The sequence below is a fragment of the Sphaerisporangium aureirubrum genome (assembly GCF_042658925.1).
Lineage (GTDB): Bacteria > Actinomycetota > Actinomycetes > Streptosporangiales > Streptosporangiaceae > Sphaerisporangium > Sphaerisporangium aureirubrum.
This window is the reverse complement of record NZ_JBHSRF010000001.1, coordinates 135,899-251,241: the sequence shown is the minus strand read 5'-3', so window position 1 is coordinate 251,241 and position 115,343 is coordinate 135,899. Positions and strand designations below refer to the sequence as shown.

The 115,343-nt window shown below is 71.4% G+C and carries 97 protein-coding genes and 2 tRNA genes (2 of these 99 running past the window's edge); 50 read left to right on the top strand and 49 right to left on the bottom strand.

Annotated elements, in window-relative coordinates:
- From ACFP1K_RS01130 to ACFP1K_RS01095, 8 genes are all read left to right on the top strand, one after another.
- On the top strand, nt 1-167 hold the 3' end of the coding sequence (locus tag ACFP1K_RS01130) for a helix-turn-helix domain-containing protein (RefSeq protein ID WP_380746096.1). 457 nt of this gene lie to the left of the window's left edge; only the last 167 of its 624 coding nucleotides appear in the window; its start codon lies beyond the left edge, outside the window; it ends in the stop codon at nt 165-167.
- A gap of 69 nt (nt 168-236) precedes the next feature.
- Complete coding sequence (locus ACFP1K_RS01125; protein WP_380746094.1) at nt 237-1,778, top strand: alpha/beta hydrolase; 1,542 nt, start codon at nt 237-239, stop codon at nt 1,776-1,778.
- 57 nt (nt 1,779-1,835) lie between these two features.
- Entirely contained in the window at nt 1,836-2,624 is a 789-nt protein-coding gene (locus ACFP1K_RS01120; protein ID WP_380746092.1) for an SDR family NAD(P)-dependent oxidoreductase, read from the top strand.
- Between the two features lie 14 nt (nt 2,625-2,638).
- Nucleotides 2,639-3,610, top strand: coding sequence for an RNA polymerase subunit sigma-70 (locus ACFP1K_RS01115; protein ID WP_380746090.1), 972 nt, complete (start codon nt 2,639-2,641; stop codon nt 3,608-3,610).
- Nucleotides 3,607-4,584, top strand: coding sequence for a DUF2332 domain-containing protein (locus tag ACFP1K_RS01110; protein ID WP_380746088.1), 978 nt, complete (start codon nt 3,607-3,609; stop codon nt 4,582-4,584). Before ACFP1K_RS01115 ends, ACFP1K_RS01110 begins: the two co-directional genes overlap by 4 nt.
- A gap of 142 nt (nt 4,585-4,726) precedes the next feature.
- Nucleotides 4,727-6,463, top strand: a complete 1,737-nt coding sequence (locus tag ACFP1K_RS01105) for a sensor histidine kinase (RefSeq protein ID WP_380746086.1) — start codon at nt 4,727-4,729, stop codon at nt 6,461-6,463.
- Nucleotides 6,460-7,113, top strand: coding sequence for a response regulator (locus ACFP1K_RS01100; RefSeq protein ID WP_380746084.1), 654 nt, complete (start codon nt 6,460-6,462; stop codon nt 7,111-7,113). Before ACFP1K_RS01105 ends, ACFP1K_RS01100 begins: the two co-directional genes overlap by 4 nt.
- A gap of 517 nt (nt 7,114-7,630) precedes the next feature.
- A complete protein-coding gene (locus ACFP1K_RS01095; RefSeq protein WP_380746082.1) occupies nt 7,631-8,662 on the top strand; it encodes an SDR family NAD(P)-dependent oxidoreductase in 1,032 nt (343 codons plus the stop codon).
- Nucleotides 8,663-8,693: 31 nt separating this feature from the next.
- Here ACFP1K_RS01095 and ACFP1K_RS01090 read toward each other — a convergent pair whose 3' ends face one another.
- Complete coding sequence (locus ACFP1K_RS01090; RefSeq protein ID WP_380746080.1) at nt 8,694-9,305, bottom strand: GNAT family N-acetyltransferase; 612 nt, start codon at nt 9,303-9,305, stop codon at nt 8,694-8,696.
- Nucleotides 9,306-9,819: 514 nt separating this feature from the next.
- Here ACFP1K_RS01090 and ACFP1K_RS01085 point away from each other — a divergent pair.
- Nucleotides 9,820-11,310: a peroxidase family protein gene (locus ACFP1K_RS01085; RefSeq protein WP_380746078.1), complete on the top strand. Its 1,491-nt coding sequence runs from the start codon at nt 9,820-9,822 to the stop codon at nt 11,308-11,310.
- A 95-nt stretch (nt 11,311-11,405) separates the two neighbouring features.
- Here the strand turns inward: ACFP1K_RS01085 and ACFP1K_RS01080 are convergent, their stop codons facing one another.
- Nucleotides 11,406-12,212 (bottom strand): hypothetical protein, encoded by an 807-nt coding sequence (locus tag ACFP1K_RS01080; protein ID WP_380746076.1) that lies wholly within the window; start codon nt 12,210-12,212, stop codon nt 11,406-11,408.
- Nucleotides 12,213-12,595: 383 nt separating this feature from the next.
- On the opposite strand from ACFP1K_RS01080, the gene ACFP1K_RS01075 reads away from it, so the two are divergent.
- Entirely contained in the window at nt 12,596-13,360 is a 765-nt protein-coding gene (locus ACFP1K_RS01075) for a neutral zinc metallopeptidase (RefSeq protein WP_380746074.1), read from the top strand.
- 69 nt (nt 13,361-13,429) lie between these two features.
- Nucleotides 13,430-13,717, top strand: a complete 288-nt coding sequence (locus ACFP1K_RS01070; protein WP_380746072.1) for a hypothetical protein — start codon at nt 13,430-13,432, stop codon at nt 13,715-13,717.
- On the opposite strand, the gene ACFP1K_RS01065 is transcribed toward ACFP1K_RS01070, so the two are convergent.
- The 4 genes from ACFP1K_RS01065 to ACFP1K_RS01050 form a co-directional block, all read right to left on the bottom strand.
- The gene (locus tag ACFP1K_RS01065; protein ID WP_380746070.1) at nt 13,677-14,522 is read right to left on the bottom strand and encodes a hypothetical protein; all 846 of its coding nucleotides are present in this window, start codon (nt 14,520-14,522) and stop codon (nt 13,677-13,679) included. The two genes, ACFP1K_RS01070 and ACFP1K_RS01065, sit on opposite strands and share 41 nt — an antisense overlap.
- A gap of 276 nt (nt 14,523-14,798) precedes the next feature.
- Nucleotides 14,799-14,887 (bottom strand) — tRNA-Tyr (locus ACFP1K_RS01060).
- A 66-nt stretch (nt 14,888-14,953) separates the two neighbouring features.
- Nucleotides 14,954-17,197 (bottom strand): tetratricopeptide repeat protein, encoded by a 2,244-nt coding sequence (locus ACFP1K_RS01055; RefSeq protein ID WP_380746068.1) that lies wholly within the window; start codon nt 17,195-17,197, stop codon nt 14,954-14,956.
- 617 nt (nt 17,198-17,814) lie between these two features.
- Nucleotides 17,815-17,896, bottom strand: a tRNA-Tyr gene (locus ACFP1K_RS01050).
- A 141-nt stretch (nt 17,897-18,037) separates the two neighbouring features.
- Between ACFP1K_RS01050 and ACFP1K_RS01045 the strand changes: the two genes are divergently transcribed.
- Together ACFP1K_RS01045 and ACFP1K_RS01040 are read left to right on the top strand one after the other, a co-directional pair.
- The gene (locus ACFP1K_RS01045; RefSeq protein WP_380746066.1) at nt 18,038-18,526 is read left to right on the top strand and encodes a YajQ family cyclic di-GMP-binding protein; all 489 of its coding nucleotides are present in this window, start codon (nt 18,038-18,040) and stop codon (nt 18,524-18,526) included.
- A gap of 453 nt (nt 18,527-18,979) precedes the next feature.
- The gene (locus ACFP1K_RS01040) at nt 18,980-19,549 is read left to right on the top strand and encodes a dihydrofolate reductase family protein (RefSeq protein WP_380746064.1); all 570 of its coding nucleotides are present in this window, start codon (nt 18,980-18,982) and stop codon (nt 19,547-19,549) included.
- A 10-nt stretch (nt 19,550-19,559) separates the two neighbouring features.
- Here ACFP1K_RS01040 and ACFP1K_RS01035 read toward each other — a convergent pair whose 3' ends face one another.
- Entirely contained in the window at nt 19,560-19,946 is a 387-nt protein-coding gene (locus ACFP1K_RS01035; RefSeq protein WP_380746062.1) for a hypothetical protein, read from the bottom strand.
- Nucleotides 19,943-20,221 (bottom strand): hypothetical protein, encoded by a 279-nt coding sequence (locus tag ACFP1K_RS01030; protein ID WP_380746060.1) that lies wholly within the window; start codon nt 20,219-20,221, stop codon nt 19,943-19,945. The genes ACFP1K_RS01035 and ACFP1K_RS01030 overlap by 4 nt, the downstream gene beginning before the upstream one ends.
- Nucleotides 20,222-20,608: 387 nt before the next feature.
- Here ACFP1K_RS01030 and ACFP1K_RS01025 point away from each other — a divergent pair, with 387 nt between their 5' ends.
- Nucleotides 20,609-21,487 carry a hypothetical protein gene (locus ACFP1K_RS01025; protein WP_380746058.1) on the top strand — a complete coding sequence of 293 codons (879 nt, stop codon included), beginning with the start codon at nt 20,609-20,611 and terminating at the stop codon, nt 21,485-21,487.
- Nucleotides 21,488-21,608: 121 nt separating this feature from the next.
- Here the strand turns inward: ACFP1K_RS01025 and htpX are convergent, their stop codons facing one another.
- The 7 genes from htpX to ACFP1K_RS00990 all read right to left on the bottom strand — a co-directional run bounded on the left by htpX (nt 21,609) and on the right by ACFP1K_RS00990 (nt 29,144).
- Entirely contained in the window at nt 21,609-22,463 is an 855-nt protein-coding gene (htpX, locus tag ACFP1K_RS01020; RefSeq protein ID WP_380746056.1) for a zinc metalloprotease HtpX, read from the bottom strand.
- Between the two features lie 84 nt (nt 22,464-22,547).
- Nucleotides 22,548-24,047, bottom strand: a complete 1,500-nt coding sequence (locus tag ACFP1K_RS01015) for an NADH-quinone oxidoreductase subunit N (RefSeq protein ID WP_380746054.1) — start codon at nt 24,045-24,047, stop codon at nt 22,548-22,550.
- On the bottom strand, nt 24,044-25,645 hold the full coding sequence (locus ACFP1K_RS01010) for a complex I subunit 4 family protein (protein WP_380746052.1): 1,602 nt from the start codon (nt 25,643-25,645) through the stop codon (nt 24,044-24,046). The genes ACFP1K_RS01015 and ACFP1K_RS01010 overlap by 4 nt, the downstream gene beginning before the upstream one ends.
- Nucleotides 25,642-27,606: an NADH-quinone oxidoreductase subunit 5 family protein gene (locus tag ACFP1K_RS01005; protein WP_380746050.1), complete on the bottom strand. Its 1,965-nt coding sequence runs from the start codon at nt 27,604-27,606 to the stop codon at nt 25,642-25,644. Before ACFP1K_RS01005 ends, ACFP1K_RS01010 begins: the two co-directional genes overlap by 4 nt.
- Nucleotides 27,603-28,016: an NADH-quinone oxidoreductase subunit NuoK gene (gene nuoK, locus ACFP1K_RS01000; RefSeq protein WP_449329144.1), complete on the bottom strand. Its 414-nt coding sequence runs from the start codon at nt 28,014-28,016 to the stop codon at nt 27,603-27,605. Before nuoK ends, ACFP1K_RS01005 begins: the two co-directional genes overlap by 4 nt.
- A 1-nt stretch (nt 28,017) precedes the next feature.
- Nucleotides 28,018-28,557: an NADH-quinone oxidoreductase subunit J family protein gene (locus ACFP1K_RS00995; protein WP_380746048.1), complete on the bottom strand. Its 540-nt coding sequence runs from the start codon at nt 28,555-28,557 to the stop codon at nt 28,018-28,020.
- Nucleotides 28,554-29,144: a 4Fe-4S binding protein gene (locus ACFP1K_RS00990; RefSeq protein ID WP_380746046.1), complete on the bottom strand. Its 591-nt coding sequence runs from the start codon at nt 29,142-29,144 to the stop codon at nt 28,554-28,556. The genes ACFP1K_RS00995 and ACFP1K_RS00990 overlap by 4 nt, the downstream gene beginning before the upstream one ends.
- A 427-nt stretch (nt 29,145-29,571) precedes the next feature.
- On the opposite strand from ACFP1K_RS00990, the gene ACFP1K_RS00985 reads away from it, so the two are divergent.
- From ACFP1K_RS00985 to ACFP1K_RS00970, 4 genes are all read left to right on the top strand, one after another.
- The gene (locus tag ACFP1K_RS00985; RefSeq protein ID WP_380746044.1) at nt 29,572-30,303 is read left to right on the top strand and encodes a ComEA family DNA-binding protein; all 732 of its coding nucleotides are present in this window, start codon (nt 29,572-29,574) and stop codon (nt 30,301-30,303) included.
- A 146-nt stretch (nt 30,304-30,449) separates the two neighbouring features.
- Nucleotides 30,450-32,045 (top strand): serine/threonine-protein kinase, encoded by a 1,596-nt coding sequence (locus tag ACFP1K_RS00980; RefSeq protein WP_380746042.1) that lies wholly within the window; start codon nt 30,450-30,452, stop codon nt 32,043-32,045.
- Nucleotides 32,046-32,240: 195 nt separating this feature from the next.
- Nucleotides 32,241-32,501 carry a hypothetical protein gene (locus ACFP1K_RS00975; RefSeq protein ID WP_380746040.1) on the top strand — a complete coding sequence of 87 codons (261 nt, stop codon included), beginning with the start codon at nt 32,241-32,243 and terminating at the stop codon, nt 32,499-32,501.
- Nucleotides 32,502-32,541: 40 nt separating this feature from the next.
- On the top strand, nt 32,542-33,558 hold the full coding sequence (locus tag ACFP1K_RS00970; protein WP_380746038.1) for a hypothetical protein: 1,017 nt from the start codon (nt 32,542-32,544) through the stop codon (nt 33,556-33,558).
- On the opposite strand, the gene ACFP1K_RS00965 is transcribed toward ACFP1K_RS00970, so the two are convergent.
- From ACFP1K_RS00965 to ACFP1K_RS00950, 4 genes are read right to left on the bottom strand one after another with little or no spacing between them, the layout of a single operon-like run.
- The gene (locus ACFP1K_RS00965) at nt 33,490-34,443 is read right to left on the bottom strand and encodes a complex I subunit 1/NuoH family protein (RefSeq protein WP_380746036.1); all 954 of its coding nucleotides are present in this window, start codon (nt 34,441-34,443) and stop codon (nt 33,490-33,492) included. The two genes, ACFP1K_RS00970 and ACFP1K_RS00965, sit on opposite strands and share 69 nt — an antisense overlap.
- Complete coding sequence (locus ACFP1K_RS00960) at nt 34,436-34,999, bottom strand: NADH-quinone oxidoreductase subunit C (protein WP_380746034.1); 564 nt, start codon at nt 34,997-34,999, stop codon at nt 34,436-34,438. The genes ACFP1K_RS00965 and ACFP1K_RS00960 overlap by 8 nt, the downstream gene beginning before the upstream one ends.
- Complete coding sequence (locus ACFP1K_RS00955) at nt 34,996-35,523, bottom strand: NADH-quinone oxidoreductase subunit B (RefSeq protein ID WP_449329143.1); 528 nt, start codon at nt 35,521-35,523, stop codon at nt 34,996-34,998. Before ACFP1K_RS00955 ends, ACFP1K_RS00960 begins: the two co-directional genes overlap by 4 nt.
- Nucleotides 35,524-35,561: 38 nt before the next feature.
- The gene (locus ACFP1K_RS00950; RefSeq protein WP_380746032.1) at nt 35,562-35,942 is read right to left on the bottom strand and encodes an NADH-quinone oxidoreductase subunit A; all 381 of its coding nucleotides are present in this window, start codon (nt 35,940-35,942) and stop codon (nt 35,562-35,564) included.
- Nucleotides 35,943-36,615: 673 nt separating this feature from the next.
- On the opposite strand from ACFP1K_RS00950, the gene ACFP1K_RS00945 reads away from it, so the two are divergent.
- Complete coding sequence (locus ACFP1K_RS00945; RefSeq protein ID WP_380746030.1) at nt 36,616-38,469, top strand: 2-oxoacid:acceptor oxidoreductase subunit alpha; 1,854 nt, start codon at nt 36,616-36,618, stop codon at nt 38,467-38,469.
- The gene (locus tag ACFP1K_RS00940; protein ID WP_380746028.1) at nt 38,462-39,541 is read left to right on the top strand and encodes a 2-oxoacid:ferredoxin oxidoreductase subunit beta; all 1,080 of its coding nucleotides are present in this window, start codon (nt 38,462-38,464) and stop codon (nt 39,539-39,541) included. The genes ACFP1K_RS00945 and ACFP1K_RS00940 overlap by 8 nt, the downstream gene beginning before the upstream one ends.
- A gap of 66 nt (nt 39,542-39,607) precedes the next feature.
- Here the strand turns inward: ACFP1K_RS00940 and ACFP1K_RS00935 are convergent, their stop codons facing one another.
- Nucleotides 39,608-41,323 (bottom strand): DUF4082 domain-containing protein, encoded by a 1,716-nt coding sequence (locus ACFP1K_RS00935; protein WP_380746026.1) that lies wholly within the window; start codon nt 41,321-41,323, stop codon nt 39,608-39,610.
- A 294-nt stretch (nt 41,324-41,617) separates the two neighbouring features.
- The gene (gene rfbC / locus ACFP1K_RS00930; RefSeq protein WP_380746024.1) at nt 41,618-42,223 is read right to left on the bottom strand and encodes a dTDP-4-dehydrorhamnose 3,5-epimerase; all 606 of its coding nucleotides are present in this window, start codon (nt 42,221-42,223) and stop codon (nt 41,618-41,620) included.
- A gap of 188 nt (nt 42,224-42,411) precedes the next feature.
- Between rfbC and ACFP1K_RS00925 the strand changes: the two genes are divergently transcribed.
- The 11 genes from ACFP1K_RS00925 to ACFP1K_RS00875 all read left to right on the top strand — a co-directional run bounded on the left by ACFP1K_RS00925 (nt 42,412) and on the right by ACFP1K_RS00875 (nt 56,529).
- Complete coding sequence (locus tag ACFP1K_RS00925; RefSeq protein ID WP_380746022.1) at nt 42,412-43,077, top strand: hypothetical protein; 666 nt, start codon at nt 42,412-42,414, stop codon at nt 43,075-43,077.
- A gap of 205 nt (nt 43,078-43,282) precedes the next feature.
- On the top strand, nt 43,283-47,263 hold the full coding sequence (locus ACFP1K_RS00920; protein ID WP_380746020.1) for a DUF4082 domain-containing protein: 3,981 nt from the start codon (nt 43,283-43,285) through the stop codon (nt 47,261-47,263).
- Nucleotides 47,264-47,315: 52 nt separating this feature from the next.
- Complete coding sequence (locus ACFP1K_RS00915) at nt 47,316-48,353, top strand: Gfo/Idh/MocA family protein (RefSeq protein WP_380746018.1); 1,038 nt, start codon at nt 47,316-47,318, stop codon at nt 48,351-48,353.
- Nucleotides 48,346-49,323, top strand: a complete 978-nt coding sequence (locus ACFP1K_RS00910; protein ID WP_380746016.1) for an NAD-dependent epimerase/dehydratase family protein — start codon at nt 48,346-48,348, stop codon at nt 49,321-49,323. The genes ACFP1K_RS00915 and ACFP1K_RS00910 overlap by 8 nt, the downstream gene beginning before the upstream one ends.
- A complete protein-coding gene (locus ACFP1K_RS00905) occupies nt 49,320-50,480 on the top strand; it encodes a glycosyltransferase (RefSeq protein ID WP_380746013.1) in 1,161 nt (386 codons plus the stop codon). Before ACFP1K_RS00910 ends, ACFP1K_RS00905 begins: the two co-directional genes overlap by 4 nt.
- Complete coding sequence (locus ACFP1K_RS00900) at nt 50,477-51,607, top strand: DegT/DnrJ/EryC1/StrS family aminotransferase (RefSeq protein WP_380746011.1); 1,131 nt, start codon at nt 50,477-50,479, stop codon at nt 51,605-51,607. Before ACFP1K_RS00905 ends, ACFP1K_RS00900 begins: the two co-directional genes overlap by 4 nt.
- Nucleotide 51,608: 1 nt before the next feature.
- Complete coding sequence (locus tag ACFP1K_RS00895) at nt 51,609-52,820, top strand: glycosyltransferase (RefSeq protein ID WP_380746009.1); 1,212 nt, start codon at nt 51,609-51,611, stop codon at nt 52,818-52,820.
- A complete protein-coding gene (locus ACFP1K_RS00890) occupies nt 52,817-54,337 on the top strand; it encodes an oligosaccharide flippase family protein (RefSeq protein WP_380746007.1) in 1,521 nt (506 codons plus the stop codon). The genes ACFP1K_RS00895 and ACFP1K_RS00890 overlap by 4 nt, the downstream gene beginning before the upstream one ends.
- Nucleotides 54,334-55,029: an acetyltransferase gene (locus ACFP1K_RS00885; RefSeq protein WP_380746005.1), complete on the top strand. Its 696-nt coding sequence runs from the start codon at nt 54,334-54,336 to the stop codon at nt 55,027-55,029. The genes ACFP1K_RS00890 and ACFP1K_RS00885 overlap by 4 nt, the downstream gene beginning before the upstream one ends.
- On the top strand, nt 55,026-56,123 hold the full coding sequence (locus tag ACFP1K_RS00880; RefSeq protein ID WP_380746003.1) for a DegT/DnrJ/EryC1/StrS family aminotransferase: 1,098 nt from the start codon (nt 55,026-55,028) through the stop codon (nt 56,121-56,123). The genes ACFP1K_RS00885 and ACFP1K_RS00880 overlap by 4 nt, the downstream gene beginning before the upstream one ends.
- Before the next feature lie 19 nt (nt 56,124-56,142).
- The gene (locus ACFP1K_RS00875; RefSeq protein WP_380746001.1) at nt 56,143-56,529 is read left to right on the top strand and encodes a VOC family protein; all 387 of its coding nucleotides are present in this window, start codon (nt 56,143-56,145) and stop codon (nt 56,527-56,529) included.
- A 16-nt stretch (nt 56,530-56,545) separates the two neighbouring features.
- Here the strand turns inward: ACFP1K_RS00875 and ACFP1K_RS00870 are convergent, their stop codons facing one another.
- Nucleotides 56,546-56,818, bottom strand: coding sequence for a DUF6295 family protein (locus tag ACFP1K_RS00870; RefSeq protein WP_380745999.1), 273 nt, complete (start codon nt 56,816-56,818; stop codon nt 56,546-56,548).
- Between the two features lie 14 nt (nt 56,819-56,832).
- Nucleotides 56,833-57,576: a dienelactone hydrolase family protein gene (locus ACFP1K_RS00865; protein WP_380745997.1), complete on the bottom strand. Its 744-nt coding sequence runs from the start codon at nt 57,574-57,576 to the stop codon at nt 56,833-56,835.
- Between the two features lie 207 nt (nt 57,577-57,783).
- Between ACFP1K_RS00865 and ACFP1K_RS00860 the strand changes: the two genes are divergently transcribed.
- Complete coding sequence (locus ACFP1K_RS00860; protein ID WP_380745995.1) at nt 57,784-58,479, top strand: hypothetical protein; 696 nt, start codon at nt 57,784-57,786, stop codon at nt 58,477-58,479.
- Between the two features lie 213 nt (nt 58,480-58,692).
- Here ACFP1K_RS00860 and ACFP1K_RS00855 read toward each other — a convergent pair whose 3' ends face one another.
- Nucleotides 58,693-59,763, bottom strand: a complete 1,071-nt coding sequence (locus tag ACFP1K_RS00855; protein ID WP_380745993.1) for a polysaccharide deacetylase family protein — start codon at nt 59,761-59,763, stop codon at nt 58,693-58,695.
- A gap of 374 nt (nt 59,764-60,137) precedes the next feature.
- Here ACFP1K_RS00855 and ACFP1K_RS00850 point away from each other — a divergent pair, with 374 nt between their 5' ends.
- Nucleotides 60,138-61,082 carry a hypothetical protein gene (locus ACFP1K_RS00850; RefSeq protein WP_380745991.1) on the top strand — a complete coding sequence of 315 codons (945 nt, stop codon included), beginning with the start codon at nt 60,138-60,140 and terminating at the stop codon, nt 61,080-61,082.
- 543 nt (nt 61,083-61,625) lie between these two features.
- Here ACFP1K_RS00850 and ACFP1K_RS00845 read toward each other — a convergent pair.
- Both ACFP1K_RS00845 and ACFP1K_RS00840 read right to left on the bottom strand, forming a co-directional pair.
- Nucleotides 61,626-62,978, bottom strand: coding sequence for an O-antigen ligase family protein (locus ACFP1K_RS00845; RefSeq protein ID WP_380745989.1), 1,353 nt, complete (start codon nt 62,976-62,978; stop codon nt 61,626-61,628).
- Nucleotides 62,975-64,084 (bottom strand): hypothetical protein, encoded by a 1,110-nt coding sequence (locus ACFP1K_RS00840; RefSeq protein ID WP_380745987.1) that lies wholly within the window; start codon nt 64,082-64,084, stop codon nt 62,975-62,977. Before ACFP1K_RS00840 ends, ACFP1K_RS00845 begins: the two co-directional genes overlap by 4 nt.
- A 177-nt stretch (nt 64,085-64,261) precedes the next feature.
- Between ACFP1K_RS00840 and ACFP1K_RS00835 the strand changes: the two genes are divergently transcribed.
- Both ACFP1K_RS00835 and ACFP1K_RS00830 read left to right on the top strand, forming a co-directional pair.
- Nucleotides 64,262-64,954: a hypothetical protein gene (locus ACFP1K_RS00835; protein ID WP_380745985.1), complete on the top strand. Its 693-nt coding sequence runs from the start codon at nt 64,262-64,264 to the stop codon at nt 64,952-64,954.
- 81 nt (nt 64,955-65,035) lie between these two features.
- Complete coding sequence (locus ACFP1K_RS00830) at nt 65,036-66,001, top strand: hypothetical protein (RefSeq protein ID WP_380745983.1); 966 nt, start codon at nt 65,036-65,038, stop codon at nt 65,999-66,001.
- Between the two features lie 8 nt (nt 66,002-66,009).
- Here the strand turns inward: ACFP1K_RS00830 and ACFP1K_RS00825 are convergent, their stop codons facing one another.
- The gene (locus tag ACFP1K_RS00825; RefSeq protein ID WP_380745981.1) at nt 66,010-67,044 is read right to left on the bottom strand and encodes a TolB family protein; all 1,035 of its coding nucleotides are present in this window, start codon (nt 67,042-67,044) and stop codon (nt 66,010-66,012) included.
- Complete coding sequence (locus tag ACFP1K_RS00820; RefSeq protein WP_380745979.1) at nt 67,041-67,637, bottom strand: acyltransferase; 597 nt, start codon at nt 67,635-67,637, stop codon at nt 67,041-67,043. The genes ACFP1K_RS00825 and ACFP1K_RS00820 overlap by 4 nt, the downstream gene beginning before the upstream one ends.
- 35 nt (nt 67,638-67,672) lie before the next feature.
- On the opposite strand from ACFP1K_RS00820, the gene ACFP1K_RS00815 reads away from it, so the two are divergent.
- Complete coding sequence (locus ACFP1K_RS00815) at nt 67,673-68,512, top strand: glycosyltransferase (protein ID WP_380745977.1); 840 nt, start codon at nt 67,673-67,675, stop codon at nt 68,510-68,512.
- A 115-nt stretch (nt 68,513-68,627) separates the two neighbouring features.
- Here the strand turns inward: ACFP1K_RS00815 and ACFP1K_RS00810 are convergent, their stop codons facing one another.
- From ACFP1K_RS00810 to ACFP1K_RS00775, 8 genes are read right to left on the bottom strand one after another with little or no spacing between them, the layout of a single operon-like run.
- Nucleotides 68,628-69,428, bottom strand: coding sequence for a WecB/TagA/CpsF family glycosyltransferase (locus ACFP1K_RS00810; RefSeq protein WP_380745975.1), 801 nt, complete (start codon nt 69,426-69,428; stop codon nt 68,628-68,630).
- Entirely contained in the window at nt 69,395-70,564 is a 1,170-nt protein-coding gene (locus ACFP1K_RS00805) for a hypothetical protein (RefSeq protein ID WP_380745973.1), read from the bottom strand. The genes ACFP1K_RS00810 and ACFP1K_RS00805 overlap by 34 nt, the downstream gene beginning before the upstream one ends.
- A 55-nt stretch (nt 70,565-70,619) precedes the next feature.
- A complete protein-coding gene (locus ACFP1K_RS00800) occupies nt 70,620-71,564 on the bottom strand; it encodes a glycosyltransferase family 2 protein (RefSeq protein ID WP_380745971.1) in 945 nt (314 codons plus the stop codon).
- Complete coding sequence (locus ACFP1K_RS00795) at nt 71,561-72,913, bottom strand: MFS transporter (RefSeq protein ID WP_380745969.1); 1,353 nt, start codon at nt 72,911-72,913, stop codon at nt 71,561-71,563. Before ACFP1K_RS00795 ends, ACFP1K_RS00800 begins: the two co-directional genes overlap by 4 nt.
- On the bottom strand, nt 72,913-73,785 hold the full coding sequence (gene rfbD, locus ACFP1K_RS00790; protein WP_380745967.1) for a dTDP-4-dehydrorhamnose reductase: 873 nt from the start codon (nt 73,783-73,785) through the stop codon (nt 72,913-72,915). The genes ACFP1K_RS00795 and rfbD overlap by 1 nt, the downstream gene beginning before the upstream one ends.
- Entirely contained in the window at nt 73,782-74,750 is a 969-nt protein-coding gene (gene rfbB, locus ACFP1K_RS00785; protein WP_380745965.1) for a dTDP-glucose 4,6-dehydratase, read from the bottom strand. Before rfbB ends, rfbD begins: the two co-directional genes overlap by 4 nt.
- The gene (locus tag ACFP1K_RS00780) at nt 74,747-75,814 is read right to left on the bottom strand and encodes a glucose-1-phosphate thymidylyltransferase (RefSeq protein WP_380745963.1); all 1,068 of its coding nucleotides are present in this window, start codon (nt 75,812-75,814) and stop codon (nt 74,747-74,749) included. The genes rfbB and ACFP1K_RS00780 overlap by 4 nt, the downstream gene beginning before the upstream one ends.
- The gene (locus ACFP1K_RS00775; protein ID WP_380745961.1) at nt 75,814-77,277 is read right to left on the bottom strand and encodes a sugar transferase; all 1,464 of its coding nucleotides are present in this window, start codon (nt 77,275-77,277) and stop codon (nt 75,814-75,816) included. The genes ACFP1K_RS00780 and ACFP1K_RS00775 overlap by 1 nt, the downstream gene beginning before the upstream one ends.
- A gap of 241 nt (nt 77,278-77,518) precedes the next feature.
- Between ACFP1K_RS00775 and ACFP1K_RS00770 the strand changes: the two genes are divergently transcribed.
- Nucleotides 77,519-78,280, top strand: a complete 762-nt coding sequence (locus ACFP1K_RS00770; RefSeq protein ID WP_380745959.1) for a crotonase/enoyl-CoA hydratase family protein — start codon at nt 77,519-77,521, stop codon at nt 78,278-78,280.
- Here the strand turns inward: ACFP1K_RS00770 and ACFP1K_RS00765 are convergent.
- Genes ACFP1K_RS00765 through ACFP1K_RS00755 form a run of 3 tightly spaced genes read right to left on the bottom strand, consistent with a single transcriptional unit; the run spans nt 78,277 to nt 80,232 of the window.
- Nucleotides 78,277-78,627, bottom strand: coding sequence for a hypothetical protein (locus tag ACFP1K_RS00765; RefSeq protein WP_347626003.1), 351 nt, complete (start codon nt 78,625-78,627; stop codon nt 78,277-78,279). The two genes, ACFP1K_RS00770 and ACFP1K_RS00765, sit on opposite strands and share 4 nt — an antisense overlap.
- A gap of 46 nt (nt 78,628-78,673) precedes the next feature.
- Entirely contained in the window at nt 78,674-79,291 is a 618-nt protein-coding gene (locus ACFP1K_RS00760) for a GntR family transcriptional regulator (protein WP_380745957.1), read from the bottom strand.
- Nucleotides 79,288-80,232, bottom strand: a complete 945-nt coding sequence (locus ACFP1K_RS00755; protein ID WP_380745955.1) for a DMT family transporter — start codon at nt 80,230-80,232, stop codon at nt 79,288-79,290. Before ACFP1K_RS00755 ends, ACFP1K_RS00760 begins: the two co-directional genes overlap by 4 nt.
- 220 nt (nt 80,233-80,452) lie before the next feature.
- Between ACFP1K_RS00755 and ACFP1K_RS00750 the strand changes: the two genes are divergently transcribed.
- The 5 genes from ACFP1K_RS00750 (at nt 80,453) to ACFP1K_RS00730 (ending at nt 84,236) form a co-directional block, all read left to right on the top strand.
- Nucleotides 80,453-82,756: a sensor histidine kinase gene (locus ACFP1K_RS00750; RefSeq protein WP_380745953.1), complete on the top strand. Its 2,304-nt coding sequence runs from the start codon at nt 80,453-80,455 to the stop codon at nt 82,754-82,756.
- A complete protein-coding gene (locus ACFP1K_RS00745) occupies nt 82,753-83,121 on the top strand; it encodes a DUF742 domain-containing protein (protein WP_380745951.1) in 369 nt (122 codons plus the stop codon). The genes ACFP1K_RS00750 and ACFP1K_RS00745 overlap by 4 nt, the downstream gene beginning before the upstream one ends.
- Nucleotides 83,122-83,384: 263 nt before the next feature.
- Entirely contained in the window at nt 83,385-83,591 is a 207-nt protein-coding gene (locus ACFP1K_RS00740; protein WP_380745949.1) for a DUF5999 family protein, read from the top strand.
- A 2-nt stretch (nt 83,592-83,593) separates the two neighbouring features.
- Nucleotides 83,594-84,070: an ATP-binding protein gene (locus ACFP1K_RS00735; RefSeq protein ID WP_380745947.1), complete on the top strand. Its 477-nt coding sequence runs from the start codon at nt 83,594-83,596 to the stop codon at nt 84,068-84,070.
- Complete coding sequence (locus ACFP1K_RS00730) at nt 84,063-84,236, top strand: hypothetical protein (protein ID WP_380745945.1); 174 nt, start codon at nt 84,063-84,065, stop codon at nt 84,234-84,236. The genes ACFP1K_RS00735 and ACFP1K_RS00730 overlap by 8 nt, the downstream gene beginning before the upstream one ends.
- Nucleotides 84,237-84,538: 302 nt before the next feature.
- Here ACFP1K_RS00730 and ACFP1K_RS00725 read toward each other — a convergent pair whose 3' ends face one another.
- From ACFP1K_RS00725 to ACFP1K_RS00700, 6 genes are all read right to left on the bottom strand, one after another.
- Nucleotides 84,539-86,821 carry an ATP-binding protein gene (locus tag ACFP1K_RS00725; protein ID WP_380745943.1) on the bottom strand — a complete coding sequence of 761 codons (2,283 nt, stop codon included), beginning with the start codon at nt 86,819-86,821 and terminating at the stop codon, nt 84,539-84,541.
- Between the two features lie 286 nt (nt 86,822-87,107).
- On the bottom strand, nt 87,108-87,884 hold the full coding sequence (locus ACFP1K_RS00720; protein ID WP_380745941.1) for an alpha/beta hydrolase family protein: 777 nt from the start codon (nt 87,882-87,884) through the stop codon (nt 87,108-87,110).
- A 220-nt stretch (nt 87,885-88,104) separates the two neighbouring features.
- Nucleotides 88,105-88,533 carry a VOC family protein gene (locus ACFP1K_RS00715; RefSeq protein WP_380745939.1) on the bottom strand — a complete coding sequence of 143 codons (429 nt, stop codon included), beginning with the start codon at nt 88,531-88,533 and terminating at the stop codon, nt 88,105-88,107.
- Nucleotides 88,534-88,572: 39 nt separating this feature from the next.
- Nucleotides 88,573-89,094, bottom strand: a complete 522-nt coding sequence (locus tag ACFP1K_RS00710; protein ID WP_380745937.1) for a pyridoxamine 5'-phosphate oxidase family protein — start codon at nt 89,092-89,094, stop codon at nt 88,573-88,575.
- Between the two features lie 36 nt (nt 89,095-89,130).
- Nucleotides 89,131-90,426 (bottom strand): MFS transporter, encoded by a 1,296-nt coding sequence (locus ACFP1K_RS00705; RefSeq protein ID WP_380745935.1) that lies wholly within the window; start codon nt 90,424-90,426, stop codon nt 89,131-89,133.
- Nucleotides 90,427-90,483: 57 nt separating this feature from the next.
- Nucleotides 90,484-91,788, bottom strand: a complete 1,305-nt coding sequence (locus ACFP1K_RS00700; protein ID WP_380745933.1) for a phenylacetate--CoA ligase family protein — start codon at nt 91,786-91,788, stop codon at nt 90,484-90,486.
- A gap of 162 nt (nt 91,789-91,950) precedes the next feature.
- Here ACFP1K_RS00700 and ACFP1K_RS00695 point away from each other — a divergent pair, with 162 nt between their 5' ends.
- The 3 genes from ACFP1K_RS00695 (at nt 91,951) to ACFP1K_RS00685 (ending at nt 96,863) form a co-directional block, all read left to right on the top strand.
- Complete coding sequence (locus tag ACFP1K_RS00695) at nt 91,951-92,304, top strand: VOC family protein (RefSeq protein ID WP_380745931.1); 354 nt, start codon at nt 91,951-91,953, stop codon at nt 92,302-92,304.
- Between the two features lie 317 nt (nt 92,305-92,621).
- Nucleotides 92,622-95,033, top strand: a complete 2,412-nt coding sequence (locus ACFP1K_RS00690) for a glycoside hydrolase family 6 protein (protein ID WP_380745929.1) — start codon at nt 92,622-92,624, stop codon at nt 95,031-95,033.
- A 54-nt stretch (nt 95,034-95,087) separates the two neighbouring features.
- Nucleotides 95,088-96,863 carry a glycoside hydrolase family 6 protein gene (locus ACFP1K_RS00685; RefSeq protein ID WP_380745927.1) on the top strand — a complete coding sequence of 592 codons (1,776 nt, stop codon included), beginning with the start codon at nt 95,088-95,090 and terminating at the stop codon, nt 96,861-96,863.
- A 96-nt stretch (nt 96,864-96,959) separates the two neighbouring features.
- On the opposite strand, the gene ACFP1K_RS00680 is transcribed toward ACFP1K_RS00685, so the two are convergent.
- Nucleotides 96,960-98,942: a glycosyl hydrolase family 28-related protein gene (locus ACFP1K_RS00680; protein WP_380745925.1), complete on the bottom strand. Its 1,983-nt coding sequence runs from the start codon at nt 98,940-98,942 to the stop codon at nt 96,960-96,962.
- Nucleotides 98,943-99,301: 359 nt separating this feature from the next.
- Nucleotides 99,302-102,100 carry a P-loop NTPase gene (locus ACFP1K_RS00675; RefSeq protein WP_380745923.1) on the bottom strand — a complete coding sequence of 933 codons (2,799 nt, stop codon included), beginning with the start codon at nt 102,098-102,100 and terminating at the stop codon, nt 99,302-99,304.
- Between the two features lie 651 nt (nt 102,101-102,751).
- On the opposite strand from ACFP1K_RS00675, the gene ACFP1K_RS00670 reads away from it, so the two are divergent.
- From ACFP1K_RS00670 to ACFP1K_RS00650, 5 genes are all read left to right on the top strand, one after another.
- Complete coding sequence (locus ACFP1K_RS00670) at nt 102,752-104,089, top strand: extracellular solute-binding protein (RefSeq protein WP_380745921.1); 1,338 nt, start codon at nt 102,752-102,754, stop codon at nt 104,087-104,089.
- 75 nt (nt 104,090-104,164) lie between these two features.
- A complete protein-coding gene (locus tag ACFP1K_RS00665; protein WP_380745919.1) occupies nt 104,165-105,103 on the top strand; it encodes an RNA polymerase sigma factor in 939 nt (312 codons plus the stop codon).
- Between the two features lie 67 nt (nt 105,104-105,170).
- Nucleotides 105,171-106,058: an alpha/beta fold hydrolase gene (locus ACFP1K_RS00660; protein WP_380745917.1), complete on the top strand. Its 888-nt coding sequence runs from the start codon at nt 105,171-105,173 to the stop codon at nt 106,056-106,058.
- A 53-nt stretch (nt 106,059-106,111) separates the two neighbouring features.
- Complete coding sequence (locus ACFP1K_RS00655; RefSeq protein WP_380745915.1) at nt 106,112-106,468, top strand: hypothetical protein; 357 nt, start codon at nt 106,112-106,114, stop codon at nt 106,466-106,468.
- A gap of 127 nt (nt 106,469-106,595) precedes the next feature.
- Nucleotides 106,596-107,171, top strand: coding sequence for a DUF1772 domain-containing protein (locus tag ACFP1K_RS00650; RefSeq protein WP_380745913.1), 576 nt, complete (start codon nt 106,596-106,598; stop codon nt 107,169-107,171).
- A gap of 672 nt (nt 107,172-107,843) precedes the next feature.
- Here the strand turns inward: ACFP1K_RS00650 and ACFP1K_RS00645 are convergent.
- Together ACFP1K_RS00645 and ACFP1K_RS00640 are read right to left on the bottom strand one after the other, a co-directional pair.
- The gene (locus ACFP1K_RS00645; RefSeq protein WP_380745911.1) at nt 107,844-113,393 is read right to left on the bottom strand and encodes a non-ribosomal peptide synthetase/MFS transporter; all 5,550 of its coding nucleotides are present in this window, start codon (nt 113,391-113,393) and stop codon (nt 107,844-107,846) included.
- Nucleotides 113,390-115,343, bottom strand: partial view of an amino acid adenylation domain-containing protein gene (locus tag ACFP1K_RS00640; RefSeq protein WP_380745908.1) — the 3' portion only. It continues 4,523 nt past the right edge of the window; 1,954 of the gene's 6,477 nt are visible here — the last part of the coding sequence; its start codon lies off the right edge, out of view — the gene reads right to left on this strand; the stop codon is at nt 113,390-113,392. Before ACFP1K_RS00640 ends, ACFP1K_RS00645 begins: the two co-directional genes overlap by 4 nt.

The following is a 115,343-nucleotide window of genomic DNA, read 5'->3' as shown; positions in this document are numbered from 1 at the left end:
AGGTGGGCACGGTCACCGCCGGCGAGCTGACCATCGAGTTCGAGACCGAGATCGTCACCCTGGCCGCCGGCGACTCGATCACCTTCCCGTGCAGCCGCCCTCACATCATCGGCAACCGCTCCGAGACCGTCACCGCCGTGGCGACCTGGCTGATCGTGCACCGCTGATATCGCGAAATGGCATTCTTCTAAGGCTTAGCGGGATCTTGACCTTTATTTCCCGCCAAGATGGTGAGTATGAAGCTCTACGGCGCCTTCCCCGTGCGCCTGGCCGTCGCGGCCGCGATGCTCGTCCCGATGTCCCTGGTCGCGGCCGGCGGCGCGCGGGCCGCCGTACCGTCGACGTTCGCCGGGATCCGCTGGGCGAGCTGCCCCGCGCCGAGCCCCATCCAGGGCTCGGGCGGCAAGCCGCGGGCGCTGCGCGACGGGACGCCCTGGGAGTGCGCCACGCTGCGGGTGCCGCTCGACCACGCCGCCCCGGGGCGGGGGAGCATCGACCTGGCGCTGATCCGGGCGCGGGCCAAGCCGAAGGCCGGGCAGAAGCGCATCGGGTCGCTGGTGTTCAACTTCGGCGGGCCCGGCGGCTCCGGGGTGGCGACGCTGCCGCTCGCCGCCGCCACCTTCCTGAAGCTGCACGAGCGCTACGACCTGGTGAGCTTCGACCCGCGCGGCGTCGGCGAGAGCGCCGGGGTGCGCTGCCTGTCCGACGAGGCGTACGACGCCATGCTCGCGCTCGACGCCAGCCCGGACGGCGCGGCCGAGCAACAGGCCCTGCTCGACGGCTCCCGTGACTTCGCGGCGGCCTGCAAGGCCAATTCCGGCAGGGTGCTCCCGTACGTCGGCACCAGAGCCGCCGCGCGCGACATGGACCTGCTGCGCCGCGCGCTCGGGGACCGCAAGCTGTACTACTACGGCGCCTCGTACGGCACCGAGCTCGGCGGCGTGTACGCCCACCTGTTCCCCGCGAACGTCGGCCGGATGGTCTTCGACGCCGTGGTGGACCCCACCGCCGACTCCGCGGGGCACGCGCTGGCCCAGGCCAAGGGGTTCCAGCTCGCGCTGCGCAACTTCCTCAAGGACTGCGCCACGCGGTCGCGCTGCGCCACCGGCAAGGACGCGGGGCGCGGCGCCGCGCAGATCACCGCCCTGCTGAAGCGGCTCGACGAGCGCTCGCTGCCCACCCGCTCCGGCCGCGTCCTCACCCAGTCGCACGCGACGTACGGCATCGCGTCCGCGCTGTACTCCAAGGAGACCTGGAAGTGGCTCGACCGCGGCCTCGGCGCGGCCAAGGCCGGGGAGGGCGACCTGCTGCTGCTGTTCGCCGACGCCCTCTACGGCCGTGACGAGAAGGGCCGCTACAACAACCTGCAGCCCGCCAACACCGCCATCAACTGCGCGGACTCCTCCGAGCGCTACACCGTGGCCGACGTGCGCCGCAGGATGCCCGCCTTCCGCAAGGCGTCCCCGGTCTTCGGCGAGTTCCTCGCGTGGTCCATCCTCCAGTGCACCGGCTGGCCCGTCGCGGGCGAGTCCAGGACCGTGAACGTGAGCGCCAAGGGCGCGGCCCCCATCCTGGTGGTCGGCAACACCGGCGACCCCGCCACCCCGTACGCGGGCGCCCGGCGGATGGCCACCGGCCTCGGGAAGGGCGTGGGCGTCGAGCTCATCTTCAAGGGCCAGGGGCACGGCGCGTACGGCACGAACTCCTGCGTCACCGGCAGGATCGACACCTACCTGCTCACCGGGAAGACCCCTCGCGACCGCACCGTGTGCGGCTAGGAGAAGTTTCTTCCGCCGCACCGATGAGTTCGCGCGCAAGGCGTCGTTACAGACGGCATGACAACACTTCTGAACGACAAGAACGTCATCGTCTACGGCGCCGGCGGCGGCATCGGCCACGGCATCGCGCTCACCTTCGCGCGGGAGGGGGCCAGGCTGTTCCTCGCCGGGCGGACCCGTAAGACGCTCGACGAGGTCGCCGACGCCGTCCGCGCGGCCGGCGGCACGGCCGAGGTGGCGGTGCTCGACGTGCTCGACGAGCGGGCCGTGGACGAGCACGCCGCCGCCGTGGCCGCGGCCGGCTCCATCGACGCGTCCGTCAACCTCGTCACGCGGGGCGACGTGCAGGGAATCCCCCTGGTCGAGATGTCCGGCGCGGACCTCACCCGGGCCGTCACCACCGGCCTGCTGGCCAACTTCAACACCGCCAGGGCCGCCGCCCGGCACATGGCCGCCCGGGGATCCGGCGTCGTCATGACCGTGACCAGCGGATCCTCGCGCGGCGCCGCCCCCATGATGGGCAGCACCGGCCCCGCCGACGCCGCCGTCGAGACGTTCCTGCGGTACCTGGCGGCCGAGGTGGGACCGACCGGCGTCCGGGTCGTGTGCCTGCACACCGCCGGGGTCGTGGAGACCATGACCCGGGAGAAGGTCCTGAAGGTCAACGAGGAGCTCACCGACTTCGACCCCGCGATGTTCGAGCAGATGATGGCCGGGATGACCATGCTGAAGCGCGCCCCCCGGCTCGCCCAGGTCGCCGACACCGCCGCGTTCCTGGCCTCCGACCGCGCGTCCGGCATCACCGGCACCGTGATCAACGTCACCTGCGGCCTCGTCGCGGGGTGAGTAAGGTGCTTCGGGTGCGATCCGCTGACACCGAGGGGGACGCTGCCGTCGCCGCCGCGCTGACCGGCGACGAGCACGCGTTCGGGGTGCTCGCCGAGCGCCACCGCCGGGAACTCCACGTGCACTGCTACCGCATGACGGGCTCCTTCGAGGAGGCCGAGGACCTCGTGCAGGAGACGTTGCTGCGGGCCTGGCGCGGGCGGGACGGCTTCACCGGCGGGCAGCTGTTCCGCGCCTGGCTGTACAAGATCGCGACCAACGCGTGCATCGACCACGCGCGGGCCCGTGCGCGCACGGTCCGCTCGTTCGCCGACCTGCCGTGGCTACAGCCGTACCCCGACCTGCTGCTCGACCAGGTGCCGTCCGGCGACGCCCAGCCCGAGGCGGTCGTCGTCACCCGGGAGACGATCGAGCTGGCGTTCCTCGCGGTGATCCAGCTGCTGCCGCCCAAGCAGCGCGCGGTGCTGATCCTGCGGGACGTGCTGGAGTGGACGGCCGCCGACACCGCCGAGGCCCTGGACCTCACGGTCGCCGCGGCCAACAGCGCGCTGCAGCGGGCCCGCGTGACCGTGCGGGAGAACCGTCCCGTACGGCCGGTGGCCTCGGCGAGCGACGTCGAGCAGCGGCTGCTGCGGCGCCTCATCGACGCGCACGAGCGCGCCGACGCCGACTCGGCCGTGGCGCTGATGCGCGAGGACATCAGGATCACCATGCCGCCGCTGCCGATGGTGTACCAGGGGCTCGCGATGGTGGGGCCGATGCTGCGGGAAGGGCTCACCGGGCCAGGGGAGTGGCGGCTGCTGCCCACCCGGGCCAACCGGATGCCCGCCGCGGCGACGTACCTGCGGCCGTTCGGCGGGACGCGGTTCGAGGCGTTCAAGATCGACGTGCTGCGGATCGAGGACGGTGTGGTGGCCGAGATCACCACCTTCGACGCGACGCTCTTCCCGCGGTTCGGGCTTCCCGCGGAGTATCCGTTCGCGTGAGCACGGCACAGCGGTACCTGCGGTTCGCGCGGGAGGAGGTCCGGGGGCGGTCTCCGGCGTACGAGGCGCTCGCGCGCGGCGTCGCCGGGGACGCCCGGCTGCTCGGGCTGATCGACGAGCTGCCTGCTCCGAAGCGTCAGCCCAACCTGCTGCTGGCCTCGGCCCGGTTCCTCGGCGCCCCCGCCGAGGACGCCGCCCGGTTCCTTTCCTGGACGGTGCGCCACTGGGCCGAGGTGCGGGAGACGATGCTCGCGCGTAGTACGCAGACCAACGAGGCGGGCCGGTGCGCCAGTCTGCTGCCGCTGCTCGCGCTGCTGCCCCCGCCGCTGGCCCTGATCGAGGTCGGCGCGTCGGCCGGGCTGTGCCTCCACCCCGACCGGTACCGCTACCGCTACGACGACCGTCCCCCGCTCGGTGACGGCCCCGTCGTCCTGGACTGCCGCACCAACGGCCTGGTGCCGCTGCCCGCGCGCCTTCCCTCGGTGGTGTGGCGGGCCGGGCTGGACCTCGACCCGCTGGACGTGCGCGACGAGGAGACGGTGCGCTGGCTGGAATGCCTGGTCTGGCCCGGCCAGGACGACCGCCTCACCCGACTGCGCGCCGCCATCCACCTGACCCGCCAGGACCCGCCTTCCTTGGTCCGCGGCGACCTCAACACCTCGCTGCCCGACCTGCTGGCCGCGGCCCCGAAGACGGCCACCGTGGTCGTGTTCCACAGCGCCGTGCTCCCCTACCTCACCCCCGCCGCCCGCGACCGGTTCACCGCCACCATGCGGGCCCTCCCCGTCCAGTGGATCTCCAACGAGGGCTCCCCCCGCCTGCCTGCCGTCCTGTCCCGCCTGACCGTGCCCCTTCCCGAGAACCGCCTGACCTTCCTCCCCGCCCTGAACGAACAACCTCTCGCCATGGCGGGGCCCCACGGCGAATGGCTCCACTGGCTCTCCCCGGGAGCCACGCCGCCATCGCACGCCTGAGCACCGCACCGGTCACACCCTGGGGTGCGGTTCCCATCCCTCTTCCGGCCGCCGTTCCGTCCTCGAAGAGGAGGCGCGGCGGGGCGTGATCGTTCACGATGGGAGCGGATGCGCCGCCGTACATCCGCCGAGGGAGGGCCGCGTGCGCCACAGTGGACGTCCGCGCCGCTCGGGGGTGGGCGTAGGGCTGCTCCTACTCGAGGCCGAGCAGCTGTTCGGGCGGCGGTACCTTCTCGTGCGGCTGATGGTGCTGGGCGTGCTCGCGGCCGGATACCTCATGCTGCTCACCGACCCGCGCACCCCGCCGGGGTCCTGGGACTGGGGGTTCACCGCAGCTCTGGTGGCCGTCGGCGTGGTGGCCGGCGTGGCCCCGCTCGCGGCGGTGATCGGGCACGCCGGGCTGCTGACGTGCGTCGGGGACCTCGCGGGGCCCGGCGCGGTGGCGATGGTCAAGATCGCGGCGAGCGTCGCGCTGTTCGAGCTGGCCGCGCGCCGCCCGAGCCACCAGGTGATCTGGGGCTCGGCCGCGGTCGCCGCCGGCTACGTGGCCCACGTGTTCGAGACACTCCCCGCCGGCCTGCCACCGCTGCTGTACCGCCTCGGCGTGGTCATCGGCGGTCCGCTGCTGGTAGCCGGGTACATCCGCATGACGCGGCGACTCGCCGTACAGGCCGAGGGACGAGCGCGTGCGGAGGCCCGCCGGGCCGCGGCCGAGGGCGAACGAGCGGAGGCCGAGGCCCGGCGCGCGGAGGCCGAACGTGAGCGCGCGGAGGCCGAACATGAGCGCGCGGAGGCCGAACATGAGCGCGCGGAGGCGGAGTCCCGGCGCGCCGAGGCCGACCGTGAGCGCGCGGAGGCGGAGGCGCTGCGCGCCGAGGAGGAAAGGCGGCGCCGCGAGTCGGACGCCCGCGCGGTGCGGGCCGCAGAGCGGGTCACGATCGCCCGCGAGCTGCACGACCTGGTCGCCCACCACGTCGCCTCGATGGTGCTGCGGATCGGCGTCACCCGCCACGTGCTGCCCACACTCGACCCGCGGGTCCGCCAGTCGCTGGACGACGTGCACGCCAGCGGCACCGCCGTCCTCGGCGACCTGCGGCGGCTCGTCGGGGTGCTGCGCGACCCCGCCGGCGTCCGCGACGAGCCCGGCCTCCCGCTGGTCGACCCCGAAGGGCTGGTCGCCGCCCTGGAGGAGGTGGCCGACCGCGGCCGTCAGGTCGGCCTGCTGGTGGACGCATCACTCGACCCGTCGATCAACCGGCTGGACGCCGTGCGGGCACTGACCGTGCTGCGGCTCAGCCAGGAAGGCGTAACCAACATCGCCAGACACGCGGGCCCCGCCGCCCGAGTACGACTGTCCGTAGAAGGCGCCCCCGACGGCGCCGTCCGCCTTGAACTCACCGACGACGGAGGCCAGGGCCACGACAGTGTGCCTCACCCCCCCGGCCAGGGCTACGGGCTGATCGGCATGCGAGAACGCGTCGAACTACTCGGCGGCCGCTTCCAAGCCGGCCCCACCGACCACTTCGAGGCCAACCCGACCGACCACTTCCAAGCCGACCCAGCCGACCAGTTCCAAGCCGACCCGACCAGCCGCTTCCAAGCCGGCCCCACCGATCACTTCCAAGCCGACCCGACCGACCACTTCCAAGTCGGCCCGACCGACCGCTTCGAGGCCGACCCGACCGACCGCTTCCAGGCCGGCCCCGCCGACCGCGAGCCACCGGCCACCAAGCCACCGGCCACCGAGCCACCGGCCACCGGGGCGCGGGACATCGCCGCCACCGGTGCCGGCTGGCGGCTCACCGCCGCCCTCCCCGCCATCCCCGGCCAGCCCTTGCCCGGCGACCACGTGAACGACGGTCAGGAGGTACAGCCGTGATCCGGGTGCTGCTCGTCGACGACCTGCAACTGGTCCGCGCGGGCCTGCGCATGCTGTGCGAGTCCGCCGCCGACCTCATCGTGGTCGGCGAGGCGGAAGACGGCCGCGCCGCCGTCCGCCTGGCCGACCGTCTGCTTCCCGACGTGGTGTTGATGGACCTGCGCATGCCCGGCATGGACGGCATAGCCGCCACCGAACGCATCCTGGCGTCCCGCCCCACCACCAGAGTCGTCGCCCTGACCACCTTCGACGACGACGACCACCTCTACCCCGCCCTGGCCGCCGGCGCCTGCGGCTTCCTCGTCAAGGACACCTCCCCCGGCGAACTACTGGACGGAGTCCGCAAAGCCGCCGCCGGCGACAGCCCGTTCAGCCAAGACGTCCTCCGCCGCCTGGTCACCCACGCCATCCGCTCCCGCCACCCCTCCACCACCCCCCGCCCCACCCCCGAACCCAAACTCACCACCCGCGAACGAGAAGTCCTGGCCCTGGTAGGCGAAGGCCTCTCCAACGCCGAAGTAGCCGACCGCCTCCACCTAGGCCTAACAACCGTAAAAACCCACATAGCCAACCTGATGACCAAAACCGGCTGCCCCAACCGAGTCCGCCTAGCCGTCCTAGCCGTCCAATCCGGCATAACCCCCACATAACCCCCACCCCCCCAAACCACCCCCACCTACCGAACCAAGCCCCCATCGCCGCCGCAAACCCCCCCGAACCACCCTCGCCGTCCAGAACGGCACCACCCATACGAACCGCAGGCACCCGACCGTCCCCGCCCCCCAGGCGACGTCACCCGCAGGAACCACACCTAACCGGGGCACCCGCGCCGTCCAGAACGGCACCACCCGTACGAACCGCAGGCACCCGGCCGTCCCCGCCCCCAGGCGACGTCACCCGCAGGAACCACACCTGACTGGGGCACCCGCGCCGTCCAGAACGGCCCAGCGCCCACCCCAACAACCGGGCCAAACCCGACCACCAACCACCACGGGCAAGCTCAGCCGCATATCGCCCAGGACCCAACCACTCCGGCCTCCTCCCCGAGGCCGTCCGAAAGGGCGGGGCGATACGACCTTCCGAGGGAAGCAACCGGCACACCCACGCGGCGACGCTTGACCCAAGCCACCCGGCCACTTCACCAAGCGCACGAAGGGACCGCTCACGGTGACCACACACGAGAACGAGCCCCCTGGCCCCGGACCGGCATCGAACCTCGCCGAGCCGGCATCGCCAGCCGGCGGACCCGTCCAGCAGGCCGCCAAGGCCGGGCGGGGACGACGGGCGTTCTTCGGGCTGGCCGCCGTAGCGGCGGGCGCCGCCGGGTTCGCCGGTGCGGTGGGCATCCCGCCGTACCTCACCCCGCCCCCCACCACCCCACCCCCGACGCCCCCACCCCGTGCCCGATTCGCCGGAAAGGTCGTACTGATCACCGGCGCCACCTCAGGCATCGGCGAAGCCACCGCCAAGGCGTTCGCCGCCGAGGGCGCGAAGGTCGCCTTCTGCGGACGCCGCGCCGAGCTAGGCAAACAAGTCGAACGAGCGATCCGGGAACGCGGCGGAACCGCCCGCTACATCCGGGCCGACGTACGCGACCCCGACCAACTACGCGGCTTCATAAACGCCACCGTGACGATGTACGGCGCCCTGGACGTGGCGTTCAACAACGCAGGCATCACCAGGACGGCACCGCTCCACGAAATGACCCTGGAGAACTGGACCGACGTAGACCACACCAACACCCGCGGCGTCTTCCTGTCCATCAAGTACGAGATCCCTCACATGCTCACCGCAGGCCACGGCGTGATCATCTGCACCACCTCGGAGTCCCGCCGCCCAGGCGGCACCGCCTACACCGCCAGCAAACAGGCCATCAAGGGCATAGTGGACACCGCCGCCATGGATTACGGCCCCAAAGGCATCCGCATCAACGCCATAGCCCCCGGCACCACCGACACCCCCCTGGTCCGCCCCCCAGGCCTGCCGGACCCCGTATGGCAAGCCTTCAAACGAGCCTGGGGCCCCTTGAACGTCTCAGCCCTGGGACGCATGGCAACCCCCCAAGAAATCGCCCAGGCCGTGGTCTCCCTGGCCACCGACGATTTCTCCTACATGGCAGGCTCCACCGTCCTGGTGGCCGGCGCCCCCCAATCCGGCGCCCCCATCCAAATGCCCCCCGGCTTCCCCGCCCCCCGCTGACCTCCACCCACCTCCCGTCCCAGCCCTCACCTCAACGAACGGGCAGGCTCGGATGCGGATCGGTCGGCACCCCGTCGACCATGTCACTGGTGATGGCCCACCGCTCGTGGTCCCGCCAGGCCCCGTCGATGAACAGCAGCTGCGCCGAGAGGCCCTCGTACCGAAACCCGTGCCGCCTGACCAGATTGAGCGAGGCATGGTTCTCCGGCTGGATCTGTGCCTCCAGCCGGTGCAGCCGCAGGCTCCCGAACGCGTACCGCAACAGGAGTCCAAGCCCTTCCGACATGTACCCCTGCCCCGCGAAAGGGGCGAATGCCGCGTACGCGAGGGATCCGTTCTGGAACCGCCCGCGGATGATGCTGTTGATGCTGACGTGCCCGGCGATGGCGCCGGTGTCCCTCACACAGACCAGCAGCCCTTCCGCGGACAGCGGATCGCCGAACCGCCCGAGGTAAAGCCGGAACTCCTGCGGCGTCGCAGGCAGCGGCATCCACGGATGGAGCAACCCGGCACTGAGCCGCACCAGTTCGAGGAACTCTTCCTGATCCCCCGGCCCGATCCGCCGCAACGTCACCCGCGACGAAGCCTCCCAGCCTCCCGCGGAGAGCCCCTCGCCTTCCCCGACCCCGTCGTTCCGTAGCACGAAAAGCACGGTATCGCGCCCCACCGGCACGATTCACAACCGGCCCCGGCCCTCAGCCCCACCGAACAGCGTCTGGGGCCTTTACTCCCCCAGATCCTCTTTCCGCTATCCCGACGGGTAATCCGTGATTGAAAAAAACACGCTGAACCGGTTTTGTCAATAGCCGTAACCTACCTGTCACAAAAGCAGGCCCAGATCTCATCCCTGCTGGTCAAGGGCCGTTTAACGCCAAGCCAGAGGCCATATCGGCCTCCGCTCCGATCATGAGACTGAACGGCCAATAACCCCCAAGGGATTCACGCCACCCATACGCCGTTGTGCCGCCATCACATCGCCCATAAGTATTGGGTAAACATTCTAACTGCCTCTTAATGATCTTGTGAGGGGCAGTCGTGTTTCCATCCGGAAGGCGAACATGGCAGAAGAGCGAAGTACGGACGAGCAGCGTTCCCCCCTCAGCCGACGCAGATTCCTCGCAGGTGTCGGGGCTGGCGCCGCAGCCGGAGCCCTGACCTTGACCCCCGCCGAGGCTCTCGCCAAAGTCACCACATCTCAAGCAGGCGGCCTCGCCTTAGCTCCCGACCGGTTCGGCCGGATCTTCAACCTCCCCGCCTTCGCCGACCTGCAGAACGGCGGGCCCCCCTCACTCCAGACCGCCCTGCGCGAGATGGGCAAGCTCGGCGGCGTCATCGACGCCAAGGATCCCCTCCAAGAGGGCCCGATCCGTCTGATCACCAACCCCGAGTTGAGCCCCAACAACCTCGACAACAGCACCCACACCGCCGGCACGACGTTCTTCGGTCAGTTCCTCGACCACGACATGACCTTCGACCAGACGTCCCCCCTCGGCCGGCCCACCGCTCCCGAGCAGAGCCCGAACACCCGCACCCCCGGCCTCGACCTGGACTCGGTCTACGGCCAGGGCCCCACCGGCTCCCCCCAGCTCTACAATCCCGCCGACCCCGACAAGTTCCGTCTGGAAAGCGGCGGCCTCTTCGAGGACCTCCCCCGCACCTCCACCGGCACCGCGATCATCAGCGACCCCCGCAACGACGAGAACCTCATAATCTCCGGCCTCCAGGCCGCGTTCCTCCTGTTCCACAACCGCGTCGTGGACCTCTTACGCTCCCAGGGCCAGACCGGCAGCGTCTTCAACGCCGCCCGCCAGATAGTGCGCTGGCACTACCAGTGGATCATCGTGCACGAGTTCCTCCCCCAGGTCATCGGCCAGCCGCTGGTGACGGAACTCCTCACCACCGGCCGCCGCTACTACCGCCCCGCCGCCGGCCAGCAGTTCATCCCCGTCGAATTCCAGGGCGCCGCCTACCGCTTCGGCCACAGCATGGTCCGCCCCTCCTACCGCGCCAACCTGGCCGGTAACGCCGACGGCACCCCGTTCTTCGGCTTCATCTTCGACCCCGCCGGGCAAGGCCAGGCCGATCCGGTGGACCTCCGGGGCGGCGCCAGAGCCCGCCGCCGCTTCATCGGCTGGCAGACCTTCTTCGACTTCGGCGACGGCAACGTCCGTCCGAACAAGCGAATAGACAGCAAGATCTCCAGCCCTCTCTTCCAACTCCCTCTGAGCGCCATCAGCTCCGGGGACCCCCCGATCTCCCTCCCCCAGAGAAATCTCCTCCGCCACATGACGTGGTCCATCCCCAGCGGCCAGACCATCGCCCAGGCCATGGGCATCTCCCCCCTCTGGGCCCAGGAGTTCCCCGAGCTCCAGCAGTTCGGCCACGGCCTCCCCAGCAACACCCCGCTGTGGTACTACGTCCTCAAAGAGGCCGAACTGATGGCCGGCGGCCAGCGCCTGGCCGGCGTGGGCGCCCGAATCGTGGGCGAGGTCTTCATAGGCCTCCTCCAGCTGGACTCGGCCTCCTACCTGAGCACCAACCCCCGCTGGACCCCCACCCTCCCCCGCCGCTCCGGCCCCGCGGGCGACTTCCGAATGATCGACCTCCTGACCTTCGCCCGAGTCGACCCCACCAGCCGCGGCCAGTAACCTCACCACCCGACCAACGGGGCCCGCCACCACCCTGGTGACGGGCCCCGCACCACGGAACCGAGGCCGCCCGGCCCCGGACAGCCGTCCACCGCTCAGAACAACCAGTCGAGCACCCCGCCGTTCTCGGTCTTCGTCGGACTCGGAGCCGGTCGCGGCGCCTCCGAGGTCGGCGGAGGCGCCGGAGACCGCTGGGGTTCGTCCTCGATCCGCGGGTCCGACGGCTGCGGCCGGCTACTGGCCCGAGGCGACGGCCGGGCGGACTGGCCGCGGGTACGCGTCGGCGTCGGCCGGGAAGTCGGCTGGTCGGTCGCCCGCACCTGGGAAGTGGTAGGCCCAGGCGTCTCCACCGGCGGTGCCCCGGTGTCCTCGGGCCCAGCGGTGGCCGGATCGCTGAGACTGGGCCCGGCCGTCGGACTGCCGGTCACCGCGGCCCCCTGCTGCCCCCCCGACGCGCAGTCGCCGGACGCCGAGCACTCGGCCACCGGACTGGACCCCACCGACGAGGACAGGATCCAGCCCCCTGCGACCGTCAGCAGAACGATCGCGACCATGGCGAGCACAAGTTGCTTGTTCTTGTTCCCCCTCTGCTCCTCAGGGTCGCTCTCGCCGGTCCACCCCGACCCGAGGAAGCCGCGGTCCCCACCCCCGTCGGTGTCCCACTCCGGCTCGTCCCCTTCGGTCCGCTCGTGGTCGCCGGACGCCTCAGGCCCCTCGGATCGGTACAGATAGTCGAACCCTTCGAGGCTCTCGACTGGTTCGTGGTCGTCCTCGCGGTCCCCGCCGGCAAGGCCCGACGCGTCGTCGCTCAGAGCGTGAGCGGTCTCCTGGCCGGGCGTCCACCCGTCCGACAGCAGGTCACCCCCCGTACGCGCCGGTTCGTTGCTCCTCTCACCCCCCAAGGGAGCCGCCTGCTGGTAAGGCCCCTCTTCGTGGGACCCGGGAAGGCCGTCGCGGTCCATGCCGAACCTCTCTGCTGTGATCCTGGCCGCACAACTGCTCAGGAGTTCCGACACACCTTGTCGGGAACTTCCACATACTCTAGAGAAGTCGCAATCCTCCCACCGGCCACTCGCGTCACATACTCATGCTCGATGGCGAAGCCACAACGATTCGAGCCGCCCAAAGCGGCACCAAACCATGACGCCGCCGGGCCTGCCCTTTTCGTAATAAAACGCCCCTACGCTGCGGGACCGTGCGCCGTTCACTCCCCCTCGCCCTCACGGCCATCTTCCTAGCGCTCTGTGTGTCGTGCTCCGACGAGCCGTTGCCCGAGGAGTTCCCGATGACCGCCGGCCCCCCGCCCCAGGCGCCGTACACAGCCCCCACGACGCACCCACCCGCCCCAGCCCCGACGTCCCCGCCCCGCAAGACGGTCGAGGACAACCCTCTCTACGCCGCCCCGCGCACCAAAGGCTCATGCCGCCTGCCCGGGGTCGGCTCCGGCGGCTGGAAGTCCTACAAGAAATACATGGACGGCGTGTCCACCTGCCTCGACCGAATCTGGCTACGCGAGTTCGCCAAAGCCGACATGTCCTTCTGGCCCTCCCGCCGGGTATTCCCACGACACCGCGTACGCGACCGCAGATGCGGCCTGATGCCGAGCAAGGAGGCAGACGGCACCTACTGCCAGCGCACCTTCACCTACTACGTCATCCTGAAATACACCACTGGATATCCACAGGCGACGGCCTACGCCGCAGAACTGGTGGCCCACGAGTACGCCCACCACGTCCAAGCCCAATCCGGCATCTCCGACTACGAGTACCAAGCCACAGAACAGGCGAGAACCCGCAAGGCCAAGGACCTGATCAGCAGACGACTGGAACTACAGGCGGAATGCCTAGCAGGAGTAGCCCTCCACGCGATAAGAAACGACCTCCCCCCATGGCAGGCGTTCCGCGACCAGTACATCGGCACCATTCCCAGACAGTGGGCCCTCGACCACGGAAAACTAGCCACCCAACTCCGCTGGCTGGAAAAGGGCTACCACTCCGGCAAGCCCGGAGCCTGCGACACCTGGTCCCCCCCACCCCGCGACGTGACCTAGTCGACATCCGCCCGCCTCCACCCCACAAGCTGACATGCTGAGATCCCAACGATCACCAGGAGATCGGCAATGCCCCACCCCCCGAACACCCAGCCCGCCCCCCGCCGCACCCCCCTGAGCACGGACGAGAAGGCCCGAGCCGAAGCGAACTTCGCCCTCCTCGTCACCGAACACCTCACCACCAGCGGCCGCTTCAGAGTGAGCGCCGACACCCCCGAGTTGGTGGACCTGTTCCAGGGCGTCGCCCGCAGAGTAGGTGAAACCCTCCACCGCCCCGTGATCAGCTACGCCAACGGCAGATACATGGTGATCACGTTCAGCGACGACAAGGAGCCACACCTCCAGGACGCCGGCTGACGGCGACATCACACTCTGTGGCGCGCATATCCCGCAGGTGAAACATCGCAGCCAGTTCGTCGGCGAGTTCGGCAACGTTTCGAGAGCCGTCGACCTGCAGGACCGGCAAGTCGAGTTCGAGTGCTTGGTGTCGTACTTCTTCATCCCAGAGTTCGTCGCGGGCCAGTCGCTTGGCCAACGCGTCGGCATGGTCACTGCTTCCCCAGTTGGCTCGCGCTCTGGCTGGGTCGGCGAATCGGGCGCCCAATGCATTGCGGCGGAATTCGGGTGTCGGCAGCAGAAAGGCGGCTTGCTCACGGCGCGTCAGTAGCGGCGCGACATCTCGCGGCAGGGTACGGAAGTCGTCGACGAGCACGGGACGGTCGGCAGGCAGAGCAAGCAGGTCTTCGATGACGAATCCGAATGTCTCGCCGTGCAGACTGGGCATGGCCTGAAAGATCTCATCCGCGGTGCGTCCCGTCCATCTCTGCTCCAGCGGCGTCCGCAGCAATGCGAACAGGTAAGGCTGTCGCTGCGCGGTGCACCGGTCGATGTAGCCCTGTTCGGCACGGTCCCCGTCATACACAAGCAGGTCCTGCCGTCCCGCCAGGGACCGAGTGAGGGTGCTCTTACCAGCGCCGGTACCGCCGGCAATCCAGCGGACATGCGCGAGTCGACGAACGAGATCAGCAGGCGCGTGCTGCCCAAGAAACCGCATGCCCAGCAGTCTCACAAGCCTGAGCGACCAGAAACAGTCTTGTTCTCGCACCACACGGCGGCGAAGATTGAAATAGAAACCGACGCCCCACATCGCGCGATCACGCACCCAGAACCACCCCAGATCGTCGCCAGGCGGAACGATCAGGCTTCCACCTCACCCAACAACGGCCCTCAGCCCCAGCACCGCGATCCCCCTGAAGCCGAACACCCCGAGCGCCGCCCACCTCCCGGCACCGTAACGCCCACCCGGGCCACGTCGCATGGGACACCTCGGAAGCCGCGGCCGGTCAGTGACATCCGTCCGCTTCTGGCTGCATGTCCCCGAAACAACAGAAGAGGCCCCGACCAGCGTTTGTACTGGTCAGGGCCCCTGTACTGCGGGTGGCAGGTCCAGGATTCGAACCTGGGTAGGCTGAGCCGACGGATTTACAGGCCGTCGCGGCTCTCGGCTCCTACCACTATCTGACCTGCGGCGCGATAGCACGTTGAGTTTCTCCCGCGCAACAGCATTCCGGACATGTTCCGGATCTTATAGTGTTATAGAGCCCGGTGCTCAGCCTCGGCCTGCCGCCCCAAATCCCTTAGCACGACCGCCAGGTTCTCCCGGCTCATTAACGAGGAAGGGTGGTCCTCACCCAGCACCCGGCGGCGCACCGCCAGCACGGCCCGGTGCTCGGCCTCGGCCTCTTCCAACCGCCCCAACGCCCACAGCACGACCGCCAGGTTGTCCCGGCTGGTCAACGTGGAAGGGTGGTCCTCACCCAGCACCCGGCGGCGCACCGCCAGCACGGCCCGGTGCTCGGCCTCGGCTTCTTCCAACCGCCCCAAAGCCCTCAGCACGACCGCCAGGTTCTCCCGGCTCATTAAGGTGTCAGGGTGGTCCTCACCCAGCACCTGGCGGCGCACGGCCAGCACGGCCCGGTGCTCGGCCTCGGCCTCGGCCTGCCGCCCCAAATCCCTTCGCATGACCGCCAGGTTGTCCCGGCTCATTAACGTGGAAGGGTGGTCCTCACCCAGCACCCGGCGGCGCACCGCCAGCACGGCCCGGTGCTCGGCCTCGGCCTCTTCCAACCGCCCCAAAGTGTTCAGCACGTTCGCCAGGTTGTTCCGGCTGGTCAATGTGGAAGGGTGGTCCTCACCCAGCACCTGGCGGCGCACGGCCAGCACGGCCCGGTGCTCGGCCTCGGCTTCTTCCAACCGCCCCAAATCCCTCAGCACGCCCGCCAGGTTGTTTCGGCTGGTCAACGTGTCAGGGTGGTCCTCACCCAGCACCCGGCGGCGCACCGCCAGCACGGCCCGGTGCTCGGCCTCGGCCTCTTCCAACCGCCCCAACGCCCACAGCACGAACGCCAGGTTGTCCCGGCTGGTCAATGTGGAAGGGTGGTCCTCACCCAGCACCCGGCGGCGCAGGGTGAGGGAGAGGTGTTGTGCTGTTTCGGTGAGGTGGTATCTGCCTTGATGTTGGGCGGTGGTGGCGATTTGGTCGGCGTCCTCGGCGATTGTGACATGGGTGAGAGCGGTGCGGATCACTGTTTCGGCGACGTGGGCGAGTGGTCCTTGTTGCTGTTGCGCCAGGTCGACGAGGTAGTCGAAGACCACGACCTGATCGTTGTCGGGGCCTTGTATGGCGGTGAGTAGGGCGGTGGTGGCGCGGCGGGGGCGGGTGGCCCATTGCCATGCCTGGTCCAGTGATTCGGGTTGGAGGCGGTGGCCGCCCATGGCGTTGAGATAGTCGGTGTGCAGGTGTTCCAGCAGTTTCCGGGGTGCGGGGCTGGTGTAGCCAGCGCGGCGGCAGTCGATCGCTGCGACCACCAGTGCGGCGCCGCGGGGGTTGGCGCCGATGTCCCAGGCGTTGTCCAGGTCGCGTTGTAGCTCGGGGCCGGAGGCGAGGTATTCGGCGATGCCGAACTCCTTGGCCTTGTCCACGGCTGAGGCGATGCGGGGGTCCCAAGTGCGTAATCGGGCCCGGTCCACTTCGGCGGGGCTGAACATGCGGACCAGCCGGACCGGCGCGGCCTGCTCCAGCGTCTCGTGGATCTCACGTGCGGCGGAGCGGACGGATTGGTCACCGTCGTTGGGCGGGCTGGTCAGGCGGGCCTGTTCGGCGCTGCGCAGCGTAGCCAGGATGATGCGGTGGCCCTTGCTGTCGGTGGTTAGGCGGGCGATGTGCTCGCGGGTCAATCCGGCGGTGCCCAGGTAGTGTTCCAGGTCCGATAACCACAGCACACAACGATCGGCACGGGCGGCATGCTCGATGGCGGCCGGCAGCGCGGTGCGGTCATGCGGGGCGATCAGCAGATGCTCGGGCACGGTAGTGCGCATGGCCTCGAACGCGGTGCGGGACTTGCCTGCGGTGGAATCCCCGACCAGCAGCACAAACCCCCCCTCGGCTAATCGTTCCCGCACCGCCTCATCGACATCACGCGGAACGTACGCTGGCGGCTGCGTGCCGGTGACGGAAGCGAGCACCAGGGCGGGGTGCACGCCAAGCCGTACCGGGTCGTCGATTTGCGCCACCTTGGGCAGCCGCCCGTTCGCCAACACCAGGCACCCGTCCTGCACCTTCAGCGCGTTCTCATCACGACGGACCGACAGCCGCTTGTACCGCTCCTGGACAAACCCCGACAGCACCCCCGCCACCGCCACACCCACGACGGCCGCACCGATCACCCACGGGCTGGTCACCTTGAACGCCGTCACAACCGCCGACGTGGCACCCAACCCGGCCAGAACAACCACCGCGATCAGGACACGGTGCTCCTGCCATCGGCCACCGCTCACGCTCCCACCTTCCTGCCTGTGACCGAAGAATCGCACACCGATTACCACGCGAACAGCGCAACACCCGCGTTGACATCTCACCGTCACTCGTGATGCTGGCTCAGCCCGATTCCCGGTGGGCCGGGGCTGAGGAACGAAGCCCTGGACCTCCGATCGCCCCCAACCCCAACAGTGACCGGCCACCCACAGGCGATCGTCGTGCCGCATCCGTGCGGCGGCAGTGCGCCACCCCTGGCGGCGGATGCGGCTTTGGTATGGCGGGTGCTGGTGCGGCGGGCGGGCCGCTTCGCTGCGGGCCGGGACCGGCCGGAGGCCGCAGCCCGGCCCGCGGGCGAGGGCGGCCCGTGCGGCGGCGCGGAGCGCTGCCGCCTTGACGGGTGAGGCGTGAAGGGCTCCGGATGGCTCCAGGGCCCTTCGGCATTGCTGGGGTGGGAGGCATTCCGGAAAGACTCCAGATCATGGTGCGCGACCTGGGCAAACAGCCCATGATCCATTCCGCGTATATTCCGGGAGCAGTGACATCCGGCCGCTTCTGGCTGCGTCTGGCTGCATGGCCCCGGGAAAGCAGAAGAGGCCCCGACCAGCGTTTGTACTGGTCAGGGCCTCTGTACTGCGGGTGGCAGGTCCAGGATTCGAACCTGGGTAGGCTGAGCCGACGGATTTACAGTCCGCTCCCTTTGGCCACTCGGGCAACCTGCCGTGTCGTCCGCTGTGTGCGGGGACAGGAAGAAGAATAGCGGACTTCCGGGGTGACTGTGACAACCCGCGGGGCGGGCGATCTGCACAGGGGGTGGGTTGGGTCGCTAGGGTCGATGGGGAGTAGAGAGGACACCTATACCGATGGCCGACAGTAGCTTCGACGTGGTTAGCAAGATCGACCACCAGGAGGTCGACAACGCGCTGAACCAGACGGTCAAGGAGGTTGGGCACCGGTTCGACTTCAAGGGGACGGGGGCCGCGATCGCCTGGTCGGGTAAGGACGTCGAGATCAAGGCGAACAGTGAGGAGCGGGCCAACGCCGTTCTTGATGTGTTCCGGGAGAAGATCATTAAGCGGGGGTTGTCGCTGAAGGTGCTGGATCCCGGGGAGCCCAAGTTGTCGGGGAAGGAGTACCGGCTGGTGGTGGCGCTCAAGGAGGGGATCGACCAGGAGCACGCCAAGAAGATCTCGAAGATCATTCGGGATGAGGGGCCCAAGGGGGTCAAGGCACAGATCCAAGGGGAGGAGCTGCGGGTGAGCTCCAAGAAGAAGGATGAGTTGCAGGATGTGATCACCTTGCTGAAGGGCAAGGATCTGGACATCGCGCTGCAGTTCACCAACTACCGGTAGTGGTTAGCGGGTGGGTGGGGTGGCCAGGGCCGGGGGCGCAGGTTGACTCGCGTGGGTTCCGCCCCGGGTCGGCGTCTAGCTGTCCGGCTTAGATGCAGCGACTCGGGGGCTCCGGCCTGGTCGGCGTTCCGGTTGCGTGCTTGAGCCCGGTCGGGGGTCGGTCCGGTTACGTGCCGGAGGGCCGTTTCGGGGTCGGTCTGGTCGGCGGTCCGGTGCGTGCTTGAGGGCCGTTTCGGGGGTCGGTCTGGGGCGCGGTCTCCTTCCTGGTCCCCACCCGCCTTGGTTTTGGTTTGTGGCTTTTACTCCTTCTGGGGGGAATGCTCAACCCCGGAAGGAGCGCATTTCTGCGTGTATACAGCGGGGACTTCTCAGTAGGACCATTGCCGCGTGGTGGCTGTTCGGAGCGGTGGTGAGCAGGTTCTGAGAAGGGAGAGCGCTGTGCGGAAATTGACGATGACCACGTTTCTTTCGCTGGATGGGGTCATGCAGGGGCCGGGGGCGCTTGAGGAGGATCCCAGTGGGGGGTTCGACAAGGGTGGGTGGCTGATTCCGTTCGCGGACGAGGACATGGGGACGTTCGTGTCCGAGCACTTTCTCCTGGCGGATGACTTCCTGCTGGGACGGAAGACGTACGAGATCTTCGCGGCGCACTGGCCGAACATCGTGGATGAGGACGACCCGGTGTCCAGCCGGCTCAACAAGCTGCCGAAGTACGTGGTGTCGACGACGCTCACCTCGCTGGAGTGGGACAACTCCATCCTGATCACGGGGGACGTCGCGGACGAGGTGGCGCGGCTCAAGGCGCAGCCGGGGAACGAGCTGCAGGTGCACGGGAGTGGCGAGCTGGCGCGGACGTTGATGGAGCACGACCTCATCGACGAGTACCGGCTGTGGTACTTCCCGGTGTTCCTCGGGAGTGGGAAGCGGCTGTTCGAGGGTGGGAGTGTGCCCACCTCGTTGCGGCTGGTGGACACCAAGACGACCAGCACGGGTGCGGTGATTCACACCTACCAGCCGGCCTAGAACAGCGGCTTCAGGTGATCGGGTCGATCATGATGTGCGGGTCCAGCAGGGCCAGCTGGTCGCCTCGATCGGTCAGTACGGGCCAATGGGTTTGGCGGGCGCACCAGACGACGTGGCCCGCCACGACGTCGGCGGAGCCGTCAAGGAGTTCGCCGACGTCGGGGGCCTTGCCCGCGGTCAGGTCGTCGATGGTGACGCCGGGACCCATGATCAGGTCGAACAGCTCCGCCTGGGTGTCCAGGGGGGCGATCGAGTAGACGGCGGCCAGAGCGGACGACGGGACGCAGAGGCCGCCTCCTCGGTAGAGGCACATGGCGACGATGTGCCGGGAGTAGCGGGTTTTGGCTACGGCGATGTCGACGAGGGCGCTGACATCCAGGACGCGTCCGGGGATCATGACACCCGCGTCCGGGGGGCGGGGGGACGGATCGCCTGGGTCCATTCCTCGTCGGTGAGCGGCTCGACGTTGAGGGCCGCGGCGGCGGCCTCCAGGTCCTCGCGGTCGAGGCTCCAGCGGGTCATCAGGGTGATGGCCGCCTGCCTGCCGTCGATGTGGCGCTGGACGGCGCCGCGGATGATGTCCTCGACTCTGCGGCCCTCCAGTTGCGCTTGGCGCATGAGGGCCTCGGTCTGGAGGTCGTTCAGGCGGATGTTGAAGGAGGAGTGCCCCATATCCGTGACGGTAGACGCATATCCGGATGGGGGCATCCCCTCGGCGGGACGGCGTTGAAGTTTCGTGGTCACCCTTGTCACATAAGCACCACTAGGGCGGATTCCGGTCATACGTCGACCGTGCATGATCAGCCGCCTATCTGACACCTAATTGTGACCCAACTATCCCGGTTTGTCCGGCATCTATTGAGGTGACGAAAGGATGTGCCGATGAAGCATGCGCGTACGCTCGCCCTGCTCGCGGTGGCCACCGCGGCCACGGCGACCATCGCGACAGGTCCGGCGGAGGCGAGGACGGGAGCCGCCTCCGCCGCTGCGTCCTCGAAAAGCACCACAAAGAGTGCAACAAGCGCCAAAACCGTACGTTATGCCTGGCTGAATTCCTGCGTGAAGGGGCTGGTCAGCAGGCCGTGCGGGTCGTGGAAGCTGACCCTGCGGAACGGGAAGACCGTGACGCTGGGGGACGCGACCGTGTTCCCGCGGCTGCCCAACGGCAAGGTCGACAAGGGATCCAACGCACCGCTGGCGATCAGCGGGGACGGCAGCCGGGTCGTGTACTTCCGGAAGTCGGACCGGAAGCTCGTGTGGAAGAACGTGGCCGGCGGGTCGTCGCGGGCGTTTCCCGGCAAGGCGGCGAAGGTGCCCAAGGGGCTGGGGATGGGGGATCTCTCGATCAAGTTGTCCCGGGAAGGGGATCGGGTCGCGATCGACTACGGGGACGCCGACGGGTCGCTGCCCTCGCTGCTGGTCGACCTGCGGGGCGGGGGGATGGCTCAGCTTCCGGGGTTCGACACCGTCCAGGGGTTCAGCCCGGACGGGACTCACGTGCTCACGACCAACTTCACCGAGGACAACACGACCGGGTTCACCGTGTACGACACGGAGGGGAACCCGGGTGAGGATCGGGTCGTGCCGCAGGTGGCGTCCAACAACTCGCCCATCGCGCTGGCGGACGACCAGGTGACGGTGGGGCTGGTGATCACGCCGCTCACCGGGGTCGGGAAGCCTCGGCTGCGGCAGTACGACCTGTCCACGGACGCCATCTCGCCCGCGCTGGAGCTGAATCTTCCCGCCGGGGAGATGCCTTACCGGCTGTACTGGGACGAGAACGGGAAGCTGGTCGTGTGGGGAGTGCGCGGTAACCTCTCCGGCCTGGCGGACCGGGCCACGGCGCGGCGGGTGGATCCGTCCACCGGGGAGCTGACCAAGATCGATTCATTCCGGATGAAGCCGGATGTCTGGACCTGGTGGTTGCCCGGGGAGTGACTTTCCTGGCGGTCCCGTACTCCATTCAGGGCTTTCGCCTGGGAGTACGGGACCGTTTTCGTCTGCGTCAGTTCGGATGGGGGGAACTGGCCCGGGAGCCAGGGGACGCGCAGCATGGGGGTCAGCGGCGGTAGCCGGCCATTTGTTCCAGGCGGGAGACTCTGGCCGAGGTTGAGGGGTGGGTGCTGAAGAGGCGGCCTATGCCGGTGCCTCGGAAGGGGTTGGCGATCATCAGGTGGGAGGCGGAGGTCAGGCGGCTGCCTTCGGGGAGAGGCATGGCCCGGGTGCCCATCTCTATTTTGCGGAGGGCGGCGGCCAGGCCCAGGGGGTCGCCGGTCAGCAGGGCGGCGGATTCGTCGGCCTGGTATTCGCGGGAGCGGGAGATGGCCATCTGGATCATGCCCGCGGCCACGGGGCCCAGGAACATCATCAACAGGCCGCCCAGGAAGCCTGGGCCCTCGTCGTCGTCGGGGGAACCGCCGAAGAAGACGGCGATGTAGCTGCAGTAGGTGATGATCGTGGCGAGGGCGGCGGCCACCGAGGAGATCAGGATGTCGCGGTTGTAGACGTGCGACAGCTCGTGGGCCACCACTCCCCTGAGCTCGCGTTCGTTCAGGGTCTGGAGGATGCCGTAGGTCATGCAGATGGACGCGCGGCGCGGGTGGCGGCCGGTGGCGAAGGCGTTGGGCTGCATGGTCGGGGAGATGTAGAGGCGGGGCATGGGCTGGCGGGCGTCGGTGGAGAGCTCGCGGACGATGCGGTACAGGGTGGGTTGTTCCACCTCGCTCACAGGGCGGGCGCGCATGGCGGACAGGGCTATGCGGTCGGAGAAGAAGTAGGCCACGCCGGTGGTCAGGAGGGCCAGGACGACGGCGAGCTGCAGGCCGGAGACGCCGCCGAGCCATGCGCCGGCCACCAGGATCAGGGCGGAAAGCGCACCCAGCAGCACGGCGGTGCGCAGGCTGTTGTGGTGCACGGGATCCTCCCCTCCGTGGTGGCTCCACCCAAGCAACGTCCGTGGCCTGCTTGAACGTTCCCGTTGTCGTGGTGGGGCGGGCTTCTATCCCACGGCGGAGAGGATGAGTTGGGGGGCCAGGGAGAAGGCGACGGACAGGGCGAGGGCGACGGCCACGGCGATGGCGGCGGGGCGCGCGCCGGTGCGGATGGTGTCCGCCGTGGTGGGGACGGTGGTGGGGGTGGGGATGAAGAGGCGGGCCGTCCAGGCGATGTAGTAGTAGAGGCCGATCACGGTGTTGACGGCCATGACGACGGCCAGCCAGGCGCCGCCGCCGTCGACGATCTCGCGGAAGACGACGATCTTGGCGAACAGGCCCGCCAGCCCCGGCGGGAGGCCCGCCAGGCAGATGAGGAAGAAGGCCAGGGAGATGGCGGCGGCGGGGTGGCGGAAGGCGAGGCCGCGGTGGTCGTCCAGGTCGCCTGATCGGGCGACGAGCATGATCACGGCGAAGGCGCCGATGTTCATCGCGGCGTAGATGGCCAGGTAGGCGGTGGCGGCGGCGACGGCGTCCGGGTTCTGGACGCCGAGGGGGGCCAGGATGTAGCCGGACTGGGCGACCGAGGACCACGCCAGCAGGCGGACGGCGTCGCGCTGGCGCAGGGCCAGGAGGTTGCCGGTGGTCATGGTGAGGGCGGCGAGTACGGCGACGACGGGGGCCCAGAAGGGAGCCTGCCCGGCCAGGGCGATGGTGAGGACCAGGATGAGCCCGGCGAATCCGGCGGCCTTGGAGATCACCGAGAGAAGGGCGGCGATCGGGACCGGGGCGCCCTGGTAGACGTCGCCCGCCCAGAAGTGGAACGGGACGGCCGCGACCTTGAACGCGAAGCCGGCGAGGACCAGGACGATGGCGACGGCGAGCACGCCGGCCGGAGAGCCCGCCGGAGTGGGGACGCGGCCGGCGAGGGTCTCGGCGATGCGGTCGAGGTGCACCGAGCCGGTGAGGCCGTACAGCAGGGAGACGCCGAACAGCATGACCGCGGTGGAGATCACCGAGACGAGGAACAGCTTCAGCGCCGCCTCCGAGCTCTTCGCGTCGTACCGCTTCAGCGCGGCCAGCGCGAAGATCGGAAGCGAGACGAGTTCGAGCGCGACGACCAGCATGATCAGGTCGCGGGAGGCAGGGAGCGTGACGGCCCCGGTCAGCGTGCAGAGCAGGAGGAAGTACCACTCCCCCGCCGGAATGGTGCTCCCCGGCCGTTCCACCGTGGCCAGCTGGGTGACCGACAGCAGGACGATGACGACGGCCGAGGCCAGAACCACCCCGGCGAAGATCAGGGTCAGGTCGTCCACGACGTACGAGCACGAGCGGATGGGGTGGGCCGGGTCGGGGGGAACGCAGAAGGTGCTCAGGGTGCGGCCGGAGGCGGCCTGGGTGATCAGGGCGCCCAGGGCGGCGAGCACGCCCGCGAGGGTCACCGCGGCGAGGACGGTGCGGTTGCGGGGGGCCCGGGGGAGGAAGGCGTCGAGGAGGAGGACCAGGCCGGCCATCAGGGCCAGGATCAGCGGGGGCGCGATGGCGGCGTAGTCGATCGACTGGATCACGGTGCCCCCAGGAGCGCGCGGACGGCCGGGTCGGTCAGGGCGAGGAGGGCTTTGGGCCACAGGCCGAAGGCCAGGATCAGGACGACCAGGGGGGTCCAGGCGGCCAGTTCGTAGGCGGTCACGTCCTGGACGCGGGGCTCCGGGACGGGGGACGTCTCCGCGACCATGGCCTCGCGGGCCGATTCGGCTTCGTCTTCGAGGCTGTCGGGGAGCGTGGCCACGGCCACGGGGACGGGGAGTTCGGCAGGAGGCCCGTGGGTGGTGCGGGAGAGGGTGCGGAGGAAGTAGGCGGCGGTGAGGATGGTCCCTATGCCTGCTATCGCCATGTAGGTGAGGAACAGGGGGCGGGAGAGGGTTTCGGCCGGTTGGAAGGCGGCCAGGAGGGCGAGCATCTCGCCCCAGAAGCCGGCCAGGCCGGGGAGGCCCAGGGAGGCCACGCAGGCGAAGGTGAACACGGAGGCCAGGTAGGGCAGGGTGCCGAGGAGGCCGGTGGGGAGCCGGGAGAGGTCGGCGGTGTGGTACCGGTCCTTCAGGGAGCCGACGGTGAAGAACAGGAGGCCGGTGATCAGGCCGTGGGCGATGTTGGCGAAGAGCGCGGCGTTCATGCCGGCGGGGGTCAGGGTGGCCAGGCCGAGGAGGACGAAGCCCATGTGGCCCACCGAGGAGTAGGCGATCAGGCGTTTGAGGTCGCGCTGGGCCAGGCAGGCCAGGGAGCCGTAGATGATGCCGGCCACGCCGAAGGCGCCGAGCCAGGGGGCCAGGACGGCGGCGCCTTCGGGGAGTACGGGGATGGCGATGCGGGCGAAACCGTAGGTGCCCATCTTGAGCAGGACACCGGCCAGCAGGACGGAGCCCACGGTGGGGGCCTCGGTGTGGGCGGCGGGGAGCCAGGTGTGCAGGGGCCACATGGGGGCCTTGACGGCGAAGCCGATGCCCACGGCCAGGAAGGCGATGATCTGCGGGGTGTGCGGGACGCCCTCGCCGTGGCGTTCGGCGAGGCGCACCATGTCCAGGGTGCCGGCGTGGCTCCAGATCAGCAGGAGGCCGAGCAGCAGGACGGCCGAGCCGAGCAGGGTGTACAGGATGAACTTGACGGCGGCGGCGCGGCGTTCCGCGCCGCCCCAGACGGCGATCACGAAGTACATCGGGATCAGCACGATCTCGAAGAAGATGAAGAACAGCAGCAGGTCGAGCGCCAGGAACGTGCCGATCATGCCGACTTCCAGCACGAGCAGCGTGAACGCCAGCTCGGGGAGCCGTCCCTCCTCGGGACGGTGCCGCACCAGGTACACGAAGCACAGGAACGTCAGCAGCGCGGTCAGCACGACCAGCGGCAGCGAGATGCCGTCCACGCCGAGGTGGAAGCGCAGGTCGAGGCCGGGGATCCACTCCCGGTCCACCTGGAGCTGCATCCGCCCGGCCCGGCCGTAGTCGAACACCGCGGCGGCGGCGACGGCCACCAGCAGCGTCACCCCGGACACCACGACCCCGAACCACGGGACCACCTGCGCGGTCTCGGCGGAGGGGCGGCGGGCGAGCAGGGCCAGCAGGACGAGGGCGCCGGCGAGCGGCGCGGCGAGCATCGCGACGAGGATCATCCGAACACCACCGCCCCGACGACCAGGATGAGCAGCCCGGCCAGCACGCCGGTGAGGTACAGCTGCGCGTTGCCCGTCTGCCCGCGTCTCAGCCAGCCCGCGAGGGCCGTGGTCGCGGTGCCGGAGCCGCGGACGGCGCCGTCCACCACCGAGTCGTCGGCGCGGGCGACCACCCGGGCCAGCCACAGCACCGGCCGGACGAAGATCAGGGCGTAGGCCGTGTCCACGTGGAAGGCGTTCGCGCAGGCCGGACGCAGCGGCCCGAGGATCCTGGCCGGGTCGGCGGCGGGCGCGGCACGCCAGGCGAGGTACACCGTCCCCGCGCCGAGCAGCGCGGCGAGCACGCTGACCCCGGCGGACCCCCAGGAGACCAGCCCGATCCCGGTGAACCCGAGCAGCAGCGCCGGCACGGCCAGCACGCCGATGGGCCACAACATGGAGCGCGGCGCCTCGCGCCCGTCCCAGACGTGCGCCACGCCGGGCTCGGGCTCGGGCAGCGGGACGTTGGTCACGCGGGGTTCGCCGAAGAAGGTGCGCAGCCAGGCGCGGGCGGCGTACGCGCCGGTCACCGCGACGGTGAGCAGCGCGCAGGCGAGCAGCAGCCACGCGACGCCGCCGCCGAGCGGCGCGCCCTCGGTGGCCGCGTGCTCGACGGCGGCGAGCACGGCGTCCTTGCTGAAGAACCCGCTGGCGGGGGGCAGCCCGGCGAGGGCGGCGAAGCCGATGGTCATCGCGGGGAAGGTCACCGTCATGGTGCGCCGCAGCCCGCCCATGTCGCTCATGAGGTTCGACCCGACGGCGTGGATCACCGCCCCGGCGCACAGGAACAGCAGCGCCTTGAACGCCCCGTGCGTGACGAGGTGGAACACGGCCGCCACGTCGGACCCGGCGGCGAGCCCGCCCGCCATGTACGCGAGCTGGCTGATCGTCGAGTACGCGAGGACCCGTTTCAGGTCGTCCTGCGCCAGGGCGGCCAGCGCGGCGCCGAGCATGCCGACGGACGCCATCACGGCGAGGGTGTTCAGCGTGGCGGGGGCGGCGAGGAACGCGGGGTAGAGGCGGGCGACGACGAAGATGCCCGCCGCGACCATCGTGGCGGCGTGGATCAGCGCGCTGATCGGCGTGGGGCCCGCCATGGCGTCCGGCAGCCAGGTGTGCAGGGGCGCCTGGGCGCTCTTGCCGGCGACGCCGAGCAGGAGCAGCAGCGTCCCGGCCACCAGCGTGCCGGCCGGCATGTCCGGCACGGCGGCGATGACCTCGGTGATCCGGAAGCTCCCGGCGGACAGGCCGAGGGTGAAGATGCCGAACAGGAAGCCCACGTCACCGGTCCGGGTGACGAGGAACGCCTTGACCGCGGCCCGGGAGTTGGCCCGGTCCTCCCACCAGTGCGCGATCAGCAGGTAGGAGCACAGGCCCATGATCTCCCAGCCGACGTACAGCACCAGCAGGTCGGCGGCGTACACGACCAGCAGCATGGCGCTGGTGAACAGGCTGATGAAGGCGCTGTACGACGGGTAGCGCGGCTCGTCGCGCATGTACCCCACCGAGTACACCTGCACGGCCAGCGCGACCACGGTGACGAGCACGGCGATCAGCGCGGCCAGGCCGTCCACCCGCAGGCCCACGTCGATCGGTACCGAGCCGGTGCCGATCGTCGTCAGGCTGCCCTCGACGGTGCCGGGCAGGTTCGCCTCCCAGAACGGCTCCGTGCCGGCCGCCGTGCCGCTGTAGTCGGCGTACGAGCGGGGCATGGAGTTCCCGAGCAGCACGTACACCGCCAGCCAGGCCGACAGCACGAACGACACCGCGGCGGGCACGACCGCGATGAGCGCGGCCCGCCGGTACGCGGGCCGGTCGACGGCACCGGGCGCGGAGGACGCCCAGGGGCGGCGGGTGGCGAGCAGGCCCGCGAGCGCGGCGAGGAAGGGCAGCAGGACGACCGCCGCGGCGGCGCCGATCACCGGGCACCGCCCCGCGCGGGGGTGGGCTCGGGCAGCCCGCCACCGGGTAAGCCGCCGGGTGCGCCGCCGTCCGGCACGGCCGGCGGGGGGTCCTCGGGTGGTGGGATCTCGGCGAGGTCGCGCAGCTGGTCGATCTCGACGGTGCGGCGGTTGCGGAAGACCGCGAGCACGATGGCCAGGCCGAGGCCCAGCTCGGCGGCGGCGATCACGATGACGAACAGGGTGAGCACCTGCCCGCCGTGCAGCACGTCGCGCAGCCACACGTCGAAGGCCACGAGGTTGAGGTTGACCGCGTTCAGCATGAGTTCCACCGACATCAGCACGAGGATCGTGTTGCGCCGGGCGAGCACGCCGTACACGCCGATCGAGAACAGCAGCGCGGCGAGCACGGCGGGATAGACGACGTGCACGTCAGTCCTTTCCGCCGATGTCGGTACGGGACAGGACGATGGCGCCGATCAGCGCGGCGAGCAGGAGCACCGACAGCGCCTCGAAGGGCAGCACCCAGTTGCGGAAGATGCTCGCGCCGAGCGGCTCGGCGGCGCCCCGGCCGGGGGTGAGGTCCGCGTACGCGGTGCCGAACCCGGCGATCACGGTGGTGACCAGGACGGCGGCGGTGGCCACCGCGACGGCCAGGGCGGCCGGGCGGTTGCCGGAGTCGAGGTCGCCGGAGCGGCCGATGGGGGCGCGGGTGAGCATGATGCCGAACAGCAGCAGCACGACGACCGCGCCGACGTAGATGAGCACCTGCACCCAGGCCACGAACTCGGCGGTGAGCACCAGGTAGCACCCGGCGAGGGCGCCGAACGACACGACGAGCCACAGCGCGGCGTGCACGATCTGGCGGGTGGTGACGACCAGCAGCGCCGATCCCGCGGCCACCACCCCCAGCAGCAGGAAGACGACCTCCTGGATGGTGGGCGGCCACAGGCCCGGAGCCGCGAACGTCACGACTCCTCCACCGCCCCCGGGCCGCCGTCCTCAGGCTGGGCCGGTTTCCTCGGCAGGGAGCCCGGCGGGCGGATGGCGCGTACGGCCGTGTGCCCGGAGCCCGCCGCGGGCGCCGTCTTCGCGGGGACGGCCTGGCGGGCGGGGCGGGGATTGGCGGCGGCGGCCAGTTCTTTGGGCGGGGCGGCGGCCGGGTCGTGGGGTGGGGGGATGGGGATGGTCTGGGCCCACTCGGCGAGCTTGTCCTTCTCGTGGAGCAGGTCGCGGATGTCGTAGTCCGCGTACTCGAACTCAGGAGTCCAGAACAGGGCGTCGAACGGGCAGACCTCGATGCAGATCCCGCAGTACATGCACAGCGAGAAGTCGATCGCGAACCGGTCCAGCACGTTGTGGGCGCGGGCCCGGCCACCCTCGGGGGCAGGGGTGGTCTCCTTGTGCGAGTCGATGTAGATGCACCAGTCGGGGCACTCCCGGGCACAGAGCATGCAGACCGTGCAATTTTCCTCGACCAGCGCGATGACGCCGCGGCTGCGCGCGGGCAGATCCGGTCGTACCTCAGGGTATTGGCGGGTGTCCGCCCTGTTCAGCATGTGGCGAAGGGTGATGGTGAGCCCCTTCGCCAAACCTACTCCTGGTATACGAGCCACGATCCAACATCATGACGCACACAGGCGTTCTCGTGAATGCGTGACCCCCACCCGCCTCCCGGGTTTTCCTGAAACATCAGACTTTCGAGGGAGTTTTCCGACACGCCGAACCGGTCGGGAGACCGATGCGGGGGCCAACGTAAGGCCGTATTCTCGCGTTATGCACCCGACGAACGGCCGGGGGAGCCCAGGATCGGGGCCACCGGACCCCTCGTCTCCCCGCCCCGGTGATCAGGGCGGCAGGCGACGCGCTCAGCCCCCCGGCTCGCCGCCACCCCGGTACGACCGCCCATACCCCCAGCAACCGGACCCCCGGCACGGTCACCCGCCGTTCCCCCCGCCGCACCCCGGCCCGCACTCCGGCCACGGCGTGGCCCCCTACGACCGCCCGGGCCCCACGCCGTACCGGCCGGACCCGCACCAGCCCCCGCCGTTCACCCCGGGTGTCCCGCCGTACCAACCGGCCCCCCCGACGAGCGGGGCGAGCGTCCTGTGGGCGCTGGCCCCCCTGTTCACGTGCGGTGTCGCCTCGCCGTTCACCATGGCGTACGCCGCGGCGCGCATCCGCAGCACGTGGCTCGCCGTGTCGGCGCTGATCTACGCCCTCGGCCTGCTCACCTTCCTGATCGGCGTGGTGGCCGACTCCCCGGGCCCGGACGACTCGGTGGAACTCCTCGCGGTGCTCGGTTCCATGGTGACCTGGCTCGGCGGCACCCTCCAGTCGCTGATCGTGCGCAGGCGCGTCTTCGAGCGCAGGGAGTCGCCCAACGACCAGGCCGTGGCCATGGCGCAGCAGCGCAGGGAGCTGCGGCAGCAGGCGCGGGAGCTGGCCGAGCGCGACCCGGTGCTGGCCCGCGAGCTGCGCATCGGGCGCCCGGACCTGCCGCGGCAGTACGACGACGGCGGCCTGGTGGACGTGAACCACGCCCCGGCCGAGGTGATCGCGAGCCTGCCCGGCATGACGGGCGAGCTGGCGCAGCAGGTGGTGGCGGCCCGGCAGGAGGTCGGCGCCTTCGTCTCGGCCGAGGACGTCTCCATCGCGGTGGGCCTGCCGCCCCATCTCAACGCCGACCTCGTGGAGCTCACCATTTATCTGCGCTGACCGGCGGGGAGGCCCCCTTTCATCCGCACCGGCCGGTGGGGAGGACCCCCCGCCGAGCGCCGGGTAAAGGTCGCGGTTTCGCACATCTTCGCCAGCACGCCCGGAAAAACGTGCGCACCACCATTCATCTCCGTATTCTTCGCGATATGCAGCAAGTCAGGCCCTCTTCCTCCACCACGGCGCTCAGCATCGTGTGGGCACTGGCTCCGCTCTTCACCTGCGGCGTCGGCACGCCGTTCACCATGGGTTTCGCCGCGGCACGCAGGCGGGCACCGGTGCTGTGGGTGGCGGCGGTGCTGTACCTGGCGAGCCTGGCGGGGATCACCCTTGTCCTCGCGGCGTACAGCGACACCAACAGCCTGCCGGACTGGGCGGCCATGGTCGTGGTGGTGGGCCTGTTCACCGCGTGGATCGGCGGCACCATCCACTCGCTGGCCATCCGCTCCGTGGTCTTCGGGCCCCGCCCGCCCCGGCGCGGCGGCACGGTCCTGCCCCCGCCGCCGCACGCCTACCGCCCCACGGCGCACCCGCAGGGCAACTACCCGCCCCCGGGATGGCGCCCGCAGCCGGGCCAGGGCCCGGTACGGCAGCCGCCCGCGAGCCGTCCCCAGCCACCCCGGCCGTACCCCCAGGACCGGCCCCAGTACCCGCCGCAGGACCGCCCGCGCTACGCCGCACCCGGCACCCCGTCGCGGCCCCAGGCCTACCCGCAGGCCGCCCAGCCGTACCCGCAGGGCGGCCAGGAGCGGCCCGCGTACCCGGCGGGCGCGACGCCGCAGGACCGGCCGTCGTACCCGGCCACCCCGGCGCGCACGCCGTACGGCTCGACGCCGGAGCCGCCCCGGCCGCCGCGGGAGACACAGCGGGAGACCGGGCCCGCGGTGACGCTGCCCGCGCCGGACAAGACGTCCGTCCTGCACAGCGGCGCGACCCTGCCGGGCAGGGACCCCGGGCCGCTGCCCGCCGGCGAGCCCACGCACATCGAGCGCTACCGGCTGATCGGCAGCCTCGGCGAGGGCGGTCAGGGCGCGGTGTACCTGGCCGAGACGCCGGAGGGCGCCCGGGTCGCGATCAAGGTCCTGCACGCCCGGCTGGCCAGCGAGGGCAACGCGCGGCAGCGGTTCCTGCGCGAGGTGGAGGCCGCCCGCCGGGTCGCGCCGTTCTCCACCGCTCGGGTGATCGACGCGGGCGTCTCCGACGACCGGCTGTTCATCGTCAGCGAGTACGTCGAGGGTGCGTCGCTGGAGCAGCTGGTCCGCGAGCGCGGGCCCCGCGGCCACGACGGCCTGGTGCGGCTCGCGCTCGGCACCTCGGGTGCCCTGGCCGCCATCCACCGGGCCGGCATCGTGCACCGCGACTTCAAGCCGAGCAACGTGCTGATCGGGGCGGACGGCCCGCGGGTGGTGGACTTCGGCATCGCCCGGGTGCTGGACAACGCCACCGCGACGTCCAGCGGGGCGCTCGGCACGCCCGCCTACATGTCGCCCGAGCAGGTGTCCGGCGAGCGGGTCGGGCCGCCGTCCGACATCTTCAGCTGGGCGGGGACGATCGTCTTCGCGGCGACCGGCAAGCCCGCGTTCGGCGAGGACAACATCGCGGCGGTGTTCAACCGGATCTTCACCAAGCAGCCGGACCTGTCCGCGCTGCCCGGGTCGCTGGCCGAGGTGATCGGCAAGTGCCTCGACAAGAAACCGGAGAACCGGCCGACGGCGTCCGACGTGATGCTGGCCATCGTCCAGTAGTTTCGGTCGGATAAATCACCGCATCGTGGCCGGTGTTGGAACTTGAGTTGAGCACTGGGATATGTGGGAAAATTGGTAATTCCGATTTTCGGATTCGGTAAGCCTGGTGAGCTGATACACGCTTCGCTTAGGTTTACTCGCGGTGTCAGCGCGAACGGCCGTCGCCGTCGCGCGCACCGCAGGGAGGAGTTCCGCATGCCGCCGTCGGAGAGCGCGCAGTGCCGTGCGGACATGGGCGAGGTGGGCGCGGCGGCCGGTGACATCCTGCGGGCGCTCGGCGCGGTCCCGCCGCTGTTCGGCGACCGCACCTGGCACGGCGCCGCGGCCGACCAGTGGGCGGCGGACTGGTACGCCCGGTACGGCAGGCTCGTCCGGCTCCTGCACGACGTGCTCGCCGAACAGCCCCACCTGATCGCCCGCCAGGAGGACGCGGAGCGCAGGACGGTCGCGTTGTAGCAGCCCCGGGACGGCGGGCCGTCCTCGAGAGGTGGGGAAGATGGACGAGTTCGTCGGTGTCGAACCGGCCAGCCTCCAGGAGCTAGCGCACCGGCTCCAGCGGCTCCACTCGCTGCTCGCCGAGCACGGCCCGGCGATCCAGCGGACGATGCGCCGCTGGGACAGCACCCTCTCCTTCGCCGCCCTCCCCTACCTGATCGACGAGGCCCTGCGCGACGCCCGCGACATGGACGCCCGCGCCACCAAGGCCCACGAGCTGACCCGCGAGCAGCCCGCACCGGCACGCGCCTCCGGCCCGGCGGCACACCCCGCCCCGGCGGCACCCACCGACACGGCCACCCCGGAGATGTCCGTCCGGCTGGACTGGGACTCGGCCGGGCACGGCGGGGTTCGGGCCGAGCAGGACGCCGGGGCGCTGGCCGAGGTCGTGGCGCGCGGGGATCCGGGGGTGCTGTCGCCGGAGGATCTCACCCGGCATCTCGGGGACGCGGGGTATCTCGCGGCGTTCTGGGGGCAGGCCTGCCCGATCGCCCTCCAGGCGGCCCGCACGCTGATCAACCGGGCGGGGCCCGCGTTGTTCGGCCCGGAGAGCACGGCCATCCTGCGGGCGCTCGGCGCGTCCCTGGCCGCCGCGACCCGGATGCGGCGCGGCAACGGCGCCGACAGCCGCCCGCTGCTGTCCGACGCGGCCCTGGACGCGATCGTCAAGCACCCGGACCAGTGGTCGGTGGGCATGCTCGTCAGGTACGGCCCGGACGGCAGGAGCTGGGACTGCGAGATCCTCGCCACGATCACCCGCGCCGTGCTGGAGGCCCACGCCGCCGGCCTCGTCAAGGTGCCCGAACGCGCGCGGGGCGCGGACTCCGACCCGGTCGCCGCCGTGCTGCGCCGGGCCGCGGAGAACGGCCACGCCGCCCGGCGCCTGCTCACCGACCCGTCCACCTGCCCCGAGCACGCCGCGCTGCTGCGCGACGCCTTGGCGCGGGTGTCAGCCGGCGAGGACCTTGACCACGCCGGTGAGGGCGAGCTGAAGCAGGGCGGCCGGGACCAGCCCTAGCCAGGCGAGCTTCTGCAGCTGGTCGGCCCGCATGCGGGGGAAGCTGACCCGCACCCAGATCACCACGAACGCCAGCGCGAAAATCTTGATCAGCGTCCACACCGGACCGGGCAGCAACGGCCCCTGCCACCCACCGAGGAACAGCACGGTGGTCAGCGCGGACAGCACCACGATCCCGGCGTACTCCGCCAGCATGAACAGCGCGAAGCGGATGCCGGTGTACTCGGTCATCGGCCCCATGATGATCTCGGAGTCGGCGATCGGCATGTCGAACGGCGGGCGGCGCAGCTCGGCCAGCCCGGCGACGAAGAACACCACTCCGCCGATCGCCTGCCACGGCAGCCACCACCACTGCCACGCCTCGACGATGCCGGGCAGCGACAGCGTGCCCGCCGCCATCGCCACCGACGACGCCGCCAGCACCAGCGGCAGCTCGTACGACATGAGCTGGGCGGCCGAGCGGATGCCACCGAGCACGGAGTACTTGTTGGCGGAGGACCAGCCCGCCATGATCGAGCCGAGCACCCCGACGCCCATCACGGCAAGCACGAAGAACAGCCCGGCGGCGAGGTCGGCGCCGTACAGGCCGGGCCCGACCGGGATGACGATCATCACCACGAGGTAGGGCACCAGCGCCACGGCGGGGGCCACGGAGAACACCCTGCGGTCGGCGGCGGCCGGGATGACGTCCTCCTTCTGGACGAATTTCACCCCGTCGGCGATCAGCTGGGCCCAGCCGTGGAAGCCGCCCGCGTACATCGGGCCGAGCCGGGACTGCATGTGCGCCATGGCCTTGTGCTCGGCCTGCCCGACGATCAGCGGCAGGGTGAGGAAGGCGACGACGATCACGGCGAGCCGTAACGCGATCTCGAGCACCTCAGCCATCGCTTCCCTCCCCGGGCGCGGCGGGCCTTCCCCACTCGGCGGGCACGCCCGGCGGGAGCATGCGGCGGCGGCTCGGCGAGCCGTGCCCGGACTCGCCGGGCTCCTTGGCGCCCGGCCACTGCTTGGCGACCCGGGCGGCGAGTATGAAGTCCTTGCGCAGCGGGTTCCCCTCGAAGCCGTCCGGCAGCAGCAGCGGCACCAGGTGAGGGTGGCCCTCAAAGACCACGCCGAACATCTCGAAGGTCTCGCGCTCGTGCCAGTCGGCCCCTCGGAAGACGCCGGTGACGCTCGGCAGGCTCGGGGCGGCGCGGGACACCCGCGTGCGCGGCAGCAGGTGGGTGTGCTCGACGGGGTCGAAGAGGTGCGCGACGACGGTGATGCTCTCCGGGGGGTCGTCCACGCCGGTCAGCCAGTCGAAGTAGACGCAGCCGAGGCCGTCGCGGGCGAAGAGCAGCAGGTCGGCCCAGTCGGCGGGCTCGACGTCCACGGTGGTCTGGCCGAAGGAGTCCGAGACGGTGGCGCGGTCGCCGTACCGCTCCTCGATGGCGGCCCTCACGCGTCCAGGCCCTTCGGCGTGGAGGAGTAGCGCTCGCCCAGGGACTCGGCGGCGATCTTCTCCTGGAGCTTCATGATGCCGTACAGCAGGGCCTCGGGCCGGGGCGGGCAGCCGGGGACGTAGACGTCCACCGGGATGATCTGGTCGACGCCCTTGGTGACGCAGTAGGAGTCCCAGTACGGGCCGCCGCTGTTGGAGCAGGCGCCGAACGAGATGACGTACTTGGGGTCGGGCATCTGCTCGTAGAGCCGCTTGACTGCGGGGGCCATCTTGTCGGTGACCGTGCCCGACACGATCATCAGGTCGGCCTGCCTGGGGCCGTTGGCGAACGGGATCACCCCGAAGCGGATGAAGTCGTGCCTGCTCATCGACGTGGCGATGAACTCGATGGCGCAGCAGGCCAGCCCGAAGTTGAACACCCACAGCGAGTAGCGGCGCCCCCAGTTGAGGATGAACCGCATGGGCTTGGGGGCGAGCCGGGACACCGGCCCGACCGTGGGCATCGGGAGATCTTTTGCGGCCATGGTCGCATTCTCCCTTCTCCGGACCCGCCCGGCGAGGGTCAGGTCCAGGTCAGCACGCGCTTGCGGTAGGCGTACAGGATGCCGAGCGCGATGAACGCCAGGAAGACGAACATCTCGACCAGCGTGGTGAGGCCGAAACCGGGCGCCGCGAAGACGGTCGCCCAGGGGAACAGGAACACCGCGTCCACGGCGAACACCACGTAGAGGTAGGTGAAGACGTAGTAGCGGATCTGCGACTGCGCCCATCCCTCGCCGACGGGGTCGACACCGCACTCGTAGGTGAGGAGTTTGTCCGGGGTGGGATGGCTGGGCCGCAGCATGCGATTGGCGAGCAGCGCGCCCGCGAAGATGGCGATGCCGATCAACAGCAGGACGGCGACGACCGCATAAGAGCTGAAATAATCATTCGTATCGCCCATACCGCCTCCAACTCCAAGGGGTCGGCCCCACTAAAAGTACACCAACGCACACCTGTCACCCAGGCACTACCCGTCGACTCTGGCGAACCGCCCAACGGGTGGCAAACGCCGCTAAACACGCGACCGGCCATCGCCGCCGCCCGCCCGCTGGTGCTGGAGAGGCTGGCGCGCCGCGGCTATACCTTTGTCACCGTCCCGGAGCTGCGGGGCCTGGAGATGATGATGGAAGCAAAGGCCATGATTCCGTGCCGGGCCCCGCGTCCCGCGCCGCGCAGGCGAGGCGAGGCTGGGAGCCATCGGCGTGAGCGACATATAGTTGGTGAACGTGACCACGAACGTGCTGTACTCCCGCTTGCACGTTGATCTAGGCAGGCTCGCCGCAGGGCTGTGTACCTGGATCCGCTTCCGGCTGTGATGAGGCCGTAGGCGGACGTCACGCCCCCACCCCCGTACCACCCCGGGCCCCTCCCCCGGGAGGACCACCGCGTGCGGCGGCCGTCTCCCCATGACGGCCCCCGGACCGCGGACAACACCGCCCGCCGTCCCAGAGCCGGGTCACAGCTCTGATCGACGCGCATGCGGAAAGAAGCCCGCGCAGCCCTTAGGGATCTAGCATGGAATTGACATCGTGCCACCAGCTACGACGCGTCGCCGCGTCGAAGAGGAGTGAGCTGTGACCAAGCAGGTGCAGCAACTCGACCGCGTGATCATCCGATTCGCGGGCGACTCCGGCGACGGCATGCAGCTCACCGGCGATCGTTTCACCGCTGAGACCGCCGAGTTCGGCAACGACATCTCCACCCTCCCCAACTTCCCGGCGGAGATCCGCGCCCCCGCCGGCACGCTCCCGGGGGTGTCGAGCTTCCAGCTCCACTTCGCCGACCACGACATCCTCACGCCCGGTGACGCCCCCAACGTCCTGGTGGCGATGAACCCCGCCGCCCTGAAGGCCAACCTCGGCGACCTGCCGCGCGGCGCCGACATCATCGTCAACACCGACGAGTTCACCAAGCGCAACCTTCAGAAGGTCGGCTACACCGCCAGCCCGGTGGAGGACGGCTCGCTCGGCGAGTGGCGGGTGCACGCGGTGCCGCTGACCTCCCTGACGGTCAAGTCGCTCGAAGGCTTCGACATCTCCAAGAAGGACGCCGAGCGGGCCAAGAACATGTTCGCGCTCGGCCTGCTGTCGTGGCTGTACCACCGGCCCACCGAGGCGACGGTCAGGTTCCTGCGCAGCAAGTTCGCCAAGAAGCCCGACATCGCCAACGCCAACGTCGCGGCCTTCCAGGCGGGCTGGAACTACGGCGAGACCACCGAGTCGTTCTCGGTGTCCTACGAGGTCAAGCCGGCCAAGCTGACCCCGGGCCTCTACCGCAACATCTCCGGCAACCAGGCGCTGGCCTACGGCCTGGTCGCGGCGGCGGTGCAGGCCAAGCTGCCGCTGTTCCTCGGGTCCTACCCCATCACCCCGGCGTCCGACATCCTGCACGAGCTGTCCAAGCACAAGCGGTTCGGGGTGCGCACCTTCCAGGCGGAGGACGAGATCGCCGGCGTGGGCGCGGCCCTCGGCGCGGCGTTCGGCGGGGCGCTCGGCGTCACCACCACCTCCGGCCCCGGCGTGGTGCTGAAGGGCGAGACGGTGGGCCTGGCGGTCGCCACCGAGCTGCCGCTGATCGTCGTGGACGTACAGCGGGCCGGCCCGTCGACGGGCATGCCGACCAAGACCGAGCAGACCGACCTGCTGATGGCCATGTTCGGCCGCAACGGCGAGTCGCCGCTGCCGATCGTCGCCCCGGCCACCCCGTCCGACTGCTTCGACGCGGCCCTGGAGGCGGCCAGGCTGGCGGTCAAGTACCGCACCCCGGTGATGCTGCTGTCCGACGGCTACCTCGCCAACGGCTCCGAGCCGTGGCGGCTGCCCGAGGTGGAGGACCTGCCCGACCTCTCGGCCGACTTCACCGTCGCGCCGAACAGCGACGACGGCGAGACCTACCTGCCGTTCCGCCGGGACCCGCAGACCCTGGCCAGGCCGTGGGCCGTGCCGGGCACGCCGGGCCTGGAGCACCGCATCGGCGGCATCGAGAAGGCCGACGGCACCGGCAACATCTCCTACGACCCGAACAACCACGACCGCATGGTGCGGCTGCGCCAGGCCAAGATCGACGGCATCGCGCAGGACATCCCGCCGCTCGAGGTCGACGACCCCGACGGCGACGCCCGGGTGCTCGTGCTCGGCTGGGGCTCCACCTACGGCCCGATCGCAGCCGCGATGCGGCGGGTCAGGAAGACCGGCGCCAAGGTCGCGCAGGCCCACCTGCGCCACCTGAACCCCCTGCCCGCCAACACCGGCGAGGTGCTGCGCGCGTACGACAAGGTGTTGCTGCCGGAGATCAACCTCGGCCAGCTCGCCCTGCTGCTGCGCGCCCGCTTCCTCGTCGACATCATCAGTTACAACCGCGTGCGCGGTCTCCCCTTCAAGGCCGAGGAACTGGCCGGAGTGATCCAGGACGTGATCGACAGTGAGTGAAACCACGACCAACGGCCATGTCGGTGATGTCGAAGGGCTCAGGGGCAGCGGGCTGACCCTCATCCCGCGCTCCACCGCCAAGCAGACCCTGAAGGACTTCAAGAGCGACCAGGAGGTCCGCTGGTGCCCGGGGTGCGGTGACTACGCCATCCTGGCGGCGGTGCAGAGCTTCCTGCCCGAGCTCGGGCTGCGCCGGGAGAACATCGTTTTCGTCTCCGGCATCGGCTGCTCGTCCCGCTTCCCGTACTACCTGAACACCTACGGCTTCCACTCGATCCACGGCCGCGCCCCGGCCATCGCGACGGGTCTCGCCGCGTCCCGCCCCGACCTGTCGGTCTGGGTGATCACCGGGGACGGCGACGCGCTGTCCATCGGCGGCAACCACCTGATCCACGCGCTGCGCCGCAACGTCAACCTGAACATCCTGCTGTTCAACAACCGCATCTACGGGCTGACCAAGGGCCAGTACTCCCCCACCTCCGAGGTCGGCAAGATCACCAAGTCGACGCCGATGGGGTCGCTGGACAAGCCGTTCAACCCGATCTCGCTGGCCCTCGGCGCCGAGGCGAGCTTCGTGGCGCGCACCATCGACTCCGACCGCAAGCACCTGCAGTCGGTGCTGCGCGAGGCGACGGCCCACCGCGGCGCGAGCCTGGTCGAGATCTACCAGAACTGCAACATCTTCAACGACAACGCCTTCGAGCAGCTCAAGGACCCCGGGCTGCGCGACGACATCACGCTGCGGCTGGAGCACGAGCAGCCCATCGTGTCGGCCACCAAGGCCGCGCGGCGCGCGGCCTCCGGCGGCATCGAGGTGGTCGCCCGCGAGGGCCTGCCCGAGAGCGAGATCCTGGTGCACGACGCGCACGACCCCGACCCGTCGGTGGCGTTCGCGTTGTCCCGGCTGGACGAGCCGGCGTTCGAGCACGTGCCGATCGGCGTGTTCCGGTCGGTGGAGCGCCCGGCGTACGACACGCTGATGGAGCAGCAGATGAACGACGCGGTGGCCGAGCGCGGCCCCGGTGTGCTGGCCGAGCTGCTGACCGGCGGGGACACCTGGCGCGTCGGCTGATCTCAAGGGTTCCGGCAACGAGGAAGGCCCCCGCGGATGTTCCGCGGGGGCCTTCGTGTCACTGGATCAGCCGCCCTCGGGGACGGGCTTGCCGTCCTCCCAGACGTTGTTCTTCCACTCGTTGCCGGACGCGCCCTTGTCCCAGTACGCGACCGGGCCGTGGTAGCCGCCCTTGGCCCAGACGTCCTTGCTGAAGACGTTGCCGATGACCTTGATGTTGGACGACGTGCCCTTGCTGCCGGCGCCGCCGTACAGGGTGTAGCCGCCGCCCGCCAGGAAGTTGCCCTCGACGGTGACGTTGCGGACCACGCCGAAGTCCTGGAACAGGGCGATGGCGCCGGTCTGGTCGAGGTTGTTGATCACCGTGTTGCCGCGGATCACCAGCTTGGTGCCGGACGGCGGGCCGCTGGTGCACATGATCATGTCGGTGTGGTCGCCGGAGAAGTACTTCGGATCGTGCAGGTAGGAGTCCTCGATCAGGCCCTGCTCGGTGAGGATGCCGTTGCTGATCGTGTGGATGTCGACCCGCCGCACGGTCAGGTCGCCGCCCTGGTTGATGATGCCGAACTGCGTCTGGTCCCTGCCGTTGCCGAACACCTCGGTGTCCTGGACGACCAGGCCGCTGCGGCCCTTGCGCTGGATGATGCCCCACTGGCCGGGGGACGCCGCGAGCCGGGTGTTCTTGATGGTCACGTCGTCGGCGTCCACGTTGATCTCGCCGTGGACCTCCATGCCGTCGATCACCGTGCCGTCCTTGGTCACCGTGATCGACTTGCTCTCCTTGAGCGTGGTGCCCGCGGGGACACCGGTGTCGCCGGCGCCGGGGAAGCCGCCGGTGGGCGGCGGGGTGGTGGTCTCGCTCGGCTTGGACGTCGGCGTCTGCGAGGGGGTGCGGGACGGCGTCGGCGAGGGCCGCGGCGTCGAGCTCCTGGTCGCGCTGGGCGTGGTGCTCGGCGTGCGGGTGCGCGTCGGCGTCGGGGAGGCCGAAGACGGGGTGGGCGACGCGGTCGGCGTCTCCGACGCGGTGCCGGACTCGCTCGGCGTCGGGGTGACCCCGCCGGTCGGCGTGACGCTCGGGGTGACCTCGCCGCCGGGGTCCGTCGAGGTCGGCGTCGGCTCGACCGTGGGATCGGTCGTCGGCACGACGGTCGGACGGCCACTCGGACGCGGGTGGTGCCAGCGCCGCTCGCGGTGCCGGAAGACGAGGTCCACGAAGTAGCTGACCCGGCGCGGGTGCACGCGGGAGGGGAACCCGGCCTCGTCGGTGACGCCGAACACGCCGGCCTCGGCGGTGAGCGGGCCGGCCTTGACCGGCCGCTTGAAGGCGCCGGGCTTGGAGACGTAGCCGCCGTTCTCGGTGTGGTACGAGACCGTGTAGGTGCGCCCGGCGACCGTGCGGACCGGCTCGTCGAACAGCGCCTGCTGCCAGCCGCTCTTGCTCTCCCCCGTGAAGGTCACCTTGGCGAGCAGCTTGCCGCGCGAGTCCCACAGGCTGCCGCGGTGGGTGCCGCTCTCCCCGGCGGGCTTGTAGAACCGGACGCCGGCCACCTCGCCGTCCTTGCTGGCGCGGAACCGGGTGCCGAGCTCCAGCGGGGTGTTCTCCATCTGGGCCGTGGCCTTGACCTTCTTGGTCTTCCACAGGCTCGATTCGAGCGTCACCTCGGACGCGACCGGCGCGGTGTTCGTCACGGGCGCCGCGGACGGCGAGCGGTTGACGATCACCACGGTGACCGTCGCCCCCAGCACGACCGCGGCGGCCACCAGGGAGACCCGCCCGAGCATGGGGAGCCGGGAGCGCGTCCCGGTTGTATATGGAGCGGGTGACCGGCGCCTGGGGCTCGGCCGGTCCGCCTGCCGGCGACTGCTCACGGGGACAGCCTCCACCTCCGGCGCCACACGAGCGCCGATCATGTTTCAGTGCGAGGCTATTGTTGCGGTTGGGAAACGATGCCACAACCGGAACTCCCGGTTTTATCTGCTAATTGGCGCTAATTGGTATACGAACCGTGATTACGGCATCCTTTTCTCAGGAACCCCATGCGCCAGAAAACATGACTGGCGTCCGCTTTCGCCTGATCAGACGGCCGACCGGGCGCGCAACTTCGCGTAGTGGGCCAAGCAGTCGTCGTACTGCGGCAGCATGCCCTTGTCCCGCGCCTCGGCGAGGGTCGGCGCGACGGCGTCCTTGGGGGACAGCAGCGGCTCGACGTCCCGCGGCCAGGCGATGCCGAGGCCGGGGTCCAGCGGGTGGATCCCGTGCTCGCGCCGGGGGGCGTACGGCTCGGAGCAGGCGTAGATCACGGTGGCCTGCTCGCTGAGCGCCATGAACGCGTGGCCGAGCCCCTCGCCGACGTACAGGCCGCACCGGGTGCGGTCGTCCAGCTCGACGGCCTCCCACGTCCCGAAGGTGGGCGAGCCGACCCGGATGTCCACCACCACGTCGAGCACGGCCCCGGCCACACAGGTGACGTATTTGGCCTGGCCGGGGGGCACGTCGGCGAAGTGGACGCCGCGCAGGACGCCGCGCCGGGAGACCGAGCAGTTGGCCTGGGCGAGGTCCAGCCCGTGGCCCACGGCCCCGGCCAGACGGTCCGCGCGGAACCACTCCAGGAACGTTCCCCTCTCGTCGCTGTGGAGTGCGGGGGTGAACAGATACGCGTCCGCGACGCTCAGTTCCTTCACGGGACCAAGGGTGACATCTCCGTGTCTCAGTGCGCTATCGAATGCCCCTGACGGCAGCACGATCCGGCGTGTTCTGCGATAGTTGGCCCGTCTCGTTGGAACGTGCCCACCACGCGGCCACCGCCCCGGGCGGGCCGCCCGCCGTCCCCCGCGCCGCCCCCCGCCGAACTCGCCGCCAAGGAGAGACAGTGAGCCGTCTGAACGCCCTCCGGAGTCGCTTCGTCGACGCCCCCGACTCACTCGGGGCCAAGGCGCGGGCCCGGCGTTGGAACTGGTTCGCCCAGCGCTTCCCCGACCTCTCGGAGATGTCGGTGATCGACCTCGGAGGCACGGTGGGCGCGTGGATGCGGGCTCCCGTGCGGCCGGCGCGGGTGCGCGTGGTGAACCTCGAACAGCCGCCCGCCGACCTGCCCGGCTGGATCCAGGCCGACGTGGCCGACGCCTGCGAGCTCCCCAAGGACATCGTCGCCGAGGGATACGACCTCGTGTTCTCCAACGCGGTCATCGAGCACGTCGGCGGCCACCTGCGCCGCCAGCGGTTCGCCGACGCGGTGCACGAGCTGGCCGACCGCCACTGGGTGCAGACGCCGTACCGCTACTTCCCGGTGGAGCCCCACTTCCTGTTCCCCGGCTTCCAGTACCTCCCGATCGCCGCCCGCACCGCGCTGCTGCGGCGCTGGCCGCTGGTGCACACCCCCACCTCCGACCGCGAGGCCGCGCGCAACATCGTGATGGAGGTGGAGCTGCTCAGCATCACCGAGATGCGGCACTACTTCCCGTCGTCGGAGATCCGGTTCGAGCGCCTCGGCGGACTGGTGAAGTCCGTCATCGCGGTCGACGCCAAGGCACCCTGAGCGGTTACGGGTGTGACAGAAGGGTCGCGATTGCCTGTCCCTGGTAAACCGGCGTGACCATACGGGCGTCGATTCGACGGGACCACGCTCCGCAGCGTGCGCACCACCGGGGATCACTCACCCTTATCCGTCACGTGGGAGCACCATGAAACCGCGCAGTGCCGCGCGCCGACACCGGTCGGCGATCGCCGCGGCAGCGTTGACCTTGACCGCCCTAATCACCGCACCGGCCACGCCCGCGAGCGCGTTAGGCCCGTGCGACGCGGGCGGCAACAAAATCACTTGTGAGAACAGCCTGCCCGGCAACGACCCGAGCGAGTGGGAGACCAGCTCGCACGGCACCGTCGAGGGCTACGCCGACCAGATGAGCGTGAACCTCGGGCAGACCGTCAACTTCAAGCTCAGGTCGCCCGCCCTGTCGCTCCAGGTCGACATCTACCGGATGGGCTACTACCAGGGGAACGGCGCCCGCAAGGTCATCACCGTGCCGGCCACCACCTCGGTCTCCCGCTTCCAGCCGAACTGCCCGGAGAACACCACCACCGGCGAGGTGGCCTGCAACTGGGGCACGGTCGCCAGCTGGACCGTTCCCACCACGGCGGTCTCCGGCGTCTACTTCGCACACGTCGTCCGCCCGGACACGGGCGACGACACCCATGTCGTGTTCGTGGTCCGCGACGACGCGAGCACCGCGGACGTGCTGTTCCGCACCTCCGACAGCACCTGGCAGGCGTACAACTCCTGGGGCGACATCCCGGCCACCGAGGAGAACCCCAACAAGGTCCTGAACAGCCTGTACCGCGGCGACAGCGTCGCGGCGCCCGGCCGGGCCGTCAAGGTCAGCTACAACCGGCCGTTCAACACCCGCGACTCCACGCCGTGGGGCCGCGACTTCGTGTTCGCCAACGAGTACCCCATGATCCGCTGGCTGGAGGCCAACGGCTACAACGTCTCCTACCAGTCGTCCTTCGACGCGGCGCGGGCACCGGCCACGCTGCTCACCCACAAGGCGCTGCTGTCGGTGGGCCACGACGAGTACTGGTCGGGCGAGGAGCGCGCCGCGTTCGAGGCGGCCCGTGACGCCGGGGTGAACCTCGCGTTCTTCAGCGGCAACGAGGTCTACTGGAAGACCCGCTGGGAGAACAACTACCGCACGCTGGTCTCCTACAAGGAGACGCACGCCAACGGCAAGATCGACCCCACGCCGAACGTGTGGACGGGCACCTGGCGCGACAACCGCTTCAGCCCGCCGGCCGACGGCGGCCGTCCGGAGAACTCCCTCACCGGCACGCTGTTCACCGTCAACTGCACCAGCTCGGCCAACGACTGCGCGGCCATCCCGCTGACCATCCCGGCGGCCGACGGCAAGATGCGCTTCTGGCGCGGCACCTCGGTGGCCGGCCAGCTCACCGGCTCGATGAGCATCCCCGGCGTGGTCGGCTACGAGTGGGACGAGGACATCGACAACGGCGCCCGGCCGAAGGGCCTGGTCCGCCTGTCCACCACCACCGCGACCGCCGAGCAGGTGCTGATCGACCAGGGCACCAACGTCGCCCAGCTGAGCGCCACCCACCGCATGACCATGTACCGCGCGCCGAGCGGCGCCCTGGTGTTCGGCGCCGGCACGGTGCAGTGGACCTGGGGCCTGGACGACGAGCACGACAGCTACGACGACGAGACCTACGCGGACCAGCGGATCAAGCAGGCCACCGTCAACCTCTTCGCCGACATGGGCGTGCAGCCGAAGTCCCTCACCTCGGGGCTGAGCGCCGCCGTCAAGTCCACCGACGTCACCGGCCCCACGGCCACGATCACCGCCCCGGCGTCCGGCGCCACGGTGAACAGCGGCACGACGGCCACCATCAGCGGCACCGCCCTCGACCTCGGCGGGCAGGTCGGCGCGGTCGAGGTCTCCACCGACAACGGCGCCACCTGGCACCCGGCCACCGGCCGTACCACCTGGACCTACTCGTGGAAGGTGACCGGCGTCGGCGCCACCACCATCAAGGTGCGCGCCGCCGACGACAGCGGCAACGTCGGCGCCGAGGCGTCGCGGAACGTCACCGTCGCCTGCCCGTGCAGCCTGTTCCCGCCCTCGACCGTCCCCGCCAACCCCGCGGAGAACGACGGCACCGCGCTCGAACTCGGCGTGCGCTTCACCTCGGCGGTGAACGGCTACCTGACCGGCGTGAAGTTCTACAAGGGCACCGGCAACACCGGCACCCACACCGGCACCCTGTGGTCCGTCTCCGGGGACCAGCTCACCACCGGCACCTTCACCGGGGAGAGCTCCAGCGGCTGGCAGACGCTCAACTTCACCTCACCGGTGTTCGTCACCGCGGGCACCGAGTACATCGCCTCGTACTACGCGCCGAACGGCCACTACGCCGCCGACGCCAACTACTTCCGCTACCACCCGCTGGTGAACGCGCCGCTCACCGCGCCCGAGGCCACCGAGTCCGCGGGCAACGGCGTCTACCGGGTCGGGGCGGGCTTCCCCAACCAGACCTACAACGGCGGCAACTACTACGTGGACGTCGTGTTCTCGACCAACGACGTCTACCCGCCCGCCGTGAACTCCGCGACCCCGCCTGCCGGCTCCTCCAGCGTGCCGACCACGGTGCAGCCGTCGGTGACGTTCGGCGAGCCGATCCAGGGCGGCACCGCGACGTTCACGCTGAAGGACTCGACCGAGGCGTCCGTCGCGGGCACCGCGGCGCTCAACCCGGCGCGCACCACGCTGACGTTCACCCCGGCGGCCCCGCTGGCCCCCGGCGAGCGGTTCAGCGTCTCGGTGACCGGCGCCAGGGACGACGCGAACAACCTGATGGCCGCGCCGCTCGCGTTCTCGTTCACCACGGCCAAGACATGGACGGCCGGGGTGTGCCCCTGCACGATCAGGCCGGACGTCACCGTGCCCGAGGTGCCGAGCGTCAACGACCCCGGCTCGGTCGAGGTCGGCGTCAAGTTCCAGGCCGACACGGACGGCTTCATCGAGGGCATCCGCTTCTACAAGGGCGCGGGCAACACCGGCACGCACACCGGCACGCTGTGGTCGGGGTCCGGGCAGGAGCTGGCCACGGCCACGTTCACCGACGAGTCCACCCAGGGCTGGCAGGAGGTCTACTTCTCCACACCGGTGCCGGTCACCAGGGACACCACCTACGTGGCGTCCTACCACGCGCCGAACGGCCGGTACGCCGCGACGTACTGGGGCCTGGACGCGGCCGTGGTGGCCTCGCCGCTGCGCACGCTGGCCAGCGGGCCGAGCGGGGGCAACGGCGTCTACGCCTACGGCGCGCGTTCGTTCCCGACCGGTTCGTGGGCGAGCACCGACTACGGCGTGGACGTGATCTTCAGCAGGCTGGCCGACACGACGGCGCCGTTCGTCACGGCGAAGTCGCCCGCCCACGGCGGCACCGGCGTGTCCACCGGCACCGCCGTCACCGCGACGTTCAGCGAGCCGATCCAGACCGGCACGGGGAACATCGTGGTGCGGGACGCCGCCAACCAGGTGGTCGACGGCGACGTGTCGCTCAACGAGGCCCGCACGCTGCTGACCTTCACACCGGACGACACGCTGGCGCAGGCCACGACCCACACGGTCACGGTCAGCGGCGCCGAGGACGACGCCGACAACGCCATGACCACCACGTCCTGGTCGTTCACCACCGGCGGCGCGGCGAGCTGCCCCTGCTCCATCTGGCCGAGCAACGCCACCCCGGTCACCTCGTCGATCAACGACCCCGACGCGGTGGAGGTCGGCGTCAAGTTCACCGCCGAGATGGACGGCAGCGTCACCGGCGTCCGGTTCTACAAGGGCGCGGGCAACACCGGCACCCACACCGGCAACCTGTGGAGCGCCACCGGCACCCTGCTGGCCACCGGCACCTTCGACAGCGAGACGGCGTCCGGCTGGCAGTCCATGACGTTCACCACCCCGGTGTCCCTCACCGCCGGCCAGGTGTACGTGGCGTCCTACCACGCTCCCGCCGGGCACTACGCGGGCGACGGGGGTTACTTCAACTCCGGGCCCGTGGACAACTCCCCGCTGCACGCCGTGGCCAACGGCGGGCCCGCGGGGGCGAACGGCGTCTACCGGTACGGGGAGAACTCCGGCTTCCCGACCGCCAGCTTCAACGGGGCCAACTACTGGGTGGACGTTCTGTTCACCCCGTCGAGCTGATCCCGTCATCCACGTGCGATTCGATCGCCTGACGAACTGAAAGGAGTTCCGCGTGACGATCGGCCTTGCCGTGATCGGTGCGGGCTACTGGGGGCCCAACCTGGTACGGAACGCGATGGCCACCCCCGAGCTCCGGCTGGAGTGGCTGTGCGACCTCGACGAGGATCGGGCCCGGGCCGTGCTCGGGCGCTACACCACGGTGAGGCCTACATCGTCCTACGAGCAGGTGCTCCAGGACCCGGCCGTGGACGCGGTCGCCATCGCCACCCCGGCGCGGACCCATTTCGATCTGGTCCGCGCCGCCCTGGACGCCGGCAAGCATGTCCTGGTGGAGAAGCCGCTGACCCCGACCCACGCGGAAGGGGTCAAGCTGGTCGCGCTGGCGCGCGAGCGCGAGCGGGTGCTGATGCTGGACCACACGTTCTGCTACACCCCGGTGGTCCGTAAGATCCGCGACCTGGTGGCCGCCGGGGAGCTCGGCGAGGTGCAGTTCGTCGACTCGGTGCGCATCAACCTCGGGCTGGTGCAGCCGGACGTCGACGTGCTGTGGGACCTCGCGCCGCACGACCTGTCGATCCTCGACTTCGTGCTGCCCGGCGGGCTCGACCCCGTCGCGGTGGCGGCGCACGCCTCCGACCCGATCGGGGCCGGGCGGCCGTGCCTGGCCTACCTGACCCTGTGGCTGCGCTCGGGCGTGCTGGCCCACGTGCACGTGAACTGGCTCAGCCCCACCAAGATCCGCACGACCGTGATCGGCGGGTCGCGCCGCACGATCGTGTGGGACGACGTCAACCCCGCCCAGCGCCTCGCCGTGTACGACCGCGGGGTCGACCTCTCGGCCGCCGGCGCGGACGAGCGCCGGGCGGCCCTCATCTCCTACCGGACCGGTGACGTCGTCGTCCCGGCCCTGCCGGAGCGCGAGGCCCTGCGCGGGGTGATGAGCGAGTTCGCCGCCGCCATCACCGAGGGCCGCGCGCCGCTGACCGACGGCCGGGCGGGGCTGCGCGTCCTGGCCCTGCTGGAGGCGGCCGGGCGAAGCATCCACAATGACGGCAGAAGAATCGACCTGGGGGACCTTCTAGATGATTGACAACAGCCGCTGCCTGGTGACCGGGGGCGCGGGCACCATCGGCTCGACCATCGTCGACCAGTTGCTGGCGGCCGGCGCGGGCGAGGTCGTCGTCCTGGACAACTTCGTCCGGGGCCGCCGGGCCAACCTCGCCGCCGCCGAGGCCGCGGCGGACGGGCGGCTGCGCGTCGTCGAGGGCGACATCCGCGACACCGCGCTGGTCCGGTCGGTGACCAGGGGCATGGACATCGTGTTCCACCAGGCCGCCATCCGGATCACCCAGTGCGCCGAGGAGCCGCGGCTGGCGCTCCAGGTGCTGGTGGACGGCACCTACGAGGTCGTCGAGGCCGCCGCCGAGGCGGGTGTGCGCAAGGTAGTGGCCGCGTCGTCGGCGTCGGTGTACGGCCTGGCCGAGACGTTCCCGACCCGCGAGGACCACCACCCGTACGACAACGACACGCTGTACGGCGCCGCCAAGACGTTCAACGAGGGGCTGCTGCGCAGCTTCCACGCCATGCGCGGGCTGGACTACGTGGCGCTGCGCTACTTCAACGTGTACGGCCCCCGGATGGACATCCACGGCCTGTACACCGAGGTGCTGATCCGGTGGATGGAGCGCATCGAGTCCGGCACGCCGCCGCTGATCCTCGGTGACGGGCTGCAGACCATGGACTTCGTGTACACCGAGGACATCGCGCGCGCCAACCTGCTCGCCGCCGGCTCCGGCGTCACCGACCGGGTGTTCAACATCGCCAGCTCCGCCGAGACCAGCCTGCGCGAGCTCGCCGAGACGCTGATGCGCGTCATGGGGCGCGAGGACCTCGGCCTGGAGTTCGGCCCGGCCCGCGCGGTCAACGGCGTGACCCGGCGCCTCGCGGACGTGTCCGCGGCGGCGGAGTCGCTCGGCTGGAAGGCCGAGATCGGCCTAGAGGAAGGGCTGCGCCGGCTGGTCGGCTGGTGGCGGTCCCAGCGCGCAGAGACGGCCCGGTGAACGGGTTACTGGTCTACGCGGGCGGCACCCGGTACGACGGGGTGAGCGGCACCGACCGCCACATGGCGGACCGGCTCGCCGGGTTCGCCGACGTGCTGTACGTCGACCCGCCCCGGCCGGTCACCTCGGGCTGGCGCGACCCGGAGACCGGCGAGGCCGGGCACGTGCTGCGGGAGGTCCGGCCGGGCCTTTGGCGGCTCAGCCCGGCCGCGCCGCCGTACGCCTACCGCCCCGGGATGGACCGCGTCACCGCGGCGCTGGCCCGGCGCGCGGTGCGCGGCGCCGCGCGGCGGCTCGGGCGGGGCATCGCCGCGGTCGTGGTGGCCGGATCCACCGACCTGGTGGACGTCGCGCCCGGCGCCCGCACCGTGCGGTACACCACCGACGACCTGGTGGCCGGGGCCGGGCTGATCCGCATGTCCGCGGTGCGGCTCGCCCGCGCCGAGCGGAGCATGTCCACCCGCGCGGACGCCGTCGCGGTGGTGTCGCCGGGCCTGGTGGACCGGGTGTCCCGGTACGGCAGGAAGGCGGCGCTGGTGCCCAACGGGTGCGACGTGTCGGCGTACGCGGGCATCGACGACGCGCCCCTGCCCGCCGACCTGCCCGCGGAGCTGGACGAGGCCGCGGTGGCCGGGTTCGTGGGGCACGTCAACGCCCGGATCGACATCGCGCTGCTGGAGGCCGTCGCGGACGGCGGCACGCCGCTGGTGCTGGTCGGCCCGGTCGCGGACGGCTACGAGCCCGAGCGGTGGCCGCTTCTTGTGGAACGTCCCAATGTGCACTGGGTGGGGCGCAAGGCGTACGAGGAGCTGCCGTCGTACCTCCGGGTCATCGACGTCGGGCTGACGCCGTACGCGGCGACGCCGTTCAACCGGGCCAGCTTCCCGCTGAAGACACTGGAGTACCTCGCGGCCGGGCGCGGGGTCGTCTCCACCGACCTCCCGGCCACCGCGTGGCTCGCGGCGGGGCCGCTGATCCCGGTCGCGCACGGCCCGCACGAGTTCGCCGCCGCGGTCGCGGCGGAGCTGAGCGTGCCGCGGACGCCCGCCCTGGTCCGGCGGCGGCGGGCCTTCGCGGCGCGGCACGACTGGCACCAACGGGTGCGCCTGCTGGCGGACCTGCTCGGTTTGACGATCAGGGAGGTGGCCGGGCGATGATCCCGGTGATGCGGCCGTGGTTCGGCCCGGAGGAGCAGGCGGCGGTCGGCGAGGTCATCGCCTCGGGCTGGGTCGCGCAGGGGCCGAAGGTGGCCGAGTTCGAGCGCGGGTTCGCGGCCTCCGTCGGGGCCGGGCACGGCGTGGCCGCCTCCTCGTGCACGACGGCGCTGCACCTGGCCCTGGTGCTCGGCGGCGTCGGGCCGGGTGACGAGGTGGTGGTGCCGTCGCTGTCGTTCATCGCGACCGCCAACGTGGTGCGGTACGTCGGCGCGACCCCGGTGTTCGCCGACATCGACCCGGCGACCGGCAACCTCACCGCCAAGACGATCGAGGCGGCCCTCAGCCCGCGCACCCGCGCGGTGATCGTCGTCCACCAGGGCGGGGTGCCCGCCGACGTGGACGAGATCCGCGCGGCGCACGGGGAGCTGCTGCTCGTCGAGGACGCCGCGTGCGCCGCCGGGTCGACGTACCGGGGGCGGCCGGTCGGGGTGGGGGCGGCCGTGGCCGCGTGGTCGTTCCACCCGCGCAAGCTGCTCACCACCGGGGAGGGCGGCATGCTGACCACCGACGACGCCGGGTGGGCGGCGCGGGCGCGGCGGCTGCGCGAGCACGCCATGAGCGTCAGCGCGGCCGACCGGCACGCCGGCGGGTCCACAGCGCCCGAGGAGTACACCGAGGTCGGCTACAACTACCGGATGACCGACCTCCAGGCCGCCGTCGGGCTCGTGCAGCTAGGCCGGCTGCCCGCGATGGTGGCGCGGCGCCGCGCGCTGGCCGCCCGGTACCAGGAGCTGCTGGCGGGCATCCCCGGCCTGGTCACGGTGCGCGACCCCGAGCACGGCGAGGGCAACTACCAGTCGTTCTGGATCGCGCTGCCCGGCGACTTCCCGATGAGCCGGGGCGACCTGCTGCACTTCCTGGCAGGGCACGGGGTGTCGGCGCGGCGCGGCATCATGGCGGCGCACCTGGAGCCCGCGTACGCCTCCGGCGGGCCGTACGACCTGCCGGCCACCGAGTGGCTGACCGCGAACTCGCTGATCCTGCCGCTGTTCCACGCGATGACCGAGGACGAGCACGACCGCGTCGTCGCCGCGCTGTACGCCGCCGCCGGTCTGCCGGGGCTGTGACGTGCGCGTACTGGTCTATCCCCACGCGATGGAGGTCGGCGGCAGCCAGCTCAACGCGGTCGAGCTCGCCGCCGCCGTCCAGCGCCTCGGACACGACGTCGCCGTGCTCGGCGAGCCGGGCCCGATGGTCGCCCACGTGGCGGCCGCCGGCCTGGAGCACATCCCCCTGGACCCCGGCCGCCGCAGGCCGTCCGCGTCCACCGTCCGCCTGCTGCGCGACCTCGCGGTGCGGCGGCGCCTGGACGTGGTGCACGGCTACGAGTGGCCCCCCGGCGTGGAGGCCTTCTACGCGAGCCTGAGCGGCCCGTCCGCGGCCGTGTGCACGGTCATGTCCATGGACGTGGCGCCGTTCCTGCCCGGCTCGCTCCCGCTGGTGGTCGGCACCCGCGAGATCCAGGAACGCGCCGCGCCCGGCCGCCGTCACGTCCACCTGATCGAGCCGCCGGTCGACGTCACCGCCAACGTCCCCGGGCACCCCGTCGAAGCCTTCCGCCAGGAGTTCGGCCTGGAGGAGGGCCCTTTCGACCTGGTCGTGGTCGGCCGCCTGGTCGCGGAACTGAAGCTCGAAGGCATCCTCACCGCGATCGACGTGACCGGCCGCCTGGCCGCCGAACTGAACCTGCGCCTGATCATCGTCGGCGACGGCCCCGCCCGCCCCGAGGTGGAGGCCCGGGCCGCCGCGGCCAACGCCACCGCCGGCCGCCGCGCCGTCGTCCTGACCGGCCAGCTGCTGGACCCCCGCCCCGCCTACGCCGCCGCCACCGCCTGCCTGGCCATGGGCGGCTCGGCCCTGCGCTCGCTGGCCTTCGCCAAACCGCTCATCGTCCAGGGCGAGCTCGGTTTCTTCGAGCTCCTCACCCCCGACACCGAGAAGACCTTCCTCTCCCAGGGCTGGTACGGCCTGGGAGACGGCCCCCACGAGGGCCCCGCCCGCCTGGAAGCCGCGCTCCGCACCCTCACCACCGAGGTGCGCCTGCGCGGGCGCCTGGGCGACTACGGCCGCCGCCTCGTCGAGGACCGCTTCAGCCTGGAACGCGCCGCCCGCGTCCAGGTGGACATCTACCAGCAGGCCATCGCCGAACGCCCCGCCGCCCTGGACGCGCTCGGCACCGCCGCGGGCGTCCTGCGCCACAAGCTGCGCCGCCGCTACCAGCGTCTGCGTGGCACCGGGTCCCGCGACGACTTCAACGCCGTCGCCCGGAGACCCGGGTGACCGGCGCCGGCGCCGCCTCGTTGCGCACCCGGGCGGGCAAGGCGCTCGGGTGGAGCTTTCTGAGCACGCTGGCGTCACGCCTCGGGACGCTCGCCATCGGGATCACGCTGGCGCGGGTGCTCGGGCCGACCGAGTTCGGGACGTTCGCGGTGGCGCTGGTGGCGTTGCTGGCGATGCTGAGCATCAACGAGCTCGGGGTCAGTCTCGCCATCGTGCGGTGGCCGGACGACCCGCGGGGCATCGTGCCGACCGTGGCCACGTTGTCGGCCGGGTTCAGCGTGCTGGTGTGCGGGGCGTTCGTGCTGACGGCACCGGCGTTCGCGGAGGCCATGGGGAACCCGGCGGCGACGGGGCCGGTGCGGCTGCTGGCGGTCAGCGTGGTCACCAACGGGCTGGTGTCGACGTCGGCGGCGCTGATGCAACGCCACTTCATGCAGGGGCGCAAGATGATCGCCGACCAGGTGGACAGCTGGCTCGGCGCCCTGGTGTCCCTGACGCTGGCCCTGCTCGGCTGGGGCGCGATGAGCCTCGCCGCCGGGCGGGTCTGCGGGTCCATCGCGGGCGGCGCGCTGCTGATGTACTTCGCGCCGGAACGGCTGAGGTTCGGCTTCGACCGGCAGGTCGCCCGCCGGCTGATCCGCTTCGGGCTGCCGCTGGCAGGCGCGTCGCTGCTGGTCTTCGGCGTCGGGTACGCCGACCAGATCATCGTCGGCAGCGTGCTCGGCCCCACGGCCCTCGGCTTCTACGTCCTGGCGGTGAACCTGTCCGGCTGGCCGGTCGCGGTGTTCTCCCAGCCGGTACGCGCCGTGGCCCCCGCCGCCTTCGCCCGCCTCCAGCACGACCGTCCCCGGCTGGGCCGCGCGTTCGTCATGGTCGCGGCGCTGCTGGTCGGCGTCACGCTGCCGGTGTGCCTGCTGCTCGGCGGCGCGGCGCCGCCGGTCATCCGCTTCGTGTACGGCGAGGAGTGGGCACCCGCCGCGGTCGCGCTGGCAGGCCTCGGGGCGCTCGCCGGGTTCCGCATCTTCTTCGAGCTGGTCTACGACTACCTGGTGGTGCTGGAACGCTCGCGGTCGGTCCTGGCCGTCCAGGCGCTCTGGCTGGTCGTGCTGATCCCCGCGATGTGGGCGGGCGTCCAGGCCGACGGCCTGCGCGGCGCCGCCGTCGCGCTGGTCGCCGTGGCCGGGATCGTGATCCTGCCCGTCTACCTGTGGCAGCTCGGCCGGTCGGGCATCCGCCTGCGCACCCTGGGCCGCCACCTGTGGCCCGCCGTACTGGCCGGCCTCGCCAGCGGCGCCTTCGCCGTCCTGGCCGGACGCGTGATCGGCCCCGACCTCGCCGTCCTGGCCGCCGCGGGAACCTTCACGCTGCTGGTGGTGGGCCTGTACGGCTACCGCAGGCGCCATGTGCTGCGCGAGATGAAGACCGTCGACGCCCCGCCCCAGGGGCCACTGGAGGAACCCGCCGCCATGACCCCGCTCAGCGGCCCGGCCGACCCGGCCAGGGAGACCACCGCATGACCATGTCCACCGGCGGCACGGGCGAGCCGCTGCTCATCGTCGGCGCGGGCGGGTTCGCCCGCGAGACCGCGCAACTCGTCCACGCGATCAACGAGGTCTCGCCCGCCTGGGACCTGCTGGGCCACCTGGACGACGACCCCGCCAAGCACGGCGGGAAGGTCGACGGGGTGCCGGTCCTCGCGGGCACCGACGCCGTGCGGTCCTTCGGCGACGCCAGGATCGTCGTGTGCACGGGCAGCCCCCGCGACTACGCCAGCCGGGCCCGCATCGTCCGCCGCCTCGGCCTCCCGCCCGACCGGTACGCCACCCTTGTCCACCCGAGCGCCTGCGTGTCCCGCACGTCGTCCATCGGCCCGGGATCGGTGGTGCTCGCCCAGGCCGTGCTCACCGCCGCGGTCACCCTGGGCGCGCACGTGAGCGTGATGCCGCACGTCACGCTGACCCACGACGACGAGGTCGGCGACTTCGCCACCCTCGCCGCGGGCGTGCGCCTCGCGGGAGGGGTGCGCGTCGAGCCGGGCGCCTACCTCGGGTCGGGCGCGCTGGTGCGCGAGACCCGCGTCATCGGCTACTACTCCCTGGTCGGAATGGGCGCCGTCGTGACCCGCGACATCCCCCCTGAGCAGGTCTGGGCCGGGGTGCCGGCCCGCTACGTCCGTCAAGCCACCGTCGACCACGGAGCACTGTCATGATCCCATTCGTCGATCTGAGCGCCGCCCACGCCGAGGTGGCCGAGGAGGTGTCCGAGGGCTTCGCCAGGGTCCTGCGGGACACCGCGTTCGTCCAGGGCCCCGACGTCGCGGCCTTCGAGGAGGAGTACGCCGCCTACTCCGGCGTCCCGCACTGCGTGGGCGTGGGCAACGGCACCGACGCCATCGAACTGGCCCTGCGCGCCTGCGACCTGCCCGCCGGGGGCGGCGCCGTGATGCCCGCCAACACCTTCGTCGCCACCGCGGAGGCCGTCGTCCGTGCGGGCCTGCGGCCGGTGCTCGCCGACTGCGACGACGACCACCTCCTGCTCGACCCGTCCGCCGCCGCCACCGCCACCGAGGCGGACACCGTGGCCGTGCTGCCCGTCCACCTGTACGGCCAGCAGGCCCCGATGGCCGCGGTGCACGCCCTCGCCGAGCGCCGGGGCCTCGCCGTGGTGGAGGACGCCGCCCAGTCGCAGGGCTCCGGCCAGGACGGACGTCCCCCGGTCGGCCTCGCGGCGACCAGCTTCTACCCCGGCAAGAACCTCGGCGCGTACGGCGAGGCCGGGGCCGTACTGACCTCCGCCCCCGATCTGGCCCGCGCCGTCCGCCTGCTGACCAACCACGGCAGCGAGGTGAAGTACTGGCACGAGTCCCTCGGCTTCAACTCCCGCCTGGACACCATGCAGGCCGTGGTGCTGCGCGCCAAGCTCAGGCGCCTGGCCCGCTGGAACGAGCTGCGCCGAACCGCCGCCGACCGGTACGCCGCGCTGCTGTCCGGCGTGGACGGCGTGCGGCTGCCGCGCACCGCCCCCGGCAACCTGCACGTCTGGCACCTGTACGTCATCCGCGTGCCCGAGCGGGATCGCGTGGTCGCCGCCCTGCGCCAGGCGGGCGTCCAGGCTCAGATCCACTACCCGGTGCCCGTCCACCTGCAGCCGGCCTTCCGGCACCTCGGGCACGGCCCGGGTGACTTCCCGGTCGCCGAGGCCGCCGCCGGCGAGATCCTGTCCCTGCCCATGCACCCCCACCTCACCGCCGTCCAGCAGGAGCAGGTGGCCGAGATCTTGGACAAGGCCCTGCGGCAGCTGTGATTGCGGCACGATAAGGGCCATGGCATGGATCAAGGACGTCGTGGTCGACTGTCACCATCCCGCGTCGGCCGCCCGGTTCTGGGCGGCCGTCCTGGACGGCTACGACGTCGCGCCGTACGACGAGGCCGAGCTGGAACGGCTGCGCGCGCAGGGCATCCTCTCCCCTGAGGACGACCCCGTGGTGCTGGTGGAGGCGGCGCCGGGCGTCTGGCCCCGCTTCTTCTTCGTGCTGGTCCCCGAGCGGAAGACGGCCAAGAACCGCTTCCACCTGGACCTCGTGAGCGGGGACCTGGACGCCGAGGTGAAGCATCTGATCGGCCTCGGCGCCCAGGTGCTGGACAACTACGAGGACCACGTCGTGCTGGCCGACCCCGAGGGGAACGAGTTCTGCCTCTTCCCGTCCTGAACGGGTACGGCCGGCGTCAGCGGTGAGCGGAGGCGAGGCCGGGCGGGGCGGCGGCCAGCGCCTTCTGGATGGCCTCGACCAGGGCGAGCGCCGACTCCTCGGTGAGCTCGACGGCCACCCGCGCGGACGGCCCGTCGGACGGGTTGGTGAAGTCGATGTTCACCGTGTGCTCGTGGCAGGCGTGGTAGGGGTGGTCGACGTAGACGGCGCCCTGGCTGAGCGTGAACCAGCCGGTGGCGCCCTTGCCCGCGCCGTCGAGCTCGATCTTCTCGGTGAGATAGGTGCACATGCCGGGTCTCCTTGTCAGGCGGCGAGGTGGCGGCCGTAGAAGGCGAAGATCTTCTTCCAGCCGTCCGTCGCGGCGGCCGGGCGGTACGCGGGCCGGTCGACGGAGAAGAACGCGTGGCCGGCCTCCGGGTAGATGTGGAACTCGTGCTCCTTGCCCAGCCTCTCCAGCTCGGCGTCGAGCATGGCGACCTCGGCGGGAGGCGGGTAGGAGTCGTCCTCCCCGAACAGCCCGAGCACCGGGCAGGACAGGTCCGGCGCCTTGTGCAGCAGCGAGCTGACCTTGAGCGGGAACTCCGCCGGGGGGTCGGACGCCACGAACGCGCCGTAGCAGTCCACCGCCGCGTCGATCTGGAGCGAGCAGGCGGCCAGGAAGGACTGCCGTCCGCCCGAGCAGTAGCCGATCACCCCGATCTTCCCGTTGGCGTGCTCCAGGAAGTTGAGATACGCCACCGCCCCCGCGACATCACCGACGAGCTGCCCGTCCGGGATCCCCCCCTTGGCCCGCGCCGCCGCGGCCTGGTCGTCCGGACTGACCCCCGCCCCTTCCCGGGAGTACAGGTTCGGGCAGACGGCCGCGTACCCGTTGACCGCGAACCTGCGAACGATCTCCTTGGTCCCGTCGTCATAGCCCGGCATGTGGTGAATCACCACCACCCCACCCCGCCGCCGGTCATCCAGCGGCCGCGCGAGATACGCCTCCAGCTCCGCACCCTCGTACCCAGTCAGGCTCACCGAACCCGCCCATATCGCGTCGTTCATGTCCACGCCTCCCATGCACCACGAGACCCGGTGCGACGATCGTCCACAGAAGATCCGTCTACGCACCGAATGCTAGTGACCCCACCACCCCCGGCTTCCACGGCATCGCCCTCCTTCCACAGCGTCGCCACTCCACGGCCGCGCTGACCCACTACGGTGGCGGCGGCGATCAACAGTGGTCACGGGGCCGGCGGGTGGGTTGATCGGGTGCGCCTGATCGCCCACCTGAAGCCCTCTCGCCCCACTATTCTTCCCCCGGTCGAATTCATGAGCTGTTGTGGTGGAAACCCAACAAAGCCATGGACAGGGTGGGAGGCGTTTATGTATGCGGCCTGGGGAGACGAGTCTGCCTCATGTGAGAGGCGGGATCCCGGGACGTACATGATGGCGGCCATATTAAGTGAATTCAGGGCAATTAGCCACCTGCGTGATGCGATGCGAAGTCTCCTCCTCAAAGGTCAGCGCAAGGTGCATTGGCATGCTGAGAGTTCCGACCGAAGGCTGAAGCTGGTCGACGCGGTTGCTGACATGCCGATCGAGGGCCTTGTGGTAGTGAGATCCTCAGGAGGACTCGACCGGATCGAACGACGGCGCAGGAAGTGCCTTGAGCAGCTCTTCCGGGAGCTCGACTGTATGGGATGCGCCCATCTCGTCCTGGAGCCAAGAGGGCCGGCCGACGACAAGCGTGACCATCAGATGATGCAACATATGCGCAGGAGAAAGGAGGTCAGCTCCGGGCTGCGTCTAGCTCACGAACCAGGACCAAAGGATCCAATGCTCTGGATTCCCGACATTTTCTGCGGGGCGGTGAGCCAGGCGCGTGTCGGAGAGCCCAAGTATCTGGAGAGGATCTCCTCCAGGGTCACGGTCCAGGTGATCAAGACCACGGATTTGTTCTCGTAAAACACGCAAGCCCCGGGCCCTGTCGTCCGGCAGGAACTCCCGAGGCTTACTTTCAGATCTCACCGCAGTGGATCTGACAACATGGCTAATTTATCTCCTCATTCGATGAGGGTCAACCGGGTCGCGTGCCACCACCAACGGGTCACCCCTTGTGAGTGTGGCCCGGCGCGGTCGTTGAGGGCCGCGCCGGGGTGGCTTGTCATCTTTTGCGGGTCAGGCTGAGGTGCAGGCCGTGCCGTTCAGGGTGAAGGAGGCGGGTCTGCCGGTGGTGCCGTTGTGGGTGGCCTGGAAGCCGAAGGAGGCTGAGGAGCCGGGGGCGATGGTGCCGTTGTAGGAGACGTTTCTGGCGGTCACCTGGCCGGTGGTGGGGCTGATGGTGGCGTTCCACTGCGAGGTGATGGTCTGGCCGCTCGGGAGGGGGAAGACCAGGGACCAGGTGTTGATGGTGGTGGTGCCGGTGTTGGCCACGGTGACGGCGGCGGTGAAGCCGTTGTTCCAGGTGTTCATGGTGTAGGTCACCCGGCAGGGGCCGGTCGAGGTGGGGGTCACCGTCGGGGTCACCGTGGGAGTCACGGTCGGAGTGACGGTGGGGGTGCGGGTCGGGGTGACCGTGGGGGTCACCGTGGGGGTGGCGCCGTCGGGGGCCACGGCACGGCCGGTGGAGGGGGAGATCATGCCGGCGCACAGGTTGCGGCTCGCCAGGTTCTGAGCGATCTGCGGGATCGCCTGGACCGTGGTCGCGTACTGGTCGTGCATCAGGATGGTCTGACCGTTGGTCAGCCGCCCGGCGGCCGAGACGATCGCGGCCGTGCTGGCGCCGTTCCAGTCCTGGGAGTCGACGTCCCAGAGGACCTCGGTGAGCCCCATCTGCTGCTCGACCGACCGCAGCGTGGCGTTGGTCTCCCCGTACGGCGGCCGGAAGAGCCTCGGCGCGGTCCCGGTGGCCTGCTGGATGGCCTGCTGGGTCCGCTGGACCTCCGACTGCATCTGCGCGGTGGTCATCGAGGTCATGTGCGGGTGGGTGTAGCTGTGGTTGCCGATCCACATCCCGGCGTCCCGCTGGGCCCGGACCAGCGCCTGGTTGTTCTGCGCGTTCTGTCCGATGTTGAAGAAGGTGGCCCGCAGACCGTTCTGCCGCAGCGCGTTCAGCAGGGTGTTGGTGTTGCTCGGGTTCGGCCCGTCGTCATAAGTGAGCCCGACGTATCCGGCGCTGCAGTCGGCGGCCGCCGCCATACGCGGCAGGGTCACGGCGACGGCCGCCCCCAGCGCTAAGGCGACGCCCACCACAAGCGCGCCACGGAGGCGCGAACGCCGTTGCTGTCTCGGACCGGCGGGAGTCGCGTTGTCGAGCATGCCTGATCCTCCAGTGGAACATTCATCGGGAGGTGGGGGGTCAACTGCCGCCTCATTTTGAGAAGCACTCCGAAATACGTCAAGAAATCCATGAAACGTTTCGACCCACGGAACCGTTTAAGCGAGCAACTAGCTGCTGAAACGCCACGGAACGATCAGAAACTTTCGAAGACCGAGACCGGTCAGGGTGGACGGCGTCCGGGACGGTGCCTGCTCGGCGGCGCCGGGGCGCGCGGACAGCTGGGTGATATGAAGGAAAAATCATCCGATCTAGGGTCTCGGGTGGCATCTGAGCGGAGGCTGGCGTGAAGGGACTCTCCGAGTTAGCCCGGAGGCTGTCGGTCGTGGCGGCCTCGGCGACGCTCGTACTCGGCGTGGTGCCGGGCGGGACAGCGCACGCACTGAGCGCCGGCACGCTCGCCGGTCTGAACATCGTCCAGGACGATGTGGACGCGGGCACTCCGGCCGACGCCGTGGTGACCCTGGACGCGGCGACCACCACGAACACGGTCGTCGCGCTGGAGAGCACGGACACGACCGTGGCGCGGGTACCGGCGACGGTCACCATCCCCGCCGGGGCGACCAGTGCGAGCTTCACCGTCACCACCATCGCGTTCAGCGGTCCCGGGGGCTTCGCCTGCGTGCTCGGCACGGTGGGCGCCGTCACGCAGGCGGACTGCCTGGCGATCAATCCCTTGCCGTCCGGCCCGGCCATCACCTCCGTGACCTTCAGCCCCGCGACCGTCCAGGGCGGCGGCGCCGCGACGGGCACCGTACGGTTCGCCTCCGCGACCGACGGCGCGGTGGTGAGCCTGACCAGCAGCAACCCGGCGGTGGCGAACGTCCCCGCCACGACGGTGGTGAACGGCGGCGCCGCGTCCGGAGCGTTCCCGGTCACCACCGGCGCCGTGACCGCCCGCACAACCGTGACCATCACCGCCACCGCGAACGGCTCCACCCGCACCGGCACACTGACAGTGGCCCCCGCCACCGGCCCCCCCGTCTCCGACGTGGTCACGATCACCCGCGCCACCTGGAAGTCCGGCCTACTCCGCATCGAGGCCAGAAGCACCAACCCCAACGCCATCCTGAGCGTCTACCACGCCGGCACCGACGTCCTGATGTTCCTCCTCACCAACCGCGGCAACGGCCGCTACGACGACCAACGCGGCTGGGTCACCAAACCCACCGCCATCACCGTGACCAGCAACTTCGGCGGCTCAGACACCGAGCAGGTCCGCCGCGTCTGACGTGTACCCGAGCAGGCTTCTCTCAGTGATCCACGGCGGGTAGGGAGGGCCGAGTTGGCCCGGCCCTCCCTACCGGTTTGCCCGGTGGTCACCGGAGGCTCGGACCGTCGTGACGAGCCGCGACCGTTAGCGAGCGATCCAGTCAGCCGACAGCTCCGATGTATCGAACCCATCCCCTCGCATGACCTCATGGGTAGCTTTCGATACAGAGATCTTCCGACGAGCTATCGGATCGAGGTCCGCCTGGCCGTGCTCGCCCCGACGTTCAGGACGGCGCAGGCCCGAAGAGCGGCTATCTCTTCGCGCGATCTGGCTTCCCTGTCGTCGGCCGGAGATGTGGCGAGTCCGCGCTCGCATCCATGAACTGATCGACGACATCCCGGCGAGCGTCGACATCGTGGTCCCCCGAGACACACCCGTCCGTCGATCTCCTACCCACCGACCATCTGGTCATGAGATCCCTGATGGGGGCCGGCGGTGCGGTGGGGGTTGGGAAAAACAGCCCGAGCGGAGCGAGGTCCGTTTTGGGGTGGGGGTGGTTTTTTAGTGGGTGGGGGGGTGGGTGGGGGTTTGGGTTTGGAGGCGCCATAGGGCGCCGGTGCAGCCTAGTAGGAGGAACATCACGTTGGCGATCATGGGGAAGCTGAAGGCGTCGAAGGTGCCGAAGCCGAAGATGGCCACCGCGGAGCTGGCGGCGAAGCATTGGGCCATGTGGCGGGTTTCTTCGGAGGTGGCGGCCTTTCTGGCTCGGCGGGCCAGGACCCAGCCGGCCAGGAGGAAGACGAGCAGGGCGGCCACGCCTACCAGGCCGGTTTCCAGGGCGGACATGAGGTACTGGTTGTCGATCACCCGGTAGATGCGGGGGAGGTACGTGGCGAAGCCCTGGCCGAACAGCGGGCGTTGGGAGACGGCCTGGACGACGGCGTCGTAGTCGCCGGTGCGGGTGGTGGAGTTCTCGTCGGCGCCGATCACCGAGATCAGGTTGAGCACGGTGCCGATCAGGCCGGGGATCATGACGCGCATGACGATGGAGGCGACGCCGAAGATGAGGATGGCGCGCAGGCGCCATTCGGGCTTCCAGGTCGGCAGCAGGACGATCATCGCGACGAAGAGGCCGAGGATGGCCGAGCGGGAGACGCTCATGGGCAGAGCGGTGGCGATGAGGGCGACCATGATCCAGCGCTTGCGGCGGGCCTGGGGGTCGCGGCAGAAGATGGCGCCGTGCAGGGCCAGCGGGAGGATTGCGGCGAGGACGACACCGAGCTCGATCGGGTGGGTGGCCGTGCCGGAGGGGCGGAAGAAGCCCTCGCGTTCGAACAGGACGCCCGCGCCGTTCTCGACCAGGCCGGGGAGGGCGAGGTACTGGGTGATCTCGATGCCGGTGAAGAACTGGACCATCGCGACGCCCGCCGGGAACGTGGCGCCAAGGACGATGCGGTGGCGCAGGGTCTCCAGGCGGTCCATGTCGTTGATGCCGTCGGCGGTGACCAGCGCGATGCCGGCCCAGCCCGCCACCAGCACCAGCCCGAGGTCGGCGGCGTTCAGCTCCTCGGCGGAGACGGGGCGGGTCATCGCGGCGACGTAGCTGGCGAGGACGGCCAGGGCGAAGAAGACGATGACGGCGCGCACCGGCTGGCGTCCGCGCAACGGGGTCCACCGCGGGGACAGGGTGGACAGGAGGTACCAGACCAGGAGCATCACCGCGGTCATGGACGCGGGCGAGCCCGCGCCGCCGAGCGGCCCCACGACATACCTGGCGGGCATGACGAACAGGATGACCAGGAAGAACGAAATGATCGTCACCGGGTCGACGCGGGTCTTCGGCAACAGGGTCCGGCGCTTCAGCGGCCGGCGGGTGGGTGTGTGGGCCCTCGCGGCCTCGGACGTGCTCGTCACCGACCGGGAGTGGTGGGGTCGAACACGACGTACGGCTCGTCACCGGCGCCGTTCTGCGGTGCCTTCCCGGAGCCGGAGGACGAACCGCGACTGGACGACCGCTTGCCCTTCGACTCCTGCCGCCCGGACGAGGCCGGGGGCGCGCCGCGCGGACGGTCCTTGTCGTCGGTCCAGACGTAGAGGTCCTCGCTGGCCTTCACCACCGGGATCTGCGTGGTGAACTCGTCGTCGGGGTCGCTCGCCCGGTCCCACGGGTCGCGCGGCTCGGCGGGCGACCCGTGCTTGCCGGTGGACGGCGGCGGAGAGCCGATGCGCCGGTCGTATAACCGAGGCTCCGGCGGGTCGATGGAGCGCTGCACCCGCGCCGGTGGACGGCTGCGCGGCACGGTGGGACCGGTCGGGCGGGGACCGCCGGCGGGCGTGCGTGAGGCGCGCTGGGAGTGCGACATGCCCGCCGGGGGCGGACCCACGTGGGTGGGCGGCTGGTCGGGCTGGCTCTGGCGCCTGCGCTTCTGCGCCTGCGACTCCAGGAACAGCGGGATGCCGAGAGTGAGCAGGCAGCCGCCCGCGAAGATGATCAGCAGCATTCTGATCTTCTTCTCCGGGGTGAGCTCGGCCTTGTCGGTGGAGGTCACCAGCTCGGCGCGGATGGTCGCGTCCGGCAGGATGGACGACTTCTGCTGCATCTCGTTGAGCCGCTGCGCGCTCAGCGTCGCCAGCGCCTCCATCGTGGCCTGGGCGACCTTGGGGTCGGGCGCGGTGGCCGTGATGTCCAGCAGCGGGCCGCGGGAGTCCTGCGCGAGGCCAACGGTGAACTCGGCGGTGTTGCCCTGGTCCTTGAGCTTCTGCAGCGTGCGCTCGTCGCTCATGCCGCGGGCGATGACCTCGGCCGTGATGGTCAGCGACCCGTCGAACGCCAGCCACGGGTTCCCCCCCACCGGCTGGGCGCCCTTGCGGGAGGACAGGAAGACGACGGTGGCCTTCGATTCGTACTGCCAGGGGATCGCCGTCATCGCGCCGAAGGTGGCCGCGATCGTGGCGACCAGCAGCGCCACGGTCACCGGCCAGCGCTTCAGCAGCGCCCGCAGTGAATCAAGCAGGTCCATAGTGTCCCTTCACCCCCGCCCAGACGACGACTCGGCCGTGTCTCCCACCCCGCCGGGTCGCCCGGGATAAGACGCTGGAGAAGCCTGGCGCGTTGTCATCGCCTCAAGTGTTTCCTCTGTCTGGTTTCTTTACCAGGCCTGTCCCAAAACTCCCCCCGCCTGTGCCACGATGTGTCGGTGCGAAGGCGATTGGTTGCGCGGGGTTGCTGCCTGGCGCTGATCTTCCTGGTCGCCGCCTGCGCGGTGTATTGGGTGCGATATCGGTCACCTCTTTACCAGACTTCGGTCACGGTCGCGTTCGTCACCAAGACAAGCCGGTTCCAGGGTGAGGTTTACGGCCACTTCACCGACAACCACATCTACATGGCGCTGGCGACCGCGCGCTATTTCGACAACCCGGGCACGCAGCAGCGTCTGCGGCGGCTCGGGGGCACCGCGAAGTTCGATTACGAGGTCGCGCACTGGGGAAACGAGGAGCTGCCCGTCTACGGCCAGCCGTACGCCTCGCTCCAGGCGCTGTCCGCCGATCCGCAGGAGTCGAAGCGCACCCTCGACCTCGCGTTGCGCCTGCTCACGCAGAAGCTCACCAGCCTGCAGACCTCCGCCGGGGCGGACGGCAGGGTGATGATCAAGTGGGAGGCCATCGGCGACATCATCGGCCCGCAGCGCCAGGGCCTGCAGCGCGGACGCTCCCAGGTGGGCATCGCGCTGCTCGCCGTCCTGTCGTCGGCCGCGGTGCTGGCCTTCACCCGCGACCGGAACGCCCCCGGGCCTGGCGGCACCGGTCTGACCGGCGGCGGCCACCTGCCGGGACGGCGCACGGTGCGGCGGGCCGGTCCCGTGGGCGCCAGGGTGGGCGCTCATCCGTAGTTCCGATCGGCGAGAAGTTGACTGCGTTCTGAAATCAGATGATTTGGAGCGTTCCGACCTTCGATCACCGGGAGACAGGCAATGCGCTCTTCCCTGCCGGGGCGGCTCGCCCTGCTGACCGCGTGCGCGCTCGCCGGCGTGGCCGCGGCGGGCTGCGCGGGAGGCGCCGCCGGCGCCCGCGACCCCCTGCCCAGCCGCTCGCCCGGCGGCCTGGAGGGCGTGTTCTCCGGTCCCGCGACCCCCACCCCCTCCGCGTCCCCGTCCGGCCCGGCCCAGCGGATCCCGGACGGCTTCCCCTCCGCCGCCACCACGGGTGTGCGGCCGGGGGTGAAGCTGACGAAGGTCGGCGAGGTGACGGTGGAGCGGCCCGGGGCCGTGGTGGAGAACCTCGAGGTGCACGGCAAGCTGAACATCAAGGCCGACGACGTGACCGTGCGCAACGTGCGGGTGATCGGCGAGGGCGACTGGTCGGTCATCCAGACCAAGGGCGCCTCCGGGGCCGTCATCGAGGACAGCGAGATCTCCGGCGACGGCGTGGTCAAGGCCCAGTGGGGGGTGCTCAACCAGGGCGGCGACATCACCGTGCGCCGGGTGAACATCCACACCGTGCCGAACTCCGTGGGCACCGACCACGGCCTCATCGAGGACTCCTACATGCACGACTTCAAGGAGTGGCCCGGCGACCACGTGACCGGCCCGCAGGCCAACGGCTCGCCGCGCAAGGGCATGTCGCTGACGATCCGCCACAACACGATCCTCAACCAGCTGTCCCAGACCTCGGCCATCTCGCTGTATCAGGACTTCAGCCGGGCACACGACGTGCTCATCGAGCGCAACCTGCTCGGCGGCGGGGGCTACACGGTCTACGGCGGCGAGGGGAAGTTCGGCACGCCGACCGGCATCCGCATCCTGAACAACACCTTCACCCGCCGCCTGTTCGACAAGGGCGGCTTCTGGGGCCCGCTGACCTACTTCACCACCGAGGGCAGGGGCAACCGCTTCGAGGGCAACGTCTGGGAGGAGTCCGGCGAGCCGGTCGCCCCCTGACCCCGGTCTCACGTCGCGGCCGGGGAGTAGGCGTCGCGCAGCAACAGCGCGGGACGGCCCGAGCCGTCGGCGGGCACCGTCCACACGTCCGAGCTGTCGCCGCGCAGGCGGCTGTACATCACCGTGCGGTCGTCGAGCCAGGCGGCCTGGTCGTCGACGTTCGCCGTCTCCGCCAGGGCCTTCTCCTGGCCGGTGCGCAGGTCCAGGGTGTACAGCCGCCACGGGTCCGCGGCGTCGCCCGTGCGCTTCTTGTACACGAGGCGCTCGCCGTCCGGGGACAGCGAGGGGCACTCGGCGTTCTCGCGCAGCGTCCGCATGCGGCGCGCGGCGAAGTCGCCCTCGATCAGGTAGGTGCGCCCCCCGGTGGACACCGTCGCGTAGAAGCGGTTGTCGTCGGCGGCGAAGGTGACGCCCCAGTAGTTCACGTCGGGCGCGCGGTGCGTCCGGCCGTCCATCTCCAGCGTGAAGTCCTCCAGGCTCTTCACCAGCTTGCCGGTCCGGGTGTCCAGGATGCCCGCGCGGGTGGAGAAGCCGGTGGCGAGGTAGGAGTCGCCGGTGACGAAGAACGTCCAGGCGGCCATCCGCCCGCTCGCCGACACCCGCGCCCGGCTCGGCACCCCCGACAGCGGGACGGCGCGCTTCTCGCGCAGGTGGTCGTCCAGCACGACGGCCTCCGAGCGGGTGACCAGCCCGGTGGTGACCCGCAGGCACAGGGCGGTGCCCTTGGCGGCGTAGAACCGCTTGCAGTGCAGCCCCGTGCCGCGGGCCGCCGACTCCCCGCGCCCCGGCACGGCGAGCACGGTGCCGCTGTCGGCCGAGGGACCAGCCCGCACCATGAGCAGCGAGCCGGGCTCCAGGGACGTCTCCCGCGGCAGCGGCGTGGCCGGCGCACCCGCCGGGCCGGCACCGGCCGGGGCGGCCGCCGGGGACGAGGCGGCCGAGCGCGCCCGCAGGACGTACCCCACGGCTCCGGCGGTGGCCAGCAGGACCACGATCACCACGATCGCGGCCTTGGACCGCCCGGACAGCTCGGAGACGCTCACAGGGGCCCGCTGAGGTGGCCGTCGCGCTCGTCGTACAGCTCGCCGGTGTCCGGGCAGCGCCAGCGTCCGGGGGACTGCTCGTGCAGCGTCACCCCCGCGCGGCCGACCCAGCCGATGCGCCGGGCGGGGGTGCCCGCGACCAGCGCGAAGTCCGGCACGTCCTTGGTCACCACGGCGCCTGCGGCCACCAGGGCGTGCCGCCCGACGGTGCGCCCCGCGACGATGACGGCCCGCGCGCCCACCGACGCGCCCCGCCGGACGATGACGCCCTCGGCCGGCCAGTCGCCGTCGCGCTTCAGCTCGCCGTCGACGTCGGTGGACCTCGGGTACACGTCGTTGGTCAGCACGGCGGCCGGGCCGACGAACACGCCGTCCTCCAGCACGGCGGGCTCGTAGACCAGCGCGTAGTTCTGCAGTTTGACCCGGTCGCCGATCCGGACGCCGGGCCCGACGTAGGCGCCGCGGCCGAGGATGCAGCCCTCGCCAAGGACGGCCTTCTCCCGGATCTGGGCGAGGTGCCACACCGTGGTGCCCGCGCCGAGCTGCGCGCTCGGATCGACGTCCGCGGTGGGCGCGATTCGCGGTTCGGTCATCGGATGCTCCCGTTCAGGGTGAATACTTCGGAACTATGCCAAGCGCGAGCGTCATCATCCCGGCGCACAACGAGGGCCGGGTCATCGGCCGGCTTCTGGAGAGCCTGCTCGCCGAGGCCGAGCCGGGCGAGCTGGACGTGGTGGTGGTGGCCAACGGCTGCGACGACGACACCGCCGAGGTCGCCAAGGGATACGGCGCCCGGGTGGTCGAGACGCCGGTGCCGTCCAAGCGTGAGGCGCTGCGTCTCGGCGACGAGGCCGCCGCGGGCTTCCCGCGCGTCTACGTCGACGCCGACGTGCAGGTGAGCACGGCCGACGTCCGCGCGCTGCGCGACGCCCTGTCCGCGGCCTCGGGCACGCTCGCCGCCGCGCCGGAGCGCGCGCTGGCCCTGCGCGACCGGCCGTGGCCGGTGCGCGCCTACTACGCGGTGTGGACGCGCCTGCCCGCGGTGCGGGAGGGGCTGTTCGGCCGGGGCGTCATCGCGGTGTCCGAGGAGGGCAACCGCCGCATCATGGACCTTCCCCCGGTGATGGGGGACGACCTGGCCGCGTCGCTGGCCTTCGCCCCCGCCGAGCGGCGGGTGGTGCGCTCGGCGCGCGCGGTCATCCACCCGCCGCGCACGCTCGGCGACCTGATGCGCCGCCGGGTCCGCGCGGTGACCGTGGTCGCCGAGATCGAGCAGGGCCCCATGGCCGCCCAGGAGGCCCGCACGGGCATGCGCGACCTGCTGGCCATCGCCGGTCGCGCCCCGTGGCTGGCGCCGCACCTGGCGGTGTTCCTCGCCGTGACGCTGACCGCACGCGCCCGTGCGCGCCGGGCCGTACGGGCCAAGGACTACACCACCTGGCTGCGCGACGAGAGCAGCCGCACCTGACGCGGACGCCCCGGGACGCGGCGGCCCCGGTGACCGGGACCGCGCGCCGGGTGACCGGAGCGGGAGCGGCCAGCGTGACCCGGCCGGCCCGGCGGGGTGGTTCTCGGGCACCGCGCTACCGGCGTTTCTTCCGGTCGTGGGTGTACTCCTTGGCGACCATCCAGGCGAAGCGGGTGTTGGTGGACAGGTAGCGCGGGCCGAGGCGCAGCGGCTCCTGGAGGAAGCGGTAGAGCCATTCCAGGCCGAGGCGCTGCATCGGCACCGGGGCCCGCCGCACCTTGCCCGCGAGCACGTCGAACGACCCCCCGACGCCGTGGATCACGCCGGCCTTGATGTCGTCGGCGTACCGGGCCAGGAAGATCTCTTTCTTGGGGGAGGTCATGCCGAGGAACAGCAGGTCGGGCCGCGCCGCGCCGATCGCGGACGCCACCTCGGCGGCCTGCTCGTCGGTGAAGTAGCCGTCCCTGGCCCCGGCGATCCGCAGGCCCGGGTAGCGGGCCCGCACCTGGTCGAGCACCTTCTCCAGGACCTCGGGCCGCGCGCCGAGGAAGTACGCCGAGTGGCCGCGCCGCCCGCCCTCCTCCATGAGGGTGGTGAACAGGTCGATGCCGGCGACCCGCTCGGGCAGCGGCCTGCCGAGCAGCCGGGACGCCCACACCACCGCCTGGCCGTCCGCCACCACCAGGTCGCACGAGGTCACCGAGTCGCGCAGCAGCGTGTCCTCGGCCATCCGCACCGCCTTGGCGGCGTTCACCACGCCGATGGTGAGGTTCTCCCTGTTCTCCACCGCCGTGACGCACCGGGCGACCGTCTGCCCCATGGTGAGGGGGTCGAAGGCCACCCCGACCAGCTCCCGCCGCGACACCGGCGGCGCGGCGCCGGTCACCGGCCGGACCTCGGCAGCGTGAACATCCACGCGTACAGCAGCCAGCCGAGCTCGTAGGGACGGCACTCGCGGTCCACGGTCATCGGCGGGTAGATGCGGTCGAGCACGCCGAGCCGGGCGCCCTGGTTGATGGCGGTGGCCACGGCACGGGCCCCGCGCACGATCTTCTTCGGGTCGTCCCTGGCGGCCTTGCGCCAGGTGAGGTCCAGCTCCTCGACGATCAGCTCGTCCTCGACCTCGGGCCGGGACGTCATCCAGTGCAGGCCGAGCGCGATCTCCTTGAGGTAGGCCGTGCCGCCCGCGTCGGCGAGGTCGAGCAGCGCCATGGGCCCCATGGAGAGCTGGTGAACGCTGTAGACCGGGTAGCCCTCCACGACCCCGCCGGTGCGTGCGTCGTAGTGCCACCACCACTGGCCCTCCGGCCCCTGGGCCGCGCAGATGCCCTCGGCCACCCGCCCGGCGGCGCGCAGCGCGGCGGTGTCGCCGGTGCAGGCGTGCAGGCGGGCCAGGGCCTGCAACGGGTAGACCTGGTCGGCGAAGCAGCCGACGTGCGCGCGGTACCACGAGGCGGGGCCGATGACGTGCCGGTAGAGCCGGTCGTCGCCGAGGCCGCCGAGCAGCCGGTCCCTGGCGTGCGAGAGCCACCGGTCGATGTCGGGGGTGCCGCCGGTGGCCCGGTGGGCGGCGGCCAGCGCGGCCAGTGCCCACGCCGCCTCCACGGTGTACACCGGGTCGCCGGACCGCACGCCGCGCTCCAGCTCGGCCAGCCGCTCCAGCGCCCGGGGCGTGTCCGCGTGGCCGGTCTCCGCGGCGGCCCACGCGATGAGGGCGGCGTCGCCGAGGTTGGTGACGCCGGGCAGGCCCTTGACGAGCCGCCCCACCAGGTCGTGCACGGTGTCCCCCGCCAGGGCGGCGCGCTGGGCGTCCGCCGGCAGCGGGGCGACGCCGAGGGCCACGATGGCGCTGTAGCGGACGCTGCGCCCCTCGGGCACGGCCGTCCAGCGGCCGTCGGCGTCCTGCCTGCCCCGCCGGGTGAAGACGAACTCGCCGCCCACGTACCCGGGCGGAAGCCCGCGCACCGCCAGGTCGACCATCTGGTCGACCAGGTCGGCGGCGGAAGGATCGACCGCGGCGAGCGCCCCGATTCGACCGTCGTGGCGGGTCATCGCCCACTCCCCCAACTCTGTCCGTGAATGTTTGCTTCCGTTGCTGAACGGCCTGTCACGATCTCTTGGCATCCCAGCCTCCGGACCACCGGTCCCTGGCGGCCCACAGCTCGGCCCAGTCGCCGCGCCTGGCCATCGGACGGCCCTGGCGATCGGCGTCCGGCCCCGCCACGCGCCCGCTCAGCGCGCCGCGCAGCCACACGCCGAACAGCAGGGCCCGCGCGCCCGCCCCCCGCAGCCCGCGCGGGAAGTGGCGGCGCACCACTGTGGCCTTGCCGGTGAACAACAGCACCAGCTTGTCCAGGCTGGACGACGAGCGCCCGCCCTCGTGCACGAACGCGGCGCGGTCGGTCACCATGGGGCGGTACCCGGCGGCCCTGGCCCGCAGGCACAGGTCGGCGTCCTCGCCGTACATGAAGATGCGGGTGTCGAAGCCGCCGACCTCGTCCCACACGCGCCGGTCGACCAGCATCATCGCGCCCGTGACGATCGGCACCCGCCGCTCGCCGGTCCACGTCACCGGGGACTCCGGATCGAACAGCCGGTGCCCGGGGAACAAGGTGGACAGGCCGGTGGCGAAGCACAGCACCGACCACGGCGTGGGCCGTCCCCACCAGGAGCGGGGGTCGTCGCCGCCGCCGGAGGTGAGGCACCGGCCGCCGACGATGCCCGCGCGGGGGTGCCGCTCGGCGCAGTCCAGCAGCGCGGTGAAGGCGTCCGGCCGCACCTCGGCGTCGGGGTTCACGAAGACCAGGTGGCGGCCCTTGGCGACCCGGGCCCCGGCGGCGCAGCCGTCGGCGAAGCCGCCGTTGACGTCCCTGGCGACGACGTTGGCGTAGGGGGCGGCCTCACGGACCACCCGCACGGTGTCGTCGGGCGAGTTGTTGTCGACGACGATGATCTCGGCGTCCAGGCCCTCGGCCGCCACCCTGGCGGCGTCCAGGCAGCGGGTGACGTATCCCGCGCTGCGGTAGGTCAGGATGATCACGGAGAGGTTCACCGGCGTGCCTTCCTCAGCAGGGGGACGGCGACGGCCAGCGCCGCGCACAGCGCGACGGCCATCACCTGGACGGCGGTCTGCGGGCCCTGCGCGGTCCACAGCGCGCCGAAGACCCACGAGGCGGCCATGAGGCCGAGTGCCTGCCCGGTCTGCACGACGGCGAGACCGGTGGCCCGCCGCTCCTCGGGCAGCAGCGGGCCGGCCAGCGCGCTGACCACGCCGTCGGTGGCCGCGTACACCAGGCCGCGCAGCAGGAGCACGGCCACCAGGACCACCGGGCCGGGCGGCAGGAGCACCAGCAGGTAGCAGACCAGCAGGGCGGCGTACCCGCCGATCACGACGGTGGACCGCCCGATCCGGTCGGCGAGCCGCCCGAGCGGCATCGCGGCGACCAGGTAGGCCGCCGACACGCCAACCGGCAGCAGGGGCAGCCACCCGGCGTCGATGTCCATGCGCTGCTGAAGCATGAGGTAAAGGAACGAGTCGCTGATCGTGGCCAGCGACAGCGGCAGCGTGGCCAGCAGGACGCGACGGTAGGTGCGCTCGCGCAGCAGCCCGGGCGTGCCGCGCAGCGAGACCTTCGGCCGCCCGGCCGCCGGGGCCGCGCCGCCCGGCTCCCTGACGAACAGCACGAGCACCAGCACGCCGATCACCGCGACACAGAAGCTGACCACGAACACCGCGTCGTACGCGGCGCCGGCCGCGGCGACCACCCCGAAGGCGAGGATCGGCCCGAGCAGCGCGCCCGCGGTGTCCATCGCCCGGTGCAGCCCGAAGGCCCGGCCCTGCGCCTCCGGCGGCGCGCTGAGCGAGATCATCGCGTCCCGCGGGGCGGTACGCAGGCCCTTGCCGGTGCGGTCCAGGCCGACGACCAGGCCGATCAGCGGCACGGAGCGGCCGGCGGCGAGGAAGCCGAGCTTGCAGACGGCCGACAGCCCGTACCCGATCCCGGCGACCAGCTTGCGCTGCCGGAACCGGTCGGCGACGTGCCCGCCCACCAGGCGCAGCACCGCGGTCGCGCCGGTGTACACGCCGTCGAGCAGGCCGAACAGCATCGGGCTGAGCTGGAGCTGGTAGATGAGGTACAGCGGCAGGACGGCCGTCACCATCTCCGAGGAGATGTCGGTGAACAGGCTCACCATGCCGAGCGCGACGACGTTCCCGGCGAGGATCCGCCTGGTGCCGCCGTCCCCGAGGCGGGACGGGACGGCGAGGTGGTCGCCGGGCGGCGCGCCGGGCCGGCCGTTCTTCCCGGGCAGGCCGTGGTCGCCCGGCGCGCCGTCCGGGGCTTGGTCCCCCGCGGGCGACGGCGTGCGCGCGTCGGCCCCGCGGGTCTCCGACAGGTACATCAGGCGCGGCCTCCGGCCATCGACGGCCAGGCCGCGCGCAGCGCGTCCCGCCAGTGCCGCATGGGGGTCAGCCCGGCGGCGGCCCAGCGGTCGTGGCCGAGCACGCCGTACGCGGGCCGGGCGGCCGGTCGCGGGAACGCGTCGCTCCCGGTGGGCCGCACCCGCTCGGGGCCGGCGCCGAGCAGCGTGAATACCTCGCGGGCCAGGTCGTACCACGTCGCCGAGCCGCCGCCCGTGCCGTGGTAGACCCCCGGCGCCGCGCCGGAGCGCGCCAGCAACATCAGTTGCGCGGCGAGGTCCCCGGCCCAGGTCGGCTGTCCCGTCTGGTCGGCCACCGCGTGGACGGTGTCCCGCTCGGCCTCCAGCGCGATCATCGTGCTGACGAAGTCGCGGCGCGGCCCGCCGTACAGCCAGGCGGTCCGCACGACGTACCCGGTCTCGGGCAGCGTCTCCAGCACGGCGCGCTCGCCGGCGAGCTTGGTGCGGCCGTAGGCGCTGACCGGCGCGGGCGCCGCGTCCTCGGCGTACGGCGTGCGCGCGGCGCCGTCGAAGACGTAGTCGGTGGAGATGTGGATCAAGGTGGCGCCGAGGTCCGCGCAGGCCTCGGCAAGGGTGCGCACGGCGTCGCCGTTGATCGCCATGGCGCCCGCCTCGTCGTGCTCGGCGGCGTCCACGGCGGTCCAGCCCGCGCAGTTCACCACCACGTCGGGCTTGTCGGCCGCGACGGCGGCGCGCACGGCGCCGGCGTCGCACAGGTCGAGACCGGCCCGGTCGTACGCGGTGATCTGCGGGCCCGACGGGTCGGCGGCGAGCGCAGCGAGGACGGCCCGGCCGAGCATGCCGCTCGCGCCGGTGATCAGCGGCCGGTTCACCGCCGGCCCTTGAGCGGCTTCCACCAGGACGAGTTGTCGGCGTACCAGCGCACGGTGGACGACAGGCCGTCGTCGAACCCGGTCATCGGGGCGTACCCGAGGGCGCGCAGCTTGGCGTCGTCCAGGGAGTAGCGCCGGTCGTGGCCCTTGCGGTCGGTGACCCGCTCGACCATGTCCCAGCCGGCCCGCAGCTCGGTGAGGATGCGGCCGGTCAGCTCGACGTTGTCCATCTCGGCCGTGCCCGCGATGTTGTACACCTCGCCGGGCTCGCCGCGCTCGGCCACGAGCTGGATGGCGCGGCAGTGGTCGTCCACGTGCACCCAGTCGCGCACGTTGCCGCCGTCGCCGTACAGCGGGACCTTGTCGCCCTCCAGCAGGTTGGTCACGAACAGCGGGACGACCTTCTCGGGGTACTGGTAGGGCCCGTAGTTGTTGCCGCAGCGGGTGATCGACACCGGCAGACCGTGGGTGACCGCGTACGCCTGGGCGATGAGGTCCCCGCCCGCCTTGGCCGCGGAGTACGGCGACCGCGGGCGGATCGGGGCGTCCTCCGCCCACGAGCCCTCCTCGATCGTGCCGTACACCTCGTCGGTGGACACCTGCACGACCTTGGACACGCCCGCGTCCAGGCAGGCCTGCATCACCGCGTGCGTGCCGAGGACGTTGGTGCGCACGAAGTCGGCCGCGCCGTCGATGGACCGGTCGACGTGCGACTCGGCGGCGAAGTGGACCACCACGTCGTGCCCGGGGACGGTGTCGGCCAGCAGCGCGGCGTCGCACACGTCGCCGTGCACGAACTCGAAGCCGCCGTCCACGGGGGCGAGGTTGGCGAGGTTGCCCGCGTAGGTGAGCTTGTCCAGCACGGTGACCTTGGCCCCGGCGTACGCCGGGTAGCCGCCGGTCAGGACGGTGCGGACATAGTGGGACCCGATGAACCCGGCGCCGCCGGTCACAAGAAGCCTCATGAGCTGATCTGCACCTTGCTGTGATCGCCGAGCACCAGCCGATGGGCTCGCGGGGTGTTGGGAGCGGGCGTGACCTCGACGTCGTGCCCGATCAGGGACGCCTCGATGCGGCGTACCCCGATGATTGACGCACGGCGCAGCAGAATCGAGTACTCGATCTCGCTGTCCAGAATCTGACAGCCCTCGGCGACCGAGGTGTACGGCCCGACGTAGGAGTCCCGGACCACGGCCCCGGCGCCGACGACCACCGGCCCGACGAGCCGCGAGCGGGTCACCTCGGCGCCCGGCTCGACGACGACCCGGCCGATGATCTCGCAGTCGCCGATGATCTCGCCGTCCAGGCGGCGCTCCAGCCCGTCCAGCACGATGCGGTTGACCTCCAGCATGTCGGTGACGTTGCCGGTGTCCTTCCAGTAGCCGGAGATGACGGTCGACTCGACCCGCCGCCCCTGGTCGATCAGCCACTGGATCGCGTCGGTGATCTCGAGCTCGCCGCGCCACGAGGGCTTGAGCGCGGCCACGCCCTCGTGCACGGCCGGGGTGAAGAGGTACACCCCGACCAGGGCGAGGTCGCTCTTCGGGAACTCGGGCTTCTCGACCAGCCCGACGACCCGACCGGCGTCGTCCAGCTCGGCCACGCCGAACTGCCGGGGGTCGGCCACGTGGGTCAGCATGATCTGCGCGGCCGGGCGCTCGGTCCTGAAACGGTCCACGAGAGACTCGATGCCGCCGACGATGAAGTTGTCGCCGAGGTACATCACGAAGTCGTCGTCGCCGAGGTAGTCCCGGGCGATGAGCACCGCGTGGGCCAGCCCGAGCGGCGCCCGCTGCCGGAGGTAGGTCACCTCCAGGCCGAACGCCGAGCCGTCGCCGACGGCCGCCTCGATCTCCTGCTGGGTGTCGCCCACCACCATGCCGACCTCGCGCACCCCGGCCGCCGCGATGGCCTCCAGGCCGTAGAACAGCACGGGTTTGTTGGCGACGGGCACGAGTTGTTTGGCGGACGTGTGGGTGATCGGCCGCAACCGTGTGCCGGCGCCGCCGGCGAGCACGAGTGCCTTCACTAGTAGGCCCCTCCCCCGTGGACGACGGCCGACCACGTCTTCCACAGAATCTGCAGGTCCAGTATGAGGGACCAGTTCTCGACGTAGCGAAGGTCGAGGCGTACGGATTCGTCCCAGGTGAGATCCGAACGCCCGCTCACCTGCCACAGGCCGGTCATGCCCGGCTTGACGACCAGGCGGCGGCGGACGTCCGTGCCGTACTGCGCGACCTCGTCGGGCAGCGGGGGCCGGGGCCCGACCAGGGACATCTCGCCGCGCAGGACGTTGAGCAGCTGCGGCAGCTCGTCCAGCGAGTAGCGCCGGAGGAACCCGCCTACCCGGGTGATCCGTGGATCGTTCCTCATCTTGAACAACACGCCGTCGAATTCGTTGTCAACCTGGAGATCCAGCTTGAGATTTTCGGCGTCCTGGACCATGGTGCGGAACTTGAAGACCCGGAAGCTGCGCCCGTCGCGGCCCACCCGGATCTGGGTGAACAGCGCGGGGCCGTCGCTGGTGGTGCGGATCAGCACCGCGATGAACAGCATGGGGAAAGCGAGGACGGCCAGCGCCCCGGTCGCCACGAGCCGGTCGAACAGGCTCTTGACCACCTGGCGGGCGCCGTCGAACTCCGGGTGCTCCACGTGCAGCAGCGGCATGCCCGCGACCGGGCGGATGCTGGTGCGCGGGCCGGCGACGTCCATGAGGGCCGGGGCGACGAACAGTTCGGTGCCCTTGGTCTCGATGCTCCACGCCAGGCGGCGCAGCGCGGCGCCGTCCAGCTCGGGGCAGGCGAGCACGGCCACCGCGTCCGCGCTGACCTTGTCGGCGACGGTCGCGACGTCGGCGAAGTCGCCGTAGACGGGCACGCCGTCGATGTCGAGGCCGTTGCCGGGGAACTGGCCGGGCGGCAGGCACGCCGCGACGACCCGCATCCCGTGGTAGGGCTGGCGCCGGAACTGCATCACCAGGTCGAGCACGGCGGTGCGGTGGCCGACGGCCACCACCCGGCGGAGGTACTCGCCTTCGATCCGGCGCCGGTGCAGCCGCTTGCGCATGCGGTAGCGGAACACCAGCGTCAGCACGGTCGCCAGCGGCAGCATCGCCATGACGTAGCTGCGCGCGATCATGGTCTGGGTGGCGTAGGCCCCGATGGCCACCGCGGCCGTGACACCCACTCCACCGTCGAAGACGGCACGGAACTCCTCACTGCCCTCGCCGTGGCTCTTCTCCCGGTACACCCCGGCGAGGGCCATGGCACACGGCCACGCCAGCGCCAGGCCGAAGCCGAAGAGCAACTCCGACCATGGGATGAAGGCCCCCACCCAGAGCCTGAATCCCATGACTGCTTCGCAGGCGATCAGGGCGCATGCCATGTCGCCTGCTAAAAGTGCCCGCATATAGGAGCGCGTCCAGATGCTGGACGCATTCAGCGGGCTCGTGTCGAGCAGCGTGACGGCACGCTCCTCCAGCCCCACCCTCATGCCCACCCCTACCCTGCTCCTGCCTCGTCGTGCAGATAACAGACGGCTGTCGCGTCACTTTGGTTGTCACGTCTCTCCGTAACAACACGAGCACGGGTACCCGTTCAAATACTAAAGATCATCACTAACCAGCGATATAGCTGGGCAATGGCCACAATCGGCCTAGATCCAGGGGCAGCGTCGCCCTTGACGGAACGGTCCAAAACCGTGTACCTAACGGCCACCTGGTTACATTCACCCCATGTCTGGCATAGATGTGCGGCGCTCCGGGCCGGTCACCACGGTGGTGCTCCACCGCCCCGAGGTCCGCAATGCCGTGGACGGGCCCACCGCCGACGCGCTCGCCGCGGCCTTCCGGGAGTTCGAGGAGTCCGACGCCGCGGTGGCCGTGCTGTGGGGCGACGGCGGCACCTTCTGCTCCGGCGCCGACCTGCACGCCATCGGCACCGCGCGCGGCAACCGCGTCGGCGAGGACGGCGACGGGCCGATGGGACCGACCCGGATGCGGCTGAGCAAGCCGGTGATCGCCGCGGTCGAGGGCCACGCGGTGGCGGGCGGGCTGGAGCTGGCGATCTGGTGCGACCTGCGGGTGGTGGCGCGGGACGCGACGTTCGGGGTGTTCTGCCGCCGCTGGGGCGTGCCGCTCGTCGACGGCGGGACCGTGCGGCTGCCGCGGCTGGTCGGCGCGGGCCGGGCCATGGACATGATCCTCACCGGCCGCGCCGTCGGGGCCGAGGAGGCGCTGGCCATCGGGCTGGCCGACCGGGTGGTGCCGTCCGGGCAGGCCAGGCGGGCCGCGGAGGAGCTCGCCGCCGAACTGGCCGCGCTGCCGCAGGCGTGCCTGCGCGGCGACCGGATGTCGGCGCTGGAGCAGGAAGGGCTGCCGCTGGAGGAGGCCATGCGGAACGAGTTCCGGCACGGGACGGAGTCGCTGCGCGCCGCGGCGGAGGGCGTCGGCCGTTTCCGCTCGGGCGCGGGGCGGCACGGCGGCCCCGCGTCCTAGTCGTATTCGAGGTCGGGCAGCGGGGACGGCGGGTCGGGGCTGCGCCAGACGACGACGTAGCTGGAGTTGGCGGTGAGGAACGCCTCGCTGAGCCGGTCCAGGTCGAACTCCGGCAGGTAGCGGAGCCTCGCCAGGAAGGTCGCGTCGGTGGCGGAGCGCGGCACCACGCAGCCCTGACCGTCACGGTCGAGAAGGACGATCAGGATGTCGGACTCGGTGACGCCCCCGACACGGACCTCGACGACGTCCTCCCACGCGAGGGCCTCGACGCTGCCGTCGGCGTAGTGGCGGGTCACGCCCTCTTCGGTGACGTATACATAGGAATCCGGCACTGAGTTGCCGTGCATGGGCGCGATTGTGACGACTCCCGAGCCATCCGTGCAAGGGAAGTGGCTAATCAGCGCCCCAGGTGTGATCCAAATGGGCCGAGACCGCCCTTCTCGCCACCTCGGCGGGCCCGTTGGCGATGGCCCTCAGCAGCCCCAGATGCTCGGCGACCAGCCGTTCCCTGTCCTGGTACACGGTGCGCAGCCGCACCAGCCCGAGACGGGTCTCGGCGGCCAGCACGGAGTACACCCGTTCCAGCCGGGGGCTGCCCACGGCGAGGATCAGCTCCTCGTGCAGGGCCATGTGCTCGGCGACGACGTCGGCCCACGGGGCGTCCGGCGGGAGGGCGGCCATCCGCGACAACGCGCGGTCGGCCCCGGGCACCCGGCTGCCCGCCAGTTTGGTGGCCATCAGGCCCTCCAGGGGGCGCCGCACGAACATCAGGTCGGCCAGGTCGCCGAGGGTGACCTCCGGGACGTAGGCGCTGCGGTTGGGCTCGCGCCGCAGCAGGCCCTCGTGCACCAGGACGGCCAGCCCCTCCCGGACGGTGGGCCTCGCCACGCCGTACCGGGCGGACAGCTCCTGTTCGGGCAGGGGGGTCCCGGGGGCGATCTCGCCGGAGAGCACCCGCCGGCGCAGGTCGGCGGCGAGGGCCTCGACCGTGGAGACAGGGCGCAGCTTCACGCCGACGATTGTGCCTTCCCCCGCGCCCGGGGCGGTACCGGCGCGGCCGGGCGGGGCCGCTCGGGGAGGGCGACCGCGACCAGGCCGGCGCCGAGCAGCGCGAGGCCCGCGAACGAGACGGGGGCGAGGCGCTCGTGCAGCAGGAGCACGCCGAGCAGCGCGGCGACCGCGGGCTCGGCGAGGGCGAGGGTGGCCGCGCGGGCCACCGGCGTGGTGCGCAGGCCCCGGCCGTACAGGTAATAGGAAAGGGCGGTGGTGGCGCAGCCGAGGTACACGGCGGTGAGCAGCCCGCGCGGCTCGGCGAGCCAGGCCGGGCCGTGCCACAGCAGGACGGGCAGCATGATCACCGCCGCCCCGCCGAACAGCACACCCATCACCGCGCCGGAGGGCGCCCCCGCCGTGATGGTCCGCGCGGCGGTGACGGCGTAGAAGCCGTAGAGCAGGCCGCCGGCCAGCGCCAGCAGCACGCCGAGCGGGTCGGCGCCGACCGCCTGCCCGCCGGAGACCAGGGCCGCGCACCCGGCCACGGCGGCGGCCGTCGCGAGGCTCCAGCGGCGGCCGGGCCGCTCACGGTCCCACAGCCAGGACAGCAACCCGGTGAAGACGGGGCCGCTGCCGATGGCGACCACGGTGCCGATCGCCACGCCGGTCCGCCCGACGGCGGCGAAGTAGCACAACTGGTACGCGGCCACCGCGCCGGCGGCGGCGAGCAGCGGCACGGGGCGCGCGCGCAGCAGGGCGGCCAGGGCGGCCGGACCGGCGAGCACGGCGAGCAGGGCGCCGCCGATGACCAGACGCGCCGCCGCGAGCGCGACCGGGCCGGCCGAGCCGTCCGGCACGAGGGTCCCGGCGGTGCCCGCGGTCCCCCACAGCACCGCGGCGGCCACCACGGCGGCGGCACCGGAGGCGGTCCGGCGCCCGGCGAAATGATCTGTTGTCATGACATGGATTGTCTGACAACTAGACACATAACGCTACCGGTTAAGTTGGAGTTCCTGCTCAAAAGGAGCCGTTTCGTTGCTTGAGGGCACTACCTACGCACGATCCCCGTTGGTAATGTTTCGCCACCAATAACCCGCGTGTAACGATCCGGTTCCCCTGCGAGGTCACATGGGCGGGCAAAGAAGATCCATCAAGTTCAAGATCCTGACACTGGTACTGGTGCCACTGGTCTCCCTCATCGGGATCTGGACGTTCGCCGCGACGATCACCACGCAGGATGGATTGCGGCTCCTGCAGATCAGAACGGTCTACGACAACGTGATCAGCCCGGCACGGGCCGTCACGGCAAACATCCAGCAGGAGCGCTATTTATCATTGCTCTACCTCGGGTCCGGCTCCGCCGAGCGCAGTGAGCTGGACGAACAACGAGCCAGGACCGACCGGTCCCGAGCCGTCCTGGAGAAGCTGGCACTGGCGGACAACGTCCGCGAGGTCACCAATCCCGCGCTGCTCACCGCCGTCACCGACTTCGTCAGCGTGACCCGGCGGCTGCCCGACATCCGCGCGCGCGTCGACACCCGCAGCTTCACCCGCATGCTGGCGCTCGACGCCTACCGGCTGATGTCGGACGCGGTGACCCGGATCTACGACAAGAACCAGCTGTCCGACGACCCCTCGCTCAGCGAGCCGACCCGCGCCCTGACCCTGCTCGCCCGCAGCCGCGAGCTGATGAACGAGCAGGCCTCCCTGCTCGCCGCCGTGGTCGGCCTCGGTGCCATGACGGCCGAGGAACGCACGCTGTTCACGTCGATGACGACCAAGCGGCGCCTGCTGTACGAGATGGGCTTCCAGCTCATGGACGCCGAACTGCGCCGGCCGTACATCGTTCTGCAGAACTCGCCGGCCTACACCCGGTACGCCTCGATCGAGGACTCGGTCAACAACGAGGTCAGGCCCGGCCGTCCGCTGCCCGGCGCCTCCGCCACCTGGGGCTCCACGATCCAGAGCCTCAGCATCACCTTCGACAAGCAGGCCGGCATCGCCGCCCAGCAGGTCGCGGACCGGGCCGGCGGCATCGCGGCCCAGACGCTGTGGCAGGTCGGCATCGTGGCCCTGCTCGGTCTGGTCGGCATCGGCCTGTCGCTGTACGTCAGCGTGCGGTTCGGCCGGCGCATCACCGCCGAGCTGGTCGAGCTGCAGCGCGCCGCGCTGGAGCTCGCGCACCACAAGCTGCCCGAGGTCGTCCGCAGGCTGCGGCGCGGCGAGGACGTCGACGTCGCCTCGGACACGCCGCCGATCAGCACCGGCGGCACCGAGGAGATCGTCAACGTCGGCAGGGCCTTCACCTCGGTGCAGAGCACCGCGATCGAGGCCGCCGTCGGCCAGGCCGAGATCCGCAAGGGCGTCAGCAAGGTGTTCCTCAATCTGGCGCGGCGCAACCAGTCGCTGCTCCACCGGCAGCTGACCATGCTGGACTCCCTGGAGCAGCGGGTGACCGAGCCCGACCTGCTCGAGGACCTCTTCGGCATCGACCACCTCACCACGCGCATGCGGCGGCACGCGGAAGGCCTGATCATCATGTCCGGGGCCGTCCCCGGGCGTGGCTGGCGCAACCCCGTGCCGCTCTACGACGTCGTGCGCGCGGCGGTGGAGGAGGTCGAGGACTACCTGCGGGTGCACCTCACCATCCCGGAGAACCTGGCGCTCAGCGGGGCGGCCACCACGGACGTCATCCACCTGCTCGCCGAGCTGGTCGAGAACGCCACGATCTTCTCCCCGCCGCACACCCACGTGGAGGTCCGCGGCGAGGCGGTGGCCCGCGGCTTCGTCATCGAGGTCGAGGACCGCGGTCTCGGGCTGACCCACGAGGAGATGGCCGACATCAACCAGCGGCTCGCCGACCCGCCGGAGTTCGACCTGGCCGACAGCGACCGGCTCGGGCTGTTCGTGGTCGGCCGTCTCGCGGCCCGGCGCGGCATCCGCGTATCCCTGCGCACCTCCCCGTACGGCGGCACCACGGCGATCATCCTGATCCCCGACGGCCTCGTGACCCGGATCCCCGCGGGGGGCGGGTACTCCGTCGAGCAGATCACCGCGCTGGAGGCGGGCGCCGTCGCGACACCGTCCAACGGCAACGGGAACGGCTTCCGGAAGGTGAACGGTGACGGCTACGTGCCCGCTCACCGTGCGCCGCTGGACGCCGAGCCGGACGAATCCGACGGTTTCTCCCAGAGCGAGGTACTGGTCGTCGGTGACGACGACGTCGCCCCCGCCCCCGACGTGCGCGGCGACTCCGGCGCGGCGAAGGGCCGGAGCCTCGGCCTGCCACACCGGGTGCGCCAGGCCAGCCTCGCGCCCCAGCTGAGGGAGTCGGCCAGGGCCGCCGCCGCGGAGCGGGCGGCGGGCGCGGCCGGGGCCGTGGACGAGCCGCCGGCGGAGCCACCCGGGCCGTCGCCGGACATGTTCTCCTCGTTCCGGGCAGGCTGGCAGCGAGCGCGTGACGGGGAGGGGGATATGTCATGAGCGACGGAGAGCGCTGGCTCGACGAGGACGCCGGGCCACTCGTCCGTCCGTACACGGTCACTCGTGGCCGTACCCGGCCCACCGGCCCGGCGTTCGACATGGTGGCGATCGTCCGCATCGTCCCGGGAGCACGTCCAGGCCCCGGTCTCGGGCCGGAGCACATGCGGGTGCTGCGCCTGTGCACGCAGCCGATCTCGGTGGTCGACCTGACCTCCGACAGCGGCCTGCCGCTGACGGTCACCCGCGTCCTGCTCGGCGATCTGCGCGACCAGCAGCTGATCACCGTACGGCCGCCCGCGTCCGTCTCGTCGCTACCTGAAGAGCGCATCCTTCGGGAGGTGATCCAGGGTCTGCGGGCTCTGTGATCCATCTCCCGGTCGTGGGGGTATCCGGTCCTGACCTACCGGGTACCCCCACGGCTTTTCCGTCTCTACGCGGGGAGGGGGCCCGCGAGGGGGCAGGTCAGCGTGGTAGTCGTGGCAGGTAAAGGTTTCGTACCTATTTGGGCGCTATGGGTAGCGAAATGGGTAGTTATCCCGTTACTTGGTATTAACCGTTCGAGGCATACTCGACGCGATGGCAAAGCCCACGACAGCCACGAGATAGATCAGATACGAAGGTAAGTCCCATGTGTCACCACGAACCTCAGTGCCCGCCCGCGAACGCCGTAGACCACGAAGCGGCGTGCATGGTGGCGTTCCACCCCGAGCAGGGGTGGGGACTGCTCTGCAACGGCGTGGTTGTCTTCGACGACACTGGTGAGCTCATGCCGGACGGGCGCAGCGTCCCCATCCACCGGACGCCCCCCAATCGCTCGTACATGCAGGCGGCGTGACCATGTCCGTGATCACGTCGGACGCCCGGATGGCCACACGCGCCCAGAGCAGGCCGGTCCTGCCCGTGCGATCGGCATGGCGCGACGGGTCCCGGGCCTCCTGGCTGCTGGCCCCCGAGCCGACCACGGTCCCCCGGATCCGCCGGCGGGTGCGCAGGCAGCTCGCCGAGTGGGGGGTTCCCACCTGCGGCGACGTCATCGAGCTGCTGGTCAGCGAGATCGTCACCAACGCGATGCGTCACGCGTGGGGCGCGGTGATCACCCTCTCGATGGACAACGGCACCTGCCGCTGCGAGGTGCGCGACACCAACCCGGCCATGCCGGCGATCTGCTGCCCGCACGAAGCGGATGAGGGCGGACGCGGGATGTACCTGATGGAAGCGCTCTCCGACCGCTGGGGCAGTTACCCCGTCCCCACCGGCAAGGTCGTCTGGTTCGAGGTCGCCTGCTCCCCCGGAAACGGCCACCACGATGCCTGACACCCCGGCCTCCGACCCCCGCGCCCAGGGCACCCGCACCACCCCGGCCCCCGGGGCGGGCCGCCCCGGCCTGGTCCGCGAACTCCGCCTCCGCCGGGCCCGCCGCCGCCCCGAAACGGAAACCCCCGACCTGCGCACCCCCTCAGGCCGCGTCCTCCCCTACTGACCACCCCCATCCCCCGTGCGAACTCCGGGGGCGCACCACCGATCGACGTACTCCACCCGGCCCACCGCTCCGTGAACTCCCCGGAGCCGCGCCACCGCGAATCCCCGGCCCCCACCACTCCGTGAGCATTCCGGAGGCGCACCACCACGCGTCCCGACCCGCCGCTCCGTGAGCATTCCGGAGCCGCACCACCACGCGTCCCGGCCCGCCGCTCCGTGAGCATTCCGGAGCCGCACCACCGCGTTTCCCGGCCCGCCGCCCCTTGAGCAGCGCGGAGCCGTGCCACCGATCGACCCGCTTCGCTAGTGGCCCGGCTGGTTGGTGCCGGCCGGAGGCTCCGGGCCGTGGGAGGCGCGCTGTTCCTCGGCCCAGACGGCGATCTGGGCGCGGGAGTGGACGCTCAGTTTGCCCATGATGTGCTCGATGTGGCCCTCCGCGGTGCGCTGGGCGATGACCAGGGTGGCGGCGATCTCCTTGTTGCTCAGGCCGCGGGCGACCAGTTCGGCGATCTCGGTCTCCCTGCGGGTCAGGGGGGACGGGCGAACGGCGGGCTCGCTGGCCAGTTCCCGCTCGCCGAGGGCGTAGGAGAGGATCTCCTCCAGCGGGAGCCACGCTCCCTCCGAGGCCGCGCGGGCCAGGCCCGACGGGCCGATGGCCGTCCTGATGCGGGCCGTGCACTCGTCATGGAACTCGGCGAGATGCCCGAAACCGGAGAGCGGCATGCCGGGGGTGCGCCGGACGTTGCAGACCGCGCCGAGCAGCCGGGCCGCCCGCCCGCAGTCCCGGTCCCGCGCCGCGGCCCACGCCAGCACCTCCAGCGCGACCCTGATGCCGAGCCAGTCGTCCATCGCCCCGGTGAACCGCAGGCTGTCCTGGGCCAGGGACGTCGCCCGCGTCACCTCGCCCCGCCGCCACATCTCGACGGCCAGCGCCATCAGCGCGTACGCCCGGTGCCAGCCCTCGCCGTGCGCCGCGCAGATCGAGAGGGACTCCTCGGCGGCGGCGACGGCCCGCTCGGACTCGCCCTCCTCCGAATAGGCGAGGCACAGCCGGTTCAGCGTCAGCGCGACCCCCCGGTCGTTCCCGGCGGCCCGGTGACCGGCCAGCGCCTCGTGGTACAGCTTCTTCGCCGACTCGGGGTCCCGGTCGTCCATGGCGATCATCCCGGAGTACAGGACGACGTCGGCCAGCACCTCGTCCAGGCCGAGCCGCTCGGCGAGGCTCCGGCTCTCCATGAGCATCGCCAGCGCGTCGGCCTTCTCCCCCTGGAAGATCGCGAGCCAGCCGTTGCCCGCCAGCGCGCGGGCCCGCGTCCCGCTGGGCTCGGTGACCTGGGCGAGCGCCTCGTCCAGCCACCGGCGCCCCTCCCGCACGTGGTTGCTGGTCTTCCAGTGGTAGAGCAGGTCGATGGCCATCCGCAGGCAGGTCTCGGCCCCGTCCGGGTGGTCCAGGGAGAAGCGCAGCGCGGCCCGCAGGTTGGCGTGCTCCAGCCGCAGCCTGGTCAGCAGCTCCAGCTGGGCACCGCTGAACAGCCGCTCCCGGGCGGCGGCGGCCATGCCCGCGTAATAGTCGCGGTGCCGCAGGGCGAGCCGCTCGTGGTCGCCCGAGGCGGCCAGGCTCTCGGCGCCGTACTCCTGGATGGTGTCCAGCAGGCGGTACCGCACGCCGCGGGGGTGTTCCTCGCGCAGCAGCACCGACTTCTCCACCAGCCCGATGACGAGGTCGATGACCTCCTCGCGGGCGATCCCGTCCCCCGGGCAGACGGCCTCGGCGGCCTCCAGGTCCAGGCTGCCGGCGAAGACCGAGGCCCGGCCCCACAGCAGCCGCTCGGGCCCGGTGCACAGCTCGTAGGACCAGTCGATGAGCGCGCGGAGCGTCTGGTGCCGCTTGCTGGCCGCGCTGGAGCCCGCGGTGAGCAGGCGGAACCGGTCGTCGAGGCGTTCGAGGAGCTGGCCGACGGACAGGGCGCGCAACCGTACCGCGGCGAGCTCGATCACCAGGGGGATGCCGTCCAGGCGGCGGCAGATGCGCACGACGGCATCGCGGTTGCCGTCGGTGACGGCGAAGCCGGGGACGACGGCGGCGGCGCGCTCGGCGAACAGCCGTATCGCGTCCACCTGGGCGAGGTTCTCGGTGGGCAGGCCCGGGCGGTCGGGGTCGGGGAGCGGGAGGGGCAGGACCGAGAGGGTCTGCTCTCCGGCGATGCCGAGGGCCTGGCGGCTGGTCACGATCACCTGCAGCTCGGGGGCGCAGGCGAGCAGTTCCTGCAGCAGGACGGAGCAGTCGTGCAGCCGGTGCTCGCAGTTGTCGAGGATCAGCAGGGCGCGGCGGTCCCTGAGGTACTCGACGACGGACTCCATGGCCGGGCGGGCCGGGTCCTCCTGGATGCGTAGCGCGTCGGCGACGCTCTGCGGCAGCAGATCGCAGGTCTCGGCCGTGCTCAGCTCGACGAACCACACCCCGCCCGGGTAGGCGCGCCGCACCTCGGTGGCGATGCGGGCGGCCAGCCGGGTCTTGCCCACCCCGCCGGCGCCGACCAGCGTCACCAGCCGCGACGTGGACAGCTTCGACCGTACGTCGGCCATCTCCTGCCGGCGTCCGACAAAGCTCGTCACCTCGGCGGGCATTCCCCGCGCCCGCCGATGCTCCCCCGAGGTATGTCCCATACCTTCCCCACTGCCTGAGCCCGGCGCCGCATCCCCCGCATCACCATGCCCCTGCGAAGGCCTGAAGGTCGGCCCACGCCCCTTATGCCCACCTCTCGCACTGCCCCACCCACCGATCCCGCCACCACACGGCAAACCTTCGCCCATTTCCTCCATAAGGAGATATCGGCGCCCGGCCGGCGGCCGGGCGCCGCCGCCTGTCACATCAGGCCGGTGATGTGCCGGCCCGGCCGAGATGCCGGGCGAAGAAACGGACCGCGCTGTCCGCCTCGAACCTGGGCAGCGCCATGTGTGTGCCCGCGTTGGCGTGCAACGTCTTCTCCTTCGAGGCGAAGGCGTCGAACAACGCGAGACCGGACTCGCGGGGGATGTGCTCGTCGTCCCACTGGAGCGCGAACTCGACGGGCACGGTGATCTGTCTCGCCGCCTCGGTCAGGGAGTCGTGCCAGAAGACGCCGAAGACCGCGGCGGTGATCCTGGGGTCGGCCGCCGTCAACGGCACCCCGATCGCGGTGCCCATGGTCAGGCCGAAGTACCCGACGGGCCCTCCGGCGCCGATCTCCGGCAGTTCCTGGAGGGCGTCCAGGGTCGCCCGCCATTCCGGCACGGCCCGCTCCGCCAGCTCGGCGTTGTACCGGACGACGATCGGGCCGACCGGCTCGCCCGCAGCCATCGCCTGCCGCAGCGCGGCGATCTGCCGCTCGTCGGCCGCCGTGCGCGGCCGGCCGCCGTGTCCCGGCGCGTCGACGGCCGCGACGGTGAACCCGCAGCCGGTCACCAGCCGCCGCGCACGCCCGACCATCCCCGGTGCCCTCTTGTCCTGGCCGCCGCCGTGCCCCAGCAGCACCAGAGGCGCGCGGCCGGACACGGAGCCGGAGCCGGACACCGGCGACCAGAGCACGCCCGGAACCTCACCCACGGTGAAGTCGCGCTCGACGACACCGTCCGACGATGTCTCCGCGGTGAAACGCACAGAATGCATAGGTTGTTGCCCTTCGGGATCGCCATGGGGTTCGGGGCGCTCCCGGCGACACCTACCTCGATCGCCCGGCCATGACGAACCGGGGGAGCACCCACGTCGATACAGCGTTCATGGGTCTCACCTCCTCGTGCGATGTCACGGCCACCTGCAAGCTACCAGCCCGACCGCTCTCCGCTTCACCCCTTTTCCCGCGCTTTCGAACGGGAACGCCGGCCCCTGGTCACCCCACGTCGAGCGACCCGTCCTCCTTGAACGGAAACGCCCCCCACGCCACCTCCCAGAGATAGCCGTCGGGGTCGGTGAAGTACCCCGTATACCCGCCCCAGGCCGTGTCCTGCCCCTGCTTGACGATCTCGGCCCCCGCCTCCGCCGCCAGCGCGAGGGTCTCGTCGACCTGATGCCGCTCCCTGACGTTGTGCGCCAGCGTGATCCCCGTGAACTTCGACCGCGGCACATCCCACCCCGGCCCGACGTCCTCCGCCAGCTCCCCGTACGGATACAACGCCAGCACCGTCCCCGACATCTGGAAGAAGACGATCCCCTCCTCCGGCTTGCGGGTGGTGGGCAGCCCCAGCCCGTCCCGATAGAACTCGTACGACCGACGAAGATCGGCCACACCCAGTGTGATCAGCGAAATCCGAGCTTCCATCCCCCCAGTATGTGCACCCCACCGACAATCCCCCGCGGGTCAGGCGGGGGTGATGTCCTTGGGGTCGAAGGTGTAGACGATCATCCAGTGGGGGTCCAGGCGGTAGTAGGCGACGTCGCCCCAGTTGGTGGGGGATTCCCCGTAGTGGGTGGTCAGGTAGGCCAGGGTTTCCGGCCACCCGGGGTCGGCGGGGGCGTCGGGGGGGTTGAGGATGCGGGCGGCGCCGTGGGTGAAGACGCCCAGGGACTCGCCGCGCATGTGGGCGGCGCTCACGGCAGGGCGGGTGCGCAGGTGAACCGCCTTGGCGGCGGTGGTGGAGGTGCCGAAGATCCACTTGCCGTGGAGGAAGTGGCCGTCCACGCCGCCGATCCTGGGCTCGCCGCGGGCGGTGACGGTGGAGAGAGCGAGTGTGCACATGCCGGTGAGGACTTCGGTGAGCTGTCGCGCCGGGATCGTGCGTTCGCCTGGCTTGACGATGGAGCGCAGGTGGGCGGTGGAACCCGCCAGGGAGACGTCCAGCAGGGCCTGGAGCTCTTCGAGCTCGGAGTCGGTCTCGTGCATTCGGCCACTCTGACCGACGCCACCGACATTTCGCGGTCAGCGGGCGCCGGCCGTCCGGCGGGGCGGTCCGAGACCGAGCCACACGGCGGGGATCGCCACCAGGACGGCCACGGCGATGCCCAGCAGGGCATAGGAACCGGTGGCGACGATCAGGCCCGCGGCGATCGTGCCGGTGGCGCCGCAGACGTTCATCAGCAGGTCGGAGAGGCCCTGGGCGGAAGGGCGGTGGTCGAGGGCCACCGACTCGCTGAGCAGGGCGGACCCGGCCACCAGGCCGCAGGACCACCCCGTGCCGAGGAGGAACAGGCCGAGGCTGAGCAGGGCGACGTCGTGCGGGGCGGCGGAGGCGGCGAGCCCGGCGGCCAGCAGCAGCTGGAGCAGGCCGATGACCAGGACGGGGATCGCGCCGATCCGGTCGGCGAGCCAGCCGACCAGCGGGGAGAAGACGTACATGCCGGTGATGTGCGCGCTCAGGACGATCCCGATGATCGACAGGCCCATGTCGCCGTGGTCGAGGTGGACCGGCGTCATCGACATGATCGACACCATGGCCGTGTGGCTCACCGCGATCGCCACCAGCGCGCGCCGGGCGGCGGGCGTCTCCCGCACCACCCGCCACGACCCGCGCAGAGTCCTCTTCGGCGCGACCGGCCCGCCGTCCCCCTCGCCCGGAGTGCCCCGGGCCACGAGCAGCGGGTCGGGACGCAGCCCCGCGACCACGATCACGGCCGCCAGCGCGAACGTGAGCGCGGCCAGCGCGAACGGCCCCGCCTCGGCGCCGAGCCCCAGCGCGGCACCGGCGTGCCCGGCGGGGTCGGCAAGGTTGGGACCGGCGACCGACCCGATCGTCGCGGCCCAGACCACCAGGGACAGGTGCCGCCCGGCGTGACCCGGCGGTGACAGGTCGGTCGCGGAGTACCGCGCGGCGAGATTACCCGCGCTCGCCGCCCCGAACAGCACCAGACCAAGGAGCAGCAGCGGCCACGACCTGATCGAGATGGCCCCCACGCAGATCAGGCACCCGAGCACCGCGACCCCGTACGTGAGCAGCAGCCCGGCCCGCCGCCCGGCCCGCCCGGCGAGCTGCGCCGCCGGTATCGCCAGCAACGCGGCCCCGAGCACCGTCGCCGTCCCGGCGAACCCACTGATCGCCACCGACCCCGAGATCTCCGCCACCACCAGAGAACTGAGCGCGGCCCCGGTGGCCACCCCGATCCCCCCGGCGATCTGCGCCGCCGAGAGCACACCGAGCGTCCGCCTCTGCAGCCGCCGAAGGTCGGGCCGATCGTTCTTGTGCTGGGCGACGGCGATCTGTCCAGAAGGTTCGGTCACGAGTGAAGTGTGCCATCACTCCTGTTGCCCGCCCCAGCGAGTTTCCCGCCCGGCCTTTCAGCAGCGCAGGATCGCGGCGTCCCAGTCCTCGTCCGGCCCGAACAGCCGCCGCGGCTTCATCGCGTCCAGCCTCCCGAGCAGCAGCTCGGACGGGACCAGCGTCCCGAGGGGAACGGGCTCCACCGCGACCGGTACGTCCAGCAGTTCCTCGGCGATGGTCGTCAGCGCGGCGCGGGCGTCCGAGGCGTGTGGCCGGTCGACCTCGATCTGCACGACCAGACGGTCGGGGCGGGCCTGGGCCCGCCAGAACAGCACGCCTAGCTCGACGGGCAGGCGGTAGACGGCCTCCTCGACCTGGCGTACGGACAGGCTCTTGCCGGCGACCTCGTTGCCGTGGGAGATCCGGCCGAGCACCCGGATGGTGGGCAGGTACCAGCCGCACTCGCACTCGGCGTAGTGGATCTCGACGTCGTCCCCGAGGTCGTACCTGATCAGCGGCATGGCCTCCTGGTACAGGGGGGTCACCACGAGCTGCCCGGCGCCCTCGCGGGCGAACGTGCCGGTCGCGGCGTCGTACACCTCGGGCAGCAGGCGGTCGGCCCAGAAGTGCATGACGCCCGCCGGGCAGGTGCCCGCGACCGAGCCGACCTCGGTGGAGCCGTACACGTCCAGCACCGGTGTGCCGCCCCACAGCTCGCTGATCCTGGCGCGGCGCGCGGGGCTGAGCGGCTCACCGGCGGTGTAGAACGCCCGCAGGGCCGGGAAGTCGGTCTCGGTGCGGTACCCGGCCAGCTCGGCCCCGGCGGCCCACACCAGGCACTCGCTCGGGGTGGACCACGTGAGCGTGACGTCCAGGTCGTGCAGGGCGCGGACCACCCGCGAGTACGGCGACGCCAGCGACCGGCAGTCGCTCGGGATCACCGTGGCGCCGACGGCGAGGCCCGCCTGGTGGGCGAGGTGCCCGGCCATCACCAGCGCGTACGGGATGCGCACCAGCAGCGTGTCCTCGGCCGTCATCGGGATCGAGTTGCGCAGGAACCGGTCGACCAGCTCGGCCCATTCCTCCGCCGTGTAGTACGTGGGGGTGGGTGTCGCGGCGCCGCTGGTCCCGCTGGACTCGTGATAGGTGGCGAGCCGTGTCTTCGGCACCGCCAGCATTCCGAACGGATAGCTGTCCCGCAGATCCTCCTTGGAGGTCATCGGGAGCCCGTCGAGCCCGGTGACGGGCCGGCCGCCGAACCGTTCCCGGTAGAAGGGGGACTTCGCCACCTGCTCGAACACCATGTGCAGCTGCTTGTCCTGCGCCGCCCACAGCTGGTCGAAGCTCGTCCAGTGGTCGGCCCTCGGCAGTTCCTCGCTCATGCGCTTCTCCTCACCGACATCGAAGAATGCTGCCACCCCGCCGGGCCCGCCCACATCTTCCGTGATGCGGTCCTGGGGGGCCCGGGCCGATGAACGATGATGGGGATCGCGCGCGGCCTCCCCCGGCGCGCGCGAGACCTACGGAAGCGTGAGGTACCCCCGGTGATCCACCACGTGCAACTGGGCTGCCCCCCGGGCAGCGAGCCCGTGCTCCGCGCGTTCTACGAGGATGTGCTCGGCCTGACCGAGATCCCCAAGCCGCCCGTGCTGGCCGCCCGCGGCGGCTGCTGGTTCCGCGGCGACGGCATCGAGCTGCACCTCGGCGTCGAGCCCGATTTCCGCCCCGCCCGCAAGGCCCACCCCGGCCTCCTCGTCCGGAACCTCGACGACTGGGCCCGCCGCCTCACCGAGGCGGGCTACCCCGTCACCTACGCCGACGAGATCCCGGAGCTGCGCCGCTTCCACTCCGAGGACCCGCACGGCAACCGCCTGGAGTTCCTGGAGCCCGTCTCCTAGCGGCACATCGGCTCCCGCTCGCGGAGGATCCGCGGGCCGGGTGAGCTGAATCTTTCACCGGGTTGTCCGGCCGCGGATGGCCGTTTACCCAGCTTCCGGACGGTGTCCGCCGAGGTTCCGCGCTGATTCGGCCATGCTGCCCCGCTCATTTAGCGACTCACCCCCGGCAGCGCGGCCGCGGCGTTATGTACACCTTCCCGAAACATGCCGACCCTTGGAACACCAGCGTCCGGCGGCGGGAGACCCGGATGGGCGATGGGCGGCGTCACGGCGGGGACGGCGGCTCACGGTGAGATCCATCTTGGAGATGATTGTCAATGGGGCATGCGCAGAGCCGATTCCACCGCAAGGTCCTGACGATCCTCACGGCGGCGGTGCTGGCCGCGGCCGGGCTGGTGCTCGTCACCTCGCCGCGGGCCGACGCCGCGGTGGCCTGCGAGCTCGTCTACACCTCCAACACGTGGGGCACGGGATCGGGCGGCTTCACGGCGTCCATCGTGGTCAAGAACACCGGTGACCCCCTCACGGCCTGGACGCTGAGCTTCACGTTCCCGGGCAGCCAGCAGCTGACCGTGGGCTGGGCGGCGACCTGGACCCAGTCCGGCCAGCGGGTCACCGCGCAGAGCCAGGCCTGGAGCGGCTCGGTCGCCACCGGCGCGTCCTTCACCGTCGGGTTCAACGGGAACTGGACCGATGGCAACCCGCCCCCGAGGGACTTCGCCGTCAACGGGGTGCCGTGCGCTTACGTCCTGATCCCGAGCCCCACGCCGAGCCCGACCCCGACCCCGACGTTCCCGTCCCCGCTGCGCATCATCGTCATCCCCACCACGCTGTCGGTGCCCGAGGGCGGTCAGGCGAGCGCCCAGATCAGGCTCAACTCGCAGCCCACCCGGGACATCATCGTCGGCACCGCCCGCGTCCAGGGTGACACCGACCTGGCCGGCGGCCCGCCGCTGACGTTCACCCCGAGCAACTGGAACATCCCCCAGAACTTCGCGGTGACCGCCGCCGAGGACGCCGACACCACCAACGGCACGGCCATCTTCGACACCCGCAGCAGCCAGATCCCCGGCAGCAGCGCCGTGCTGTGGAACGCCGCCGAGATCGACAACGACGGCCCCGGCTCGACCCCGCTGCGGATCCTGATCACCCCCACGGCGCTCATCGTGCCCGAGGGCGGCCAGGGGATCGTGCAGGTGCGGCTCAGCGCGCGGCCGACCCTCGACACCATCGTCGTCGCCGGCCGGGTCCAGGGTGACACCGACCTGGCCGTGGGCGGCCCGCTGACCTTCACCCAGGGCAACTGGAACGTCCCGCAGACCATCCTCGTGACCGCGGCCGAGGACGCCGACTCGCTGAACAGCACGGCCGTCTTCGACTTCCGCAGCAGCCAGATCAGCGGCGGCGGCACCGTGTCGCTGAACGTGGCCGAGCTGGACAACGACGTCCCGGGATCGACCGCCTCGCCCACCGTCCCGGTCGACAACCCCTTCATCGGGGTGTCCGGGTACGTCAACGCCGACTGGGCGGCCAACGTCGAGAACTCCGCCGCGACGGCAGGCGGGTCCGCCGCGGAGCGGATGCGCCGCCTGAGGACGGTGCCCACGGCGATCTGGCTGGACCGGATCGCCAAGGTCACCGGCACCGTCGGCGTCCGAGGCCTGGAGGCCCACCTGGACGACGCTCTGGCGCAGAACGCGGGCTACGTCACCCTGGTGCTGTACGACCTTCCCGACAAGGACTGCCTGGCCCAGGTGTCGCCCGCCGAGCTGCACGCCGCGGACAACGGCCTGAACTGGTACAAGACCCAGTACATCGACGCCATCGCCTCCATCGTCTCCAAGAGCAAGTACTCCCGGCTGCGCATCGCCACGATCATCGAACCGCGCTCGCTGGCCGATCTGGTGACCGGCAACAACTACCCGTCCTGCGTGGCGGCGGCGCAGAGCGGCGTCTACGTGGACGGCATCCGCCATGCCCTGGACCGGCTCTCGCCGCTGCCCAACGTCTACACCTACCTCGACGCCGGGCACTCCGGATGGATCGGCTGGGACGACAACTTCGGCGCGCTGGCCACCCTGATCTCCTCCACCGTGCGGGGCTCGGCCGGCGGGGCGACGAGCCTGGACGGCATCGCGACCAACGTCGCCGACTACATCCCCACCGAGGAGCCCTTCCTCCCCGACGCCACCCTCATGTTCGGCGGCGTCCCCCTCCGCTCGGCCACGTTCTTCGAGTGGAACCCCTACTTCGACGAGCGGGACTACGCGACGGCGATGCGCGCCTCCCTCATCCAGCGCGGCCTGTCCAGCTCCATCGGCACCGTGATCGACACCTCGCGCAACGGCTGGGGCGGGGTGAACCGGCCTACCTCGGTGAGCACCTCGACCGAACTGGACCCCTACGTCAACCAGAGCCGCGTGGACCGGCGCCCGTACCGGTTCAGCTGGTGCAACCAGCGGGGCGCGGGCGTCGGCGCCCGCCCGGTGGCCGCGCCGCTCCCCGGCGTGGACGCCTTCCTGTGGGTCAAGCCGCCGGGCGAGTCGGACGGCGTGGGCGGCCCTGTGGTGCCTCCGGGATCCGTGGTCGACCGTATGTGCGACCCGGCCGCCACCAACCGGTTCAACCCGATCGTGCTGACCAACGCGCTGCCCAACGCCCCGCTCTACGGCGACTGGCACCACGAGCAGTTCGCGATGCTGGTGGACAACGCCTACCCCGCGCTCTGACCCCCGCAGGCCGGGCGTCCAGGCGCCCGGCCCCGCTCCAGGAGAGGACCTTCTATGAGACCCGGGACCGGCCGCCGGTACCGTGCCCTGACGGTGCCGGTGGCGCTCGCCCTCGCCACCGCTGGCGTGCTTACCGCGCAGAGCGCGTCGTCGGCCGCCGCCTCGTGCGAGGCCAAGTACACGGCGTGGCAGTGGGGCACCGGTTCCGGGGGCTTGACCGCGACCCTGGAGGTCAGGAACACCGGCGGCGCGTTCCGGGGCTGGACGGTGGCCTTCGCGTTCCCCGGGAGCCAGGTCCTCACCCAGGGCTGGGGGGCGGTGTGGCGGCAGACGGGCACCCGGGTCACCGCGCGGAACCAGCCGTTGGACGCCGACGTGCCGACGGGCAGGACGCTCACGATGGGCTTCAACGGCACGTGGCGGGGAAGCAACCCCCACCCGGCCGCCTTCACGCTCAACGGCGTGACGTGCACCCCTCCCGGCACCCCCACCCCGACCCCCACGCCAACGCCGACCCCCACGCCAACGCCGACTCCGACGCCGACGCCGACCACCGGTAACCCGGCCAACCCGTTCGACGGTGGGCGCGGCTACGTCAACCCGGACTGGTCGGCCAACGTCGAGTCGTCCGCCGTCACGGCGGGCGGGGACGCCGCGCGGCGGATGCGGGCGGTCGCGGACGTCTCCACCGCGGTCTGGCTGGACCGGATCTCCAAGGTGACCGGCGGCGGCGGCGTCACCCGGACCCTGGTGGACCACCTGGAGGGCGCCCTCGCGCAGCAGGCCACGTACGCCACCTTCGTGCTGTACGACCTGCCGTACCGGGACTGCACCAACCCGGCGGGCGGCGGCGAGCTGGCGTCGAGCACCGGCCTGAACAGGTACAGGGCCGAGTTCATCGACCCGATCGCCGAGATCGTCGCCCGGCCGCGCTACCGCGGCCTGCACGTCGCGTTCGTCGTCGAGCCGCGCTCGCTGGCCGCGCTGTCCATGGCCACCAACCAGGAGGAACCCATGTGCCAGACCGCCCTGGCGAGCGGCGTGTACACCGACGGCATCCGGTACGCCCTGAACACGCTCGGCGCGGTCCCCAACACCTACCTCTACCTGGACGCCGGGCTCTCCCCCTGGATGGGCTACGACACCGTCCTGCCGGGATTCCTCGACCGGCTGACCACCACGGTGCGCGGCGCCGCGCAGGGCCTGGCCGCGGTGGACGGCTTCGCCACCAACGTCACCGACTACGTCCCGATCGACGAGGTCTTCCTGCCCGACCCGGCGCACATCGCCGGCGGGAGCCCGGTGTACACCAGCAGCTACTTCGACTGGAACCGCGTCTTCGACGAGCGCGACTACGCCACGGGACTGCGCAACGCCCTGATCAGCCGCGGCTTCTCCGCCTCGATCGGTATGGTCGTGGACACCTCGCGCAACGGCTGGGGCGGCCCGGCCCGCCCGTCCGCGGTCAGCACGTCGACCCAGCTCAACACCTACGTGGACGAGAGCAGGATCGACCGCCGCTCCTATCACTTCAACTTCTGCAACCAGACCGGCGCGGGCCTCGGCGAACGCCCGAGGGCGGCCCCCGCGAGCGGGATCCACGCCTACCTCTGGATCAAGCCCCCCGGCGAGTCGGACGGCGTCAGCACGCCGCCCATCACCGACGAGGACGACCCGAACGCCCGGTACGACCCGATGTGCGACCCGACCCGCTACGGCCGCTACGACACCGACGAGCTGAACGGCTCGCTCCCCGGCGCCCCGCACACCGGCCGCTGGCACCACGCCCAGTTCGCCATGCTGGTCGCCAACGCCTACCCGTCGCTGTGATCGGCTGACTCGCGGGCCGGCCGGGCTTTCTCGCCGGACGGCCTCCCTCGGCCGGGCCGTGCGCGGCGGCCCGGCCAAGGAGGGCCTATCGGAGGGTCACCACGGGGAGGGCGCCGGGGGCGCCACGACCGGCGGGCGGTCGTCGCAGGTGATGGTGTTGGGCAGTTCCCAGGCGGCGAGCCAGGGGCCGGTGGTGCCGCCGCCGTCGTTGCCGCCGAGGTCGGTCAGGGAGAACTCCGAGCCGGCCGGGGTGAAGTGGAACGACCCGCAGTTGTTGACGCCGACGGCGCCGACGTTGCGGGCGTCCACGTTCTCGAACGTCGCCGAACCGGCCACCCGGGCGCTGACCACCGAGGTGCCGGTGCCGTCCACCCTGATGTCCTTGAAGTGGACGTTGGAGATCGAGTACAGGTCCTTCACGCCCCACTCGCTGACCAGCATGATCGCGTTGTAGGTGCTGTCCAGGAAGTGGTTGCCCACCACCTGGATGTCCGCGTCGATGGTCTTCTCCAGCGCGTAGAACCAGATCGCCCCGAGACCGATGTTCCAGTTCAGCTCGAACGTGCCGGCCCGCACCGTCGTGTTGTTCCTGATCCACAGGTGCCCGGTGAACGCCTCGGCGCCGAAGCGGGAACCCACCTGGAGGGCGCTGCCCTCCCGGATCGGGTCGGCCACGAGGTTGTTGGACACCGTGTTGTCCGTGCCGCCGTAGACGGCGATGCCGTTGGCGAGCACCGGGGTCTGCACGGTGTTGTGGTCGAAGGTGTTGCCGGTGTTGGCGGTCTTCTCCGACCACATCGCGAGGCCGTCGTCACCGGTGTTGCGGACGAAGGTGTCGGCCACCAGCGAGTCGCGCACGCCGGTGTGGAAGTTGATGGCGTCGGCGATCTGGTCGACGATCACGTTGCCGGTGACGCGCAGGTTCCGCATCGGGCCGTCGAACCACATGCCCACCTTGGTGTGGCGGATGTACAGGCCGTCGATGGTCGAGTCGCTCAGCGCGCCGCCGACGCCGTTCACCTGGTCGGTGTCGACGCGCTCGCGCACGTCGCCCTCGATGGCGAAGCCGGACAGGTGGACGTTCCTGCTGCCGCCCGCCGCCGCGTCCTTGCCGTAGAAGCCGACGCCGGTGTGCACCGAGCCGTCCGGGGCGGGGGTGGGAAGGGCGACCTCGCGGCCCTTGACGATCGTGTACCAGTTGCCCGCGCCCTCGATCGTCACGTCGTCCACGAGGATGTGGCGGTTCACCTGGTAGGTGCCCGGCGGGATGTACACCTTGAGCCTGTTGCGCTTGGCGAAGGCGATGGCCTTGTCGAACGCGTCCGCCGAGTCGCGCCTGCCGAGCGGGTCGGCGCCGAACAGCAGCACGTTCGCCGCCACCAGCCGGACGTGCGGCGCCCCGACGAGCTCGGAGTCGAGCAGGTCGACGACGGTCCACGCGGCGCCGCTCCCGGCGGGGGCGGTCAGCCGCACCCGGTCACCGGCGCGGTAGGTCCTGCCGAGCAGGAGGCGCTGCTCGTCGTAGAAGTGCGACGGCCGGAACGGCTTGGTGATCACCGGGGCCGGCGTGGTGGCGTTCGGCACGCACTGGCACTCGGTGATCCACCAGTCGGGGTGCAGCAGGTCGCCGTTCGGGTCGTTGCTGAACGGATATTGGTTGTACAGCCACGCGTACTGCGACGTGAGGGTCATCACCTTCTTGGCGCCGCCGTTCACCGTGACGTCGAGCGGCGCGGTGATGCCGCCGCCGGTCGGCGCGTCGGGGATGCTGTAGCGCACGGTGATCGCGTTGGCCGCGCTCGGCAGCGTGAACTCGACGTACTGCCCCGGCGTCAGCCTGACGGCCTTGCGGCCGGACGCCTCCGAGGGCAGCGTGTACGCGGCGCGGTCCGGCCCGATGACGGTGCCGTTCGTCGCGGCGTTCTCCGCCTCCTGTTCGAGGAAGCCGACGCGGGCGCCGCGCCCCGCCACCAGCGACGGGTCGAGGGCGGCCCGCGTCACGACGGGGGAGCGGCCCTTGTCGGCGAGTGCGGTGCCCGGCACCGCGCCGAGGCCGGCGGTGGTCGCCGCCAGCGCCACGACCGCCACCACGGCACGCCGCGATCCGCCGGACCACCTCGCCACTGCCCCTGTGAACCTCCGTGACATCGAATGCTCGTTTCTCTCGGGGGGTGAGCGACCTCACGATGTTTCGAAGGCAGCACGAACGCCGTGAGGGTGAGGTGACAGTAGGCGTCGGATGCCCCGTTCCACAAGGGTCCTGCGAAATAGTTTCGTAATCTTGCTCTCTAGGTACGGCGTGACACTTGCTTCTTGCGGTTGTCGTCGTAAGCGCTTGCAACTTTTCGCAAACAGAGCGCACGCCGTGCGGCCGTGGACAGCAGGACGGCACCGGCCGGGACGACCGGCGCGACGACGAGCGGCGCGGGAGCCCGCGCTCACTCCCCCGCGAGCCGCATCAGGCTCTTGAAGGCGAACCGCAGCGGCGGCATGTTCGACGGGAACGGCTCCTCCAGCCTGCCGAGGGCGGCCCGGCAGGCCTCGGTGAGGTGGTGGGAGGCGGGCAGGCCGTCGGCCGCGACACCGTGCCTGTCGATGATCGCCTCAAGGTCGACGAGCCACCGGCGGTGCAGGTTCGTCTGCCCGTCCGACTCGTGCACGACCCGTCCGACCGCGATCACCGCCGCCAGCCCCCGGAGGTACACCTGCTCCTTGTGCACCTCCCACAGCCTGCGCAGCGCGAGCCCCAGACAGGAGATGGACGTGGAGGCGTGGCTCCCGCTGAGCTTGCCGAACCGGTCGTAGTCCTGGAGCGCGGCCCCGGCCAGCACCGCGTTGCGCGCGGGGTGGCCGATGGTCCCCTCGACCACCCCCCACTCGGTGAAGACCGGACGGGTGCCGGTCGCGGCGTCCTCGGCGGTCATCAGCAGGGGCAGGGTCGCCACCGCCACGTCCACCGCCGGCCGGCACCTGCCCGCGAGACGGTACGCCCGGCTGAGGCTGGTCCGGTAGGAGAGCCGGTTCGGCGCGGCCTCGACGGCGGCCTCCGCGGCGACGATGGCGAGGTCGGGGTCCTTGAGGTTCGCGGAGAGGTAGGCGAGGTCGAGCAGGTCGCCGCGCGGGCCGTGGCGGTCGATGGCCCGGATCGCGCCCCTGACCAGCCGCACGGTGGTCTCGGCGAGGTCCGCGCCGACGTCCTCGGCCAGGTCGCAGGCGGTGCGCGCGATCAGGCCGTGGCGGATCAGGATCTCTTTGCCGTTGTACGACGCCGCCGCCTCGTTCCCGAGCGGCAGCACGATGCTCGCGAAGACCTCCTGCTGGGTGAGGGCGAAGCACTCCTCCAGCACGACGGAGGTGAGCGTGCGCACGCCGGCGGCGTGCGGCAGGGCGATGAGGAAGAACACGTCGCGCAGCGTGTACTCGGACTCGCCGTCCAGCGTGTTGAGCCGGTGCTGGTCGAGCCGCACCAGCAGCTCGCGCACGTGGTCCGACAGCCCGTCGCCGTACCGGGTCTTCAGCAGCGCGCCGAGGAAGGCGCCGTCGTTCTGGCTGCTCTGCTCGGAGGCGGCGTCGAGCAGCTCGCGCACCCGCTCGTCGTGGCTCAGCGACGCGATGGCCCCGAGCGCCTGCTCCCCCAGCGCCTCCCAGGACGTGATGATCTCGGCCGCGTCGAGCGGGCTGACGCCTCGCAGCCGGAAGTACTTCCGGTCGGGGATGTACTTGTTCCAGGTGAACGCGAACCCCCCGGCGTTGCGCCAGTCGGTGTCCCGCGACCCGAGGAGCAGGTGGATGTGGGACAGCCCCGCCTTGTTGATCTCCGCGACGAGGTCGCGCAGGCGGTCGATGGACCGGAACGCGTCGTCGATCACCAGCAGGTGCTTGGACTCCGGCGGCAGCGAGCGGATCTCGTCGACCGAGCCCCACCGGCCGTCCGAGCTGAACTGCACGACGATGGAGGGGTTACGCGCCGCGATGGCCGCCGCCACCTGCATGAGCACGGTCGTCTTGCCCTCGCCGCTCGGCCCGTGGACCAGCGTGAGCGACGCGCGGGGCTGGTAGAGGGTGACGTTGAGGCGCCCGATCAGGGCCCCGACGAGCTCCCGTTTGGGGATGCGCGGGTTGACCGCGTCCCGCCAGTTGGGCAGCCGTCCGTCGAAGAAGTCGATCGCGGCGAGATCGTCCTCCTCGGTGTCCCTGCCGGTGAGCAGCTGGTCGGTGACGGGGATCCAGCCCAGCAGGCTGCCGCGGCCCCGGGTGTACCGCACGGTCTCGGGGAACTCCAGGTGGTCGGAGACCTTGCGTTCCAGCGCGGGCAGGGTGGTGTTGACGTCGATGTCCACGTAGAACTGGATGTTGCCCGGCGCTTCGAGCAGCTTCGCGATGAGGTCGTTCTCCCCGGCCGTGCGCAGCAGCTCGGCCTCCCCACCGTAGAAGCACCAGAGGACGTCGAGCTCGCGCGCCGACTGCTCGCGGATGATCTGCACCAGTTGCTGGGTGACGACGTCCCGCCAGGCCCGGTACGCCATGACCACCAGCGTGTACTGCGTGAGCAGCACCCGCAGCGACCCCGCCAGCGCGGGACGCTCGCGGTCCAGCTGGGCGGCCATGCTCAGCGTCGCCGAGTCCCGCCAGTATCCGTGCAGGTGGACGACCTGCGGCACGTCCAGGGTGCGCACGTCGACGTCGCGCAGGAAGGCGCCGTCGTGCTCCATGATGCGGCGGATCGCCTGCCCGCCCGCGCGGCCGATGGCGATCTCGCAGAGCGGGTCGAAATTGGTGGTGACGATGGGTCCGCGGAAATGGGTGGGCAGCCCTCGCCATATTCTTCCGAGCGCCTCGACGCCAGGCGGTAATTTCCAGTTGTCGACGTCCGCCTCGTAGTCGACGAGTTTGTCCTGGGCGATATCAGCCTGGGTCTTGAGAGATTTCCGGTAAGCGCTGAGCACGCACAGGCGAATGATCTTGTCACGTTCCTCCGGGTCCCGGCGCCGACCGAGGAAAGCGAATGCCCGGCGATACATCTCCCCCTCGTCGACCGCTCCTTCCAGCGAGGAGTCGAGTTCCGCCGCCTCCTCACCGAGGCTGGCCCGCACCGCTTTGACGATCTCCGGCACCCCGGGAACCGCGGGCCGGCTCAGTCCCGAGCCCACCAGAAGCGCCAGCGGCCTGGCCTCTTTCCCCTTCCGCAGACTGGCGGCGATCCGTGCGCAGAGGTCATTCTCCTTGCCGAAATCCATGATCCTCCCCAGCTCTCGGACACGACGTCGCCACTCTCCGGAAATCCGGGGGAACTCCGCATGACCGCTCCCCTCCAGGATTGTCGCCACACACCGGAATCCGCCACAGTTTCTCGCCGAATAACGGTGACATGGAGTGGCACGGCATCATGGTCCGCCGATCGCGACCCGGTGCCGTCCTTGCACGATGGCTCTGATCGCCGCGGCGGGATGCTCCTCCGCGCCGCCGCGCGCGACGGCCGCGCCGGCGCGAACACGAAGATCCTCTGGCCGCCCGGGGAGCCGGCGTGGTCGTGCCGCCGGCCGGGTGCCGGACGCCTCGATGAACGCCGGGTCGTGGGGTCCGTCACCGTTCCGGCACGCTGACCGGCAGTCACCCTCCGCAGCGGCTTTCGTGACCGGATTTCACTCCCTTTCGGGGCGGATGACCAGGTCACCTTGACCGGTGTGGATGGCCCTTGACATGCGCACACATGAAATCTAGATTGCGTGCCGCACGGATATATCGGAAATATTATGAAACTTTCATTGCACCGATCCCCGAGAGAATGGACGACCGGCATCGGAAGGTGCTGATTCCGGCTCGTCGGCGACACCACCGACCCCCAACGAGCCGTGGCGAGTCCTCGGCCTTCGAGTACGGAGATCAACGTGGAGCCCAGGACACCGTCTCGCCGTACCTTCCTCGCCCTCTCCATGGGCCTGCCCGTCGGGGCCGCGCTCGCCGCCTGCGGCACCTCCGGCCCCGGCGGCGGCGCCGGAGGCGGAGGCAACGCCGGCAACGCCACCTACTGGTTCCTGTCCGCGCAGCCCGCGGAAGGGGTGCGCCGGTCCGCCGTCGACCGGTTCAACAAGGCCAACCCGAACGGCCAGATCACCGCGACGACCTTCCAGAACGACGCCTACAAGACGAAGATCAAGACGGCGCTCGGCGCGGGCCAGGCGCCCACCCTCGTCTTCGGCTGGGGCGGCGGCACGCTGCGCAGCTACGTGCAGGCCGGGCAGGTCGACGACCTCACGCCGTGGCTGGACCAGAACCCGGCGGTCCGGGCGCGGCTGTTCGACTCGGCGTTCGGCGCCGGGACCGTCAACGGCAAGGTCTACGCGCTGCCCATCGAGCGCGTGCAGCCGATCGTCCTGTACTACAACAAGAAGCTCTTCGAGCAGATCGGCGCGAGCCCCCCGCAGTCGTGGGGCGACATCATGGACCTGGTGCCCAAGTTCAACGCCAAGGGCATCGCGCCGTTCTCCCTGGCCGGCCAGTCGCGCTGGACCAACATGATGTGGCTGGAGTTCCTGTTCGACCGCATCGGCGGCCCCGAGGTGTTCCAGGCCGTGTTCGACGGCGAGAAGGACGCCTGGTCCAACCCCGCCTCCATCGACGCGCTGACCAAGGTGCAGGACCTCGTCAAGGCCAAGGGCTTCATCAAGGGCTTCTCGTCCATCACCGCGGACTCCAACGCCGACCAGGCCCTCCTGCACACCGGCAAGGCGGCCATGATGCTCCACGGCAGCTGGAGCTACGGCATCCTCGCCACCGAGGGCGGCGACTTCGTGCCGAGCGGCTCCCTCGGGTACATGAGCTTCCCGCCGGTCGACGGCGGCAAGGGCGACCCGAGCAACACCGTCGGCAACCCCGCCCAGTACCTCTCGATCTACTCCCAGGCCACCCCCGCGCAGAAGGACATCGCCAAGAAGTTCCTGTCCACCGGCCTGTCCACCGACGCCGAGGTCAAGGACTGGATCGCCACCGGCTCGGTCCCCATCGTCAAGGGCACCGAGAGCCTGCTCAGCGCCTCCAAGGACGCCGAGTGGCTGAGCTTCGTGTACGGCGTCGCCAGCAAGGCCAAGACCTTCGGCCAGTCCTGGGACCAGGCCCTCAGCCCCACGGCCGCCGAGGTGCTGCTCGACAACATCTCCAGCCTGTTCCAGCTGTCCATCTCCCCCAAGGAGTTCGTGTCGAACATGAACGCCGTCATCGGCAAGTGACCTAGGCCGAGAAACACGACCCTCCGGTTGGGCGAATTGTCCGCATATGCTGGGCGAGCCGGAGGGGGGAACGGTGTGATCTCGGATCTGGAGCTCACGCTCGGCGCTCAGGCCGGGGACGTCGCGGCGCTCGGGGTGCTGCTGGCGCGGCACCAGGGCGGCATGCGGGCGGTGGCGTTGAGCCTGCTCGGGTACGGGCCGGACGTGGACGACGTCGTGCAGGACGCGGCCGTGGTCGCGTTGCGGCGGATCGGCGACGTCCGGGACCCGGCCGCGGCGGGGGCGTGGCTGCGCATGATCGTCCGTAACGCGTGCCGGACGCGGCTGCGGTCCGTGCGGGAGGTGTGGCCCGTCGACGAGGCGGCGCTGCCGTCCGCGGACGCGACGCCGGAGCAGGTGATGGAACGGCACGCGATGCGGGACTGGATCTGGCGCGCGATCGAGGAGCTGTCCCCGCCGACCCGCATGGCCGTCATGCTGCGCCACTTCAGCAACGGCGTCACGTCCTACGAGCACATCGCCGCGGCCTGCGGCGTGCCGGTGGGCACGGTCCGCAGCAGGCTCAGCCAGGGACGGGCCAAGATGGCCGAGGCCCTGCTGGCGACCGCGGCGACCGCGCACGGCGACGCCGCCGCGCTGGCCGCGGCGAGCCGCAGGGAGGCGCTCGCCACCCTGGAGGCGGCCGAGAAGGGCGAGTTCGCCCGCGTCCTGGCCGAGCGGTGGTCGCCGGACGTCACGCTGCTCGGCGGGCCGGGGCCGATCGGCGGGCGCGACCTGCTCCTGCGGGGCATGGAGTGCGACCTCGAAGCGGGGGTCCGCCAGCACCTCGCCCACGTCGTCGCCGGCCGCGACATCGTGATCTGGGAGATGGACATCAGCAACCCGGCGCACGACCCGGACCACTGCCCGCCCGCGGTGACCTGGCTCATGTCCCTGCACCGGGGCCGGGTCCACAGCCTGCGGCTCTACCACCCGCACGCCCCGGCGTATGTGAGCACCGTCACACAGGCCTGACCGAACTCTCCCGCCGCCTCCGCGTCCTGCCGGTGTCAGTCACGACACCAGGACCGGAGGAGATCCCATGAGCACCAACCCGCTGTCGCCCGGCACCCACACCGTCGAGGTGGACGGCGTCACCCAGCGCTACCACGTCCACGGCACCGGGCCGGTGTGCCTGGCGCACCCCGGCGGCCCCGGGGTGCACTGGGACTACCTGCGGATGCCGGAGGTGGAGAAGCACCTGACCATGGTGTACGTCGAGCCGATCGGCACGGGTGGTTCCGGCCGCCTGCCGTCGCATCCCCACGGGTACACCCGGGACCGCTACTCGCGGAACGTCGAGGCCCTGATCGACCACCTCGCGGTCCCCCGGGTGTTCCTCCTCGGCCACTCCCACGGCGGCTTCGTGGCCCAGTACCACGCCCTGCGCCGCCCCGGCCGTCTCGCCGGGGTCATCCTGTACGACAGCGCCCCCGTCACCGGGCCCGAGCACATCGCCGAGGCCGTGCGCGGCGTGGAGGAGTTCGCCCGCAGGAACGCGGGGAACCCCGGCCTCGCCCGCGTGCTGGAGGCCTTCGGGTCGATCGGCGCCATCTCCGGCGACGAGCAGTTCACCGCCGCCGTGCGCGGCCTGCTCCCGGCGTACTTCGCCGACTACTGGGGCCGCGAGCGGGAGTTCGCCCCCATGCGGGACACGGTGAGCGGATCACACATCTCGGGCCTCGACGAGCATCTGGTCCCCGACATGATCGACGACCGCGAGTCCCTCGGGACGCTCACCCTCCCCGCCCTGGTGATCGTCGGCCGGTACGACGTCATCTGCGGGGTGCGCTGGGGGCAGGAGCTTCACAAGCTGATCCCCGGCTCCGAGTTGCTGATCCTTGAGGACAGCGGCCATTTCGGCCACATCGAGGAGCCCGGCGCCTTCGCCCGCGCGGTCGCCGGCTTCACCGCGTCCGCCTCGGCCTGACGGACCCCCGGCCACCAGGTTTAAGCGGACCGCTGGAGAGAAGGGAGAAGATCATGGCTGTCACTCTGAACAAACGCGCGTTCGACTTCGCGAAGAAGCTCATCGCCGACGGTCACCGTGAGCTCGACGAGAACGGCGACTGGAGCGATCACCAGCCCTCGGCCGACCAGGAGAACAAGTTCCTGGAGAAGCACGACTTCGCCGAGTACGCGAAATGGCACCTGGGCGAGGACGACGAGCACCCCGAGGACACCAAGGGCAGGTACAAGTTCCCCTACGGCGACTTCAAGAAGGTCCACCGCTGCGGCGTGATCGCCGCCAAGGCCCGCGCCGCCCAGCGCGACCACGACGACATCGAGGACGCGGCCGCCCGCCTGCTCGACAAGCTCGACAAACTGATGGAGAAGTGACGAGAGGCCGAGCCCTCCTACCGCGACCGGCGTAGCGGACCGGCCCGTGCTCACGCCTCCCGCCGTAGTCCGGCGGCCCTCCCCGGCGGGATGACCGCGGGCCGCCGCCGGACGACGATCTCAAGTCATGGACCTGACCGAGAGACCCGACCCGGGGCGGGCATCCTCCGGCCCGGAGAGCATCGTCACCCGGACGACCCCCGCACCACCCGCCCGGGTGCGCGCGGGCGTGACCGGGCTTTTCCAGGGATTCGCACTGCTGACCACCGGCCTGCTCGCGGGCACGTTCGCCTACGGCGCCGTCAACATCGTGCCGGCCTTCAACGCCGTGCCCCTTGAGGTCAGGCTCACCTTCCACAGCGCCATGATGAGGCTCAACGAGCCCGTCATGCGGACCGCGATGGCGCTGGCGATCATCAGCTCGCTCGGCCTGGCTCTCGCGTCCCGCGGCCTGCCGCGCCTGCTGCCCGCGGGGGCCGCCGTGCTGGGCCTCGGCTCCCTGCTGATCACCCTGCTCGGCAACGTGCCCCTCCACCAGGACATCAAGCGATGGGCCGCCACGGGCTCGGCCCCGCCGGGCCACCAGGAGATCCTGCGGCAGTGGGACACCTTCCACGCCATGCGCACCGCCACCGGCCTGGCCGCATTCCTGCTGATCATCGTCGCGGCGGTCGTCCTCCACCGCCCCCACCACGACGCCTGACCGGCCACCCCGGTCCGAGAGCCCCCCACCCAACCCCGCGCCCCCTCCGCCCGCAGCACACCCGCTCCCGTGACAAGCGCTCTCCGGCGCCGCGGCGGTAGGACGTGGTACGGCGAAGTCGGCGCCGCCGTACGGCGGTCAACCCGTGGTGTGCGCGGCGCCGATGGGAATGGTCTTCGCAGAGGGCGCGCTCCGCGCGGAAAGGCGCAAAGGCTGTTCCGATGCGGGGGACACCCCCGCACCCCCGGCCCTGCGGGGCTCATCGTGCCCCACCGCACCCAGCGCCCCGGCCGAGACGTGCTCCCGACCCACCTACGGGCCCTTCTCCGGCGCCGCGGCGGTGGGACGTGGCACGGCGAATCCGGCGCCGCCGTACGGCGAGATACCGATCTAACGGAAGGCATCGCGGTGGAGCACGGTGAGCCCGGCAGGCCCGGGGGTGCGGGGGTGTCCCCCGCAGGAGAACAGCCCTTGCGCCTTCCGCGCGGAGCGCGCCCTCCGCGAGGACCATTCCCGGGATGCACAGCATGCGCGGGTTTGCCGCCGTATGAGCCCAGGGGCGAATGGACCGACTACTACCCCTCGATGAAGGACTACTACGAGAAGCCGCCCACCGAGGGCTGACACAGCGAGGGCGGGGTACCGCGGACCCCGCGGACCCGCGTCACCCGGTCATGCCTTGCCCTTCACCAGCGCGCCGCGGTCCCGCAGGGCCTCGAAGCCGATCAGGTCGTCGGGCGGCGCGTCGGGCACCAGGTCGTCGAAGTCCCACAGCACGCGGCGGCGGCGGGCGACGAGCACGCACACGGCGATGGCGGTGCCGAGCAGCATGTAGAGCAGGCCGATGCCACGGCCCTCGCCGGTGCCGATCAGCAGGCCGACCGTGCCGGCGAGCACGCCCTGTTCCAGGAGCAGCGGCTCGAACAGGGCCGTGCCCAGCGGAGCGATCACCGCGTAGCCCACGGGCAGGGTGGAGAACGCCACCAGCTGGTTCAGCGCGAAGACCCGGCCGTGGTAGCGCTGCGGGATCTTGACCTGGACGATCGTGGTGTAGACGCCGTTGAGCAGGGTCAGCGACAGGAACAGGCCGAACACCCCCGCGGCGATCACCACGAGATCCTCCCGGACCCCGATGACCACGGCGGAGGCCGCCAGCGACAGGGTGAACATCAGCTGGCCGCGGAACCGCCGCACCCGCGGGCCGCCCCACGTCGCCATGACGAGGCCGCCGGTGAACACCCCGAGGCCGCCGAAGAAGGCGACCGTGCCGACGTCGGTGAGCGACGCGAACGACAACACCAGCGGGGAGATCATGAGGAACAGCGCGGCCATGAACAGGTTGACCACCGCGAAGAAGGTGATCATGCGGCGGAAGCCCTTGTTCCCCCAGGAGTAGCGGAAGCCGTTGACCAGCTCGGCGGTCATCGATTCGCGGCGGCGCCAGGCCATGGTGGCGGGGAAACGGATGAGCAGCAGGCTGCCGATCGCGACCGCGTAGCTCACCACGTCGATGACCAGGATGCCCTCCAGGCCGATGAGGGCCATCAACCCGGCCGCGGCGAGGGGGACGATCAGCTGGGCGGCGCCGTTCATCATGCCGACGACGCCGTTGGCGTGGCCGAGGAAGCGTTTGGGCACCAGTTGCGGGATGGCCGACCCGTACGCGAGCCGCTGGAAGGCCAGCGCCACCGACAGGCAGGCGAGCAGCGGGTAGATGTGCCAGATCGCCAGGTTGCCGGTCCACAGCAGCACGCCGAGCGCCAGCTGCGCGCCGCCGGCGCAGACGTCGCCGAGCAGCATCACGCGGCGCCGGTCGCTGCGGTCGACGATGGTGCCGGCGAGCGGCGCCACCACCATCCCCGGCACCAGCGCGAGTATGGAGAACAACGCGAAGTCGACCAGCGAGCCGGTGGTCAGGTAGATCCAGATCGGGATCGCGAACTCGGTCAGCGCCGACCCGATGATCGAGATCCCCTGCCCGGCGGCCACCCCGAAGAATCGGCGCATGCTGGGCGGCGGCCCCGCCCGCCTCGGCCCGCCGGACGGACCGGCGCCGCCCGCGCGGCCCTCGGTACCGTCCCGGCCGCCCTCGCCACCGCCGTCCGGAGCACGCGGGCCGTCCCGGCCCTCGGCGGCGGGGCCGTCGTCCGCCGTCCCGGGGGTCGCGCCGGAGACGCCCTCCAGCCACCAGGTCCGCTCGCCGGTGCCGCGCTCGATCGGAGCGGTCCGGCCGGTCCCGATCGCGAGGTGGACGCGGGTGACGATCTCCGCCAGCTCGTCCGCCCGGTACCGCAGGTAGAAGTGGGCGGCCTCGTCGATCACCACACAGGCCGTGACCGGGGACAGGACATGCCACTCGCGGTACCGCTCCTGGTAGAACTCCATGACGGGGTCGCGCTCTCCCGCCACCGAGACGACCGGGGCCGCGAGCCGTCCGGCCTCCTCCTCGAACAGCCGGGTGAAGTAGCGCTCGGCCGCCCGGGTGCCCGTCCTGCGGTTGGCGACGATGAGCCTGAGCTCCTCGGGGCTCAGGTCGGAGACATCGAGACCGGCCGCGGTGAGCGCGTTCACCCGGCCCTGGTCGCCGCGCAGGTCGTCCAGCCGGTAACGCAGCCTGGTCAGGCGGCCCTCCGGCCGGGCGAACGGGTAGATGCCACCCAGGTAGACGGCCTCGACGTCCCGTCCCCGTGCTTCGAGGAGCCGGGCGATCTCCGCGACCAGCATGGCCCCCAGCCCGCAGTGGCCGTACAGCACGACGGGCCCCCGGACGGTGGCGATCACCTCCTCGGCGCAGATCCGCGCCACCTCGTCCGGCGGCATCGCCTCCTCGCCGAGGTCGTGGCCGGGCACCGCGATCGAGTACAGGGCCCAGTCGTCGGGGAGGGCGTCGGCCAGCGGTTTGTAGATCACCGCGCTGCCGCCGCCGTACGGCGCGCAGACCAGTGTCGTGGTGGCGGCGCGGGCCGGGGTGAGCCGGTGCAGCAGGCCGCCCGGACCGGCGCCGGGGGCCGCTTCGAGCAGCGCCGCCGTCTCCTGGACGGTGGTGTGCTTGAAGAGGTCTATCAGCGTGATCCGGTGTTCCGGCGCGGCCTTGCGCAGCCGGGCCAGGACCCGCATGGCAAGCAGGGAGTGCCCGCCGAGCTCGAAGAAGTCGTCGAGCGCGCCGACCTGGGCGAGGCCGAGCACGTCGCCCCAGATCCCGGCGACGGTCTCCTCGGCGGGAGTCCGCGGCGGCACGAACCCGGAGCCGCCGTCGAGCCGCTCGTCGCCGGGTTCGGGCAGCGCGGCCCGGTCGACCTTGCCGTGCGACTTCAGCGGCAGGTGGTCCAGCCAGACGTACCGGGCCGGGATCATGTAGTCGGGCAGCCGGTCGCGTAACCAGGCCCGCACCTCGGCGGCGGGCGGGCGCCCGGCGTCCTCACCGGACCTGTCCTCCGGCAGCAGGTAGCCGACCAGCCGGCCGCCCCGCAGGTCGGCCACCGCCTGGGCGACGCCGGGGAAGCCGGACAGGACGGAGTCGATCTCGCCGAGCTCGACGCGGTAGCCGCGCACCTTCACCTGCAGGTCGCGGCGGCCGAGGAACTGGAGGCTGCCGTCGGGCAGCCACCGGCCGAGGTCCCCCGTCCGGTACATGCGCGCGCCGGGCTCGCCGAAGGGGTCGGGCAGGAAGCGCTCGGCGGTCAGCGCGGGCCTTCCGAGGTAGCCCCGGGCCAGCCGCGCGCCGCCGAGGTGGATCTCCCCGGCCACGCCCACCGGGACCGGGCGCAGCCGCTCGTCCAGCACGTGGACGCGCGCGCCGGGCAGCGGGCGGCCGATCGGCAGCGTGGTGCCCTGCTCGGGCACGGCCGGGTCGACGGTGAACGTCGTCATACCGACCGTCGCCTCGGTGGGGCCGTAGTGGTTGACCACCGCGCAGCGCCCGAGCGCGGCCAGCTCCCGGGCCCAGCCCCAGCCGGAGGCCTCGCCGCCGAGGATCAGCAGCCTGCGGGGCAGCAGTTCGGCGGCGGTGGCCTCGGCGAGCAGCGCGGCCAGGTGCGACGGCGTCATCTTCAGGTAGTCGGCGGGCGTGCGGCCGAAGTGCTCGGCCAGCTCGCGGGCCGAGGTCCGGGACGGGATCAGGTGCAGACGGCCGCCGGTCAGCAACGCCAGGTAGAAGATCGTGACACCGAAGTCGAAGGCCAGCGACTGGAGCAGCGCGAACGAGGCGCCGGGCTCGACCGCGAGCCGCTCGCGGACCCCCGCCAGGTAGGTGACCACCTCCCGGTGCTGGACCGCCACGCCCTTGGGACGGCCGGTGGTCCCCGAGGTGTAGATCACGTACGCCAGGTCGTCCGGCGTGATCGCGGCGTCCCCCGCCTCGGGAACGGCCTCGGGGACGGCGTCCACCGCCTCGGCGCGGAGGCCCGGCGCGTCGAGCGTGACCTCGGTGAGCCCGGACGGCAGCGGCTCCCGCGCCTCCGGCGAGGTGATCACGGTGCGGACCCCGGCGTCGCCGATCATGTACGCGACGCGCTCGGCGGGTTGCTCCGGGTCCAACGGCACGTAGGCTGCGCCCGCCTTCAGCACGCCGAGGAGCGCGACGGCCACCCCGGCGGACTGCTCCAGGCAGACCGCCACCCGATCGCCGGACCGTACGCCGAGGCCGCGCAGGTGGCGGGCGAGGCGGCTCGCGCGCCGGTCCAGCTGGGCGTAGGTGAGCGTCTCGTCCTCGAAGATCACCGCGGCGGCGCCGGGGGAGCGCGCCGCCTGGGCCGAGACCAGCTCGTGCAGCAGACCCTCCGCGCCGAGCGAGGCGGGGGCGGGAGCCGTGCCCAGTTCCAGCACGCGGGCGCGCTCGGCGGCCGGGAGGATGTCCAGGTCGGCGAGGCGGGTGTGCGGGGCGGCGACGGCTGAGCGCAGCAGGCGTATCAGGCCCGCCCCGATGCGGTCGACGGTGTCCGCGTGGAACAGGGCGGTGTTGTAGACCAGCGTGCCGTCGAAGCCGTCCGCGCTCTCGTGCAGGTAGAGGCTGAGGTCGAACCGGCTGACGATGGTGTCGGCGACGAACGGCGACAGCTCCAGCTCGCCGGAGCCGGGCGGCCCCGCGGTGTGGTTCTGCAGCGCGAACATCACCTGGAAGACCGCCGGACGGCTGACGTCGCGCTCCACGTTCAGCTCGTTGACGAGCTGGTCGAAAGGCAGTGCCTGGTGGGAGAAGGCGTCCAGCGCCGAATCCCGGGTGCGGGCCAGCAGCTCGGCGAAGGTCGGGTTCCCCGACAGGTCCGCGCGCATGGCCAGCGTGTTGACGAACATCCCGACGATGCCGTCCAGCTCGGGCAGCCCTCGCCCGCTGACCGGGCTGCCCACCGCGAAGTCCGTCTGCCCGGCCCAGCGGCCGAGCACGGCCTGGAGGGCGGCCAGCATCGTCATGTACGGCGTGGCGCCATGGGCCTCGGCCACGGCGCGGACCGCCGAGGCCAGCTCCGCGTCCGGACGGAACGGCCGTGCCGCCCCGGTGAACGCCTGCTCGGCGGGACGCGGCAGGTCGGTGGGCAGCTCCAGCGGCGGCACCCCGGCGAGCCGGCACCGCCAGTAGTCCACGTCGGCCCGGTAGGCGGGGGTGCCCACGCGCGCCTGCTGCCAGAGGGCGAAGTCGCCGTACTGCACCCGCAGGGCGGGCAGCGGCCCGTGCCCGCCGTGCAGGGTGAGCAGTTCGTTGAGCAGGATGTCGCCGCTCCAGCCGTCGGTGACCGCGTGGTGGGCGGCGACCAGCAGCACATGGTCGAGCGGGCCCAGCCGTACGAGCAGCACCCGCATCAGCGGTCCGGCCGCGAGGTCGAACGGGCGGGCCAGCTCGGCGGAGACCAGGACGCGGGCCGCCTCCACCGAGTCCGCGGCGGCCTCCAGGAACTCGGTGGCCGGTTCGGCGTCGATGACCAGGCGCGGCGTCCCGTCCTCCGAGGTGAGGAAGCGGCTGCGCAGGCTCTCGTGCCGGGCGGTCACCTCGTGGACGGCCCGGCGCAGCGCCCCGGCGTCCAGCGCGCCGCCGACCCGCACCGTGCGGGAGACGGTGTAGGCGGGGGTGCCCGGGAGGTACTGCTCCAGGAACCACAGCCGCTCCTGGGCGTGCGAGAGCGGCGGCTCGGTCCCCTCCGGGCGCGGGGTCACCGTGATCGCGGCGGCGCCGCGGCGGCGCAGCCGCTGGGCCAGCAGTGCCTGCTTGGCCGGGGACGGGCTCGTCACGGCACCTCCGTGGAGTCGAGCAGGCGCATGGCCTCCTCATCGGACAGGCCTTCCAGGTCGGCGAGCAGGGTCTCCTCCACCACTCGCGCGAACTCCTCCAGGGTGCGGTGGGTGAAGAAGGCGCGGATCGGCACCTCGGCCTCGATCATGGCGCCCAGCCGCGCGGCGGCGCGCACGGCGAGCAGCGAGTGCCCGCCGAGGTGGAAGAAGTCGTCGAACGCGCCGACCCGGGTGACGCCGAGCAGGTCGCTCCAGACGTCGGCGACCAGCGCCTCGGCGTCGGTGCGCGGCGGGACGTAGGCGCGGCCGGCGCCGGGCCCGGCGGCGGTCGCGGAGCCGATGACGGCCTGGTCGTCGATCCGGCCCAGCGTCTCCAGCCGCCCGTCCGGGTGGCGGCGGACGCGGTCCCCGGTGCGGCGCGGCTCGCCGTCCTCGCCCGGCGCGCACAGCTCCCCGGTGGCTCCGGGCGGGACCGGCCCGCCCCAGGGGTCGAGCACCCGTTCCGGCAGCCCGGCCCAGGCGGACAGCTGGACCTCGTCGGCCGGGGTGTGCAGCGGCAGCTCGGAGATCGGGCGGTCCGGCCCGGCCGCCACCCGCTCCAGCAGCACGGCGAACCGCTCGGCGAACCGCTGGACGGTCGCCGCGTCCAGCAGCGAGGCGTCGTAGGAGAAGGACAGGACGAGACCGGCGGGCTCCGGCCGCGCCGTGAGGGCCAGGTCGTGCACGACCTCGGCGGGCCGGGGCGCGAAGGGCGCGCGGCGCAGCGCGCCGAAGGACTCCAGTGGCGCCGGGACGTCGCGCACGGCCAGTTCGGTCTGGAACAGTGGCGCCTGGCCGGCGTCGCGCTCCACCTGGAGGGCGGAGACCAGGCGTTCGACCGAGATGTCCTGGTGTTCCTCCGCCTCCCGTTCCGCGGCCCGGGTGCGGCGCAGCAGTTCGGTGAAGGCCGGGTCGCCGGACAGGTCCCCGCGGATCACCAGGTACCGGGTGAGGTGGCCGACGACCCCTTCGAGCCCCGGCTCCTCGCGTCCGCCGACCGGTCGGCCGACGACGAAGCCGGTCTGCCCGGTGTGCCGGGCGAGGGCCACCTGGTAGGCGGCGAGCAGCGCGGTGAACAGGCTCCCGCCCGCCTCCCGGCCGAGCTCCTCCAGCCGCCCGGCCCGCTCCGCGGGCAGCCGCAGCTCGTGCAGCCCTCCGGTGCGGGTGAGCTCCTCGGGCCGCGGCCGGTCGAGGGGCAGGTCCAGGACCGGGGCTCCGGCCAGCCGTCCGCACGAACGCTCCAGCGCCGCCCCGGACAGATCCTCGCGCCTGCGCCGCCAGAGCGCGACGTCGCCGTCCTGCACGGCCGGCGGTCGCGGTTCGCCCTTGCCGTACAGCGCGGCCAGGTCCGCGGTCAGCACGCCGAGGGACCACTCGTCGGCGATCAGGGGGTGGACCACAAGGCACAACACGTGGTCGTCCGCGGCGAGGCGGATCAGCGCCGCCCGGACCGGGGGGACGGCGGACACGTCGAACGGCTGCGCGGCGCACGCCTCGCACAGCCGCGTGGCCTCCGCCGCCGCGCCTGGCAGCCCGGTGAGGTCGTGCCGCGTCACCGGCGGCTCGTACACCGGCTCGATGACCAGCCGGGGCCGTCCCTCGTCGCCGGGGAAGCGGGTGCGCAGCGCCTCGTGCCGGGCCGTCAGCGCGGCGAGGGCGCGGACCAGCGCGTCCTCGTCGAGCGGCCCGGACAGCCGCAGGGCCGTGGCCAGATGGGCGGCGGGGTCGCCGTCCTGGTAGGAGTGGAGGAACCACAGGCCCTCCTGCACCGGGGACAGCGGCACCGGCGTGCCTTCGGCCCGGGGGCGGAGCGGCACCTCCGGGCGGCTGCCGGGGGCGGGCAGGGACTTGCGGTCGATCTTGCCGTTGGGGGTGAGGGGCAGGGCCTCCAGCGGTACGAAGACCGACGGG

Coding starts and splice junctions, on each gene's coding strand:
- ACFP1K_RS01125 (WP_380746094.1), top strand. CDS start 237: ATGAAGCTCTACGGCGCCTTCCCCGTGCGCCTGGCCGTCGCGGCCGCG.
- ACFP1K_RS01120 (WP_380746092.1), top strand. CDS start 1,836: ATGACAACACTTCTGAACGACAAGAACGTCATCGTCTACGGCGCCGGC.
- ACFP1K_RS01075 (WP_380746074.1), top strand. CDS start 12,596: ATGACCGCCGGCCCCCCGCCCCAGGCGCCGTACACAGCCCCCACGACG.
- ACFP1K_RS01070 (WP_380746072.1), top strand. CDS start 13,430: ATGCCCCACCCCCCGAACACCCAGCCCGCCCCCCGCCGCACCCCCCTG.
- ACFP1K_RS01045 (WP_380746066.1), top strand. CDS start 18,038: ATGGCCGACAGTAGCTTCGACGTGGTTAGCAAGATCGACCACCAGGAG.
- ACFP1K_RS01040 (WP_380746064.1), top strand. CDS start 18,980: ATGACCACGTTTCTTTCGCTGGATGGGGTCATGCAGGGGCCGGGGGCG.
- ACFP1K_RS01035 (WP_380746062.1), bottom strand. CDS start 19,946: ATGATCCCCGGACGCGTCCTGGATGTCAGCGCCCTCGTCGACATCGCC.
- ACFP1K_RS01030 (WP_380746060.1), bottom strand. CDS start 20,221: ATGGGGCACTCCTCCTTCAACATCCGCCTGAACGACCTCCAGACCGAG.
- ACFP1K_RS01010 (WP_380746052.1), bottom strand. CDS start 25,645: ATGATCCTCGTCGCGATGCTCGCCGCGCCGCTCGCCGGCGCCCTCGTC.
- ACFP1K_RS00990 (WP_380746046.1), bottom strand. CDS start 29,144: ATGCTGAACAGGGCGGACACCCGCCAATACCCTGAGGTACGACCGGAT.
- ACFP1K_RS00980 (WP_380746042.1), top strand. CDS start 30,450: ATGCAGCAAGTCAGGCCCTCTTCCTCCACCACGGCGCTCAGCATCGTG.
- ACFP1K_RS00975 (WP_380746040.1), top strand. CDS start 32,241: ATGCCGCCGTCGGAGAGCGCGCAGTGCCGTGCGGACATGGGCGAGGTG.
- ACFP1K_RS00970 (WP_380746038.1), top strand. CDS start 32,542: ATGGACGAGTTCGTCGGTGTCGAACCGGCCAGCCTCCAGGAGCTAGCG.
- ACFP1K_RS00965 (WP_380746036.1), bottom strand. CDS start 34,443: ATGGCTGAGGTGCTCGAGATCGCGTTACGGCTCGCCGTGATCGTCGTC.
- ACFP1K_RS00955 (WP_449329143.1), bottom strand. CDS start 35,523: ATGGCCGCAAAAGATCTCCCGATGCCCACGGTCGGGCCGGTGTCCCGG.
- ACFP1K_RS00950 (WP_380746032.1), bottom strand. CDS start 35,942: ATGGGCGATACGAATGATTATTTCAGCTCTTATGCGGTCGTCGCCGTC.
- ACFP1K_RS00935 (WP_380746026.1), bottom strand. CDS start 41,323: ATGCTCGGGCGGGTCTCCCTGGTGGCCGCCGCGGTCGTGCTGGGGGCG.
- ACFP1K_RS00910 (WP_380746016.1), top strand. CDS start 48,346: ATGATTGACAACAGCCGCTGCCTGGTGACCGGGGGCGCGGGCACCATC.
- ACFP1K_RS00900 (WP_380746011.1), top strand. CDS start 50,477: ATGATCCCGGTGATGCGGCCGTGGTTCGGCCCGGAGGAGCAGGCGGCG.
- ACFP1K_RS00885 (WP_380746005.1), top strand. CDS start 54,334: ATGACCATGTCCACCGGCGGCACGGGCGAGCCGCTGCTCATCGTCGGC.
- ACFP1K_RS00880 (WP_380746003.1), top strand. CDS start 55,026: ATGATCCCATTCGTCGATCTGAGCGCCGCCCACGCCGAGGTGGCCGAG.
- ACFP1K_RS00875 (WP_380746001.1), top strand. CDS start 56,143: ATGGCATGGATCAAGGACGTCGTGGTCGACTGTCACCATCCCGCGTCG.
- ACFP1K_RS00870 (WP_380745999.1), bottom strand. CDS start 56,818: ATGTGCACCTATCTCACCGAGAAGATCGAGCTCGACGGCGCGGGCAAG.
- ACFP1K_RS00865 (WP_380745997.1), bottom strand. CDS start 57,576: ATGAACGACGCGATATGGGCGGGTTCGGTGAGCCTGACTGGGTACGAG.
- ACFP1K_RS00840 (WP_380745987.1), bottom strand. CDS start 64,084: ATGGACCTGCTTGATTCACTGCGGGCGCTGCTGAAGCGCTGGCCGGTG.
- ACFP1K_RS00830 (WP_380745983.1), top strand. CDS start 65,036: ATGCGCTCTTCCCTGCCGGGGCGGCTCGCCCTGCTGACCGCGTGCGCG.
- ACFP1K_RS00820 (WP_380745979.1), bottom strand. CDS start 67,637: ATGACCGAACCGCGAATCGCGCCCACCGCGGACGTCGATCCGAGCGCG.
- ACFP1K_RS00815 (WP_380745977.1), top strand. CDS start 67,673: ATGCCAAGCGCGAGCGTCATCATCCCGGCGCACAACGAGGGCCGGGTC.
- ACFP1K_RS00805 (WP_380745973.1), bottom strand. CDS start 70,564: ATGACCCGCCACGACGGTCGAATCGGGGCGCTCGCCGCGGTCGATCCT.
- ACFP1K_RS00795 (WP_380745969.1), bottom strand. CDS start 72,913: ATGTACCTGTCGGAGACCCGCGGGGCCGACGCGCGCACGCCGTCGCCC.
- rfbB (WP_380745965.1), bottom strand. CDS start 74,750: ATGAGGCTTCTTGTGACCGGCGGCGCCGGGTTCATCGGGTCCCACTAT.
- ACFP1K_RS00775 (WP_380745961.1), bottom strand. CDS start 77,277: ATGAGGGTGGGGCTGGAGGAGCGTGCCGTCACGCTGCTCGACACGAGC.
- ACFP1K_RS00770 (WP_380745959.1), top strand. CDS start 77,519: ATGTCTGGCATAGATGTGCGGCGCTCCGGGCCGGTCACCACGGTGGTG.
- ACFP1K_RS00765 (WP_347626003.1), bottom strand. CDS start 78,627: ATGCACGGCAACTCAGTGCCGGATTCCTATGTATACGTCACCGAAGAG.
- ACFP1K_RS00755 (WP_380745955.1), bottom strand. CDS start 80,232: ATGACAACAGATCATTTCGCCGGGCGCCGGACCGCCTCCGGTGCCGCC.
- ACFP1K_RS00745 (WP_380745951.1), top strand. CDS start 82,753: ATGAGCGACGGAGAGCGCTGGCTCGACGAGGACGCCGGGCCACTCGTC.
- ACFP1K_RS00740 (WP_380745949.1), top strand. CDS start 83,385: ATGTGTCACCACGAACCTCAGTGCCCGCCCGCGAACGCCGTAGACCAC.
- ACFP1K_RS00735 (WP_380745947.1), top strand. CDS start 83,594: ATGTCCGTGATCACGTCGGACGCCCGGATGGCCACACGCGCCCAGAGC.
- ACFP1K_RS00730 (WP_380745945.1), top strand. CDS start 84,063: ATGCCTGACACCCCGGCCTCCGACCCCCGCGCCCAGGGCACCCGCACC.
- ACFP1K_RS00725 (WP_380745943.1), bottom strand. CDS start 86,821: ATGGCCGACGTACGGTCGAAGCTGTCCACGTCGCGGCTGGTGACGCTG.
- ACFP1K_RS00720 (WP_380745941.1), bottom strand. CDS start 87,884: ATGCATTCTGTGCGTTTCACCGCGGAGACATCGTCGGACGGTGTCGTC.
- ACFP1K_RS00715 (WP_380745939.1), bottom strand. CDS start 88,533: ATGGAAGCTCGGATTTCGCTGATCACACTGGGTGTGGCCGATCTTCGT.
- ACFP1K_RS00710 (WP_380745937.1), bottom strand. CDS start 89,094: ATGCACGAGACCGACTCCGAGCTCGAAGAGCTCCAGGCCCTGCTGGAC.
- ACFP1K_RS00700 (WP_380745933.1), bottom strand. CDS start 91,788: ATGAGCGAGGAACTGCCGAGGGCCGACCACTGGACGAGCTTCGACCAG.
- ACFP1K_RS00690 (WP_380745929.1), top strand. CDS start 92,622: ATGGGGCATGCGCAGAGCCGATTCCACCGCAAGGTCCTGACGATCCTC.
- ACFP1K_RS00685 (WP_380745927.1), top strand. CDS start 95,088: ATGAGACCCGGGACCGGCCGCCGGTACCGTGCCCTGACGGTGCCGGTG.
- ACFP1K_RS00675 (WP_380745923.1), bottom strand. CDS start 102,100: ATGGATTTCGGCAAGGAGAATGACCTCTGCGCACGGATCGCCGCCAGT.
- ACFP1K_RS00660 (WP_380745917.1), top strand. CDS start 105,171: ATGAGCACCAACCCGCTGTCGCCCGGCACCCACACCGTCGAGGTGGAC.
- ACFP1K_RS00655 (WP_380745915.1), top strand. CDS start 106,112: ATGGCTGTCACTCTGAACAAACGCGCGTTCGACTTCGCGAAGAAGCTC.
- ACFP1K_RS00650 (WP_380745913.1), top strand. CDS start 106,596: ATGGACCTGACCGAGAGACCCGACCCGGGGCGGGCATCCTCCGGCCCG.